At 71.9% G+C, this 115343-nt stretch carries 97 protein-coding genes, 1 pseudogene and 1 riboswitch (1 of these 99 running past the window's edge); of the genes and pseudogenes, 35 read left to right on the plus strand and 63 right to left on the minus strand.

Translation table 11 applies throughout. The features are described 5' to 3' along the window. Positions 1 to 112 precede the first annotated feature (112 nt). Genes SMA5143A_RS07815 through SMA5143A_RS07825 form a run of 3 tightly spaced genes read right to left on the minus strand, consistent with a single transcriptional unit; the run spans position 113 to position 2722 of the window. Positions 113 to 1270 carry an acetyl-CoA C-acetyltransferase gene (locus SMA5143A_RS07815; protein ID WP_107462182.1) on the minus strand — a complete coding sequence of 386 codons (1158 nt, stop codon included), beginning with the start codon at positions 1268 to 1270 and terminating at the stop codon, positions 113 to 115. A 34-nt stretch (positions 1271 to 1304) separates the two neighbouring features. After that, positions 1305 to 1919, minus strand: coding sequence for a TetR/AcrR family transcriptional regulator (locus SMA5143A_RS07820; RefSeq protein WP_107462277.1), 615 nt, complete (start codon positions 1917 to 1919; stop codon positions 1305 to 1307). Between the two features lie 14 nt (positions 1920 to 1933). Continuing rightward, the gene (locus SMA5143A_RS07825; protein WP_107462183.1) at positions 1934 to 2722 is read right to left on the minus strand and encodes an SDR family oxidoreductase; all 789 of its coding nucleotides are present in this window, start codon (positions 2720 to 2722) and stop codon (positions 1934 to 1936) included. 68 nt (positions 2723 to 2790) lie between these two features. Between SMA5143A_RS07825 and SMA5143A_RS07830 the strand changes: the two genes are divergently transcribed. The 3 genes from SMA5143A_RS07830 to SMA5143A_RS07840 all read left to right on the plus strand — a co-directional run bounded on the left by SMA5143A_RS07830 (position 2791) and on the right by SMA5143A_RS07840 (position 6046). Continuing rightward, entirely contained in the window at positions 2791 to 3933 is a 1143-nt protein-coding gene (locus SMA5143A_RS07830) for an acyl-CoA dehydrogenase family protein (protein WP_107462184.1), read from the plus strand. A gap of 16 nt (positions 3934 to 3949) precedes the next feature. Then, the gene (locus SMA5143A_RS07835) at positions 3950 to 4918 is read left to right on the plus strand and encodes an acyl-CoA dehydrogenase family protein (protein WP_107462185.1); all 969 of its coding nucleotides are present in this window, start codon (positions 3950 to 3952) and stop codon (positions 4916 to 4918) included. Between the two features lie 198 nt (positions 4919 to 5116). Further along, positions 5117 to 6046: a rhomboid family intramembrane serine protease gene (locus SMA5143A_RS07840; RefSeq protein ID WP_107462186.1), complete on the plus strand. Its 930-nt coding sequence runs from the start codon at positions 5117 to 5119 to the stop codon at positions 6044 to 6046. A gap of 175 nt (positions 6047 to 6221) precedes the next feature. On the opposite strand, the gene SMA5143A_RS07845 is transcribed toward SMA5143A_RS07840, so the two are convergent. From SMA5143A_RS07845 to SMA5143A_RS07855, 3 genes are all read right to left on the minus strand, one after another. Beyond that, a complete protein-coding gene (locus SMA5143A_RS07845; protein ID WP_107462187.1) occupies positions 6222 to 7682 on the minus strand; it encodes a glutamate synthase subunit beta in 1461 nt (486 codons plus the stop codon). Beyond that, entirely contained in the window at positions 7675 to 12279 is a 4605-nt protein-coding gene (gene gltB / locus SMA5143A_RS07850; RefSeq protein ID WP_107462188.1) for a glutamate synthase large subunit, read from the minus strand. The genes SMA5143A_RS07845 and gltB overlap by 8 nt, the downstream gene beginning before the upstream one ends. A gap of 372 nt (positions 12280 to 12651) precedes the next feature. Then, positions 12652 to 13380, minus strand: a complete 729-nt coding sequence (locus tag SMA5143A_RS07855) for a VIT1/CCC1 transporter family protein (RefSeq protein WP_107462189.1) — start codon at positions 13378 to 13380, stop codon at positions 12652 to 12654. 514 nt (positions 13381 to 13894) lie between these two features. Here SMA5143A_RS07855 and SMA5143A_RS07860 point away from each other — a divergent pair. Genes SMA5143A_RS07860 through SMA5143A_RS07885 form a run of 6 tightly spaced genes read left to right on the plus strand, consistent with a single transcriptional unit; the run spans position 13895 to position 20872 of the window. Then, on the plus strand, positions 13895 to 14980 hold the full coding sequence (locus SMA5143A_RS07860; RefSeq protein ID WP_107462190.1) for an ADP-ribosylglycohydrolase family protein: 1086 nt from the start codon (positions 13895 to 13897) through the stop codon (positions 14978 to 14980). Further along, on the plus strand, positions 14977 to 16260 hold the full coding sequence (locus SMA5143A_RS07865; protein ID WP_107462191.1) for an ADP-ribosylglycohydrolase family protein: 1284 nt from the start codon (positions 14977 to 14979) through the stop codon (positions 16258 to 16260). Before SMA5143A_RS07860 ends, SMA5143A_RS07865 begins: the two co-directional genes overlap by 4 nt. A gap of 19 nt (positions 16261 to 16279) precedes the next feature. Continuing rightward, entirely contained in the window at positions 16280 to 17452 is a 1173-nt protein-coding gene (locus SMA5143A_RS07870; RefSeq protein WP_107462192.1) for an ADP-ribosylglycohydrolase family protein, read from the plus strand. Then, a complete protein-coding gene (locus SMA5143A_RS07875; protein WP_107462193.1) occupies positions 17449 to 18825 on the plus strand; it encodes an ADP-ribosylglycohydrolase family protein in 1377 nt (458 codons plus the stop codon). Before SMA5143A_RS07870 ends, SMA5143A_RS07875 begins: the two co-directional genes overlap by 4 nt. After that, positions 18822 to 20021: a CaiB/BaiF CoA transferase family protein gene (locus SMA5143A_RS07880; RefSeq protein ID WP_107462194.1), complete on the plus strand. Its 1200-nt coding sequence runs from the start codon at positions 18822 to 18824 to the stop codon at positions 20019 to 20021. The genes SMA5143A_RS07875 and SMA5143A_RS07880 overlap by 4 nt, the downstream gene beginning before the upstream one ends. 11 nt (positions 20022 to 20032) lie before the next feature. After that, on the plus strand, positions 20033 to 20872 hold the full coding sequence (locus SMA5143A_RS07885; RefSeq protein ID WP_107462278.1) for an HpcH/HpaI aldolase/citrate lyase family protein: 840 nt from the start codon (positions 20033 to 20035) through the stop codon (positions 20870 to 20872). Positions 20873 to 20976: 104 nt separating this feature from the next. Here the strand turns inward: SMA5143A_RS07885 and lgt are convergent, their stop codons facing one another. The 11 genes from lgt to hisI form a co-directional block, all read right to left on the minus strand. Continuing rightward, on the minus strand, positions 20977 to 22143 hold the full coding sequence (gene lgt, locus SMA5143A_RS07890) for a prolipoprotein diacylglyceryl transferase (protein WP_107462195.1): 1167 nt from the start codon (positions 22141 to 22143) through the stop codon (positions 20977 to 20979). 126 nt (positions 22144 to 22269) lie between these two features. Beyond that, entirely contained in the window at positions 22270 to 23046 is a 777-nt protein-coding gene (locus tag SMA5143A_RS07895) for a DsbA family protein (RefSeq protein WP_181361779.1), read from the minus strand. A gap of 116 nt (positions 23047 to 23162) precedes the next feature. Further along, positions 23163 to 23981: a tryptophan synthase subunit alpha gene (gene trpA, locus SMA5143A_RS07900; RefSeq protein WP_107462197.1), complete on the minus strand. Its 819-nt coding sequence runs from the start codon at positions 23979 to 23981 to the stop codon at positions 23163 to 23165. Then, positions 23978 to 25267 (minus strand): tryptophan synthase subunit beta, encoded by a 1290-nt coding sequence (trpB, locus tag SMA5143A_RS07905; RefSeq protein WP_107462198.1) that lies wholly within the window; start codon positions 25265 to 25267, stop codon positions 23978 to 23980. The genes trpA and trpB overlap by 4 nt, the downstream gene beginning before the upstream one ends. A gap of 189 nt (positions 25268 to 25456) precedes the next feature. After that, positions 25457 to 25798, minus strand: coding sequence for a tryptophan biosynthesis modulator TrpM (trpM, locus tag SMA5143A_RS43760; protein WP_258193445.1), 342 nt, complete (start codon positions 25796 to 25798; stop codon positions 25457 to 25459). A gap of 9 nt (positions 25799 to 25807) precedes the next feature. Continuing rightward, positions 25808 to 26617, minus strand: a complete 810-nt coding sequence (gene trpC / locus SMA5143A_RS07920; protein ID WP_055512152.1) for an indole-3-glycerol phosphate synthase TrpC — start codon at positions 26615 to 26617, stop codon at positions 25808 to 25810. 174 nt (positions 26618 to 26791) lie between these two features. Continuing rightward, the gene (locus SMA5143A_RS07925; protein ID WP_107462199.1) at positions 26792 to 27259 is read right to left on the minus strand and encodes a DUF2752 domain-containing protein; all 468 of its coding nucleotides are present in this window, start codon (positions 27257 to 27259) and stop codon (positions 26792 to 26794) included. A gap of 106 nt (positions 27260 to 27365) precedes the next feature. Further along, on the minus strand, positions 27366 to 27641 hold the full coding sequence (locus SMA5143A_RS07930; RefSeq protein WP_258193446.1) for an HGxxPAAW family protein: 276 nt from the start codon (positions 27639 to 27641) through the stop codon (positions 27366 to 27368). A 167-nt stretch (positions 27642 to 27808) separates the two neighbouring features. Next, on the minus strand, positions 27809 to 28453 hold the full coding sequence (locus SMA5143A_RS07935; protein ID WP_107462200.1) for a TIGR02234 family membrane protein: 645 nt from the start codon (positions 28451 to 28453) through the stop codon (positions 27809 to 27811). A gap of 52 nt (positions 28454 to 28505) precedes the next feature. Then, positions 28506 to 29984, minus strand: a complete 1479-nt coding sequence (locus SMA5143A_RS07940) for an anthranilate synthase component I (protein WP_107462201.1) — start codon at positions 29982 to 29984, stop codon at positions 28506 to 28508. An 11-nt stretch (positions 29985 to 29995) separates the two neighbouring features. Further along, positions 29996 to 30442, minus strand: coding sequence for a phosphoribosyl-AMP cyclohydrolase (hisI, locus tag SMA5143A_RS07945; protein WP_107462280.1), 447 nt, complete (start codon positions 30440 to 30442; stop codon positions 29996 to 29998). 144 nt (positions 30443 to 30586) lie between these two features. On the opposite strand from hisI, the gene SMA5143A_RS07950 reads away from it, so the two are divergent. After that, complete coding sequence (locus SMA5143A_RS07950; protein ID WP_107462202.1) at positions 30587 to 31222, plus strand: TIGR03085 family metal-binding protein; 636 nt, start codon at positions 30587 to 30589, stop codon at positions 31220 to 31222. 86 nt (positions 31223 to 31308) lie between these two features. On the opposite strand, the gene hisF is transcribed toward SMA5143A_RS07950, so the two are convergent. Genes hisF through hisD form a run of 8 tightly spaced genes read right to left on the minus strand, consistent with a single transcriptional unit; the run spans position 31309 to position 37093 of the window. Next, on the minus strand, positions 31309 to 32064 hold the full coding sequence (gene hisF, locus SMA5143A_RS07955; RefSeq protein ID WP_107462203.1) for an imidazole glycerol phosphate synthase subunit HisF: 756 nt from the start codon (positions 32062 to 32064) through the stop codon (positions 31309 to 31311). 15 nt (positions 32065 to 32079) lie between these two features. Further along, the gene (locus SMA5143A_RS07960) at positions 32080 to 32484 is read right to left on the minus strand and encodes a RidA family protein (protein ID WP_055512126.1); all 405 of its coding nucleotides are present in this window, start codon (positions 32482 to 32484) and stop codon (positions 32080 to 32082) included. After that, positions 32481 to 33206: a bifunctional 1-(5-phosphoribosyl)-5-((5-phosphoribosylamino)methylideneamino)imidazole-4-carboxamide isomerase/phosphoribosylanthranilate isomerase PriA gene (gene priA, locus SMA5143A_RS07965; RefSeq protein ID WP_107462204.1), complete on the minus strand. Its 726-nt coding sequence runs from the start codon at positions 33204 to 33206 to the stop codon at positions 32481 to 32483. Before priA ends, SMA5143A_RS07960 begins: the two co-directional genes overlap by 4 nt. A gap of 3 nt (positions 33207 to 33209) precedes the next feature. Then, complete coding sequence (gene hisH / locus SMA5143A_RS07970; protein ID WP_375136469.1) at positions 33210 to 33887, minus strand: imidazole glycerol phosphate synthase subunit HisH; 678 nt, start codon at positions 33885 to 33887, stop codon at positions 33210 to 33212. Beyond that, positions 33884 to 34048: a hypothetical protein gene (locus SMA5143A_RS42930; RefSeq protein ID WP_055536695.1), complete on the minus strand. Its 165-nt coding sequence runs from the start codon at positions 34046 to 34048 to the stop codon at positions 33884 to 33886. The genes hisH and SMA5143A_RS42930 overlap by 4 nt, the downstream gene beginning before the upstream one ends. Further along, positions 34045 to 34638 carry an imidazoleglycerol-phosphate dehydratase HisB gene (gene hisB, locus SMA5143A_RS07975; RefSeq protein WP_055512118.1) on the minus strand — a complete coding sequence of 198 codons (594 nt, stop codon included), beginning with the start codon at positions 34636 to 34638 and terminating at the stop codon, positions 34045 to 34047. The genes SMA5143A_RS42930 and hisB overlap by 4 nt, the downstream gene beginning before the upstream one ends. Continuing rightward, on the minus strand, positions 34635 to 35774 hold the full coding sequence (locus SMA5143A_RS07980) for a histidinol-phosphate transaminase (RefSeq protein ID WP_107462205.1): 1140 nt from the start codon (positions 35772 to 35774) through the stop codon (positions 34635 to 34637). Before SMA5143A_RS07980 ends, hisB begins: the two co-directional genes overlap by 4 nt. Continuing rightward, positions 35771 to 37093, minus strand: coding sequence for a histidinol dehydrogenase (hisD, locus tag SMA5143A_RS07985; RefSeq protein ID WP_107462206.1), 1323 nt, complete (start codon positions 37091 to 37093; stop codon positions 35771 to 35773). Before hisD ends, SMA5143A_RS07980 begins: the two co-directional genes overlap by 4 nt. Positions 37094 to 37276: 183 nt before the next feature. On the opposite strand from hisD, the gene SMA5143A_RS07990 reads away from it, so the two are divergent. The 7 genes from SMA5143A_RS07990 to SMA5143A_RS08020 all read left to right on the plus strand — a co-directional run bounded on the left by SMA5143A_RS07990 (position 37277) and on the right by SMA5143A_RS08020 (position 46221). After that, positions 37277 to 38860, plus strand: a complete 1584-nt coding sequence (locus SMA5143A_RS07990) for an oxidoreductase (RefSeq protein ID WP_107462207.1) — start codon at positions 37277 to 37279, stop codon at positions 38858 to 38860. 148 nt (positions 38861 to 39008) lie between these two features. After that, positions 39009 to 40067: a hypothetical protein gene (locus SMA5143A_RS07995; protein ID WP_107462208.1), complete on the plus strand. Its 1059-nt coding sequence runs from the start codon at positions 39009 to 39011 to the stop codon at positions 40065 to 40067. Between the two features lie 11 nt (positions 40068 to 40078). Further along, a complete protein-coding gene (locus SMA5143A_RS08000) occupies positions 40079 to 40819 on the plus strand; it encodes an LON peptidase substrate-binding domain-containing protein (protein WP_055512108.1) in 741 nt (246 codons plus the stop codon). A gap of 37 nt (positions 40820 to 40856) precedes the next feature. Continuing rightward, positions 40857 to 41366 (plus strand): Cys-tRNA(Pro) deacylase, encoded by a 510-nt coding sequence (gene ybaK, locus SMA5143A_RS08005; RefSeq protein WP_107462209.1) that lies wholly within the window; start codon positions 40857 to 40859, stop codon positions 41364 to 41366. A gap of 335 nt (positions 41367 to 41701) precedes the next feature. Beyond that, entirely contained in the window at positions 41702 to 42529 is an 828-nt protein-coding gene (locus tag SMA5143A_RS08010) for an FAD binding domain-containing protein (protein WP_107462210.1), read from the plus strand. Next, positions 42526 to 45243, plus strand: coding sequence for a molybdopterin-dependent oxidoreductase (locus SMA5143A_RS08015; protein ID WP_107462211.1), 2718 nt, complete (start codon positions 42526 to 42528; stop codon positions 45241 to 45243). Before SMA5143A_RS08010 ends, SMA5143A_RS08015 begins: the two co-directional genes overlap by 4 nt. 6 nt (positions 45244 to 45249) lie before the next feature. Continuing rightward, the gene (locus SMA5143A_RS08020) at positions 45250 to 46221 is read left to right on the plus strand and encodes an antibiotic biosynthesis monooxygenase (RefSeq protein WP_107462212.1); all 972 of its coding nucleotides are present in this window, start codon (positions 45250 to 45252) and stop codon (positions 46219 to 46221) included. Between the two features lie 57 nt (positions 46222 to 46278). Here SMA5143A_RS08020 and SMA5143A_RS08025 read toward each other — a convergent pair whose 3' ends face one another. The 4 genes from SMA5143A_RS08025 to SMA5143A_RS08040 form a co-directional block, all read right to left on the minus strand. Continuing rightward, positions 46279 to 46932 carry a DUF2567 domain-containing protein gene (locus tag SMA5143A_RS08025; RefSeq protein WP_107462213.1) on the minus strand — a complete coding sequence of 218 codons (654 nt, stop codon included), beginning with the start codon at positions 46930 to 46932 and terminating at the stop codon, positions 46279 to 46281. 34 nt (positions 46933 to 46966) lie between these two features. After that, entirely contained in the window at positions 46967 to 47827 is an 861-nt protein-coding gene (locus SMA5143A_RS08030) for an ABC transporter permease (RefSeq protein WP_107462214.1), read from the minus strand. Positions 47828 to 47897: 70 nt separating this feature from the next. After that, a complete protein-coding gene (locus SMA5143A_RS08035) occupies positions 47898 to 48923 on the minus strand; it encodes an ABC transporter ATP-binding protein (RefSeq protein ID WP_181361780.1) in 1026 nt (341 codons plus the stop codon). Between the two features lie 135 nt (positions 48924 to 49058). After that, positions 49059 to 50267, minus strand: a complete 1209-nt coding sequence (locus SMA5143A_RS08040; protein WP_107462282.1) for an NYN domain-containing protein — start codon at positions 50265 to 50267, stop codon at positions 49059 to 49061. A 243-nt stretch (positions 50268 to 50510) separates the two neighbouring features. On the opposite strand from SMA5143A_RS08040, the gene SMA5143A_RS42935 reads away from it, so the two are divergent. Then, positions 50511 to 50675, plus strand: a complete 165-nt coding sequence (locus tag SMA5143A_RS42935) for a hypothetical protein (protein ID WP_181361781.1) — start codon at positions 50511 to 50513, stop codon at positions 50673 to 50675. Positions 50676 to 50780: 105 nt separating this feature from the next. Here the strand turns inward: SMA5143A_RS42935 and dnaE are convergent, their stop codons facing one another. Beyond that, on the minus strand, positions 50781 to 54320 hold the full coding sequence (gene dnaE / locus SMA5143A_RS08045; RefSeq protein WP_107462216.1) for a DNA polymerase III subunit alpha: 3540 nt from the start codon (positions 54318 to 54320) through the stop codon (positions 50781 to 50783). 325 nt (positions 54321 to 54645) lie between these two features. Here dnaE and SMA5143A_RS08050 point away from each other — a divergent pair, with 325 nt between their 5' ends. From SMA5143A_RS08050 to SMA5143A_RS08065, 4 genes are all read left to right on the plus strand, one after another. Further along, a complete protein-coding gene (locus SMA5143A_RS08050) occupies positions 54646 to 55860 on the plus strand; it encodes an IS110 family transposase (RefSeq protein WP_107462217.1) in 1215 nt (404 codons plus the stop codon). A gap of 139 nt (positions 55861 to 55999) precedes the next feature. Continuing rightward, positions 56000 to 57349, plus strand: a complete 1350-nt coding sequence (locus SMA5143A_RS08055; protein ID WP_107462218.1) for a DUF2252 domain-containing protein — start codon at positions 56000 to 56002, stop codon at positions 57347 to 57349. An 85-nt stretch (positions 57350 to 57434) separates the two neighbouring features. After that, positions 57435 to 58121 carry a hypothetical protein gene (locus SMA5143A_RS08060; RefSeq protein ID WP_107462219.1) on the plus strand — a complete coding sequence of 229 codons (687 nt, stop codon included), beginning with the start codon at positions 57435 to 57437 and terminating at the stop codon, positions 58119 to 58121. A 111-nt stretch (positions 58122 to 58232) separates the two neighbouring features. After that, positions 58233 to 59033, plus strand: coding sequence for a DsbA family protein (locus SMA5143A_RS08065; protein ID WP_107462220.1), 801 nt, complete (start codon positions 58233 to 58235; stop codon positions 59031 to 59033). A 318-nt stretch (positions 59034 to 59351) separates the two neighbouring features. Here SMA5143A_RS08065 and SMA5143A_RS08075 read toward each other — a convergent pair whose 3' ends face one another. Further along, entirely contained in the window at positions 59352 to 59990 is a 639-nt protein-coding gene (locus tag SMA5143A_RS08075; protein ID WP_099968963.1) for a hypothetical protein, read from the minus strand. Between the two features lie 212 nt (positions 59991 to 60202). Between SMA5143A_RS08075 and SMA5143A_RS08080 the strand changes: the two genes are divergently transcribed. Both SMA5143A_RS08080 and SMA5143A_RS08085 read left to right on the plus strand, forming a co-directional pair. Continuing rightward, complete coding sequence (locus SMA5143A_RS08080; protein WP_258193447.1) at positions 60203 to 63328, plus strand: helix-turn-helix transcriptional regulator; 3126 nt, start codon at positions 60203 to 60205, stop codon at positions 63326 to 63328. A gap of 157 nt (positions 63329 to 63485) precedes the next feature. Next, a complete protein-coding gene (locus SMA5143A_RS08085; protein WP_107462221.1) occupies positions 63486 to 65135 on the plus strand; it encodes an alkaline phosphatase D family protein in 1650 nt (549 codons plus the stop codon). Between the two features lie 6 nt (positions 65136 to 65141). On the opposite strand, the gene SMA5143A_RS08090 is transcribed toward SMA5143A_RS08085, so the two are convergent. Next, entirely contained in the window at positions 65142 to 65711 is a 570-nt protein-coding gene (locus SMA5143A_RS08090) for a dienelactone hydrolase family protein (RefSeq protein WP_107462222.1), read from the minus strand. A gap of 107 nt (positions 65712 to 65818) precedes the next feature. On the opposite strand from SMA5143A_RS08090, the gene SMA5143A_RS08095 reads away from it, so the two are divergent. Beyond that, complete coding sequence (locus SMA5143A_RS08095; RefSeq protein ID WP_107462223.1) at positions 65819 to 66934, plus strand: mechanosensitive ion channel family protein; 1116 nt, start codon at positions 65819 to 65821, stop codon at positions 66932 to 66934. Between the two features lie 662 nt (positions 66935 to 67596). Here SMA5143A_RS08095 and SMA5143A_RS08105 read toward each other — a convergent pair. From SMA5143A_RS08105 to SMA5143A_RS08130, 6 genes and pseudogenes are all read right to left on the minus strand, one after another. Next, positions 67597 to 67728: pseudogene (locus SMA5143A_RS08105) on the minus strand (SDR family NAD(P)-dependent oxidoreductase); the annotation flags it as partial. Between the two features lie 29 nt (positions 67729 to 67757). After that, positions 67758 to 69344 (minus strand): Na+/H+ antiporter, encoded by a 1587-nt coding sequence (locus SMA5143A_RS08110; RefSeq protein ID WP_107462224.1) that lies wholly within the window; start codon positions 69342 to 69344, stop codon positions 67758 to 67760. Between the two features lie 99 nt (positions 69345 to 69443). Beyond that, positions 69444 to 69860: a GNAT family N-acetyltransferase gene (locus SMA5143A_RS08115; RefSeq protein ID WP_107462284.1), complete on the minus strand. Its 417-nt coding sequence runs from the start codon at positions 69858 to 69860 to the stop codon at positions 69444 to 69446. A gap of 71 nt (positions 69861 to 69931) precedes the next feature. Further along, a complete protein-coding gene (locus SMA5143A_RS08120; RefSeq protein WP_107462225.1) occupies positions 69932 to 70876 on the minus strand; it encodes an RluA family pseudouridine synthase in 945 nt (314 codons plus the stop codon). 80 nt (positions 70877 to 70956) lie between these two features. After that, a complete protein-coding gene (lspA, locus tag SMA5143A_RS08125; protein ID WP_107462226.1) occupies positions 70957 to 71568 on the minus strand; it encodes a signal peptidase II in 612 nt (203 codons plus the stop codon). A gap of 81 nt (positions 71569 to 71649) precedes the next feature. Continuing rightward, a complete protein-coding gene (locus tag SMA5143A_RS08130) occupies positions 71650 to 72762 on the minus strand; it encodes a TraR/DksA family transcriptional regulator (protein WP_107462227.1) in 1113 nt (370 codons plus the stop codon). Positions 72763 to 73400: 638 nt separating this feature from the next. Here SMA5143A_RS08130 and ileS point away from each other — a divergent pair. After that, the gene (gene ileS, locus SMA5143A_RS08140; protein WP_107462228.1) at positions 73401 to 76544 is read left to right on the plus strand and encodes an isoleucine--tRNA ligase; all 3144 of its coding nucleotides are present in this window, start codon (positions 73401 to 73403) and stop codon (positions 76542 to 76544) included. A 255-nt stretch (positions 76545 to 76799) separates the two neighbouring features. Here ileS and SMA5143A_RS08145 read toward each other — a convergent pair whose 3' ends face one another. The 16 genes from SMA5143A_RS08145 to rsmH form a co-directional block, all read right to left on the minus strand. Next, on the minus strand, positions 76800 to 78035 hold the full coding sequence (locus tag SMA5143A_RS08145; protein WP_107462229.1) for a DivIVA domain-containing protein: 1236 nt from the start codon (positions 78033 to 78035) through the stop codon (positions 76800 to 76802). 46 nt (positions 78036 to 78081) lie between these two features. Further along, positions 78082 to 78378, minus strand: coding sequence for a YggT family protein (locus SMA5143A_RS08150; RefSeq protein ID WP_055538813.1), 297 nt, complete (start codon positions 78376 to 78378; stop codon positions 78082 to 78084). A 61-nt stretch (positions 78379 to 78439) separates the two neighbouring features. Further along, positions 78440 to 79081 (minus strand): cell division protein SepF, encoded by a 642-nt coding sequence (locus SMA5143A_RS08155; RefSeq protein WP_055538812.1) that lies wholly within the window; start codon positions 79079 to 79081, stop codon positions 78440 to 78442. Between the two features lie 128 nt (positions 79082 to 79209). After that, complete coding sequence (locus SMA5143A_RS08160; RefSeq protein ID WP_107462285.1) at positions 79210 to 79929, minus strand: YggS family pyridoxal phosphate-dependent enzyme; 720 nt, start codon at positions 79927 to 79929, stop codon at positions 79210 to 79212. Between the two features lie 5 nt (positions 79930 to 79934). Then, a complete protein-coding gene (pgeF, locus tag SMA5143A_RS08165) occupies positions 79935 to 80666 on the minus strand; it encodes a peptidoglycan editing factor PgeF (protein ID WP_107462230.1) in 732 nt (243 codons plus the stop codon). Further along, on the minus strand, positions 80663 to 81853 hold the full coding sequence (gene ftsZ / locus SMA5143A_RS08170; RefSeq protein WP_099968919.1) for a cell division protein FtsZ: 1191 nt from the start codon (positions 81851 to 81853) through the stop codon (positions 80663 to 80665). The genes pgeF and ftsZ overlap by 4 nt, the downstream gene beginning before the upstream one ends. A gap of 279 nt (positions 81854 to 82132) precedes the next feature. Next, positions 82133 to 82936: a cell division protein FtsQ/DivIB gene (locus SMA5143A_RS08180; protein ID WP_107462232.1), complete on the minus strand. Its 804-nt coding sequence runs from the start codon at positions 82934 to 82936 to the stop codon at positions 82133 to 82135. 24 nt (positions 82937 to 82960) lie between these two features. Continuing rightward, positions 82961 to 84049 (minus strand): undecaprenyldiphospho-muramoylpentapeptide beta-N-acetylglucosaminyltransferase, encoded by a 1089-nt coding sequence (gene murG / locus SMA5143A_RS08185; RefSeq protein WP_055521865.1) that lies wholly within the window; start codon positions 84047 to 84049, stop codon positions 82961 to 82963. A gap of 33 nt (positions 84050 to 84082) precedes the next feature. Then, entirely contained in the window at positions 84083 to 85408 is a 1326-nt protein-coding gene (ftsW, locus tag SMA5143A_RS08190) for a putative lipid II flippase FtsW (RefSeq protein WP_107462233.1), read from the minus strand. A gap of 94 nt (positions 85409 to 85502) precedes the next feature. Beyond that, entirely contained in the window at positions 85503 to 86954 is a 1452-nt protein-coding gene (gene murD, locus SMA5143A_RS08195) for a UDP-N-acetylmuramoyl-L-alanine--D-glutamate ligase (RefSeq protein ID WP_107462234.1), read from the minus strand. Further along, complete coding sequence (mraY, locus tag SMA5143A_RS08200) at positions 86936 to 88009, minus strand: phospho-N-acetylmuramoyl-pentapeptide-transferase (RefSeq protein ID WP_055542685.1); 1074 nt, start codon at positions 88007 to 88009, stop codon at positions 86936 to 86938. Before mraY ends, murD begins: the two co-directional genes overlap by 19 nt. Beyond that, positions 88006 to 89421, minus strand: coding sequence for a UDP-N-acetylmuramoyl-tripeptide--D-alanyl-D-alanine ligase (locus tag SMA5143A_RS08205; RefSeq protein ID WP_107462235.1), 1416 nt, complete (start codon positions 89419 to 89421; stop codon positions 88006 to 88008). Before SMA5143A_RS08205 ends, mraY begins: the two co-directional genes overlap by 4 nt. Positions 89422 to 89425: 4 nt before the next feature. Further along, positions 89426 to 91102 carry a UDP-N-acetylmuramoyl-L-alanyl-D-glutamate--2,6-diaminopimelate ligase gene (locus tag SMA5143A_RS08210; protein WP_181361782.1) on the minus strand — a complete coding sequence of 559 codons (1677 nt, stop codon included), beginning with the start codon at positions 91100 to 91102 and terminating at the stop codon, positions 89426 to 89428. A gap of 81 nt (positions 91103 to 91183) precedes the next feature. Then, entirely contained in the window at positions 91184 to 92965 is a 1782-nt protein-coding gene (locus tag SMA5143A_RS08215; RefSeq protein WP_308812030.1) for a peptidoglycan D,D-transpeptidase FtsI family protein, read from the minus strand. 188 nt (positions 92966 to 93153) lie between these two features. Continuing rightward, positions 93154 to 93720, minus strand: a complete 567-nt coding sequence (locus SMA5143A_RS08220; protein WP_107462238.1) for a hypothetical protein — start codon at positions 93718 to 93720, stop codon at positions 93154 to 93156. Positions 93721 to 93831: 111 nt separating this feature from the next. Further along, complete coding sequence (gene rsmH, locus SMA5143A_RS08225; protein WP_107462239.1) at positions 93832 to 94788, minus strand: 16S rRNA (cytosine(1402)-N(4))-methyltransferase RsmH; 957 nt, start codon at positions 94786 to 94788, stop codon at positions 93832 to 93834. A gap of 356 nt (positions 94789 to 95144) precedes the next feature. Between rsmH and SMA5143A_RS08230 the strand changes: the two genes are divergently transcribed. The 4 genes from SMA5143A_RS08230 to SMA5143A_RS08245 all read left to right on the plus strand — a co-directional run bounded on the left by SMA5143A_RS08230 (position 95145) and on the right by SMA5143A_RS08245 (position 100854). Further along, positions 95145 to 95753 carry a beta-class carbonic anhydrase gene (locus tag SMA5143A_RS08230; RefSeq protein ID WP_181361783.1) on the plus strand — a complete coding sequence of 203 codons (609 nt, stop codon included), beginning with the start codon at positions 95145 to 95147 and terminating at the stop codon, positions 95751 to 95753. 285 nt (positions 95754 to 96038) lie between these two features. Continuing rightward, complete coding sequence (locus SMA5143A_RS08235; protein ID WP_107462241.1) at positions 96039 to 97079, plus strand: AAA family ATPase; 1041 nt, start codon at positions 96039 to 96041, stop codon at positions 97077 to 97079. After that, a complete protein-coding gene (locus tag SMA5143A_RS08240) occupies positions 97076 to 98440 on the plus strand; it encodes a DUF58 domain-containing protein (RefSeq protein ID WP_107462242.1) in 1365 nt (454 codons plus the stop codon). The genes SMA5143A_RS08235 and SMA5143A_RS08240 overlap by 4 nt, the downstream gene beginning before the upstream one ends. Then, the gene (locus SMA5143A_RS08245; protein WP_107462243.1) at positions 98437 to 100854 is read left to right on the plus strand and encodes a transglutaminase TgpA family protein; all 2418 of its coding nucleotides are present in this window, start codon (positions 98437 to 98439) and stop codon (positions 100852 to 100854) included. Before SMA5143A_RS08240 ends, SMA5143A_RS08245 begins: the two co-directional genes overlap by 4 nt. Before the next feature lie 232 nt (positions 100855 to 101086). Here the strand turns inward: SMA5143A_RS08245 and SMA5143A_RS08250 are convergent, their stop codons facing one another. From SMA5143A_RS08250 to SMA5143A_RS08260, 3 genes are all read right to left on the minus strand, one after another. Next, the gene (locus SMA5143A_RS08250) at positions 101087 to 101488 is read right to left on the minus strand and encodes a DUF3040 domain-containing protein (protein WP_055716614.1); all 402 of its coding nucleotides are present in this window, start codon (positions 101486 to 101488) and stop codon (positions 101087 to 101089) included. A 277-nt stretch (positions 101489 to 101765) separates the two neighbouring features. Continuing rightward, positions 101766 to 102536 carry a methyltransferase domain-containing protein gene (locus SMA5143A_RS08255; RefSeq protein ID WP_107462244.1) on the minus strand — a complete coding sequence of 257 codons (771 nt, stop codon included), beginning with the start codon at positions 102534 to 102536 and terminating at the stop codon, positions 101766 to 101768. Between the two features lie 133 nt (positions 102537 to 102669). Next, positions 102670 to 103209 (minus strand): SAV_6107 family HEPN domain-containing protein, encoded by a 540-nt coding sequence (locus SMA5143A_RS08260; RefSeq protein ID WP_107462245.1) that lies wholly within the window; start codon positions 103207 to 103209, stop codon positions 102670 to 102672. Positions 103210 to 103386: 177 nt separating this feature from the next. Here SMA5143A_RS08260 and SMA5143A_RS08265 point away from each other — a divergent pair, with 177 nt between their 5' ends. The 4 genes from SMA5143A_RS08265 to SMA5143A_RS08280 all read left to right on the plus strand — a co-directional run bounded on the left by SMA5143A_RS08265 (position 103387) and on the right by SMA5143A_RS08280 (position 109106). Further along, on the plus strand, positions 103387 to 104388 hold the full coding sequence (locus SMA5143A_RS08265) for an ATP-binding cassette domain-containing protein (protein WP_107462246.1): 1002 nt from the start codon (positions 103387 to 103389) through the stop codon (positions 104386 to 104388). After that, positions 104360 to 106444, plus strand: a complete 2085-nt coding sequence (locus tag SMA5143A_RS08270; protein ID WP_107462247.1) for a YhgE/Pip domain-containing protein — start codon at positions 104360 to 104362, stop codon at positions 106442 to 106444. The genes SMA5143A_RS08265 and SMA5143A_RS08270 overlap by 29 nt, the downstream gene beginning before the upstream one ends. Positions 106445 to 106479: 35 nt before the next feature. Then, complete coding sequence (locus SMA5143A_RS08275; RefSeq protein ID WP_055716610.1) at positions 106480 to 107112, plus strand: TetR/AcrR family transcriptional regulator; 633 nt, start codon at positions 106480 to 106482, stop codon at positions 107110 to 107112. Positions 107113 to 107591: 479 nt separating this feature from the next. After that, the gene (locus SMA5143A_RS08280; RefSeq protein WP_107462248.1) at positions 107592 to 109106 is read left to right on the plus strand and encodes a phytoene desaturase family protein; all 1515 of its coding nucleotides are present in this window, start codon (positions 107592 to 107594) and stop codon (positions 109104 to 109106) included. Between the two features lie 57 nt (positions 109107 to 109163). Here the strand turns inward: SMA5143A_RS08280 and SMA5143A_RS08285 are convergent, their stop codons facing one another. The 6 genes from SMA5143A_RS08285 to SMA5143A_RS08310 all read right to left on the minus strand — a co-directional run bounded on the left by SMA5143A_RS08285 (position 109164) and on the right by SMA5143A_RS08310 (position 114085). Then, positions 109164 to 110081: an SCO2102 family sporulation regulator gene (locus SMA5143A_RS08285; RefSeq protein WP_107462249.1), complete on the minus strand. Its 918-nt coding sequence runs from the start codon at positions 110079 to 110081 to the stop codon at positions 109164 to 109166. Between the two features lie 55 nt (positions 110082 to 110136). Continuing rightward, positions 110137 to 111060 carry a methylenetetrahydrofolate reductase [NAD(P)H] gene (gene metF, locus SMA5143A_RS08290; protein WP_055715696.1) on the minus strand — a complete coding sequence of 308 codons (924 nt, stop codon included), beginning with the start codon at positions 111058 to 111060 and terminating at the stop codon, positions 110137 to 110139. Between the two features lie 106 nt (positions 111061 to 111166). Continuing rightward, the gene (thiE, locus tag SMA5143A_RS08295) at positions 111167 to 111829 is read right to left on the minus strand and encodes a thiamine phosphate synthase (RefSeq protein WP_107462250.1); all 663 of its coding nucleotides are present in this window, start codon (positions 111827 to 111829) and stop codon (positions 111167 to 111169) included. Between the two features lie 151 nt (positions 111830 to 111980). Further along, complete coding sequence (locus SMA5143A_RS08300; RefSeq protein WP_107462251.1) at positions 111981 to 112346, minus strand: Rv2175c family DNA-binding protein; 366 nt, start codon at positions 112344 to 112346, stop codon at positions 111981 to 111983. Positions 112347 to 112442: 96 nt separating this feature from the next. After that, entirely contained in the window at positions 112443 to 113672 is a 1230-nt protein-coding gene (locus SMA5143A_RS08305; protein ID WP_107462252.1) for an NAD(P)/FAD-dependent oxidoreductase, read from the minus strand. A gap of 32 nt (positions 113673 to 113704) precedes the next feature. Then, positions 113705 to 114085 carry a hypothetical protein gene (locus SMA5143A_RS08310; protein WP_107462253.1) on the minus strand — a complete coding sequence of 127 codons (381 nt, stop codon included), beginning with the start codon at positions 114083 to 114085 and terminating at the stop codon, positions 113705 to 113707. A gap of 52 nt (positions 114086 to 114137) precedes the next feature. Continuing rightward, positions 114138 to 114249: riboswitch (TPP riboswitch) on the plus strand. Between SMA5143A_RS08310 and thiO the strand changes: the two genes are divergently transcribed. After that, positions 114247 to 115343 carry the 5' portion of a glycine oxidase ThiO gene (gene thiO / locus SMA5143A_RS08315; protein ID WP_107462254.1) on the plus strand. Its footprint extends 79 nt past the window's final position, so the window shows 1097 of its 1176 coding nt (coding positions 1–1097); the start codon lies at positions 114247 to 114249; its stop codon lies off the right edge, out of view. It overlaps the preceding riboswitch by 3 nt.

The following is a 115343-nucleotide window of genomic DNA, read 5'->3' on the forward strand; positions in this document are numbered from 1 at the left end:
GCCAGGCCGCCAGGCCGCAGAGCCGCACGGCCGCACGGCCGCAGGGATACGGGCGGTCCCGGACCCCGCCCGGTTCGCTCGTAGCGGCTTCAGGGGTGGTCCGGGGCGGGCCTCACACCCGCTCGATGATCGTCACGTTCGCCTGGCCGCCGCCCTCGCACATGGTCTGGAGGCCGTAGCGGCCGCCTGTGCGTTCCAGTTCGTGCAGGAGGGTCGTCATGAGCTTGGCGCCCGTGGCGCCCAGGGGGTGTCCGAGGGCGATGGCGCCGCCGTTGACGTTGACCCTCTCCGGGTCGGCGCCCGTCTCCTTCAGCCAGGCGAGGACGACGGGCGCGAACGCCTCGTTGATCTCGACGAGGTCGATGGCGTCGAGGGAGAGGCCGGCCTTCTTCAGGGCGTACGCGGTCGCCGGTATCGGCGCGGTCAGCATCCGGATGGGGTCCTCACCGCGTACGGAGAGGTGGTGGACGCGGGCGCGCGGAGTGAGCCCGTGCTCCTCGACGGCCCGCTCGGAGGCGAGCAGCAGCGCGGCGGCGCCGTCGGAGACCTGCGAGGAGCAGGCGGCGGTGACGGTGCCCCCGTCGATGACGGGCTTCAGCGCGGCCATCTTCTCCAAGGACGTGTCCCGGCGCGGCCCCTCGTCGACGGTCACGTCCCCGTACGGCACGGTCTCCCGCTCGAAGCGGCCCTCGTCGACGGCCCGCACCGCCCGCCGGTGGGAGCGCAGCGCGTACTCCTCCTGGTCGCGGCGGCTGATGCCCCACTTCGCGGCGATCATCTCGGCACCGGCGAACTGGTTGACGGGCCGGTCCCCGTACCGGGCGCGCCAGCCCTCGCTGCCGGCGAACGGGCCCTCGGTGAGCCCGAGGGGCACGGCGGCCTGGCGGGAGGCGAAGGCGATGGGGACCATCGTCATGTTCTGGACGCCACCGGCGACGACGAGGTCCTGGGTGCCGGACAGGACGGCCTGGGCGGCGAAGTGCACGGCCTGCTGGGAGGAGCCGCACTGCCGGTCGACGGTGGTGCCGGGCACCTCCTCGGGCAGTCCGGCGGCCAGCCAGCTGGTGCGGGCGATGTCACCGGCCTGGGGTCCCACGGTGTCCAGGCAGCCGAAGACGACGTCCTCCACGGCCGCGGGGTCCACGCCCGCGCGCGCGACGAGCGCCTTCAGCACATGTGCGCCGAGGTCGGCGGGGTGCACCCCGCCGAGCCCTCCTCCGCGCCGCCCGACGGGCGTACGGACCGCTTCGACGATGTAGGCCTCGGCCATGGCGACTCCCCGGACTCCGGTCGTGAGTTGGTGGTCAGGTACGTACGGCGATCCCGTCCAGCACCATCGACAGGTACTGCCGGGCGATCTGCTCCGGGCTGTACTGCCCGCCGGGCCGGTACCAGGAGGCGGCGACCCACACGGTGTCGCGCACGAACCGGTAGGTGACCTTCGTGTCGAGGTCGGCCCGGAACTCCCCCTCGGTGACCCCGCGTTCCAGCGTGGACAGCCAGGTCTGTTCGAACTTGCGCTGCGACACCTCCAGGAACCCGAACCGGCGTTCCTGCGCGATCAGTTGCTTCGCCTCGTTCTGGTAGATCTCGACGGCCGCGCGGTGCCGGTCGATGGCCAGGAACGACTCGGTGACCAGGGAGCGGAAGGTCTCGCTGGGCCCCAGCCCGGCGGCCAGGACGGTGTCGTACTGCTCCCAGAGCTCGTCGAGGAAGGTCCGCAGGATCTCCTCGAGCATCGCGTCCTTGGAGTCGAAGTAGTAGTACAGGCTGCCCGCGAGCATGCCCGCGTCGTCCGCGATCCTGCGGACGGTGGTGGCGTTGTACCCCTGCTCGGCGAAGACCTCGGCCGCCCTGTCGAGGAGTTCACGACGGCGGGCGGGGGCGGCGGTCACCTGGGGCTTCTTCTTGGTCGGCACGCTGTTCATTGTCCTCAAGGGTGCTGGTTGCTGACGGACACGACCTCGCCCGTCAGGTACGAGGAGTAGCCGGACGCGAGGAACACGATCACGTTGGCCACCTCCCAGGGTTCGGCGTACCGCCCGAGGGCCTCGCGTGCGGTGAGTTCCGCCAGCAGTTCGGGGGTGGTCACCTTCACGAGGTGCGGGTGCATGGCGAGGCTCGGCGACACGGCGTTGACGCGGACCCCGTATCCGGCCGCCTCGACGGCCGCGCAGCGGGTCAGCGCCATCACGCCCGCCTTCGCCGCCGCGTAGTGCGCCTGCCCGGCCTGGGCGCGCCAGCCGACGACGGAGGCGTTGTTGACGATCACACCGCCGCCGGTCTCCCGCATGTGCCGCAGGGCCGCCCGGGTGCAGCGGAACGTGCCGCCCAGGGTCACGTCCAGCACCTTCGACCACTGCTCGTCGGTCATGTCGACGAGGTCCGAGGAGCCGCCGAGACCCGCGTTGTTGACGACGACGTCCAGCCGTCCGTGCAGCCGGACGGCCGTGGCGAACAGGGCGCGCACCTGGTCCTCGTCGGTCACGTCGCACGCCGTCGCCGTGACCGCGTCCGCGCCGAACTCCCCGGCCAGCTTGGCCTCGTGCTCCTTGAGGCGGCGGGGGTGCGCGTCGCTGATCAGGACGCGCGCGCCCTCCTCCAGGAAGCGTCGCGCGGTCGCCCCGCCGATGCCCGCGCCGGCCGCCGCGGTGATGACGGCGGTACGGCCGCGGAGGAGGCCGTGGGCGGGGACGTAGGTCGGAGGCTCGACGTTCGTCATGGGGGCACGCTAACCTACCAAACACTTGTTAGGGAAGGTTGGGTGCTTGCCCGGAAAGAGGTGACCCCGTGGACCTCGCCCATTCCCCCGCAGACGAGGCGTTCCGCGCGGAGGCCCGCGCCTGGCTGCGCGCGCGTGTGCCGTCCGTGCCGCTCCCCTCCCTGGAGACCGAGGAGGGCTTCGCCGCCCACCGTGCCTGGGAGGCCGAACTGGCGGCCGACCGCTGGTCGGTGGTGAACTGGCCGGCCGCGTACGGGGGCCGGGACTCGGGTCTGATCCGCTGGCTGGTCTTCGAGGAGGAGTACTACGCGGCGGGCGCCCCCGGCCGGGTCGGGCAGAACGGCGTCAACCTGCTCGCACCGACCCTGTTCGACCATGGGACGCGGGAGCAGCGGGCGCGGGTGCTGCCGCCGATGGCCTCGGGTGAGGTGGTGTGGGCGCAGGCGTGGTCGGAACCGGAGGCCGGCTCGGACCTGGCCGCGCTGACCTCGCGGGCGGTGCGTACGGACGGCGGCTGGCTGCTCAGGGGCCAGAAGACGTGGTCGTCGCGGGCGGCGTTCGCGGACCGCGCGTTCGGGCTGTTCCGCAGCGAGCCGGGCACCCCGAAGCCGCACCAGGGGCTGACGTACCTCATGTTCGACCTGCGCGCGCCCGGCGTGACGGTCCGCCCGATCGGCCGCCTCGACGGAAAGCCGGCCTTCGCGGAGCTGTTCCTGGACGACGTGTTCGTGCCGGACGAGGACGTCATCGGCGAGCCGGGACAGGGCTGGCGGATCGCGATGTCGACGGCCGGCAACGAACGCGGGCTGACACTCCGCTCCCCCGGCCGCTTCCTTGCCTCCGCCGCGCGGCTGCGCGACCTGTGGGAGGCCCGGGGCCGCCCGGCGACCGCCCGCGACCAGGTGGCCGACGCCCTGATCGGCGCCCGCGCCTACGAGCTGTTCACCTGGGCGAGCGCCTCCCGCTTCCTCGACGGCGAGTCCCTGGGCCCCGAGTCCAGCCTCAACAAGGTGTTCTGGTCGGAGTACGACATCGCCCTGCACGAGACGGCACTGGACCTCCTGGGCGAGGAGGGCGAGCTCGCGGACACCGACTGGTCCGAGGGCTATGTCTTCTCCCTCGCCGGGCCCGTCTACGCCGGCACCAACGAGATCCAGCGGGACATCATCGCCGAACGCCTGCTGGGCCTGCCGAGGGGGCGTCGGACATGAAGAAGGAGTCCCGCTGATGCGCTTCCTCCTCGACGCCGAGCAGCGGGCGTTCACCGCGTCGCTGGACGCGATGCTCACGGCCGCGGACACCCCGGCGGTCGTGCGGGCCTGGGCCCATGGGGAGCGCGCGGCGGGGCGGGCGCTGTGGGCGCGGGTCGCGCGGGCCGGCGTGTTCGCGCTGGCGGCGCCGGAGGCGTACGAGGGGGTGGGCCCCCTGCCCGTCGAACTCACGCTCGCCTTCGTGGAGTTGGGGCGGCACGCCGTACCGGGCCCGCTCGTGGAGACGGTGGTGGCCACGGTGCTCCTCGCCGGACTGGACGACCCGGGCCCGGCGAAGCGGCTGCTCCCGGCGCTGGTGTCGGGGGAGGCGATGGCCACGGTCACCCCACCGGGGTCGCCGTACGCGCTGGACGGGGACGCGGCGACCACCCGTCTGTCCCTGAGCGGGCCCGAACTGCGGCTGTCACCCGGCCACGGCCCGGTCCGCCCGTCCCTCGACCCGTCACGCCGCCTGACGCCCCTGTCCCCAGGCGGTGAACTCCTCGCCACCGATCCGCCCGTCGCCCGAGCGGTCCTGTGGGCGCGGCTCGCGGTCGCCGCGCAGGCCCTCGGCGTCGGCCTGACCCTCCTGGACAGGACGGTGGCGTACGTCGGGCAGCGCACCCAGTTCGGGGTGCCCGTCGGCTCGTTCCAGGCGGTGAAGCACCGGCTGGCCGACGCGAAGGTGGCCCTGGAGTTCGCGCGCCCGCTGGTGTTCGGCGCGGCGGTCACCCTGGACCCGGCGGACGTGGCCGCCGCCAAGGTCATGGCCTGCGAGGCGGCGTACCGGGCCGCCCGCACGGCGCTCCAGTCGCACGGCGCGATCGGCTACACCGCGGAGTACGACCTGTCGCTGTGGCTGACGAAGGCCCGTGCGCTGCGCTCGGCGTGGGGGTCGCCGGACGACTGCCGGGAGACGGTGCTCAGGGGTGGCCGCCGCCGGTGAACCGCCGGCACTCCTCCGGGGGCCCACGCCACGGCCTCCGGGGGTCGCCGAGGACGGGATCACCCCCGACACCCTCCCCCCACCCCGCGCGCACCCCCCATACGCCTCCCCGTCACCCGTCGCCCCCGACGGTTCGCTATTTTGTTCGCCGCCGTCCTCACCGGCTCGTCATCAGTCCGCATCCCCAAGGAGCCGGCCGTGGAACCCCAGCCCCCGTCGTCGTCCGAGCCCGCCGTCACCACCTGCTACCGGCACCCCCAGGTGGAGGCGTACGTCCGCTGCACGCGGTGCGACCGCTTCATCTGCCCGGACTGCATGTGTGAGGCCGCCGTGGGCCACCAGTGCCCCGAGTGTGTGAAGGAGGGCGCCCGGACCGTCCGTCAGGCCCGCACCGCCTTCGGCGGCCGGATCTCGGCGGTGCCCCTGGTGACGTACGTCCTCATCGGCCTCAACGTCCTCGCCTATGTGGCCGAACTGGTCCGCCCCTCCGTCGTCGACGACTTCGCGACGCTGGGCCGGGGCCTCACCGGCCCGGACGGCCTGCGCTACGTCTGGCAGGCCGTCTATCCGTCCGACTTCCACCCCGAGGGCGTCATCGACGGCGAGTGGTACCGCCTCCTCACCGGGGCGTTCCTCCACCTCCCGCCCACCGAGGGCACGTTCGGCGTCCTCCACATCGTGATGAACATGGTCACGCTGTGGAACGTCGGCCGGATCGTCGAGGCCCAGCTGGGCCGCGCCCGCTACCTCGCCCTCTACCTCCTGTCCGCCCTCGGCGGTTCGGTGCTCGTCCTGCTCCTCGCCCCGGACGCCCGCACGGTCGGCGCCTCCGGCGCGCTCTTCGGCGTCTGCACCGCGTACTACGTCCTCGCCCGCCGCCTCGGCGCCGACCCCAGGGGCATCAACCGCTTCATGGCGGGCCTGCTGATCTGGCTGGTGCTCTCGGCGGTCGTCACCTCCTGGCAGGGCCACCTCGGCGGCCTGCTCACCGGCGGCCTCATCGCCCTCGCCTACGCCTACGCCCCCCGCGACCGCCGCCGCGTCCTCGTCCAGGCGAGCGCCTGCGCGGTGGTCCTCGCTCTCCTGCTGGTGCTGGCGGTGGCGAAGGTCGCGGCGATGACGAGCTGAGCGCGGTGGGGCGCCCCACCCCGTCCGCCCCACCGCGTCCGCACATGCGACAGCGCCTGCCCAGTCGTCCGGTCGGGGACTGGCGGGCAGGCGCCATCTTGTGTTCCGTACGCCGTTGTACGGGACGTATGGGGGTGACCCGCAGGTCACCCGGTGGGTGCGGTCGGTGCGGTCGTCAGACCGTCAGCGAGCGGTCCGTGGGCCTGATCGGCGCCGGCAGGTCGCTCGCGCCCGTCAGGAAGCGGTCGCAGCCGCGGGCGGCCGAGCGGCCCTCCGCGATCGCCCAGACGATGAGCGACTGGCCGCGGCCGGCGTCACCGGCGACGAACACACCCGGCACGTTGGTCTGGAAGTCGGCGTCGCGGGCGATGTTGCCGCGCTCGTCGAGCTCCAGGCCGAACTGCTCGACCAGGCCGTTCTCCCGGTCGGTGCCGGTGAAGCCCATCGCGAGGGTGACCAGCTGGGCGGGGATCTTGCGCTCCGTGCCCGGCTTCTGCGTCAGCTTGCCGTCGACGAACTCGACCTCGACGAGGTGCAGCCACTGGACGTTGCCGTCCTCGTCGCCCTCGAAGTGGGTGGTGGAGACGGAGTAGACCCGCTCGCCGCCCTCCTCGTGCGCCGAGGTGACCTTGTAGAGCATCGGGAAGGTCGGCCAGGGCTGGTGGGGGGCCCGGTCCTCGCCCGGCTTCGGCATGATCTCCAGCTGGGTGACGGAGGCCGCGCCCTGGCGGTGGGCGGTGCCCACGCAGTCCGCGCCGGTGTCGCCGCCGCCGATGACCACGACGTGCTTGCCCTCGGCCGTGATGGGGGGCGCCACGAAGTCGCCCTCCTGCACCTTGTTGGCCAGCGGCAGGTACTCCATGGCCTGGTGGATGCCGTTCAGCTCACGGCCGGGCACCGGCAGGTCGCGCGCGGTCGTGGCACCGGCGGCGATCACGACGGCGTCGTACCGCTTCTTCAGGTCCGTCGCCTTGAGGTCGCGGCCGATCTCGATGCCGGTACGGAAGCGGGTGCCCTCCGCCCGCATCTGCTCGATACGGCGGTTGATGTGCCGCTTCTCCATCTTGAACTCGGGGATGCCGTAGCGGAGCAGACCGCCGACGCGGTCCGCGCGCTCGTACACCGCGACCGTGTGACCGGCCCGCGTCAGCTGCTGCGCCGCCGCGAGACCCGCCGGGCCCGAGCCGATGACCGCGACCGTCTTGCCGGACAGGCGCTCAGGGGCCTGGGGCGCGACGTCGCCGCCGTCCCACGCCTTGTCGATGATCGAGACCTCGACGTTCTTGATGGTGACGGCCGGCTGGTTGATGCCGAGCACACACGCCGACTCGCACGGGGCCGGGCACAGCCGGCCCGTGAACTCCGGGAAGTTGTTCGTGGCGTGCAGGCGCTCGGAGGCGGCCGCCCAGTCCTCGCGGTAGGCGTAGTCGTTCCACTCCGGGATGAGGTTCCCCAGCGGACAGCCGTTGTGACAGAACGGGATGCCGCAGTCCATGCAGCGGGACGCCTGCTTCGAGATGATCGGGAGCAGCGAACCCGGGACGTAGACCTCGTTCCAGTCCTTCAGCCGGACGTCGACGGGGCGGGACTTGGCGACCTCGCGGCCGTGGTTGAGAAAGCCCTTGGGATCAGCCATTGGTCGCCGCCTCCATCATCTTCTCGGTGATCTCGGTCTCGGAGAGACCGGCTCGCTCGGCGGCGTCCTTGGCGGCGAGCACTGCCTTGTACGTGCTGGGGATGATCTTGCTGAAGCGGGTCACGGCCTCGTCCCACTCCGCGAGCAGCTTCTCGGCGACCGTGGAGCCGGTCTCCTCGGCGTGGCGGCGCACCACGTCGTGCAGCCACTGCTTGTCGGTGTCGTCGAGCGCCTCGACGGCGTTCACGTTGCCGACGTTGACGTTGTCGCGGTCGAGGTCGATGACGTACGCGACGCCGCCGGACATACCGGCCGCGAAGTTGCGGCCCGTCTCGCCGAGGACGACCGCGTGACCGCCGGTCATGTACTCGCAGCCGTGGTCGCCCACGCCCTCGGAGACGACCAGCGCGCCGGAGTTGCGGACGCAGAACCGCTCGCCCGTGCGACCGCGCAGGAACAGCTCGCCGCCGGTCGCGCCGTAGGCGATGGTGTTGCCCGCGATCGTCGAGTACTCGGCGAGGTGGTCGGCGCCCCGGTCGGGACGGACGATCACCCGGCCGCCGGAGAGGCCCTTGCCGACGTAGTCGTTGGCGTCGCCCTCCAGGCGCAGCGTGACACCGCGCGGGAGGAAGGCGCCGAAGGACTGGCCCGCGGAGCCGGTGAAGGTGATGTCGATGGTGTCGTCGGGCAGGCCCGCGCCACCGAACTTCTTCGTCACCTCGTGGCCGAGCATGGTGCCGACCGTGCGGTTGATGTTGCGGACCTTGACCTGGGCGCGCACGGGCTGGGCCTCGGTCGCGTCGGAGGCGGCCAGGGCGTCCGCGGCGAGCTTGATCAGCTCGTTGTCGAGCGCCTTCTCCAGGCCGTGGTCCTGCTCGATGAGCTGGTGGCGGACCGCGCCCTCGGGGAGCTCGGGCACGTGGAACAGCGGCTCCAGGTCCAGGCCCTGCGCCTTCCAGTGGTCGACGGCGCGCTCCACGTCGAGGACCTCGGCGTGGCCGACGGCCTCCTCGATGGAGCGGAAGCCCAGCTCGGCCAGCAGTTCGCGGACCTCCTCGGCGATGAACCGGAAGAAGTTCACGACGTACTCGGCCTTGCCGGAGAACCGGTCGCGCAGCGTCGGGTTCTGCGTGGCGATGCCGACGGGGCAGGTGTCGAGGTGGCAGACGCGCATCATGACGCAGCCGGAGACGACGAGCGGCGCGGTCGCGAAGCCGAACTCCTCGGCGCCGAGCAGCGCGGCGATGACCACGTCACGGCCGGTCTTCAGCTGGCCGTCGGTCTGGACGACGATGCGGTCGCGCAGGCCGTTGAGCAGCAGGGTCTGCTGGGTCTCGGCGAGGCCGAGCTCCCAGGGACCGCCGGCGTGCTTCAGCGAGGTCAGCGGGGAGGCACCGGTGCCTCCGTCGTGACCCGAGATGAGCACGACGTCCGCGTGGGCCTTGGACACACCGGCCGCGACCGTGCCGACGCCGACCTCGGAGACCAGCTTCACGTGGATGCGGGCCTGCGGGTTGGCGTTCTTGAGGTCGTGGATCAGCTGCGCCAGGTCCTCGATGGAGTAGATGTCGTGGTGCGGCGGCGGGGAGATCAGGCCCACGCCCGGCGTCGAGTGACGCGTCTTCGCGACCCACGGGTACACCTTGTGGCCGGGCAGCTGGCCGCCCTCACCGGGCTTGGCGCCCTGGGCCATCTTGATCTGGATGTCGTCCGCGTTGACCAGGTACTCGGAGGTCACACCGAAGCGGCCGGAGGCGACCTGCTTGATGGACGACCGGCGCGCCGGGTCGTACAGGCGCTCGGGGTCCTCGCCGCCCTCACCGGTGTTGGACTTGCCGCCCAACTGGTTCATGGCGATGGCGAGGGTCTCGTGCGCCTCCTTGGAGATGGAGCCGTACGACATGGCGCCGGTCGAGAACCGCTTGACGATCTCGGAGACGGGCTCGACCTCGTCGAGGGGGATCGGCTGCCGGTCCGACTGGAAGCCGAACAGGCCGCGCAGCGTCATCAGCCGCTCGGACTGCTCGTTCACCCGCTCGGTGTACTTCTTGAAGATGTCGTAGCGGGCCGCGCGCGTGGAGTGCTGGAGGCGGAAGACCGTCTCCGGGTCGAACAGGTGCGGTTCGCCCTCGCGGCGCCACTGGTACTCGCCGCCTATCTCCAGGGCGCGGTGCGCCGGGGCGATGCCGGAGGCGGGGTACGCCTTGGCGTGGCGGGCGGCGACCTCCTTGGCGACGACGTCGATGCCGACGCCGCCGATCTTGGTGGCCGTGCCGTTGAAGTACTTCTCGACGAAGTCGTCCGCGAGGCCGACGGCCTCGAAGACCTGGGCGCCGCGGTAGGAGGCCACGGTGGAGATGCCCATCTTCGACATGACCTTCAGGACGCCCTTGCCGAGGGCGTAGATCAGGTTGCGGATGGCCTGCTCGGCCTCGATACCGGAGAGGAACGTGCCGGCGCGGACGAGGTCCTCGACGGACTCCATCGCCAGGTACGGGTTGACGGCGGCGGCGCCGTAGCCGATGAGCAGGGCGACGTGGTGGACCTCGCGGACGTCACCGGCCTCGACCAGCAGGCCCACCTGGGTGCGCTGCTTGGTGCGGATGAGGTGGTGGTGCACGGCCGCGGTGAGCAGCAGCGACGGGATCGGCGCGTGCTCGGCGTCCGAGTGGCGGTCCGACAGGACGATCAGCCGGGCGCCGTTCTCGATGGCGGCGTCGGCCTCGGCGCAGATGTCCTCGATGCGCGCGGCGAGGGCGTCACCGCCACCGGAGACCCGGTACAGGCCGGAGAGGGTCGCGGCCTTCATGCCGGGCATGTCGCCGTCGGCGTTGATGTGGATGAGCTTGGCCAGCTCGTCGTTGTCGATCACCGGGAAGGGCAGGGTGACGCTGCGGCACGAGGCGGCGCTCGGCTCCAGGATGTTGCCCTCGGGGCCCAGCGAGGAGCGCAGCGAGGTGACCAGCTCCTCGCGGATCGCGTCCAGCGGCGGGTTGGTGACCTGCGCGAACAGCTGGGTGAAGTAGTCGAACAGCAGCCGGGGGCGGGAGGACAGCGCCGCGATCGGCGAGTCGGTGCCCATGGAGCCGATCGGCTCGGCGCCGGCCTTGGCCATCGGCGCGAGGATGACGCGCAGCTCCTCCTCGGTGTAACCGAAGGTCTGCTGGCGGCGGGTGACCGAGGCGTGGGTGTGCACGATGTGCTCACGCTCGGGCAGGTCGGACAGCTCGATCTCGCCGGCCTCCAGCCACTCCGCGTAGGGGTGCTCGGCGGCGAGGCCGGCCTTGATCTCGTCGTCCTCGATGATGCGGTGCTCGACGGTGTCGACGAGGAACATACGGCCGGGCTGGAGGCGGCCCTTGCGGACGACCTTCGCGGGGTCGATGTCGAGGACGCCGACCTCGGAGCCGAGGACGACGAGGCCGTCGTCGGTGACCCAGTAGCGGCCGGGGCGCAGTCCGTTGCGGTCGAGGACCGCGCCGACCTGCTTGCCGTCGGTGAAGGTGACACAGGCCGGGCCGTCCCAGGGCTCCATCATCGTGGAGTGGAACTGGTAGAAGGCGCGGCGGGCCGGCTCCATGGAGTCGTGGTTCTCCCACGCCTCCGGGATCATCATCAGCACGGAGTGCGGGAGGGAACGGCCGCCGAGGTGGAGCAGTTCGAGCACCTCGTCGAAGGACGCCGAGTCGGAGGCGTCCGGCGTACAGATCGGGAAGATCCGCTCCAGCTTGTCCTGCGGGCCGAACAGGTCGGAGGCGAGCTGGGACTCGCGGGCGACCATCCAGTTGCGGTTGCCCTTGACCGTGTTGATCTCGCCGTTGTGCGCGACGAAGCGGTACGGGTGGGCGAGCGGCCACGACGGGAACGTGTTGGTGGAGAACCGGGAGTGCACGAGCGCGATCGCGGAGGCGAAGCGGCGGTCGGACAGGTCCGGGAAGAAGGGCTCCAGCTGGCCGGTGGTCAGCATGCCCTTGTAGACGATGGTCCGCGCGGACAGCGAGGGGAAGTAGACGTCGACCTCGCGCTCGGCGCGCTTGCGCAGCACGAACGTCCTGCGGTCGAGGTCGATGTCCGTGGCGGGCACCGTGGCGCCGTCGGCGACGAAGATCTGACGGAAGGCGGGCATCGTCGAGCGGGCCGTGGCGCCGAGCAGCTCGGGCGCGACGGGCACCTCGCGCCAGCCGAGGACGTTCAGGCCCTCCTCGGCGGCGATGGCCTCGATACGGGCGGCCGCGTCGTCGGCGCCGTCCTGGGGCAGGAAGGCGATGCCGACCGCGTACGCGCCGGCCTCGGGCAGCTCGAATTCGGCCACCTCACGGAAGAAGCCGTCGGGCACCTGGGAGAGGATGCCGGCGCCGTCGCCGGAGTCCGGCTCGGAGCCGGTGGCACCGCGGTGTTCCAGGTTGCGCAGAACGGTGAGCGCCTGCTCGACCAGCGCATGGCTCGCCTCGCCGGTGAGGGTGGCCACGAAGCCGACGCCACAGGCGTCGCGCTCGTTGCGGGGGTCGTACATACCCTGCGCAGCAGGGCGAGCATCCATGAACGACCACTTCTGGCCATTCGTGGAGTGCTGGGACGGCTGGCGCGGCGTACGCATCGGCTCTCCCGTCGTCGTCATCTGGCATATGCAAATTGCCGAGGGACGACGTTGGCCCTCTGCGCGGAGTGCAAAATTTCGTGCAGGTTACATGATGGAGCGCTTCTCGGGAACCGGGATAGTTCGTTCCAACATGCGGACGCCGCGGCGCTGAGCGGGTGCGGCGCACGGCGGCGGGAGCAAGGGGAGTCATCCGGACAGATCCATGTCCTTCGACTCGATGTGCGGGGGGCGTCGTCGCTCCCTGCGGCAAGGTGCGGTGCAGGCGTCATTGCCGGCGGCGCTTACGGCTCATGCCCAGTGGTTAAGCATTCGAAACCGCCTGGTAACGACTACTTATACGGCGCCTCGCATACGTAGCCATCCGATTCATCATACGGCCGCACCGAACAGTGTGCCCAGGGCGTAGGTCACACCGGCCGCGGCACCCCCGAGGGCCAGCTGACGCAGCCCGCTGAACCACCAGCTCCTGGCCGTCACCTTCGCCACCAGGGCACCACAGGCGAAGAGTCCCAGCAACGCCACCAGCACGGCGGGCCACAGCACGCTCGCGCCGAGCAGGTACGGCAGCACGGGCAGCAGGGCGCCGAGCGCGAAGGAACCGAAGCTCGACACGGCGGCGACGGTGGGCGAGGGGAGGTCGCCGGGGTCGATGCCCAGCTCCTCACGGGCGTGGATCTCCAGGGCCTGCTCGGGATCGCGCGAGAGCTGTCTCGCGACCTCGCGGGCGAGCTCCGGCTCGACGCCGCGCGCCTCGTAGAGGGCGGCCAGCTCCTTCTCCTCGTCCGCGGGGTGCTTGCGCAACTCGCGCCGCTCGACATCCAGTTCCGCCTCGACGAGTTCGCGCTGGGAGGCCACGGAGGTGTACTCGCCGGCCGCCATCGAGAAGGCCCCGGCGGCCAGCCCCGCGAGCCCGGCGACGACGACCGCCTCCCGGCCGGCCGTCCCGCCGGCGACACCGGTCATCAGCGCCAGGTTGGAGACGAGCCCGTCCATCGCCCCGAACACGGCGGGCCGCAGCCAGCCGCCGTTCACGTCCCGGTGGGTGTGGTTGTCGCGGTGCGCCACGTGGAGCGCTGCTTCGGTCTCAATGATCGCCATACGTCGAACGTACGCTCGGAAAATCGCTTCTGCCAGCAAGGAAGGCCGTACTTACCTGCGACTGAGCGGTAGTTCGGGGGTGTTCGAGGAATGGGTGCCGCTCATTCGTACAAGACCCCGCACAGATGTCGACCGGGTGATACCGGGACGTTCCGGGGCCCGGTCGGGCACGCGATGTGGCAGAGATCTTCACAGAGAAATCTTCAGAACGGATCAACTGCCCATAGTGCCGCGCGGGACCCACCGGTCGGAGCACGCACGGGGCACCGAGGAGCCATCGGCGCCACCAGGTCGCCGCGGGCGCGGCACCGGACACACCGGGGCCGTCGGCACCCCGTCCCCGGCACACCCGGGTGGCCGCAACCCCCGGCGGCGCACCACGCGCAGCGGCCCGGACACCGCCCTCCCGCCCTCCCACCCACACCACCGAGCAGCCGCGCCGACCCCGCCCCACTCCTCCGAACCCCCTCGGACACGATCCACTGGACCGGCCCTCGGGCCAGAGAGGCGTCCTATGCCTTCGATCGCCTGCGTCCCCCCGGCCCCGCTGCCGGGGGACGCCACCGGTCTTCGCGAGCGGGCGCGCGGCGCCATGCTCGGGCTCGCCGTCGGGGACGCGCTGGGGGCGCCCGCGGAGAACATGAAGCCCTCCGAGATCCGCGCCCGCTGGGGCCGCATCACGGGGTACGTCGCCGAGAACCCCGCGGGCACGGACGACACCGAGTACGCCATCTTCTCCGGGCTGCTGCTGGCCCGGCACGGCTCGGCGCTCACCGTCACCCATGTGGAGACGGCCTGGCACCAGTGGATCGCGGACCTGGACGAGGGGCCCTTCCGGGGCGCCGGCTTCAGCGAGCGCGGCACCCTGGAGAACCTCCGCCGGGGACTGGCCGCCCCCATCTCCGCGCAGCACCGGCACGCCTGGAGCGACGGTCTGGCGATGCGCGCGGCCCCCTTCGGCGTCTTCGCCGCGGGCCGCCCCGTCGAGGCCGCCCGACTGGTCGCCGTCGACGGCTCGGTCAGCCACGACGGAGAGGGCATCTACGGAGGTCAGGCGGTCGCGGCGGGCGTGGCGGCGGCGATGGCGGGCGCGCCGACCATCTCGGTCGTGGCCTCCGCCCTGGCCGTCGTCCCGGACGACTCCTGGACCGCGCGCTCGCTGCGCCGGGCGGTCGCCGTCGCCCACCGGGGCGAGCGCGCGGTCCGTTCCGCCGTGGTCGTCGGCGGTTACCCGTGGACGGATCTGGCACCCGAGGCGGTCGCCCTCGCGTTCGGCGCGTACGCGGCGGCCGACGGCGACTTCACGGAGTCCGTCCTCACCGCGGTCAACATGGGCCGCGACGCCGACACGACCGCGGCCGTGGCGGGCGCCCTGGCCGGCGCCACGCACGGCGCCTCGTCCATCCCCGCGGAGTGGACGACGCCCATCGGCCCCGCACGGGGCAGTTGCCTCCCCTCCATGGCCGGCCACCACGTCCTGGACGTGGCCGAGCTGCTCACCCCGGACGACTGCGCCAAGTGGATCACCGGCCCCCTCCCCCCGACCCGGCCCGCCCCGTCCGCCTACACCCCGGCCCCCGAGGAGGAGCCCCACCCATGAACCCCCCGAGCCCCTGGGACGAGGGCCCGACAGGCACACCCCTCACCCTGACCCCGCCCACCCCGTCCGAGGACCCCACGGAGCCATCGCCCCTCGTCCTCACCCCGCCCACCCCGACCCCGTCCGAGGACCCCACGGAGCCCCCGCCCCCCGCCGGGGCCCGGTCCAGAATCGAGGGCCTCCTCCTCGGCCTCGCGGCGGGTGACGCCGCCGGCTGGCCCGCCGGCCGGCACCGCGCCGCCCGTATGCCCGAGTGGACCCGCCGCCTCACCCGCGAACTCGACACCTTCGCCGAGCAGAACGCGACGACCACCCTCCCCGTCCCCATCGCCCTCAACCAGCCCCCCGAGCCGCTCCGCCTCGGCCCCTCCGACGACGCGGAATGGGCGGCGTTCGCCGCCGAGGCCCTCCTGCGCGCCGGGGACGCCGCCGCGCTGGGCGACCTGAGCCTGGAGCGCCGCACCCGCGCCTCCATCGACCTGTCCTGGAACACCGTCGCCAGCGAGATCGCCGCGGCCGCGGAACGCGCCCCCGAGGTCGAGTCCGCCGTGCTCCCCCTGCGCGCCCGCATCTCCGTACGGGCGGGACTCGGCAACCTCGCCACCGGCCTGCGTCCGCCCGCCACCGGCCACGACAACCCGCACTACTTCGACGACGCGGCCTGTGTACGCGCCTGCGTGCTCGCGGTGGCCCACCCGGGAGACCCCCGAAGCGCCGCCGAACTCGCCGAGTTCGACGCCCGCTACACCCAGGACGGCGACGGTGTGCACGGCGCCCGCGCGATGGCCGCCGCCCTCGCGCTCGCGCTCGCCGGCGCGGACGTCGACGCGTGCGCCGAGGCGGCCCTCGCCGAACTCCCCGCCGAGACCGAGATCGGCCGCAACGCCCGCCACGCCCTGGACCTGGCCCACCGCCACACAAGAGAAGGAACATTCGCTCTCGTGCCGCTACTGGAGCACCAGATCGTCGACCACGTCTACAGCTACGGCATCGCCGCCGCCGAGACGGTGCCCGTAGCCCTCGCCCTGGCCACCGCCGCCCGCGGCCGGATCGCCGAGGCCGTCCCCGCCGCCGCCTGCCTCTCCCGGGTCGCCGACTCCGCGCCCGCGCTCGCCGGAGCCCTGACCGGCGCGCTCGGCGGCGCCTCCGCCGTCCCCGACACCTGGCGGGACGCCTGCCGCACCCTCTCCGGCTGCGCCCTGCCCCGCCTCACCGGTACGGATCTCGTACACCTCGCCGAACTTCTCGCAGCCACGGAACTCGCCACCACGGGTGGATGATTCGGGCATGACGCCCCCTATGGAAGCCCATCGCCACGCAGTGCCCCATACCGACGCGGGTCTGGAGGAACGCATCACCGGCGCCCTGGTCGGTGCCGCCGTCGGCGACGCCCTCGGCGGCCCGGTCGAGGGCTACACCCCGGAGCAGATCCTCGAACGACACGGCGGCCGCGTCCACGGCATCGTCGGCCCCTGGAACGGCGACGAGTGGCGCACCGCCCGCCCGATCGCCCCGTACCACAAGGGCGACGGCCACGTCACCGACGACACCTTGATGACGCACGCGCTGGTGCGGGTGTACGAGCGGGTCCGCGACCACCTCGACGCGTACGCGATCGCCGAGCACCTGGTCCCCGACCTGATGACCACCCCGCGCTGGATCCCGGAGCTGGAGGCGGAGGCCCTCCCCCTGCAACGGGTCTTCCTCGCCGAGAAGTGGCTGGTGGCCCGGCTGCACTACGGCCACGTCGACCCCCGCGAGGCCGGCGCCGGAAACATCGTCAACTGCGGTGCCGCGATGTACATGGCACCGGTCGGCCTGGTCAACGCGGCCGACCCGAGGGGCGCGTACGCCGAGGCCCTCGACATCGCGGGCGCCCACCAGTCGTCGTACGGCAGGGAGGCGGCTGGCGTGTTCGCGGCGGCCGTCGCGGCGGCGTGCGCGCCGGACGCCACCGCGCGGTCGGTGGTCGACACCTGTGTGCGGCTGGCGAAGGACGGCACGCGCGCCGCGATCGAGGCGGTGTGCGAGGTGGCGTCCCGGCACGCGGACTTCGAGTCGGCGCTGAAGCCGTTGCGGGAGGCGGTGACGCCCTTCGACACGGTCGGCCCCGACTACCGCGCCCCCTCCCTGGGCGCCCGCCGCCCCTCCCGGCTCCACTCCATCGAGGAACTCCCCGTCGCGCTGGGCATGGTGCTGGTGGCCCGCGGCGACTACCGCCACGCGGTGCTGGGTTCGGTGAACTACGGCCGCGACTGCGATTCCATCGCCACCATGGCGGGCGCCCTGGCCGGGGCGCTGGGCTCGGACGTGCCCGCGGACTGGGCGAAGACGGTCGCCGAGGCGAGCCGCCTGGATCTGCACGCGCCGGCCACGGCGCTGACGGAGGTCGCGCTTCAGATCCACGAGCGGGACGTACGCCGCCGCCGCGCCCACGAGGCCGCGTTCACCACCCTGGCGGGCACCCGGTGACCGCCCTCCGCCTCACCTGGGTCCAGCCCGAGGACCTCCTAGGCCACGAGCTCCAGCAGGCCGCCCAGGACGGCCGGGCGCCGGCCGCCATCGCCACCCGCTGGAAGAACGCGGGCGGCCCCCCGGCCCCGCTCCGCGCCGGCGCCTCCCCCCAACCGGCCTCCCGCTACCTGCGGTTGCTGGCCGAGGACCTGCTGGACGAACTGGAGGACCTGCCCAGCCGGTCGGCGCACCGGGAGCCGACGGAACTCGACCGGATCAAGGCCCTGTGCCCCGACTGGCCCACCGCGCGCGGCAGCGCCGTCGGCGGGACGGCCGGGGACCCGGCGGCCCTGGAGGCCGCCTGGCTGGGCCGAGCCGTCGGCTGCCTCCTCGGCAAACCCGTCGAGAAGCTCCCCCTGACCGCCATCCGGCAGCTCGCCCAGACCGCCGGGAACTGGCCCCTGACCACCTACTTCACCGCGCGGGGCGTCCCCGACGACCTGCTGCGGGCCCACCCGTGGAACCGCCGCTCGGCGCACACCTCCCTCGCCGAGAACATCGACGGCATGCCCGAGGACGACGACCTCAACTACCCGCTCCTCAACCTGCTGCTGCTCCAGCGGCACGGCCCCGGCTTCACCACCACCGACGTGGCCGCCCTCTGGCTCGACGAACTCCCCGCGGGCCGCACGTTCACCGCCGAACGCGTCGCCTACCGCAACCTGCTCAGCGGCATCGAGCCGCCCCGTACCGCCCGCCACCGCAACCCGTTCCGCGAGTGGATCGGCGCCCTGATCCGCGCCGACGTCCACGGCTGGACCCACCCGGGCGACCCGGCTGCCGCGGCCGAGCAGGCCCACCGCGACGCCACCCTCACCCACACCGCGAACGGCGTGTACGCGGCGATGTTCGTGGCGGCCGTCATCGCCGAGGCCGCCACCGGCGCCCACGACATCCACCACTGCCTGCGCACCGGCCTCACCGTCGTCCCCGAGCACTCCCGCCTGGCGGAAGCGATCCGCCACGCCCTGCGACTGGCCGCCGAGGAGCGGGACTTCGACCGGATCGTGGACACGCTCCACACCACCTACGCCGACCACCACTGGGTCCACGTCCTCCCCAACACGGCCCTGCTGACGGCCGCCCTCACCCACGCGGACGGCGACTTCACCGCCTCCGTCTGCCGAGCGGTGTCGGGCGGCTGGGACACCGACTCCAACGGCGCCACGGCGGGCAGCGTCGCGGGCCTCCTCGCCGGTTCCCCCCGGGCGCTCCCCGACCGGTGGACGGCGCCCCTCAAGAACCGCCTGGCCACCTCGGTCGCCGACTTCGACGGCGTCGGCTTCGACGCCCTGGCCCACCTCACCCACCGGGAGATCCGCCGCTCATGACCCAGGCGTACGACCCCCCGCTCCGTCATCTGCGCGTCCTCGACCTCGCCACGCTCTTCGCCGGCCCCCTCGCCGCCACGATGCTCGGCGACTTCGGCGCGGAGGTCATCAAGGTCGAGCACCCCACGAAGCCCGATCCGTCGCGCGGCCACGGCCCCTCGAAGGACGGCGTGGGCCTGTGGTGGAAACTCCTCGGCCGCAACAAGCGCACCCTGACGCTGAACCTCTCGACGCCGGGCGGCCGGGACACCCTCCTCCGGCTCGCCACCACCTCCGACGTGATCATCGAGAACTTCCGCCCCGGCACCCTGGAGCGGTGGGGCCTCGGCTGGCCGGAGCTGTCCGCCGTCAACCCGCGCCTGGTGCTGGCCCGCGTGACCGGCTTCGGCCAGTTCGGCCCCTACGCGCGCCGCCCCGGTTTCGGCACGCTCGCCGAGGCGATGAGCGGGTTCGCCGCGATCACCGGCGAGCCGGACGCCCCGCCGGTGCTCCCGCCGTTCGGCCTCGCCGACTCCATCGCGGGCCTGGCGACGGCGTACGCGGTGATGACCGCGCTCGCCGCGCGTGACCGCACGGGCGAGGGGCAGACGGTGGACATGGCGATCATCGAGCCGATCCTCACCGTCCTCGGCCCCCACCCCCTCTGGTACGACCAGCTGGGCCACGTCCAGCCCCGCACGGGCAACCGCTCCGCGAACAACGCGCCCCGCAACACCTACCGCACGGCGGACGGCTCCTGGGTGGCCGTGTCGACCTCCGCCCAGTCCGTCGCGGAGCGGGTGCTGCGCCTGGTCGGACGTCCGGAACTGATCGACGAGCCGTGGTTCGGTTCGGGTGCGGAACGGGCCCGCCACGCGGACGTCCTGGACGAGGCGGTCGGCGGGTGGATCGCCCGCCACACCCGCGATGAGGTCGTCGAGGCCTTCGAGAAGGCGGAGGCGGCGGTCGCCCCCATCCAGGACGTGCGGGAGGTGATGACCGACCCCCAGTACCGGGCCCTCGACACGATCACCACCGTCGACGACCCCGAGCTGGGCCCGCTGCGCATGCAGAACGTCCTCTTCCGGCTCTCCGCGACACCGGGCGCCATCCGCTGGGCGGGCCGCCCGCACGGCGCGGACACGGACGCGGTCCTGACCGAGCTGGGTCTGACCGGCACGGACATCGCTGCCCTCCGCGAGGAGGGCGCCCTGTGACCGTCCGTCCCGTGACCTCCGTCCCGCTGACCTGGCTGTACGTCCCCGGCGACCGCCCCGAGGTGGTGGTCAAGGCGCTGGCCTCCGGCGCGGACGTCGTGATCGTGGACCTGGAGGACGCGGTCGCCGCCGACCGCAAGGAGTACGCGCGGTCCGCTACCGCCGAGCTGCTCTCGCAGCCGCCGCCCCTCCCCGTCCACGTCCGGGTGAACGCCCTGGACACCGTGTACGCCGAGGACGATCTCCGGACACTGGCCCCGCTGCCCGGCCTGGGCGCCCTGCGCCTGCCGAAGATCTCGGCCGCCGCCCAGGTGGTGCGCGTCGCGGAGCGCGCCGCCCCCGCCGACGGCGGGGCACTCCCCCTCCACCCCCTGCTGGAGTCGGCGCTCGGCGTGGAACGGGCGTACGAGATCGCCGCCGCCCACCCGTCGGTCCAGGGCATCGCGCTCGGTGAGGCGGACCTCCGCGCCGACCTCGCCGTCCGCGACGACCGCGCGCTCGACTGGCCCCGTTCCCGGGTGATCGTCGCCGCCCGCGCCGCGGGGCTGCCCTCTCCGGCGCAGTCCATCCACCCGGACACCAAGGACCTCGACGGTCTGGCCCGCTCCTGCGCGCACGGCCGGGCCCTGGGGTTCCTCGGCAGGGCCGCGATCCACCCCCGCCAGCTCCCGGTCATCGAACGCGCCTACGCCCCGACCCCGGCGGAGATCGAGTCCGCCGAGCACATCGTCGAGGCCGCCAACGCGAGGCCCGGTGCCCAGGCGCTCCCCACGGGTCACTTCATCGACCCGGCGATCCTGGCGCAGGCCCGCCGCACCCTGACCCTCGCCCACCGCGCCACGAGGACCTGACCGGCGCCGGTCCGGAAAGCCGAACGCCCACCCGCCTGATCCGGCGGGTGGGCGGGGACGACGTCCGTCGCGAGGCGGCGGGGCGCAGCGGGGCGAGCGGGGCCTCAGCTCTTCTCGGCGGCCTGAGGCGCGGCGTCCGGGACCTGCGCGTCCTTCTCGGCCTTCACGTCCTTCTCGGCCTTCACGTCCTTCTCGGCCTTCGCGTCCTTCTCGGCCTTCGCGTCGCCTTCGGCCTTCGCGTCCGTCTTCTCCTCGGCCGTCCCGGAAGCCCTGTCCGCGGGCTTACCGGAGTCGGTGCCCTTGTCGGCGGCCTTCTCCGTGGTCTCCGTGGTCTCCGCGGGCTTCGCGGGCTTCTCGGACTTGGACGCCTTGTCGGCGGCCTCGCCGGTCTCCTCCGACTCCGTATCCGTGTCCGCGTCCTTCTTCAGGGCGGTGGAGTCGTCGTCGCCGTCACCGGCGCCCGGCTCGACGATCTCCTCACGCCCCGGCCGCTTCCGGGCCGACAGCACGATGTAGATCACGGCGAGGACGAAGACGAACAGCGCGGTCCAGTTGTTGAGCCGCAGGCCCAGAATGTGGTGCGCGTCGTCGACCCGCATGTACTCGATCCAGAACCGGCCCGCGCAGTACGCGGCGACGTACAGCGCGAACGCCCGCCCGTGCCCGAGCCGGAACCGCCGGTCGGCCCAGATGACCAGCACCGCGACGCCGATGCACCACAGCGACTCGTACAGGAAGGTCGGGTGGTAGGTGCCCGGCATCCGCCCGTCCGTGGAGGACGTGATCTCCAGGGCCCACGGCAGATCCGTCGGCCTGCCGTACAGCTCCTGGTTGAACCAGTTGCCCCACCGCCCGATCGCCTGGGCGAGGGCGATGCCCGGAGCGACGGCGTCGGCGTACGCGGGCAGCGGGATACCACGGCGGCGGCAGCCGATCCACGCCCCGACGGCGCCGAGGGCGATCGCGCCCCAGATGCCGAGGCCGCCCTCCCACACCTTGAAGGCGTCCACCCAGTCACGGCCCTCGCTGAAGTACAGCTCGTAGTCCGTGATCACGTGGTAGAGCCGGCCGCCGATCAGGCCGAAGGGAACGGCCCAGACCGCGATGTCGGCGACCGTGCCGGCGCGCCCGCCCCGGGCGACCCAGCGTTTGTTGCCGAGCCAGACGGCTACGAAGACACCGATGATGATGCAGAAGGCGTAGCCGCGCAGCGGGACGGGACCGAGGTACAGCACCCCGCGCGACGGGCTGGGAATGTAGGCAAGTTCCATGGCAGGGTCGACGCTACCCTGCCGGGCCCGGCCGACGGCGGGCGGCCCGGCAACGGGTCCATAACGCCGCCCCGTGAACTCCCGGACACCACAGGGGTTCCCGTGGCCCCGGGCGCCCCCACGGTCTCAGCCCTGGGTGTTCTTCTCCACCATCTGCTTCAGCTTGGCCGGGGTCATCGACCGGTCGGCGTAGATGTTGGTGCCGTTGAGGAAGACGCTCGGGGTGCCGCCGTAGCCGCCCTTCTGGAAGGCCTCGTTCGACTTCGCGACCCAGGCGTCGTGCGTGCCCTTCTCCACGCAGGTGCGGAAGGCGGCGGTGTCGAGGCCGTCGACCTTCTTGGCCAGGTCGATCAGCGTGCTGTTCCGCGAGAAGGCGTCGTCGGTCTCGGGCGGCTGGTTCTCGTAGAGCACGTCGTGGTACGCCGGGAACTTGCCGACGTTCTGCGCGCACGCGGCGGCGTTGGCGGCCTTGCGGGAGCCGCTGCCGCCCATGTTCCCGTCGATCAGCGTGACCAGGCGGTACTCCACTTTCAGCTGACCGGCCTCGGTCAGTTCGTGGATCGTCGGACGGTACGCGTCCTCGAAGGACTTGCAGGCCGGGCAGCGGAAGTCCTCCCAGACGGTGAGGGTGGACTTGGCGCCGGCGTCCCCCACGGGGAGCGCCAGGCTGTTCTCGCCGTTGGCCCCGGAGGGCACCACGACCGGGCCGGAGGCTTCGCCGCCGTCGTCCTTGCCCGCTTTCGCCGCGACGACGCCGATCACGGCGGCCAGCCCCAGGACACACACCACCGAGGCACCCACGATCAACGCCCGACGGCGCTTCTCGGCGGCCTTCTGCTTCTCGCGCTCCTCCGCCAGCCGCTCACGGGCGGTGCGCTTTCCCTCACGGTTCTTCTCGCTCACATCCCGCAGAACGAACCGGGGAGGCGCACCGCGCCTCCCCGGTCCCACTTCCACCCCTTCGAGTGAGCGGATGACCCGTTACGTCCCGTCGGCCCCGTACGACAAACGGGTGAACGTCACGCGCTCCGGCGCACGCCCTTGGCGAGGTCGCCGGCCAGCTCCCGTACGGCGTCCAGGCCGGCCGCCTCGTCCGGGGCGTCCAGCATCCGCTTCACGAACGCGGAGCCGACGATCACCCCGTCGGCGAACCCGGCGACCTCGGCGGCCTGCTCGGCGTTGGAGACGCCGAGGCCGACGCAGACCGGCAGCCCGGAGCCCGTGGCCCGGGTGCGTTCCACCAGGTCCTGGGCCTGCGCGCCGACCGACTCGCGGGTTCCCGTGACACCCATCAGCGAGGCCGCGTAGACGAAGCCGCTGCCCGCCGCGGTGATCTCGGCGAGGCGGGCGTCCTTGCTGCTGGGCGCGACCACGAAGACCGTGCCGAGGCCGTGCTTCTCGGCGTGCTCCCTCCACAGCGCCGACTCCTGGACGGGCAGGTCCGGCAGGATGCAGCCCGCGCCACCGGCCTCGGCCAGCTCGGCGGTGAAGCGCTCCACGCCGTAGCGGTCGATGGGGTTCCAGTACGTCATGACGAGGACGGGCTTGCCGGTGGCCTCGAAGGCCTCCCGCACCGTGCGCATCACGTCCGCGATCTTGACGCCGCCGCGCAGGGCGATGTCGTCGGCGGTCTGGATGACAGGACCGTCGAGGACCGGGTCGCTGTGCGGCAGACCGACCTCGACGACGTCGGCGCCGCCCTCGAAGACGGCCTTGATGGCGGCGATACCGCCGTCGACGGTCGGGAACCCGGTCGGCAGATAGGCGATGAGCGCGGACCGCCCCTCCGCCTTGGCGGCGGCGAGGGTGTCACTCAACAGCTGGATGTTCCCGCTCACTTGGCGTCCCCCTCGATCTCGGCGGTGTCGGCGGCGTTGGCGGCGACCTCGGCGTCGGTCCCCTCGTCGTAGAGGCCGAAGTAGCGGGCCGCGGTGTCCATGTCCTTGTCGCCGCGCCCGGACAGGTTGACCACGATCAACCCGTCCTTGCCCAGCTCCCTGCCGACCTCCAGGGCACCGGCGAGGGCGTGGGCGCTCTCGATCGCCGGGATGATGCCCTCGGTGCGCGACAGCAGACGCAGTGCCTGCATGGCCGCGTCGTCGGTGACCGCGCGGTACTCGCCGCGGCCGCTGTCCTTGAGGTAGGAGTGCTCGGGGCCGATGCCCGGGTAGTCCAGACCGGCCGAGATCGAGTACGGCTCGGTGATCTGCCCCTCCTCGTCCTGGAGGACGTACGACCGCGAGCCGTGCAGGATGCCCGGCTCGCCGGCGGTCAGGGTCGCCGCGTGCTCGCCGGTCTCGACGCCGTGGCCCGCGGGCTCGCAGCCGATGAGCCGTACGGAGGCGTCCGGGATGAAGGCGTGGAAGAGGCCGATGGCGTTGGAGCCGCCGCCCACACAGGCCACGGCCGCGTCGGGCAGCCGTCCGGCGCGCTCCAGGAGCTGCCGCCGGGCCTCGACCCCGATGACCCGGTGGAAGTCGCGGACCATGGCGGGGAAGGGGTGCGGGCCTGCGACCGTGCCGAACAGGTAGTGGGTGCGGTCGACGTTGGCCACCCAGTCGCGGAACGCCTCGTTGATGGCGTCCTTGAGGGTCCGGGAACCGGACTTCACGGCGACGACCTCCGCGCCCAGCATGCGCATACGGGCCACGTTGAGGGCCTGGCGCCGGGTGTCGATCTCGCCCATGTAGATGGTGCAGTCGAGGCCGAAGAGGGCGCAGGCCGTCGCGGTGGCGACGCCGTGCTGGCCCGCGCCGGTCTCGGCGATGACCCGGGTCTTGCCCATGCGCTTGGTGAGCAGGGCCTGCCCCAGCACATTGTTGATCTTGTGGGAGCCGGTGTGGTTGAGGTCCTCGCGCTTGAGGAACACCCGGGCTCCACCGGCGTGCTCGGCGAACCGGGGCACCTCGGTCAGCGCGCTCGGCCGGCCGGTGTAGTGGACGAGCAGGTCGTCGAGCTCGCGCGCGAACTCGGGGTCGGCCTTCGCCTTGTCGTACTCGACGGCGACCTCGTCCACGGCGGCGACCAGCGCCTCCGGGATGAACTTGCCGCCGTACGCGCCGAAGTACCCCTCGGCGCTGGGGACCTGACCCTGGGGGTCGGGAATGAAGAACTCGCTGGACATGCGCTTACCTCACAGGGGCAACGGCCCCGATGTCGAACGGACGATGAGAGGCCCATACAGGGACGTCACCGGGGACGGACGGCGCGGGGCAGCCGCGGGTGGCCGCTCGTGCGGCGCCGCGGGTCCGGCCGCAGCCGTACGCGTCCTCCGGTGGACAGGCGTCACCCGGTGTGCGGAGCGGAGATCGGCTCAGCTCACCGCGGGTGACACGGGCCGGGGCCATCGCATGCCGTTCACCTGGCCCGGCTCGTCACCGATGACATAGCGGACCCGGCGCCCGTGGACCCGGCGCGCGGGCGCCCGGCAGCCACGGGGACGGCACCCGCGCGCGAGGCGGGCGTAGGGGTCCCTGGCGGTCATGGTGAGCGAGAACATCGGGGCACAGCCTACCGGCCCGATCTCACCCGTGTGAGGGATACCGGGCTCGGTCGTACCGGCCATGGGCGGGGCCGTCGTGGCCGCCCGTACGCACCCCGCGGCCCCGGCCGGGACGTGCCCGGACCGGTCGGCGGCGGTGGTGCGATCGGTCATGGCGCGCGGTCAGCTCCGGCCGTGGCGCAGCGCCGGGTGCTCACCGGCGGCGACGAGGTCGGCGACGGCGGTCTTCGGGTCCTTGCCGGTGACGAGCGACTCGCCCACGAGGACCGCGTCCGCGCCGGCGTTGGCGTAGGCGATGAGGTCGTGGGGACCGCGGACGCCGGACTCGGCGACCTTGACGATGCGGTCGGGGATCTCGGGGGCGACACGCTCGAAGGTGGAGCGGTCCACCTCGAGGGTCTTGAGGTTGCGCGCGTTGACGCCGATCACCCGGGCTCCCGCGTCGACCGCACGGTCGACCTCGTCCTCGTCGTGCACCTCGACGAGCGGGGTGAGCCCGATGGACTCGGCGCGCTCGATCAAGGACTCAAGGGCGGGCTGGTCGAGGGCGGCGACGATCAGCAGGGCCAGATCGGCGCCGTACGCGCGGGCCTCCCACAGCTGGTAGGAGGTGACGATGAAGTCCTTGCGCAGCACGGGGATGTCCACGCGGGCCCGCACGGCCTCCAGGTCGGCGAGCGAGCCGCCGAAGCGGCGCTGTTCGGTGAGGACGGAGATGACCGCGGCGCCGCCCGCTTCATAGTCGGCGGCGAGGCCGGCCGGGTCGGCGATCGCGGCGAGCGCGCCCTTGGAGGGGCTGGAGCGCTTGACCTCGCAGATGACCTTGACGCCGTCGCCGCGCAGGGCGGCCGCGCCGTCCTTGGCCGCGGGAGCCTTGGCCGCGCGCTCCTTGAGCTCTTCGAGGCTGACGCGGGCCTGCCGCTCCGAAAGGTCGGCACGGACTCCGTCGATGATCTCGTCGAGCACACTCACGCGAGCGGCCCCCTTTCAGACGGTTGCGTTCGGTGACAACGTCCGGCAGTCGATTTTCGGCTGACGGGCGCTTCACAGGGTCCTGGCGGTTCACTGCGATGGTAGCCGGACCGGGGCACAGCTCTCGCATCCGGTTGACGGCGGTCCCACGACCTGGGGGCCTTCCCCGTTCGATCAAGGGTGAAGCCAGGCACCGAACGGCAGGTTCCGGACCACCGTGAAGGCCAGCACCGACGCGCCGAGCGCCCACAGGGCCGCGGGCCGGAGTTCGAGTCGCATCGGCCGTCCGCGGGCCGCCCGGACCACCCATACGGTCCATAGCGCCGCCAGGGTCAGGAAAGCGGCCACCGCCAGCGCGTTGTCCTGGAGGGCGGTGGCGAGGTCGCCGTGGGCGAAGGCGTGCGCGCTGCGCAGCCCGCCGCAGCCCGGGCAGTACAGGCCGGTGAACCGCCAGAGCGGGCAGACGGGGTAGTGGCCGGGTTCGTTCGGGTCCACGGCCGCGACATACGCGAAGGCCCCGCCGACGGCCGCGAGCGCGGCGGCGGGGATCCAGAGCCGTCGCAGCGCGCCGCCCCGGGCCGGGGCGGCTTGAGCGGCGTGCGACGGCGCGACTGGCTGGGGCTCGGCGTTCACACACCGCATTGTGCCCGGCGGGCGCCACAGGCGCGCGTGAGGGCGGCCGGGCGCCCCCGGGGCGGACCGGACGGCCGGGTGCCCCGGGGCGGACCGGGCCGCCCCGTGCGGAGCGTCAGCCCTTGGCGGGGACGGGCTCGCCGCTGATGGCCTTGCCCTCCGCCTTCGCGGCGCCGGACCAGTCGTCGCCGTGCGTCGACTTGGCCTGGCCGAGGCCCATCGACTTCATGATCATGCCGACGACGCCGCCGAGCAGGACGATGACCATGCCCGCCCAGAATCCCAGCGGTTCGGCCATCACCATGTAGGCGCCCGAGACGCAGAAACCGATGAAGGCGATGGTGACGCCGGTCCAGGCGGCCGGGGTGTGGCCGTGGCTGCTGCCCGCCATGACGTTGCTCCTCGTTGCTCAGTTGCGCAGTTGCTCGGTGCGAGTGACTGCTCGTGCGTGTCGCTCGATGCGTGGCGCTCGATGCCCGTGGTGAGCCGGACGCTCGGCGTCCATTGTCCCGTACGCCCACGAGTGCCTTGAGTGGGGGTCCGCCCCCCTGGGTCCGGCTAGGTGGGGTCCGGTCCCGTGGGGTCCTCGCCCCGGTCCAGGGCCTTCCACATGTCCTCGGGGCGGTCGGGGTCCACCGGCTTGGGCTTGCGCTGACGGGGGGTGCCGTCGCGCTCGTAGCGGCCGGACATCCCGGGCCACAGCCGTCCGTACCGCAGGGCGAGCAGCCCGGCGAGCAGGATGAGGGCGCCGCCGACCGCCGCGACGTACGGCCAGCCGGTGTGGCTGAGCGCGTCGACGGTGGCGGAGGTGTCGCCGGAGGCCTCGGCGGCCTTGTCGTCGAGGGCCGAGCTGTCGTAGGCGCCGTACAGGGCGGCGGCGACGGTGCCCGCGCCGGAGAGGGCGAGCAGCACGGCGACCAGGACGCGTCCGGAGCGGCGGACGGCGAAGACGGCGACGAGCGCGGCGAGGCCCACGACGGCGAGGGCCGCGGGCACGCCCGTGACGTCGCTGCCCTTGGCGGTCAGCGGGAAGGCGCCGCCGGCCACCGACGCCGTGCCCTCCGACCAGCGCTGGCGGGTGGCGAGCAGCGCGACGGCGGCGCCGAGCGCGCCGCTCAGCAGCGCCAGGGCGAGGCTGCGCCGGCCGGAGCGGACGAACGCGGGCTCGGAACGGGGGTGAGGTACTGCGGTCACGTACTCCACTATCGCCTGAGCCCCGGGTGGGTTGTCACCCGGGGCTCACGTGAGAAGCGCCCTATTGTCCGAGCCGGTTCGCCGTGTGCACGGCGCGCAGCACGGCCGCCGCCTTGTTGCGGCACTCGGTGTCCTCGGCGACGGGGTCGGAGTCGGCGACGATGCCGGCGCCGGCCTGGACGTACGCCGTGCCGTCGCGCAGCAGGGCGGTGCGGATGGCGATGGCGGTGTCCGAGTCGCCCGCGAAGTCGAGATAGCCGACACAGCCGCCGTACAGGCCGCGGCGGGAGGGTTCCAGCTCGTCGATGATCTGCATCGCGCGCGGCTTGGGGGCGCCGGAGAGGGTGCCTGCGGGGAAGCAGGCGGTGAGCACGTCGAACGCGGTGCGGCCGGCGGCGACCCGGCCGGTGACGGTGGACACGATGTGCATCACGTGGGAGTACCGCTCGATCGACATGAAGTCGACGACCTCGACCGAGCCCGGTTCACAGACCCGGCCCAGGTCGTTGCGCCCCAGGTCCACCAGCATCAGGTGCTCGGCGCGCTCCTTGGGGTCGGCGAGCAGTTCGTCGGCGAGGGCCTGGTCCTCCTGCGGGGTGGCGCCCCGGTGCCGGGTGCCGGCGATGGGGTGGACCATGGCCTGCCCGTCCTCGACCTTGACCAGGGCCTCGGGCGAGGAGCCGACGACGTCGAAGCCGTCGAACCGGAACAGGTACATGTACGGGGACGGGTTGGTGGCCCTGAGGACGCGGTAGACGTCGAGGGCGCTCGCCGTGCACGGGGTCTCGAAGCGCTGGGAGGGGACGACCTGGAAGGCCTCGCCCGCCCGGATGCGCTCCTTGATGTCCTCGACGGCCTCCTGGAAGTCGGGGCCGCCCCAGCGAGCGGTGTACTCGGGCAGCTCGGAGGGCGGGAGGACCGCCGGGGGCTGGGCGACGGACCGGGTGAGGTCGGCCTGCATGGCGTCGAGGCGGGCGACGGCGTCGGCGTAGGCCTCGTCGACGCCCGTGTCCAGGTCGTTGTGGTTGATGGCGTTGGCGATCAGCAGGACCGAGCCCTCCCAGTGGTCCATGACCGCCAGGTCGCTCGTCAGCAGCATGGTCAGCTCGGGCAGCCGCAGGTCGTCCTGCTCGCCGGGCCCGATCTTCTCCAGGCGGCGCACGATGTCGTAGCCGAGGTAGCCGACCATGCCGCCGGTGAAGGGGGGCATGCCTTCCTGGTGCGGGGTGTGGAGCGCCTCGATGGTGGCGCGCAGGGCGGCGAGGGGGTCACCGTCGACCGGGACGCCGACCGGCGGGGTGCCGAGCCAGTGCGCCTGGCCGTCCCGCGCGGTGAGGGTGGCGTGGCTGCGGACGCCCACGAAGGAGTAGCGGGACCACGAGCGGCCGTTCTCCGCCGACTCGAGGAGGAAGGTGCCGGTGCGCTCGGCGGCGAGCTTGCGGTAGAGCGCGACCGGGGTGTCGCCGTCGGCGAGGAGCTTGCGGCTGACGGGGATGACACGGCGGTCGGAGGCCAGCTTGCGGAACGTCTCGAGGTCCATGGCGGCTGACCTTACTGATCCAGTGGCGGTACGCCGGAATCGGCGCCGCCCTCGACGGCCTTGAGGACGTCCTCGTCGAAGCAGGTGCGGGCGCCGGTGTGGCAGGCGGCGCCGACCTGGTCGACCTTGACGAGGACGGTGTCGGCGTCGCAGTCCAGGGCGACCGACTTCACCCACTGGTAGTGGCCGGAGGTGTCGCCCTTCACCCAGTACTCGCGGCGGCTGCGCGACCAGTAGGTGCAGCGTCCGGTGGTGAGGGTGCGGTGGAGCGCCTCGTCGTCCATCCAGCCGAGCATGAGCACCTCGCCGGTGTCGTACTGCTGGGCGATGGCGGGCAGGAGCCCGTCGGCGCTGCGCTTGAGGCGCGCGGCGATCTCGGGGTCCAGCGCGCTGGGAGCGCCGGGGCCGCTCGGGGCTCCGGGACCGCTGGGGCTGCTGGGGGACGGCGTGCTGGTCATGCGTGCCATTGTGCCGCGCCCCGGCGATCGGCCCCGCCCGTTGTCCACAGGCCGGACCGTATCGTCGTACGAACAGCGGGGCAGGCCGCGCGTCGGCGGGGGCCTGCCCTGGGCTGCCGGGGGTGGCGGTCGTAGGCTGGCGGCATGTCGACCCATGCCAAGCGTGAACGGCTCCTTTTCGCCGACCTGTTGGAGACTTCGGGCCCCGATGCCCCCACCCTGTGCGAGGGCTGGACGACCCGGGATCTGGCCGCGCATGTGGTGGTGCGCGAGCGTCGCCCCGACGCCGCCGGGGGCATCCTCATCAAGCAGCTCGCCTCCCGCCTGGACCGGGTGATGGCGGAGTTCGCCGAGAAGCCGTACGAGGAGCTGGTCCAGCTCGTCCGTACCGGCCCGCCGCGTTTCTCGCCCTTCTCCCTGAAGCAGATCGACGAGGCGTCCAACACGATCGAGTTCTACGTCCACACCGAGGACATCCGCCGCGCGCGGCCCGACTGGTCGCCGCGCGAACTCGACCATGTCTTCCAGGACGCCCTGTGGTCCCGGCTGGAGCGCACCTCCCGCCTCATGGGCCGGGGTTCCCCCACCGGTCTGGTCCTGCGCCGCCCGGACGGCCGTACGGCGGTGGCCCACCGGGGGACCCCGGTCGTCACGGTCACCGGCGAGCCGTCGGAGCTGCTGCTGTTCCTCTACGGCCGCCAGCAGGTCGCCGACGTGGAACTGGACGGGGAGAAGGAAGCGATCACCAAGCTCCACGAGACCAAGCAGCTGGGCATCTGACCGGGCTCCGTCCCGGCTGCCGTGCCCAGGGCTGAGCCCCGGCCACCCGGTGACCGGGGCTCAGCTCTCCATGGACAGCGGCGGGTTCACCGCACCGGGTGACCCGCTTCCCTGAGCGCGTTCTTGACCTCGCCGATGCGGAGGTCGCCGAAGTGGAAGACCGAGGCGGCGAGGACGGCGTCGGCGCCCGCCTCGATGGCCGGGGGGAAGTCCGTGAGCCGGCCGGCGCCGCCGGAGGCGATGACGGGGACCGTGACGTGCTTGCGGACGGCGGTGATCATCTCCAGGTCGTAGCCGTCCTTCGTGCCGTCCGCGTCCATCGAGTTGAGCAGGATCTCCCCGGCGCCCAGCTCGGCGGCCCGGTGGGCCCACTCGACGGCGTCGATGCCCGTGCCCCTGCGGCCACCGTGGGTGGTGACCTCGAAGGAGCCGGACTCCGTGCGCCGTGCGTCCACCGACAGGACCAGCACCTGGCGGCCGAAGCGCTCGGCGATCTCGCGGATCAGGTCGGGTCGGGCGATCGCCGCGGTGTTCACGCCGACCTTGTCCGCGCCCGCCCGCAGCAGCTTGTCGACGTCCTCGGCGGTGCGGACACCGCCGCCGACGGTCAGCGGGATGAAGACCTGCTCGGCGGTGCGGCGCACCACGTCGTAGGTGGTCTCGCGGTTGCCGGAGGACGCGGTGATGTCGAGGAACGTCAGCTCGTCGGCGCCCTCGGTGTCGTACACCTTGGCCATCTCGACCGGGTCGCCCGCGTCACGCAGGTTCTGGAAGTTGACTCCCTTGACGACCCGGCCGTTGTCCACGTCCAGGCAGGGGATGACTCGGACCGCCAGGGTCATGAATCCACGGCTCCTTCAGGAAGGCCTCTGGCCCTTGAATGCTTCGACTTCTACTTCGACGAGGATGCGCGGGTCGAAGAAACCGTCCACGACCAGCAGGGTCGCGGCGGGGCGCACCGGCTCGAACAGTTCCCGGTGGGCCCGCCCGACCGCGTCGACGTCCCGCAGGTGCGCCAGGTACATCCTCGTCCGGATCACGGACTCGGCGCCGAGCCCGAACTCGCCGAGCGCCTCGACCGCGCTGGTGAAGGCCACCTTGGCCTGCTCGTACGGGTCGCCCTCCCCGTAGAGCACATCGCCCTTGAAGGACGTGGTGCCCGCCACCAGCACGCGGTCGCCCGCCGCGACGGCACGCGCGGAGCCGAAGGACTCCTCCCAGGGACTCCCGCTCTGCACCCGCCGCACGGCATCGGACGTCATGACGACACAGCCTCCAGGGCCTCTTCCAGGGTGAACGCCTTCGCGTACAGGGCCTTCCCGACGATGGAGCCCTCGACACCGAGGGGTACCAGCTCGGCGATGGCACGGAGGTCGTCGAGGGACGACACGCCGCCGGACGCCACGACCGGGCGGTCGGTGACCGCGCAGACGTTGCGCAGCAACTCCAGGTTGGGTCCCTGGAGGGTGCCGTCCTTGGCGATGTCGGTGACGACGTACCGGGCGCAGCCCTCCTTGTCGAGGCGCTCAAGCGTCTCGTAGAGGTCGCCGCCGTCGCGGGTCCAGCCGCGGCCCTTGAGGGTCGTGCCGCGGACGTCCAGGCCGACCGCGATCCTGTCGCCGTGCTCGGCGATGACCTTGGCGACCCACTCGGGGCTCTCCAGTGCGGCGGTGCCGAGGTTGACGCGGGTGCAGCCGGTGGCGAGGGCCTTCTCCAGGGAGGCGTCGTCCCGGATGCCCCCGGACAGCTCGACCTTGATGTCCATGGCCCGGGTGACCTCGGCGACCAGCTCACGGTTGTCGCCGGTGCCGAACGCGGCGTCCAGGTCGACCAGGTGCAGCCACTCGGCGCCCGCCCGCTGCCAGGAGAGGGCGGCCTCCAGCGGGGAGCCGTAGGAGGTCTCCGTGCCGGACTCGCCGTGCACGAGGCGGACGGCCTGGCCGTCGCGGACGTCGACGGCGGGGAGGAGTTCGAGCTTTGCCATGGTCTACAGGGTTCCGATCCAGTTGGTCAGCAGCTGGGCTCCGGCGTCGCCGGACTTCTCGGGGTGGAACTGCGTGGCCCACAGGGCGCCGTTCTCGACGGCCGCCACGAAGGGCTTGCCGTGCGTCGACCAGGTGACCTTGGGCGCGGTGAGGTTCGGGTTGTGCGTCTCCAGGGACCAGTCGTGGACGGCGTAGGAGTGCACGAAGTAGAAGCGGGCGTCCGCGTCGAGGCCGGCGAACAGCTCCGAGCCGGCCGGGGCGTCGACGGTGTTCCAGCCCATGTGCGGCACGATCTCGGCCTGGAGCGGCTCGACCGCGCCGGGCCACTCGTCGAGGCCCTCGGTCTCCACGCCGTGCTCGATGCCCCGCGCGAAGAGGATCTGCATGCCGACGCAGATGCCCATGACCGGGCGTCCGCCGGCGAGCCTGCGGTCGATGATCCAGTCGCCGCGCGCCTCCTTCAACCCCTTCATGCAGGCGGCGAAGGCGCCGACGCCGGGCACCAGCAGTCCGTCGGCGTTCATCGCCGTGTCGAAGTCACGGGTGATCTCGACGTCGGCTCCCGCGCGCGCGAGGGCGCGCTCGGCGGAGCGGACGTTGCCGAAGCCGTAGTCGAAGACGACGACGCGTTTGGCGGGAGTGGTCACGGTGGTCCCCGGTCCCGTGTTCTCGGTGCTCAATTCCACACCTCCAGCCTCATGACGCCCGCGACGAGGCACATCGCGGCGGCGAGGGAGAGCAGCACGATGAGGCCCTTCGGCATCTGCTGCTTGACGAAGGAGATGATCCCGCCGACCAGGAACAGACCGACGACGATCAGGATGGTCGAGAGGCTGTTCACAGCGCGCCCTTCGTGGAGGGCAGGATCCCGGCCGCGCGCGGGTCGCGCTCGGAGGCGTAGCGCAGGGCGCGGGCCAGCGCCTTGAACTGGCACTCGACGATGTGGTGGGCGTTGCGCCCGTACGGCACGTGCACGTGCAGCGCGATCTGCGCCTGGGCGACGAAGGACTCCAGGATGTGCCGGGTCATCGTGGTGTCGTACTCGCCGATCATCGGCGCCATCTTCTCGGGCTCGGTGTGCACGAGGTAGGGGCGGCCGGAGAGGTCGACGGTGACCTGGGCGAGGGACTCGTCCAGCGGGACGGTGCAGTTGCCGAAGCGGTAGATGCCCACCTTGTCGCCGAGGGCCTGCTTGAAGGCGGCGCCCAGCGCGAGGGCGGTGTCCTCGATGGTGTGGTGGGAGTCGATGTGCAGGTCGCCGTCGGTCTTCACGGTGAGGTCGAACAGTCCGTGGCGGCCGAGCTGGTCGAGCATGTGGTCGTAGAAGCCGACCCCGGTGGAGATCTCGGTGCGGCCGGTCCCGTCGAGGTTGATCTCGACGACGACCGACGTCTCCTTGGTGACCCGCTCCACGCGTCCAACGCGGTTCATGCGCTCTGCTCCTCCGGGGGTGTGGGGGTGTCCCCCACATAGCTCAGTAGTTCACGTACCGCGTCGAGGAACGCGTCGTTCTCGGCCGGGGTTCCGGCGGTCACCCGCAGCCACCCCGGTACGCCGTTGTCCCGGACCAGGACGCCCCGGTCGAGGATCTTCCGCCACATCTTGTGCGCGTCGTCGAACGTCCCGAACTGCACGAAGTTGGCGTCGGACTCGGTGACGTCGTAGCCGAGGGCACGCAGCTCGGCGACCAGCCGGTCCCGCTCCGCCTTCAGCTGCTCGACATAGCCGAGGAGGGTGTCGGTGTGCTCCAGGGCGGCCAGGGCGGTCGCCTGGGTGACGGCGGACAGGTGGTAGGGCAGCCGTACGAGCTGGACCGCGTCGACGACCGCCGGGTGCGCGGCGAGGTAGCCGAGGCGCAGTCCGGCGGCGCCGAAGGCCTTGGACATGGTGCGCGAGACGACGAGATTCGGCCGTCCTTCGATCAGCGGCAGCAGGGAGTCGCCGTGGCTGAACTCGACGTAGGCCTCGTCGACGACGACCATGGACGGCTTGGCCGCCTGGGCGGCCTCGTACAGGGCGAGGACCGTGTCCCGGGGGACCGCGTTGCCCGTGGGGTTGTTGGGGGTGGTGACGAAGACGACGTCGGGCCGGTGCTCGGCGACGGCCCGCTGGGCCGCCGCGAGGTCGATCGTGAAGTCGTCGTTACGGGGGCCGGAGATCCAGCCGGTGCCGGTGCCGCGCGCGATGAGTCCGTGCATCGAGTACGACGGCTCGAAACCGATGGCGGTGCGGCCGGGTCCGCCGAAGGTCTGCAGCAGTTGCTGGATGACCTCGTTGGAGCCGTTGGCCGCCCAGACGTGTCTCACGTCCACGGCGTACCCGGAGGTCCGCGTCAGGTACTCGGCGAGCCGGGTCCGCAGCTCCACCGCGTCCCGGTCGGGGTAGCGGTTGAGGTTCCGTGCCGCCTCGCGCACCCGCTCCGCGATCCGCTCCACCAGCGGCTCGGGCAGGGGGTAGGGGTTCTCGTTGGTGTTCAGCCGTACCGGGACGTCGAGCTGGGGCGCGCCGTAGGGGCTCTTGCCGCGCAGTTCGTCCCGGACGGGGAGATCGTCGATTCCGAAGCTCACTGACCAGGTACCTTCCAGCCGAACCTTGCCTTGATCGCCGCGCCGTGCGCGGGCAGGTCCTCCGCCTCCGCCAGCGTGACCACGTGGTGCGCGACGTCGGCCAGCGCGTCCCGCGTGTAGTCGACGATGTGGATGCCGCGCAGGAAGGACTGGACGGACAGACCGGAGGAGTGGCAGGCGCAGCCGCCGGTCGGGAGCACGTGGTTGGAGCCCGCCGCGTAGTCGCCGAGCGAGACCGGCGCCCAGGGGCCGATGAAGATGGCCCCCGCGTTGACGACGCGCTCGGCGACGGCGGCGGCGTCCGTGGTCTGGATCTCCAGGTGTTCGGCGCCGTAGGCGTTGGCGACCCTGAGGCCCTCGTCGATACCGTCGACCAGGACGATCGCGGACTGCCGGCCCGCGAGGGCGGGGCGGATCCGGTCCTCGATGTGCTTGGTGGCCTCGACCTGCGGGCCCAGTTCCTTCTCGACGGCGTCGGCGAGCTCGACGGAGTCGGTGACGAGCACGGCGGCGGCGAGCGGGTCGTGCTCGGCCTGGCTGATCAGGTCGGCGGCGACGTGCGCCGGGTCGGCGGTGTCGTCCGCGAGGACCGCGATCTCGGTGGGGCCGGCCTCGGAGTCGATGCCGATGACGCCGGTGAAGTAGCGCTTGGCGGCGGCCACCCAGATGTTGCCCGGCCCGGTGACCATGTTGGCCGGCGGGCAGGACTCGGTGCCGTACGCGAACATCGCGACGGCGGTGGCGCCGCCGGCCGCGTACACCTCGTCGACGCCGAGCAGGGCGCACGCGGCGAGGATCGTGGGGTGCGGCAGTCCGTCGAACTCGGCCTGCGCGGGCGAGGCCAGCGCGATCGAGGGGACGCCCGCCTCCTGCGCCGGGACCACGTTCATGATCACGGAGGAGGGGTAGACCGAGCGGCCGCCGGGGGCGTAGAGGCCGACGCGCTCGACCGGCACCCACTTCTCGGTGACGGTGCCGCCGGGCACGACCTGGGTGGTGTGGGTGGTGCGGCGCTGCTCGCGGTGGACGAGGCGGGCGCGGCGGATGGACTCCTCCAGGGCCGCGCGGACGGCCGGGTCGAGCTGGTCCAGCGCGTCCGTGAGGGCCTCGGCCGGGACCCGCACGGAGGTGAGGCGTACCCCGTCGAACTTCTCGGCGAAGTCGATCAGCGCCGCGTCCCCGCGATGATGCACGGCCTCGCAGATCGGACGCACCTTCTCCAGGGCGGCCGAGACGTCGAAGTCGGCTCGGGGCAGCAGGTCGCGCAGGGCGGGTCCCTTCGGGAGGGCGTCGCCGCGCAGATCGATTCGGGAGATCACAGGCCCAATTCTCTCAGACCTCGGTCGACGGCTGTCCGCACGTTCCAATGGCTGATACGCGTCGTCGGCGAAACCCGGAAGATCCTCTTCACGTCTAGCGTTCGGGGCGTCACTCAGCGGGCATCACCTGCATGAACTGTTGTGCGATACACGCGAGTGACGGAGACGCAGGAAGGAACAGCCGTGAGCGAGGGTGCCGCCATCCGGGACGACGGGGAGATCCCGGACGACCTCACCGCCGCCGAGGCCGGTATGTGGCAGGCGTTCCGCAACGGCAGCGTGTACGACCTCCGCAGCGGCGACACCGCCGAGGACGATCCGCACGGCGGCCATCCTTGGGGCCCGGAGCGGACGGTACGGGCCCGGATCGTGGCCTGGCTGCTGCTGGACGGACCGCCCGCGCTGGCCGGCCGGGTGTCCGCCCTCAAGCTGGTCGGCGTGCAGGTCAAGGGCGTCCTGGAGCTGGCGGGCGGCCAGGTGGTGCCGTACGTGGAGATGAAGGGCTGCCGTTTCGAGAAGGAGATCCTGGTGCCGGAGGCCCGGTTCACCACCGTCCGGCTGGTGGACTGCTCGGTGCCGCGGCTGGAGGCGGCCCGGCTGCACACCGAGGGCGATCTGCATCTGCCGCGCTGCCGCTTCCACAACGGGGTGCGGCTCGCCGACGCGCACATCGGCACCGATCTGCTGCTCAACCAGGCGGTCGTCTACCGCGACCGGCACGGCCGCTCCCTGTCCGCCGACGGTCTCAGCGTCGCCCAGGACGTGCAGGCCGAGATGCTGGAGTCGCACGGCGAGCTGAGCCTGCGCGGGGCGACCGTCGGCGCCTCGCTCAGCCTGCGCGGCAGCCGGCTCGCCAACCCCTACGGCCGCCTCGCCCTGAACGCGCCGCAGCTGACCGTCGAGCGCACCCTCTATCTGACCCCCGCCGGCGTCGGGAATCCGCTGTACACCAGCGGCAGCACACCCGCGCGCGGCACCCGCGTCCAGCGGTTCGAGTGCCAGGGCGGGATACGGCTGGACGACGGGCGTTTCGGGGACGCCGTCGACCTGGAGCGGGCCAGGTTCACCTTCACGGATGAACAGGAGCTGTCCCTGCGCCGGGTCCAGGTGCCCGAGCTGCGGTTCCTCGGCGAGCGGCCCGAGCGCGGCAAGGTCGTGCTGTCAGGCGCCCGGGTCGGCGTCCTCATCGACCGGGCGGACAGCTGGCCGGGGCCCGGCAACCTCCAGATGGGCGGCTTCCAGTACGAGAACCTCGTGCCCCGCGACCGGTTCCCGCTGGCCGGACGGCTGGAGTGGGTGGCGGCGGCGACCCCCGAGTACCAGCCGGAGCCGTACGAGCGGCTCGCGACCGTCCTGCGGGCCAGCGGCGACGACGAGGGCGCCCGCGACGTGCTCCTCGCCAAGCAGCGCCACCGCCGGGAGAACCTGCCGCTCGCGGCCAAGCTGTGGGGCTACGCGCAGGACTGGACGGTGGCGTACGGGTACCGGCCGGGACGGGCCGCCGTCTGGATGGCGCTGCTGTGGGCGCTCGCCTCGTACGCCTTCTCCCACGCGGACCATCCGCCGATGAAGAGCGGTGAACACCCGCACTGGAGTCCGTCCCTGTTCGCCCTGGACCTGCTGCTCCCGGTGATCGACCTCGGCCAGGTCGGCTACTGGCAGCTGCGGGGCGCCTGGCAGTGGCTCGCGGTGGTGGTGATCCTGCTGGGCTGGATCCTCGCGACGACGGTCGCCGCGGGCGCCACACGGCTGCTGAGCAGGAACTGAAAAGGTTGTGAAGAGGCACAACCCGAGCCGCCCGCGCTCCGTCTTCCCCTCGAACCACCGACCACGACACCACCGTCGAGGCGTTGTACCAGACGGTGAGCACCGGTCCCGCCGAGCGGACCGGCCGGGCGCAAAGGGGGCGCGCCACATGGATCTGCTGCGTGCGCTCGTGCGCACGGCCCGGATGGCGCGGCACACCTCGGGTCTCGCCGACGGTCTGCCGGCCGACGACGACGTGCTGCTCGACGCCCCCGACGAGCGGCTCGGGCCCGCGCTGGTCGCGGCCGGCCGGGGTGAGTACGCGCCCGCGGCCCGGCTGCTCGCGACGACGCGGGAGGCGGTGGAGTGGGAGAACCGCGACCGGTACGCGCTGCGGCTCGCCGCCTTCGCCCGCGCGCGCGACCCCTGGCTGCGCGAGTGGCGGCGCGCCGCCCCGCACGACCCGGACGTCCTGCTGGTCAGGGCCGAGCTGGCGGTGTCCCGCGGCTGGCGCTCCCCCGCCAGGGTGGAACTGCTGCGCGAGGCGGGTCCGTTGATCATGTCGGCCGCCGAGCGCGCGCCGCGCGACCCCGTGCCGTGGCGGATCGCCCTGGACCACGCGCGGGGCACGGGCGTCGGCCGCGCCGGCTTCGAGCGGCTGTGGGCGGAGGCGGTGCGCCGCTCTCCGCACCACTACGGCTGTCATGTCTCGGCCCTGAAGTACCTCTCCGCCGCCTGGTACGGCTCGCACCCCGAGTGCTTCGACTTCGCCGAACGGGCCGCCGAGGACGCCCTGCCCGGCTCCCTCGTCCAGGCCCTCCCGGTCCGGGCGGCCTTCGCCCATCTCGTCGACGGCGGCGGCCCCGAAGTGGGACGCGCCCGGCTGGACGAGGCGGCGGACCGCGCCATCGCGCTCTCCGCCGCGTACGAGCCCGGCGACCCGTGGCCCGCCGAGGTCCGCAACCTCCTCACCTACGTCCTGGTCCGTCTCGAACGCTGGCCGGACGCCCTGGAGCAACTGCGCAGGATCGGCCCGTACGCCACCTCGTTCCCCTGGGACCGGGTCTCCGGCGATCCGCTGGGCCAGTTCCTCCAACTGCGCGACGGGGTACGGCTGGAGGTGGCGTCCTCGATGCCGCTGCTGACGCGGTCCGGCAAGCGCGCCGGAAGGCCCGCGGCAAGGTCACAAACCAGTACGAGCGAACGCGCGCGCCCCGACGGCGACTAGGCTCTGGCCTCGTGACCACCGTCCGGCTGCCGCTCTTCCCCCTGAACTCGGTGTTGTACCCGGGGCTCGTGCTTCCTCTGAACATCTTCGAGGAGCGCTACCGCGCCATGATGCGCGAGTTGCTGAAGACCCCCGAGGACGAACCCCGCCGCTTCGCCGTCGTCGCCATCCGCGACGGCCACGAGGTCGCGCCGAGCGCGCCCGGTATGCCGGATCCGACGGCGCTCCCGGAGCGCGGCCCGACCGCCGGGTTCGGCGACGACCCGGCCAAGGCGTTCCACACGGTGGGCTGCATCGCCGACGCGGCCACCATCCGGGAGCGCGACAACGGCACGTTCGAGGTCCTCGCCACCGGCACGAACCGGGTCCGGCTGCTCTCGCTCGACACGACGGGCCCGTTCCTCGTGGCGGACCTGGAGGAGCTGCCGGAGGCACCCGGCGACGAGGCGGGCGCGCTCGCCGAGGGCGTGCTGCGGGCCTTCCGGCAGTACCAGAAGCGTCTGGCGGGGGCGCGGGAGCGCTCGCTGTCGACGGGCGCGGACCTGCCCGACGAGCCGGCCGTGGTGTCGTACCTGGTCGCCGCGGCGATGATGCTCGACACCCCGGCCAAGCAGCGGCTCCTCCAGGCCCCCGACACCGCGTCCCGGCTGCGTGACGAGCTGAAACTGCTGCGCGCGGAGAGCGCGATCATCCGTAGTCTGCCGTCGTTGCCCGCGTCGGAGCTGACGCGGGGTCCGACGAGCCTCAACTGAGGACGGCTCGCGGACACGGCTACCGGGACAGGCTGGGATGGCGAAGAAGGCGAAGAAGCAGCAGGCGGGGGGCACGCCGGCGACGGTGGCGCTGACGGCGGCGGGCGTGGAGTTCACCGTCCACGCCTATGAGCACGACCCGTCCCACCCCTCCTACGGCGAGGAGGCGGCGGAGGCGATGGGCGTCTCGCCCGAGCGTGTCTTCAAGACCCTCGTCGCGGACGTCGACGGCGCGCTGGTCGTGGCCGTGGTGCCGGTCGCGGGCCAGCTGGACCTGAAGTCGCTGGCGACGGCGGTCGGCGGGAAGCGGGCGGCGATGGCGGATCCCACGCTGGCGGAGCGCACGACGGGGTACGTCCGCGGGGGCATCTCCCCCCTGGGCCAGCGCAAGAAGCTCCGCACGGTCCTGGACGAGTCGGCCTCCGGCCACGCCACGATCTGCGTCTCGGCCGGGCGAAGGGGGCTGGAGGTCGAGCTGACGCCGGGGGATCTGGCGGCGTTGACGGGGGCGACGACGGCGGCGATCGCGAGGGTGTCGGGCACCTAGGACTCCATCAGCGGCTCCCGGTATGTCAGGGGCGGTGTTGCCGGACCGCCCCTGACATGAGTGGCATCGCCGGATGCGAAGTGGCGGGCGGGGGTGGTGTGCGGGGCCGGTGTGCGGGGCCGGTGTGCGGGGCCAGTTGTCCTCGGCCGGGCCGTCATCCGCCCGCTGCGATAAGCTGAGGCAGAACTGCGTGTGCCCGCCGTCCCCTCGTGGCTCGGCCGCCCGACAGTACGGCACGGTGGTATCCGCTCGGTCAGATCAGCGGGAAATCCACGCCACCAGCCCCAGGGGACGGTTGCCTTCCCGTAGGCCCGTTCTCCCGTAGGTCGGTTTCCATGGACCTCAACACCATCACCGAAGTAATCCGGCAGCCGTCCGAGCAGCCAGGCATGGACTGGCACGAGGGCGACGCCTGGCTCGCAGGCGGAACCTGGCTCTATTCCACGGAGCAGCCGGACCTGCGACGGCTGATCGACCTGACGGCGTTGCGTTGGGAGCCCCTTGTCCCGACGGACGAGGGTCTGGAGGTCAGCGCCACCTGCACCATTCGCGACCTGTACGCCTTTCCATGGCCGGAGACCTGGACCGCCGGGAGTCTCTTCCGGACGAGCTGCGAGGCGTTCCTGTCCTCGTTCAAGGTCTGGAACGCGGCGACCGTCGGCGGAAACATCTGCATGTCCTTGCCGGCCGGTCCGATGATCACGTTGACGGTCGCGCTGGAGGCGCGGTACGAGCTGTGGGCGCCCGACGGCTCCGTACGCTTCGTCGACGCCCTCGATTTCGTCACGGGCGACCACCGCAACATTCTCGCCCCCGGGGAGATCCTCCGGCGGATCACCATTCCGGAGCACGCGCTGCGCGAACGCACCGCGCACCGTCGCTTCACGCTGACCCGGCTCGGCCGCTCGACGGTGTTCCTCGTCGGCACGCGACGTCCGGGAGCGCATGACCTGCTGCTCACGGTCACCGCCGGCACCACACGGCCGGTCCGCCTCGCCTTCGCGTCCCTGCCCGATGCCCGAACCCTGCGGCAGAGCATCGACGCCGTGCCCGCCGACGTCTGGTTCGCCGATCCCAACGGGACCCCCGACCACCGTCTGCACCTGTCACGGCACTTCGCCGAAGAGATCCGCCGCGAACTCACGGCTGGGGACCTGTCATGACCTACCTCGTGAACGGCCGGGGATTCGACCGGGAACCGGCCCCGGGGCAGTGTCTGCGCACGTTCCTGCGCGCCCTCGGCCACTTCGGCGTCAAGAAGGGCTGTGACGCGGGCGACTGCGGCGCCTGCACGGTGTGGCTGGACGGCGTACCGGTGCACAGCTGCATCACCCCCGCCTTCCGCGCGAACGGGCGTGAGGTGACCACGATCGAGGGCCTCGGGCGACCGGGCGCCCCGCATCCCATGCAGCGGCAGTTCGAGGACGCCCCGGGATTCCAGTGCGGTTTCTGCACCGCCGGGATGATCATGACGTCGGCGACCTTCACCGAGGAACAGAAGGCGGATCTGCCACGGGCGTTGAAGGGGAACCTCTGCCGCTGCACCGGATACCGGGCGATCGAGGACGCCGTGAAGGGCGTCAGCGCGGTGGAGACGGCAGCACCGGGCAAGGCCGTCGGGACGAGCGTCGGCGCGCCCGCGGGCCATGACGTGGTGACCGGTCACGCCGAGTTCACCATGGACACGCGGATCGACGGCATGCTGCATCTCAAGGTGCTGCGCTCGCCCCACGCCCACGCCCGGATCCTCTCGATCGACAGGAGCGCCGCCCTCGCGGTGCCCGGCGTGCATCGGGTCTACACCTGGGAAGACGTACCCCGCAGACGCTTCACCACGGCGATCCACACCGACCACCTGGTCGACCCGGACGACACCTACGTCCTCGACGACACGGTCCGCTTCGCCGGTCAGCGCGTCGCCGCGGTCCTGGCCGACACGATCGGGGCGGCGGAGGAGGGCTGCCGGCGCCTCGCGGTCGAGTACGAGGTGCTGCCGGCGGTGTTCGACCCGGAGGCGGCGATGGCCGACGGCGCACCCCAACTGCACGGCTCCCACGATCCGTTCGTCCGCGACCCCGGCCACAACCTCCTGGTCGAACTCCACACGCACATCGGTGACGTCGACGCGGGGTTCGCCGCGGCCGACGTGATCCACGAAGGCACGTACTTCTCACCGCGGGTGCAGCACGCACATCTGGAGACCCACGGTTCGATCGCCTGGATGGAGGACGGTCGGCTGAACGTCCGCACCAGTTCCCAGTCTCCGTCGATCGCGAAGGTCAAGCTGGAGTACCTGTTCGCGCTGCGCCCGGACCAGGTGAGGGTGTTCTGCAAGCGCGTCGGCGGCGGATTCGGGGGCAAGCAGGAGGTGATCGCGGAGGACCTGGTCGCGCTCGCCACCCTGGACACCGGACGGCCCACCTGTTTCGAGTACACCCGCGAGGAGGAGTTCACCACGGCCTCGCCGCGGCATCCGATGAGCCTGACGGTCAAGCTCGGCGCGAAGGCCGACGGAACGCTCACCGCCCTCCAGGTACGCAACGTGTCGAACACCGGCGCCTACGGGAACCACGGCGGCGAAACGCTGTACGCGGGCGGAGCCGCCGTCATGATCTACCGCTGCCCCAACAAGAAGTACGACGCGTACTCCGTCTACACGAACACCGTGCCCAGCGGGGCGCTGCGCGGTTACGGCATGACGCAGCCGGCGTTCGCCGTAGAGTCGGCGATGGACGAACTGGCCCGCGCCCTGCACATCGACCCGCTCGAACTGCGCCGGCGCAACATCGTGCGACCGGGTGAGCCCCTGCTCGCGACGCACGAGGGCCCCGACGACGTGATCTTCACCGAGGACGGCCTCGCCCGGTGCATCGACCTGGTGGGCGACGCCCTGGCTCGTACGGCCGACCAGCCGCCTCCCGGCCCCGAGTGGCTCGTCGGAGCCGGCGTGGCGAGTTCCCTGCACGAGACCGCGCCCCCGACGGACCACCTCTCCGAGGCATGGGTCACGCTGGGCGACGATCTCATCTACGAACTGGCGGTCGGCACCACCGAGTTCGGGGAGGGAACCTCCACGGCCCATGTCCAGATCGCGGCCAACCAGTTGGGCACGACACCGTCACGGATCCGTCTGGTGCAGTCCGACACCGACCGCACGGGATTCGACACCGGTGCCTTCGCCAGCGCGGGCCTCTTCGTGGCGGGCAACGCGGTCCTGCGGGCGGCCAATGCCGTGCGCGACCGCATTCTGCACTTCGCCGCCGCGCACACGGGCATCCATGTCGTGATGTGCACGATGGACGACGACGGTGTCGTCTGCGGGGACCGGCGGGTGTCGCTGGCCGAACTCGTCGCGCTGGCCCGGAGACGTGGCATCCGCTTCACCGCCGCCCGCAAGGCATACGGCTCACCCCGGAGCGTCACCTCCAACACGCAGGGGTTCCGGGTCGCCGTGCACCGCGTGACGGGTGAGATACGGATCCTGTTCAGCGTGCAGGCGGCCGATGCCGGGGTGGTCATCAACCCGGCGCAGGTCCGGGGACAGGTGGAGGGCGGTGTCGCCCAGGGAATCGGCTTCGCGCTGACCGAGAACCATCAGGTCGACGGCAACGGCGTCATGGTCAACCCGAACCTCCGTAACTACCGCATCCCCACCTACGCCGACATCCCCCGTACCGAGGTCCTCCTGGTGGGCTCGGCGGATTCGGTCGGGCCCCTGCGGGCGAAGGGGATGGCGGAGTGCTGCATCAACCCGGTGGCCCCCGCGCTCGCGAACGCGGTGCATGACGCCACGGGTGTCCGCTACCGCGCGCTGCCGCTGACTCCGGAACGCATATACGGCCGACTCCCTGCGGAGCAGTCGGTGTCGACAGGTTGAGCCACCATGAACACGGAAAAGAACGTAGCCGCCGCGGCGACGGCGATCATCGGCCAGAGGGTCCAGCCCGGAACGGAGCGGGAGTTCGAGTCATGGCAGGAGGATCTCAACGCCGCGGCCGCCTACTACCCCGGTTTCCTCGGCGCCGAGATCTCCCCGCCGACGGCGCTGCAGTCCGACTGGGTCGTCGTGTACCGGTTCGACTCGGTGGCGCATCTGCAGGCGTGGATCAACAGCGCGACCAGGCAGACGTATCTCGACGTCGGCGCCAAGTACTTCGACGGCCCAGCGACCCAGCAGGTGGTCAGCAGCGGCACCCAGTCACTCGATCCGCTGGTCACCGTGGTGGTCACTCACCGCGTCGCCCCGAACCAGGTCGACGACTTCCTCGCCTGGCAGCACCGCATGGTCCAGGAGGAGAGCAAGTTCGAGGGGTTTCGCGGGACCGAGCTCTTCCGCCCCATCGAGGGGCTTCAGGAGGAATGGACCACGCTGTACCGCTACGACAGCGCGGAACACCTCGACGCGTGGCTGACGTCGCCCCAGCGGAGGAGGATCCTGGCCGAGGGCGAGAAGTTCAGCGACTTCCAACTGCACACGATCGACAATTCGTTCGGCAGTTGGTTCGCCTTCGAGGGCAACGGCAAGGAGGCACCGTCGCCCGCCTCCGAGACCAGGACCTCCCTCGCGGTCTGGGTCGGCCTGTACCCGACCGTCGTGCTGCTGACGCTCGCCCTGTCCCCGCTGCACATGCCGCTCTGGATCGGCCTGCTCGTGGGCAACCTGCTGTCGAGTTTCCTCATGAGCTTCCTGACCATGCCCTACTACGTGAACCCGATGCTCGGGCGATGGCTGCGGCCGGCACCGGACGAACCGGCCAGGGCCAACCTCCGCGGTCTCGCTGTCGTCGCGGTGGCGATGGTCTTCTGGGTCGTCGTCTTCTACCTCGTCACGGTCCGGTTCTGGACGCTGCCCTGACCGGCGACGCCGGTGGCCCGCCGTCCTGCGGCCGAGCGGCAGGGTGCGGTCGCCGAGTCATTCGGCGCCCTTGTACTCCTCGAACCGCTCCGGGTCCCGCGGCCCGAACAGCCCCGTCAACACGAGGTGCACCAGCAACCCCGCCAGCGGCCACGCCAGCAGCGCCCCCTTCGCCGCCAGCTTCAGCGGCGCCGAGAACGTCACCCCCCGCCCCGCTTCCTTCGCCCGGGCCACCACATCCGTGCCGGGCCCGAGCCACACCCCGAGCCGCCACGCCACGACCGCACCCAGCAGCCCGCCCACGGCGAGCGCCGCGACCAGCGGCACGCCGCCGCGCCGGCGCAGAAGGAACACGACGAGCGCGCTGACCGCGCCCATGCCCAGCGCGAGCAGCGTGAACGTTCCGTCGACGCCGACGGCCTGCTCCCCCTCGGTGTCCTTGAAGTAGACCGCCGACCCGTCGGAGACGAGCGGTACGTGCGGGGCGAGCCACCACCACAGCACGCCGAGCAGCACCCCGCCGACCAGCGTCATGACCACCGTGACGACGGCGGCCTCCAGCAGCTCTCTCCCCATGCCGGGCCCGGACGGCTCCTCCGGCTCGTGCCACACGTGTCCCTCGCCGTGTCCGCCGGTGGGCGGCTGGGCCCAGGGGTCGGTCGGCGGCTGGTGGTGCGGCTGCGGCGGAGGCGAAGAAAACGGTGCGGTCACTCTGACATCGTGCCAGGCGTGGCCGTGCGGCGCGTCACCGGACGGCGGCCCTGCGGTACGCCCAGGTGGCGACGGCGAGGGAGACGACACCGACGCCCGCGCAGACGGCGAGGTCGCCGAGGACGAACGCCCAGTCGGGGTGGGGCCCGAAGGTCCGCGCGAAGGCCTCGACGCCGTAGGTGGAGGGCAGCAGGTCGCGGGCGAACTGGATCAGGGCGGGCATCCGGTCGGCCGGGAGCACGCCCAGCAGCAGCGCCGCCGACATGCCGAGCTGGCCGAGGACGGTGGCGAGCTCGGGGCGCGGGGCGAGCAGTCCCAGCGCGGCGCCGAGCCCGGCGAGGGCGGCCCCGGCGAGCGGGATCACCGCGGCGAGCACCCACAGGTGGGCCAGCGGCAGCCCGAACAGCACGCACCCGAACACCGCCGTGACCACGGTCCCCGGCACGGTGAACGACGCGTACGCGCCGGCGGCGCCGAGGACGACGGCGGCCGGCGGCACCGGCAGGGTCGCGTAGTGGTCGAGGCCGCCGCTGGAGCGCAGTTGCCCGAAGTACTGCGCCAGCAGGTTCAGCGCCACGAACGCGACGACGAGCACGGACGACCCGGCGACGACGGCTTGTGCCTCGGCTCCGCCGTCCACCACCCCGCGCATCAGGATCATGATCCCGATCGACTGGAAGGTGGCGACGAACAGCAGCGGGATCCGCGCGACCCGTGCCCGGGAGAGCTGCGCCCGGTACACGGCGGCGAGGGAGGGCCACAGCCGGGCGCGGGGCCCCAGCTCGGCGGCCTCCCGCTCCGCGCGCTCCTCGACTGCCAGGGCACTGCCCGGCAGGGCCTCGGCGGGTACGACACTCACGTCGAGCTGCTCCTTCGCGCTTCGGCTGTCGCCCATTCTCGTACGGCTGCGGCAGCCCCGGCGTTCACGCCGGTACCGGCCGCCGTCCGGCCCCTGCCCGCGCCCCTCACGCCTTGACCAGGCCCTGTGCGTGGCCCGCGCTGCCGCCGAGCGCCAGGTAGACGTCCTCCAGGCTCGGGGTGGCGAGCGTGAAGTCGTCGAGCGCGACGAAGGCGGCGCCGCCGGTGACGGTGGCCACCACCGCGCGCGCCTCCTCGGGGGCGAGCCGCAGAGTCCAGCGGCGGCCCGACTCCACGGCCCGGGGCAGCAGGGCGGCCACCTCGGGCACGTCCAGCGGGGCCCGCTCGCGCCACACCAGGTCGACGCGGACCTCGCCGGCGACCTTCTCCTTCAGCCCGGCCGGGGTGTCGCAGGCGATGACGCGGCCCTGGTCGAGGACGGCGACCCGGTCGAGGACGGTCTCGGCCTCGATGACGTTGTGGGTGACCAGCAGGACGGTGGTGCCGGACTCGGCGCGCCGCCGGTCGACGGCCGCCCACACCGACCGCCGGGCGACGGGGTCCATGCCGCTGGTCGGTTCGTCCAGCACGAGCAGCGGCCGCTCGCCGACCAGCGCGGTGGCGAAGCACGCGAGCCGGCGCTGTCCTCCGGACAGTTTCTTCAGGGGCCGTGCGGCGAGGCCGCTCAGCCCGAGTTCGTCGAGGACGGCGTCCCGTTCGGCGCGCGCCCGCCGTACGTCGAGGCCGCGCAGCCGCCCGGTGGTCTCGGCGGCCAGCGCCACGGTCAGCTCGTCGAGCGCGGTCGACTCCTGGCCCAGGTAGGCGAGGATGCGCGCGGCCCGCTCCGGGTGGCGCACGATGTCGTGCCCGAGGATCTCGACGGTGCCGTCGTCGGGCCGCATGAGCCCGGTCAGCTGCCGTACGAGGGTGGTCTTCCCGGCGCCGTTGGGCCCGAGCAGTCCGAAGATCTCGCCACGCCGGACCTCCAGTCCGACCGCGTCGTTGGCCCGTACCTCGGGGGTTCCCGGCGTCCCGCGCCGTCCCCGGGTAGCCGGATACGTCTTGGTGAGGCCCCGCACGGCACACACGACATCCCCGTCATGCCGAACCGCCTGTGCCGAACGCGTACTCACGAGGGACGAGCCTACGGGGTCCCGGGGACCGAATCGCCTCCGGGGCACCCCTCGCCGGGCGGGGGAAACCGCGCGACACGCCGCGGTGAGCCCGTCGCCGCCGGCGAACGCGCAGGCCCGGGCGGTGCCGCGGGCTCACTCCCCGGCCGGTGGGTGCTCCGTGGCGGTCCGCACATCGATCTCGCGCCAGAACCCGGCCCGGATGGCGTACCGGTCGTGCTCGTCGATCTGGTCGTCCTTGTGCGCGAGCAGCCCGAACCGCGCCGCGTACCGCAGCAGCTCCCCGTCCACGCGGTGCGGCACCCGCGGGTACATCGCCGACAGCTTCTGCACATGGGACGGGTCGGTCAGCCGGGAGATCCACCGCCGGGCGAACACCTGTCCCACCTCGAAGGGGTCGCCGCCGACCGTGGTGATGTCCTCCTCCCGGTCGGCCCACCGCTGCTCCGCCGTGGTCAGCTGCGCCAGCGTCGGCATCGCCGCCGCCTCCGGCGGCTCCGCCGAGGCAGCGGGCCGGTCCACCCACCCCTTGTCGGAGGACCAGCGCAGCGTGGCGGTCGCCGGGTGGTGCGCGGGGTGCGCGCCGGGTCCCCGCAGGGCGGCGAGGTCCTTCGGCGTCGGTACGCCCTTGGCCGCGGGCACCCGCTCGGCGGCGCCGTTGCGTCCCGCGGGGGCCTGTTCGGGCTCGGGGGCCGGTCGTTCCGCCGCGGCGAGGGCGGAGTCGGGCAGCGGCGCCGACAGGATCGCGGCGATCTCCGGTCGGGGCACGGGAGGCGGCGCGCAGACCCCTCCGAGGTCCTTCGCCCGTACGGCCTTGGTGATCCACGCACGGTCGAGGACGCGCCGCTCGTCGGCCTCGGCGACCAGGTCCTCGGACTGGTTGTAGTCCCCGTCGGCGGCCTGCACCGCCCACAGGTGCACGGCGACGCCGTGCTCCTTGGCCGCCATCATGCCGGGCAGGAGATCCCCGTCGCCGGTGACGAGGACCACGTCGGAGCAGGCCCGGTTGCGGGCCAGCTCGGTCAGCTCGGCGTGCATGGCGGCGTCCACCCCCTTCTGCGCCCAGCGCCCGTCGCTGCGGGTCAGCGCGCCGAGCCGGACGGTCACCCGGGGCATCACGCGCAGCCTGCGGTGCTCGGGCTGCGGTACGCGGTCGGGGGCGCCGTCGAACCAGTAGATGCGCAGCAGGGGGCGTTCGGTGTCGCCCTCGGCGCGTTCGCGCAGCCCCTGGATGAGGGACGTGTGGTCGACGGTGATGCGGGAGCGGGAGGGTTCCCCGGCGAGGAGGCTGGCGGCCGCGCCGAGCAGATACCCGGCGTCCACCAGGACGATGCAGCGGTCCACGCGATCCACCCTCTTTCCGGGAGGTGTGCTTAGGGCTTCCTTCGAGTCTGCCCGACCTCGCGGAGGTTAACGGCCGGAACTGGATCATCGGCGTGGCGTATTCGCCGGTCGCGCCGCGCATCGCACCGCAGGTGGCGACAACGGTTGTCACGGACGGTGATTCCCCGACATGCGCGGCGTGTCGGGCTATGTGAATCTGGTCGCGGCCCTGGCCCCTAGATCACCCACAGGAGGCAGATCACCATGGCCAAGAACAAGAAGCAGGACCGTAAGCAGCCCCAGTCCGAGCGTGGTCAGCGGGAGGTACAGCCGTCCTCCATGGAGTCGGGCGCCGACCAGCGTGTCGCCTCGGTGACCCCCGGCGACATGGCCCGCAAGGGCCGGCAGAAGCGCTTCGGCCACAACTGACATCCGCGTGACGGGCTGATCGCAGCCCCAAGGCACCGAGGGGCGCATCCGGAACTCCGGATGCGCCCCTCGCGCGCTCACGCCCCTCGGTCCGCCGGGGCGGACTCAGCCGGCCAGGCAGGACGGTCCGAGCAGTACCTTCAGGTCTCCGAAGAGGGCCGGGTCGGGTTTCACCCGGTGCCGGTCGAGGCGGAGCACCGTGGTCTTGGTGGGCCCCTGGAGCCGGATGCGCACCTCGCTCTCGCCCTTGTGGTGGGTGAGGATCTCGCCGAGCCGGCTGACCATGGGCGGGGTCACCCGGGTGGCGGGGATGGTGAGGATCACGGGCGCGTTGGTGCCCGCGTTGGACAGGTCGGGGACCTGGAGCTCCATCGCGACGAGCCGGGGGATGTCCTCGCGCTTGTCGAGGCGGCCCTTGACGAAGACGACGGCGTCCTCGACGAGCTGGGTCGAGACGAGCTGGTAGGTTGCCGGGAAGAACATGCATTCGATGGAGCCGGCGAGGTCCTCGACGGTGGCGATGGCCCAGGCGTTGCCCTGCTTGGTCATCTTGCGCTGGAGGCCGGAGATGATGCCGCCGATGGTGACGACCGCGCCGTCCGCGTGCTCGCCGCCGGTGAGCTGGGCGATGCCCGCGTCGGCCTTGTCGGACAGCACGTGCTCCAGACCGAACAGCGGGTGGTCGGAGACATAGAGGCCGAGCATCTCCCGCTCCTGGGCGAGGAGGTAGGCCTTGTCCCACTCGTCGGTGGTGAACTCCACGTCGAGCCCGAAGCCCGGCTCGCTGCTGTCCTCCTCGCCCATGCCGCCGAAGAGGTCGAACTGGCCCTCGGCCTCCTTGCGCTTGACCGCGACCACGTTGTCGATCATCGAGTCGAAGTGCGCGGTGAGGCCCTTGCGGGTGTGTCCCATCGTGTCGAATGCCCCGGCCTTGATCAGCGACTCCGTGGTGCGCTTGTTGCAGGCCACCGCCTCGACCTTGTCGAGGTAGTCGGGGAAGGAGGCGTACTTCCCCTTGGCCTTGCGGCTGCGGATGATCGACTCGACCACGTTCGTACCGACGTTGCGCACGGCTTCGAGGCCGAAGAGGATCACGTCGTCGCCCTGGGCGGCGAAGTTGTGCTCCGACTCGTTGACGTTGGGCGGGAGCACCTTGATCTTCATGCGCCGGCACTCGTTGAGGTAGACCGCCGACTTGTCCTTGTCGTCCTTGACCGAGGTGAGCAGCGCGGCCATGTACTCGGCCGGGTAGTTGGCCTTGAGGTACGCCGTCCAGTAGGAGACCAGGCCGTACGCGGCGGAGTGGGCCTTGTTGAAGGCGTAGCCGGCGAAGGGGACCAGCACGTCCCACAGGGCCTGGATGGCCTCGTCGCTGTAACCGTTCTTCTGGGCGCCGGCCTGGAAGATGGTGAAGTTCTTCGCCAGTTCCTCGGGCTTCTTCTTGCCCATCACCCGGCGGAGGATGTCGGCCTCGCCGAGGGAGTACCCGGCGATGATCTGGGCGGCCTTCTGCACCTGCTCCTGGTAGACGATCAGGCCGTAGGTGACCGCGAGGACCTCCTGGAGCGGCTCCTCCAGCTCCTTGTGGATCGGGGTGATCTCCTGGCGGCCGTTCTTGCGCTCGGCGTAGTTGATGTGCGAGTTCATGCCCATCGGGCCGGGCCGGTACAGGGCCGAGACCGCGGAGATGTCCTCGAAGTTGTCGGGCTGCATCTGGCGGAGCAGGGAGCGCATGGGGCCGCCGTCGAACTGGAAGACGCCGAGGGTGTCACCGCGGCAGAGCAGTTCGAAGGTCTTGGGGTCGTCCAGGGGGAGCGAGAGCATCTCCAGGTCGATGCCCTTGTTGGCCTTCACCATCTTGATGGCGTCGTCCATGATCGTGAGGTTGCGCAGGCCCAGGAAGTCCATCTTCAGCAGGCCGAGCGACTCGCACTGCGGGTAGTCCCACTGGGTGATGGTCACACCGTCGGTGTGCCGCACCCAGATCGGGGCGTGGTCGACGATGGGCTCGCTGGACATGATCACGCCGGCCGCGTGCACACCCATCTGCCGGACCAGGCCCTCGACGCCCTTGGCGGTGTCGATGACCTTCTTCACGTCCGGTTCGTTCTCGTACATCGACCGGATCTCACCGGCCTCGTTGTAGCGCGGGTGGGACGGGTCGGTGATGCCGTTGAGGTCGATGCCCTTGCCGAGGACGTCGGCGGGCATGGCCTTGGTGAGCCGGTCGCCCATCGCGTAGGGGTAGCCCAGGACGCGCGCGGAGTCCTTGATGGCGTTCTTCGCCTTGATCTTGCCGTAGGTGCCGATCATGGCGACCTTGTCGGCGCCGTACTTCTCGGTCACGTACCGGATCACCTCGACGCGCCTGCGCTCGTCGAAGTCGATGTCGACATCGGGCATGGAGATGCGCTCGGGGTTGAGGAACCGCTCGAAGATCAGACCGTGCGGGATCGGGTCGAGGTCGGTGATGCCCATGGCGTACGCGACGATCGAGCCGGCCGCGGAGCCACGGCCGGGGCCGACCGCGATGCCCTGCTTCTTGGCCCACATGATGAAGTCGGCGACCACAAGGAAGTAGCCCGGGAAGCCCATCGAGATGATGGTGTCCATCTCGTACTCGACCTGCTTCATGCGGTCTTCCGGGATGCCGTCCGGGAAGCGGCGGTGCATGCCGCGCATGGTCTCCTCGCGGAACCAGCTGACCTCCGTGTACCCCTCGGGGATGTCGAACTTCGGCATCAGGTTCCGGGCCTCGAACATGCCCGTGGTGTCGATCTGCTCGGCGACCAGCAGAGTGTTCGCGCAGCCCTCCTGCCAGGCGTCCGAGGAGTCGATGGCGTACATCTCGTCCGTGGACTTCAGGTAGTAGCCGGTGCCGTCGAACTTGAAGCGGTCCGGGTCGGAGAGGTTCTTGCCGGTCTGGATGCACAGCAGGGCGTCGTGCGCGGTCGCCTCGTGGGCGTAGGTGTAGTGCGAGTCGTTGGTGACCAGCGGAGGGATGCCGAGCTTCTTGCCGATCTCCAGGAGGCCGTCGCGGACCCGGTGCTCGATCTCGATGCCGTGGTCCATCAGCTCCAGGAAGTACCGGTCCTTGCCGAAGATGTCCTGGTACTCGGCGGCCGACTTCAGCGCCTCGTCGAACTGGCCGAGACGCAGCCGGGTCTGGAGCTCGCCGGAGGGGCAGCCCGTCGAGGCGATGAGCCCCTCGGACCACTGGGAGATGGTCTCCTTGTCCATCCGGGGCCACTTCTGCAGCCAGCCCTCCGCGTACGCGTCCGAGGAGAGCTTGAACAGGTTGTGCAGGCCCGTCTTGTTCGCCGCCCAGATCGTCTTGTGCGTGTAACCACCCGAACCGGACACGTCGTCCCGCTTCTGGTGCGGCTGGCCCCACTGGATCTTCCGCTTGTTCCGCCGGGACTCGGGGGCGACATAGGCCTCGATGCCGATGATCGGGGTGATCCCGGCCTTCTTCGCGGTGTGGAAGAAGTCGTACGCGCCGTGGAGGTTGCCGTGGTCGGACATCGCGATGTGGGTCATGCCCATCTCGTTGCACGCGTTGAACATGTCCTTGAGCCGCGCGGCACCGTCCAGCAGCGAGTACTGGGTGTGGACGTGCAGGTGCGTGAACGGCGGCTTTGACACGGCTTCGGCCTCCAGGGAGAACTGCGGACGGCAGGGCGACGACGGGTCCCCGACGGGCTGCGGACAGTCTGGGGGACAGCGTCGAAGTCTATGCCTCGGCACTGACATTGATAGTGGTACGCAGGTTCCGGTGGTCGTGACTCGGGCACTGACTGACGTCCTGCTGGGTTGTCCTCCCGTTGTTCTGTCCGGCTGCCGGGGCCTGTTCTCATGGCTTCGGCCGGGCGGAACATGACCTGATAGGAGCTTGGTCAGAAGCCCCCTCAATGTCCTGTCTGCGCCACCCGGCCGACGCCTGCCTCCGGACTGGGAAGGCTTTACCAGCATGGCAGCAGTGACGGCACAGGACACAGCCGATGAGATCGTGTGCGGTGGGGTCGACTCTCACGCCGACACGGTTCACGTCGCGGTCATCAGCGACAACGGCGGTCACCTCGCGGACGCCGAGTTCGCCACCACCGCCGCGGGGTATGCCGCGGCGGTGGCCTTCCTGACCGCGCACGGCCACGTGATCGCGATCGGCGTGGAAGGCACCGCCTCCTACGGGGCGGGCTTCACCCGGGCCGCCCGCTCGGCGGGCCTTCACGTGGTGGAGGTCAACCGGCCCGACCGGGCCGAACGGCGCCGCATCGGCAAGTCCGATCCCATCGACGCCTACGCCGCTGCCCGGGCGGCCCTGTCCGGACGGGCCTCCGGCGCGCCCAAGGACGACACGGTCGCCGGGATACGTGCCCTGCACAACGCCGCCCGCTCCGCGGTCAAGGCCCGCACCGCGGCCCTGAACCAGATCGGCCACCTCCTCATCACCGCGCCCGAGGCCATCCGCGCCAAGTACGGCCGGCTGAAGGGAACGGACCGCACCGACACCCTGGCCCGGCTGCGGCCGGCCGGTGACGCGGTCCACACCGCGGTCCTGGCCGCGCTCAAAAGCCTCGCCCGGCGGGTCAAAGAGCTGACCGCCGAGCACGAGGCACTGACCCGGGCCCTGGACAGTGAGGTCACCGTCCACAACCCCGGCCTGCGGGCCGCCTACGGAGTCGGCCCCGACACCGCGGCCCAGCTGCTGGTCACTGCCGGGGGCAACCCTGAACGCATGCGGAGCGAAGCGTCCTTCGCCACCCTCTGCGGAGCCGCCCCGGTCCCCGCCTCCAGCGGCCGGACCAACCGCCACCGCCTCTCACGCGGCGGCGACCGGCAGGCCAACGCGGCCCTCTACCGCATCGCCCTGGTCCGCATGTCCAGCGACTTGCGCACCCGCGAATACGTGGCGCGCCAGACCACCGCGGGCCGGACGAAGAAGGAGATCATCCGGCTGTTGAAACGGGCCATCGCCCGGGAGATCTTCCGCTGCCTGACCACCACCGTCACCGTCCCCGGCATCGCCGACCTGCGGCCCCTGAGACAGTCCAAGAACATCACGCTCACCGCGGCCGCCCGTCACCTCGGACTCTGGCCGACCGCCATCTCCACCCTCGAACGCGGCATCCGCCGAGACGACGACCTCGCCCACGCCTACCGCAACTGGCTCCAAGCCGCTTGACAGGCAATAGGAGCATCACCGTGAGGGCTCTCCCCCGTACCTTTCGTGAAGGAGTCGCGGGCACTCCCGCGCACCCCCGGACGTTGCCCAGGGGACGGACCAGCCGTCCCATTCGTCATGTACCAGGAGGCACCCAGCGATGTCGGTTCCGCAGCTCAACGACGAGCGACGCGGCGAGGAGATCCTCGCCGTCTTCGACACCGCCTTCGGACGGCTCCTGGCCGCCGACCCGGCCGCGTTCCGCGTGAAGTTCCGGAAGATGGCGGCCTCGGCCTTCGCGTTCTACCGGGGTACGGCGTGCCTCTTCTACCACGACCTGAGCGAGGCGACCTCCGCGTGGGGCGGCGGGGACGGGGACTCCGGTCCCTACCTGGACGAGCGCACCTCGCGCGTGTGGATCCACGGCGACCTGCACGCGGAGAACTTCGGCACGTACATGGACTCCACGGGCCGTCTGATCTTCAACGTGAACGACTTCGACGAGGCCTATGTCGGCCCCTTCACCTGGGACCTGAAGCGCTTCGCCGCCTCGGTGGCGCTCATCGGGTACGCGAAGGCGCTCGGCGACGAGCAGATCACGGACCTGGTGAACGTGTACGCGGCCGCCTACCGCGAGCGGATCCACGCGGTCGCGGCGGGCGCCAAGCGGGACGAGGTGCCGCCGTTCACCCTGGACACCGCGCAGGGCCCGCTGCTCGGGGCGCTGCGCGACGCGCGTTCGCTGACGCGTTTCGGGCTGCTCGACTCGATGACCGAGATCCGTGACTTCGAGCGCCGTTTCGCACCCGGCGGCGGCTCCATCGAGCTGGACGCGGCCACGCGCTACAAGGTGCTGGCGGCCTTCGACGGCTATCTGGAGACGCTCCCGGAGTCCTCCCTGACCCGCCCCGACTCGTACCGGGTGAAGGACGTCGTGGGCCGCCGCGGCATCGGCATCGGCTCGGCGGGGCTGCCGTCGTACAACATCCTGCTGGAGGGCGCCACCGACGCCCTGGAGAACGATGTGGTGATCTACATCAAGCAGGCCCAGACCCCGGCCGTCTCCCGGCACATCACCGACGAGCGCATCCAGGACTACTTCCAGCACGAGGGCCACCGCACGGTGATCTCCCAGCGTGCCCTCCAGGCACACGCCGACCCGTGGCTCGGCTGGACCGAACTGGACGGCGCGGGCCAGCTGGTCGCCGAGGTGTCGCCGTACGCGGTGGACCTGGACTGGGGCGACATCGACGACCCGGAGGAGATCGCGGCGGTCGTCGCCGACCTCGGCCGGGCCACGGCGACGATGCACGCGGCGGCGGACGACCTCTCCGGCCAGTCCCTGGTGCCGTTCTCCACGGAGCGGGCCATCGACGCGGCGATCGCCGCCGACGAGCCGGGCTTCGCGCCCCTGCTGGTGGACTTCGCCCACCGCTACGGCGCACGCGCGCGTACGGACCACCAGATCTTCGTGGACCTCTTCCGCAACGGCCGGATCCCGGGCCTGTGACCGGCCGGATCCCGCGCCCGTAAGGGAGTGCACAGCCGTCCTTTAGGGCTCCCTTACGGGGGTCCGTGGGACACTCTCCAGCGGTATGGACATATCCGGGACGCATCTCAGAGCCGCGCGCGCGGCGCTGTTCACGGCACTCGTCGTGACGCTCAGCACCGCGTCGCACGTCCTGCTGTCCCGGGCCCCCCTGCCGCTGGTCGGCGTGGCCGCGATCACCGCCGCCGTCTATGCCGTCGCGTACGCGCTGGCCGGCCGCCGTGAGCGCGGCTTCGGACGGATCGCCGCCGTGCTGATCCCGCTGGAGCTCGCGGCGGACACGGTGTTCACGACGGGGCAGCACGCCTGTTACGGCGAGGCGGGCGGCCCGGTCACGGGTCCGCTGCGCCAGGTCGGTCTGGACGTGCTGTGCGGTGGCGCCGTCGGCGCCCCGCTGGCGCGCGTCACCGGTGACTCCGACCAGGCGGCCGCGCTGCTGTCGGGCGCGGGACCGGCCGCGGCCTGGCTGCTGCTCGCCGCGCACATCGGTGTGGGGCTGCTGGCCGCCGCCTGGCTGCGCCGCGGCGAGCGGGCGCTGGCCCAGCTCCTCGGCGCCGCCGTCGCCGCCGGTTTCCGGCCCCTGCTGCTCGCGGTCGCCGCGCTCACGCCGCGGTGCGCCCCGGCGAAGCAGCGGCCGACGCGCACCACGCACCGCGGCTCCACCGCCCGCACCCTTCTCCTCGCCCACTCCCTGGGGCGGCGCGGACCGCCGTGCTCGGTCACCTTCGCGTGACCCTTCAGGGCGTTCGGTGAGCCACGGGCTCCCGAGTGCCGCCGAGCACGAGCAGTCCATCCACGTATCCCGCACACCCATGTGTGCGTGTTGTCCAGGGAGTTCACCCACATGAGCAAGCGGAACAGCCAGACGGCGAAGTCGGCGGCGCGCGAGCGGCTGCGCCTGGAGCGCGAACGGCAGGCCAAGCGCGCGAAGGTCAGGCGGCAGGCGATCGTGGCGGCCTCGGTCGTCGCGGTCCTCGCGGCGGCCGGCGGTATCGGCTACGCCGTCGTGCAGACCGGCAAGCCCACCAAGTGGGAGGCCGCCGCCGACGCCACGGTGGTCAAGCCCGCCAACACCTCGGGCGCGAACGGTGCCACCGTCGTGATCGGCGACTCCAAGACCGACAACGTGGTCCACCTGTACGAGGACCCGCGCTGCCCCGCCTGCGCCCAGTTCGAGCAGACCGTCGGTGAGACGGTCGACAAGGGCATGCAGGACGGCGACTACAAGCTGTCCTTCACCCTCGGCACCTTCCTCGACGACAGGCTCAGCGGCGAGGGCTCGAAGAACGCGCTGAGCGCCCTGGGCGCCGCCCTGAACGTCAGCCCCGAGGCGTTCCTCGACTACAAGGCCGCGCTGTACTCCGCGAAGTACCACCCGGAGGAGACGACCGACAAGTTCGCCGACGACAGCTATCTGATCAAGGTGGCGAACACGGTGGACGCGCTGAAGAACAACAAGAAGTTCCAGGACGCCGTGGAGAAGGGCACCTACGACGCCTGGGCGATGAGGATGAGCAAGTCCTTCGACGACGCCAAGGGCGTCCAGTCGACCCCCACCATAAAGATCAACGACAAGACGGTCGGCAACCCGTCCTCGGTCGCCGACTGGGAGAAGTCCCTGAAGGACGCGGGCGTCACCAAGTAACGCCGGCGTCCGCGCCGTTCGCCGTGGGGCGGGCGGGTGTTCCCGGAGGCCGCCAGGAACACCCGCCCGCACGGCCCGACCGCGGCACGGGGCCGGCGGAGGCTGAGGGCCCGGCCAGGGCCCCGGCGGAGGCCGGCCGCGCTAGGTCGTGTCCGCAAAGTCCCGTCGTCCGCCCGGAGGGCGGGCCCCGCGGCGTCTGGTGCGTGCTCTCGGCGTGCCGGGTGAGAGCCCTCGTACTGGATGTACTTGGGCTTTCGCCCGGTGCGTCGAGAGTGCGTGCCAGGCGTCGCGGGGCAGACGGGACTTTGCGGACACGACCTAGGGGGCGATGTACGGCTTGACGCGCTTGCGGTAGTCCTCGGGGCGCACCTCGTTGTAGTACTTGTCCGCGTCCTCGCCCTTCGAGGTGAGGACGTAGTACGGGCACTCGTCGGACTCGGCCTTGCCGGTGTACGTGTACTGCTCCTTGCCGGTGCGCGCCTCGACCACCCGCAGCCGGTACGTGGTGTTGTACGTCTTGATCTTGAGCGGCTTGCCGTCGGCCTCCATGTCGCACACCTTGCCGGTCGCGGTGGCCTTGGTGCGCTCGACGCAGACGACCAGTTCGGCCTTCTCCGGCTTGTCCATGTAGTCCAGGAACCAGCCCTTGGGGAAGTCGCCGTCGGAGGGCACGCTGCTCGTCCAGCCGTCGTCGTCGCCGTCGCTCCGCATGAGCTGCGCCGGGTGCACGGACTTCTTCGCGCGGTCGTAGGCCGGCAGCCCCTTGAAGCCGAGCCCGTCGGAGCAGACCCGCTCCAGGTCCTGGGTGGTCACCGGCACCTCGGGCGTGTCCGCCGCGGCCCCGCCCGACGACGACCCGCCGCCGCTGCCCGCTCCCGTGGACCCGGTGGACGACGAACACCCGCACAGGGCCACGCCCAGCACCCCGGCGACGGCCCATATCCGGGCACCCTGCATGACGACCTCCCAGCACGACGGATGAAGCGGCAGGCAGGGCATGTCCCCCCAGGCCATGCCCTGTCCCCCTGCCCTGCCGGTGACAAGCGTGCCCCGGCGCCGGGCCCCGGCCATCGGGGAAGATCCCCCATATAGTTGTGCGGCCCCTGTGCACACGGGTACTAACCTGTACGCCTCGAAGGCGTATTCGACGCGGCGCAGGGAGCCTTGAGGTGTCGTCGTTCTCATCACTGCCGACGCCCGCGCTGGTCGGCAGGGAGGCGGAGCGGGACCTTCTGACCGCCGCCGTACGGGCGGCCCGCGAGGGGCGGGGCGCGTCGGTGTTCGTGCTCGGTGAGCCCGGCATCGGCAAGTCCCGGCTCGTCGAGGAGGCCGCGTTGGCCGCCGCGCACGCCGGAGCCCGCGTACTGCGCGGGCGCGCGGCGTCCGCCGGGCGCGCCGTGCCCCTGCGCCCGCTCGCGGAGGCCGTGTTCTCCGCGCTGCGCGGGGAGGACGCGCCCTCGGACGGTGACCTCGGCCTCTACGAACCCCTGCTGTCCCGGCTGTGCGGACTCGCGCCGGAGGACGGGGCGCCCCTGGTCGGGTACGCCGAGGCGGTGTTGCGGCTCCTGGCGGTACTGGGCCGTGACGGCGGCTGTGTGCTGGTGCTGGAGGACCTGCACGACGCGGACGCCGACACCCTCGCCATCGTCGACTATCTGGCCGACAACCTCACCGGCCAACGGGCCGTCCTGCTGGCCACGTTGCGCGGCGAGCCCGGTCCCGCCCTCGACCTGGTCGAGTCCGCCGTGTCCCGCCGCTCCGCCCGCTCGCTGCGCCTCACCCGTCTCGGGCCGGCAGGCACCGCCGAGCTGGCCGCCCGCTGTCTCGGCCACGGCGACGCCGACGAGGTGCCCGCGGCCGTGCTGGAGCGGCTGCACGCCGTCTCCGAGGGCGTCCCGTTCGTGGTGGAGGAACTTCTGCGGGCCATGGTGGACGGCGGCAGCCTCGTCCGGGACGGCGCCTCCGGCTGGACGGTCACCGGTTCCCTCGACGCCGGGGTCCCCGCGACCGTCGCCGCCGCCGTGCTGCAACGCGTGGACCGGCTGCCGGCGCCCGGTGTGGCCCTCCTGGAGGCGGCGGCGGTCCTCGGCAGACGGTTCCCGGTGGACATCGCGGCCCGCGTCGCCGGTCTCGACCGCGGCGCCGCCCTCACCCACCTCCGCCACGCGGCCCACGCCGACCTGGTCTCCGGCGGCTCCCCCGTGGGTGAGCCCGGCTGGCACGCCTTCCGCCACGCCCTGACCGCCGACGCCATCGCCCACCGCCTCCTCCCCACCGAACGAGCCGCCCTCTGCCTCGCCGCCGCCGACGCGATCGAATCGGTGCGGGGTGCGGCGGGACGGCCGCCGGACACCGCGGAGCGCCCGGAGGGCGAGGACACCCGACACGCCGGAACGCGACACGAGAGCGCACGACACGCCCGGACGCGGCACGAGGACGCACGGCCCACCGGGACGCGGCACGAGGGCGTCCCCCACGAGCCCCATGAACTCATCGGCGGGGAGGCCGGGGACGATCTCGACCGGCTGGCCGCCGAGTTGTGTGTCGCCGGTGGCCGACGGGCACGGGCGGCCGTCCTGCTCACCCGGGCGGGGCGACAGGCCGTCGCGCGCGGCGCGCTGCTGACCGCGGTGGAACTCCTCGACCGGGGCCTGGAGTTGACCGCGGGCGCCCCGGACACCCCGCCCGACGCCGTGGCCGGGCTGCTGGAGGAACTGCTCCGCACCCTGGTCCTCACCGGTGACGTCCGGCGCGTACCGGAGCTCGGGGACCGGCTGGACGACGTACTGTCCGCGTCGGGCGCACCGAACACCCGGCGGGTGGCGGGCTTCGTGACCCGGGCCAGGGCCGCGGCCACGGCACAGCAGTGGGAGGAGGGCCTGGCCACCGTACGGCGGGCGAGGGAACTGCTCGGCGACGACCCGGACCCCGGTGCGCGCGCCTCCCTGGACGCGGTCGCCGCCCATCTGGTCCTCAACTCGCGGCGCCCCGATCGGCTGGAGTCCGCCCGGGCCCTCGCCGAGGGAGCCGTCGCCACCGCCGAGGCGGTCGGGCTGCCGGAGGTGAGCTGCAAGGCGCTGAACATGCTCGGCTACTGTCTGCGGCCCCAGAGCCTCGCCGAGGCGGAGGAGACGTTCGCCCGCCTGGTGGCGACGGCCGAGACCCACGCCCTGCCGGTGTGGCGCATCCGCGGTCTGCTGGAACTCGGTGTGCTCGACCGGCTCCGGTTCACCGGCACGGACCGCCTGACGGCCGCGCGGCGGGCGGCCGAGGAGACCGGCGCGACCCTCATGACGGCCTGGGCCGACATGCATCTGACGCTCGCCCATGTGCTGCGCGACGAACAGGACCGGGCGGTGGAGTCCGCCCGGCGGCTGCGGGAGACGGCCCGGCGGCTGCGGCTGCGCGAGGTGGAGCTGATCGGGGTCGGCGTGGACGGCGTCGTCGCCGCCGCGCTCGGTGAACGCGAGCGCCTCCAGAGTGCCCTGGACGCCCTGCGCACCGCGCTGGCCGGCCGGAGCGCGGGGGCGGTCTGGGGCTACGACACCTCCGTGTGGGGCTGGGCCCAGGGCATCTGCTCCCTGATGCGGGAGGAACACGACCGGGCGCTGGCCGAGTTCACGGAGGCCGACCACGTCATGCGGGCGCTGCCCAGCACCCGCGGGGTCGGCGGCTTCCTGGGACCGTATCTGCTGCTGCGCACGCTGAAGGGCACGGTCGGCTGGGCGGAACTGGAGGGCCCCGGCACGGACCGGCTCGCCCAGGTCCACTGGGACCGGCCCTTCGTCGGCTGGTCCCGCGCCGTGCTGCTGGGCCGTGAGGGCAGGGCCGCCGAGGCCGCGAAGTCCGCGGAGGAGGCCCTGGTCGGGACCGACTCCATTCCCCTCGCCGCCCACCTGTGTCTGCGTCTGGGCGCCGGGGCGGCCCTCACCGACGGCTGGGGCCGGCCGGTCGAATGGCTGCGCTCCACCGAGCAGTTCTTCCACGACCGGGGGACCACCCGTGTGTCGGCGGCGTGCCGCGCGCTGCTGCGGGACGCGGGCTCCGCCGTGCCCCGGCGCCGCCAGGGCCACGACACGATCCCGGCGGAACTACGGCGGACGGGGGTGACCGCCCGGGAGTACGAGGTGCTCCGGCTGCTCGGCCGCCGCTTCGGCAACCAGGAGATAGCCGAGCATCTCTTCCTCTCCCCGCGCACCGTCGAGAAGCACCTGGCGAGCCTGCGCAACCGCACCGGCTGCGCCGACCGAGCCGCGCTGATCGCCCTGGCCCGGGGGTACGCCGACGGACCGTGACCGGGCGGACCTTCGACCAACAGGGCACCGCGATCTGAACATTGGGCGGATTTCACGTCATACGCCTTACCCAAACCGCTACTGATCAGTAATCTCATCCGCCGTGACCAGTCGCAGATCTCACTCCAACTCCGGTGTCCCCGCCGACCCCAGGGGTATGTCGCCCGCTCAGCCGGGCCTCTCCTCCTCCGCCCCGCGCCGCCGTACGGTCGTCAAGGCGGCCGCCGCGGGCGCGGTCCTCGCGGCCCCGCTGACCGCCGCGTTCCCCGCGAGCGCCGCCGACGCCCCCGCGTTCCTGCACGGTGTCGCCTCCGGCGATCCGCTGCCCGACGGTGTCCTGCTGTGGACCCGTGTGACACCCACCCCGGAGGCCATACCCGGCTCCGGCCTCGGCCCGGACGTCGAGGTCGGCTGGACCGTCGCCCGGGACAAGGCGTTCACGACGGTCGTGGCCAAGGGCTCGGTCACCGCGACCGCCGACTCCGACCACACCGTGAAGGCGGACGTCCGCGGTCTCGCCCCGGCCACCGACTACTGGTTCCGCTTCTCGGCCGGCGGCACCGACTCGCCCGCCGCCCGCACCCGGACGGCGCCGGCCGCCGACGCCGCCCCGGCGGGGCTTCGCTTCGGCGTGGTCTCCTGCGCCAACTGGGAGGGCGGCCACTTCGCCGCCTACCGCCATCTGGCCGCCCGCGGCGACCTGGACGCCTGGATCCACCTGGGCGACTACATCTACGAGTACGGCACCGGCCAGTACGCCACCCGCGGCAAGGTCGTCCGACCGCACGCGCCGACCCACGAGATCGTCTCCCTCGCCGACTACCGCGTCCGGCACGCCCGTTACAAGACGGACCCCGACCTCCAGGCCCTGCACGCGGTCGCCCCGGTCATCGCCATCTGGGACGACCACGAGATCGCCAACGACGCCTGGTCGGGCGGCGCCGAGAACCACACCGAGGCCACGGAGGGCTCCTGGGCGGCCCGCCAGTCGGCGGCCAAGCGGGCGTACTTCGAGTGGATGCCGGTGCGTCCGGCGATCGCCGGCACCACCTACCGGCGGCTGCGCTTCGGCAAGCTCGCCGACCTCTCGCTGCTCGACCTGCGCTCCTACCGCTCCCAGCAGGTGGGCGTCGGCAACGGCCAGGTCGACGACCCGAACCGTACGCTGACCGGCCGGGCCCAACTCGACTGGCTGAAGACGGGGCTGAAGTCCTCCGACACGACCTGGCGGCTGGTCGGCAACTCGGTGATGATCGCCCCGTTCGCGCTCGGCAACCTCACCGCCGATCTGCTCGGACCGCTGACGGAGCTGCTCGGCCTGCCGAAGGAGGGCCTCGCCCTCAACCCCGACCAGTGGGACGGCTACACCGACGACCGCCGTGAACTCCTCGCCCACCTGCGGGAGAACGCCATCCGCAACACGGTCTTCCTGACCGGCGACATCCACATGGCCTGGGCCAACGACGTGCCGGTCAACGCCGGTACGTATCCGCTGTCGGCGTCCGCGGCCACCGAGTTCGTCGTCACCTCGGTGACCTCGGACAACCTCGACGACCTGGTGAAGGTCCCCGAGGGCACCGTCTCGGCGGTGGCCTCGCCCCTGATCCGCGCCGCCAACCGGCATGTCCACTGGGTGGACACCGACCGGCACGGCTACGGCGTCCTCGACATCACGGCCGCGCGGGCGCAGATGGACTTCTACGTCCTGTCCGACCGGACGAAGCCCGACGCGCGGTCGTCGTGGGCGCGCTCGTACCGGACGCGGAGCGGGACGCAGAAGGTGGAGCGGACGTACGACCCGGTGTAGCCCCCATCAGAGGGTGTCGAGGAAGCCGAGTGCCACCCGCCAGGTGGCCTCGGCGGCCTCCTCGTCGAAGTCGGGCAGGTCGAAGTCGGTGTAGAGGTGGCCCGCGCCGGGGTAGCGGTAGATCTCCACGTCGGCGCCGGCCTTGCGCATCTGGAGGTACCAGGCGCTCAGCCAGTCGTCCGTCTCGAACGCGTCCGGCTCGGCCACGTGGAGCTGCACGGGCAGGCCGTCGACGGACGCGGTGGCCGCGATGTCCGACGTGCCGTGCAGGAGCAGCAGCCCGCGGGCCTTGGCGTCGCCCAGGGCCAGGGTCTGCGCGGTGGCGGCGCCGAGGGAGAACCCGGCGTAGACGAGCCCTCGCTCCGAGTAGGGGGCGGCGGCCAGGACGGCCCGCTTGAGCAGCTCCTCCTTGCCCAGCTCCTCGTTGAAGGCCATGCCCTCCTCGACCGTGTCGAAGGTCCGCCCGTCGAAGAGGTCGGGCGTCCACACCTCGTGCCCGGCGGCCCGCAACCGGTCCGCGGCCCGGTGAACCGCTGGTCGCAGGCCGTAGGTCGAGTGGAAGAGCATGATGTTCATGAAGCCATGGTGCCAGCCGGGTACGGCAGCGGCTCGCGGCCCCCGTACCCCGAGCGCGGCCGAAGTCACATGTTCATGACCCCGCGAGGGCGGTTACGTTCGAAGGCATGGAGAACCTACTCCGCCCACTGATCGTCATCGGTGGTTCGGTCGTCCTGACACTCGTCATCGGCTGGACCACCGACCTCCTGCTGCGCAAGGCGGACCAGCGGCACCACGAGACACCTCTGTGGGGCCTGCTGCGCCGCGGCCGCATCCCCTATCAGCTGGTCCTGTGCGCGGCCTTCCTCAGAGCGACGTACGACGAGGCGCAACTGCTGGAGCAGTACCGGACCACGATCGGCCGCGCCCTGACGCTGGTGCTGATCGGCGCCACGGCCTGGCTGGTGATCCGTATCGCGGCGGCGGTGGTGGAGACCTCGTACAGCAGGTACGCCCGCGTCCACCGCGACCCGGCCCGGGTGCGCCGGGTGCGGACCCAGGTGACGCTCATCATGCGGGTGGTCTCCGCGATCGTCGGTGTGGTCGCCGCGGCGGCCATGCTGCTGACCTTCCCGGCGATGCGGGCCGCGGGCGCCTCCCTGCTGGCCTCGGCGGGCCTGCTGGGCATCGTCGCCGGTATCGCCGCGCAGTCCACGCTGAGCAACCTGTTCGCGGGGCTCCAGATCGCCTTCGGCGACATGGTCCGCCTCGGGGACGTGGTCGTCGTGGAGGGCGAGTGGGGGACGGTCGACGAGATCACCCTCACCTTCCTGACCGTGCGGACCTGGGACGAGCGCCGGATCACGATGCCCGTGTCGTACTTCACCGCGAAGCCCTTCGAGAACTGGTCGCGCGGCGGCGCCCAGATGACCGGCACGGTCTTCCTGCACGTCGACCACGCCGCTCCGCTGCCCGCGATGCGGGAGAAGCTCCGCGACATCCTGCGGGAGTGCCCGGCGTGGGACGGCCGCCACTACGACCTGACCGTCACCGACTCGACGCCGTCGACGATGGAGGTCCGTGCCCTGGTCACCGCCAAGGACCCGGACGACCTGTGGACGGTCCGCGTCACGGTCCGCGAACAGCTGGTCCGCTGGCTGACGGAAACCCATCCGTACGCCCTCCCGAGGGTCAACACGGCCGACGCGGTCCTGCCGCCGACCCACCCGCGTCCCGACGCCCACCTCCCCCGACCCACCCGGTCCCGGGTCCACGAACCACCGAGGTCGGCGGGAAGGTGACGCCGCGCGGTCACGGCAGAGCCGGGGGCCACGACGGACAGCCGTACGGACAGCCGGTGGTTCTTCCGGAGGAGCGGCGCGTGGCGGCGTTCGCCGGGAGCCGGCGAACCGGACCGGAACGGAACGCACGGCGGGTGCCAGCGCGCAGAGCGCGGGCACCCGCCGTGCGCCGTTCGCGATGCGCCGCCCTCAGTGCCCCTCTCCGCACCCCCCGTTGACCCGCGCACTCACACCCCGCGAACTCGACGACTCCCCGCACACTCTGCGCGTCGGCGAGGTCCGCCGCGTACGTGAGGGCCCGGTCCACCGTTCCTGTGGACTGAGCATGCGTGAGCCCGCTCAGCCGCACGCCCCGAACGGTCTTGGGCGTACTGGTCCCCGGCGTTCTCGACCCCGGGGCGGCGACACGCATCCTGTGCGTGGTCCGGACCCGGGAGGCCAGCTCCCTGCGCGACCCGGTCTATAGGTACGGCCAGAGGCGACGGGGAGGCCCTGAACCATCCTCTGGTGGAGCAGGGGCCCCGCACGCCGACGCCGTACCCGGTGTCCCAGGTCGCACGACCACGCTAGCCCGATCAGCCCAGGACGCCGCAAGCTCACAAGTGGACGATCACACAATCGAGCTAATCCGGCCCCGTGCGCACTCTGAGGCAAACGTCTCCCACCCCCGCCTTCTCCAACACCTCGGCCCGCCGCCCGAGCAGCAGGACCCGATCCCCGCTCTCGGCGAACGCCCGCGCCGCCGCGAGCCCGATTCCCGTACCGCCACCACTGATCACCACATTGCGTGCCATGCCTCGACCTTACGAAACGGATCATCCGGTCACCGCAGGCTGCGCACATCCAGATGCCGCAGCACGCGGTCCACCACCTCGGGATCCGCGCCCGGCTCACTCCGCGCGGCCAGCACCTCGTGCCGGGCCGCGCTCAGCATCTCCCCCTGGATCCGCCGCATCCTCTTCAGCCGCCGCACCCGCTGCTCGTGCCCTGCCCGCCGTTCCTCCTCCGCCACGTCGGGACTGATCCGCACCCCGATCTCGAAGGCCCGCCGCAGCAAGCGCTCGGCCATCTCCTCCGGGAGGTCCTCCTCGTCCTCGATCTCCTTCAGCCGCCGCTTCGCCGCCTTCGCGGCCCGTACGGCCAGCGCCTTCTCGAACTCCTTCTCGGCGCCTTCGTCCGCCCGCACCCCCAACCGCCGTACGAGCCACGGCAGCGTCAGCCCCTGCAACACCAACGTCGCCATGATCACGCCGAACGCGATGAACACGATCTCGTCCCGGTCGGGAAAGGGCCCCCCGTCGGACGTCTCCAGCGGAATCGCCAACGCCAGCGCCACGGACGCCACTCCCCGCATCCCCGACCACCACATCACCACGGTCTCGCGCCACGACATCGGGATCTCCTCGTCGTAGTCGCGCTTCGCGTGCAGTCGCCGCGCGAGCCAGGTGGCCGGCAGCAGCCACAGCAGCCGTACGAGGACCACGACGGCCACGACCGCCGCCGCCCAGCCCAGCATGTCGGCCCACCGCCCGGACGCCGTCCTGACCGCGTTGTGCAGCTCCAGCCCGATCAGCCCGAACGCGACACCCGTGACCATCGTGTCCACGACGTCCCAGACGGTGTGCCCGGCGAGCCGCGTCATGACGTCGTCGGCGCCGAGCGCGTACTCCGCGAGGAACAGCGCGGTGGTGAGCACGGCGAGCACCCCGGACCCGTGCAGCTCCTCGGCCATCACGTACGACGCGTACGGCACGAGGAGGGTCAGCCCGATCTGGAGCGTGGCGTCGTCGAGGAAGTCCATCAGCTTGTTGGTCGCCCAGCCGAGCGCGAGCCCCACCGCGACGGCCACGACACCGGAGAGCACCAGCTGGAGCGCGGCGTGGGGCAGTGAGAAGGAGCCGCTGACGGCCGCCGCGATCGCCACGTGGTAGAGCACGATGGCGGTCACGTCGTTGAAGAGGCCCTCGCCCTCCAGGATCGACACCAGCCTGCGTGGCAGCCCCAGTTGACCTGCCACGGCCGTCGCCGCCACCGGGTCGGGCGGTGCGACCAGCGCGCCCAGCGCCACGGCGGCGGCGATGGGCAGGCCGGGGACGATCGCCTGGGCGACGGCGGCCACCGCGGCGGTGGTCACGAACACCAGCGCCACGGCCAGCAGGAAGATGGGCCGCCGGTTGGCGGCGAACTGCCGCCAGGAGGTCCGCCGCACCGCCGCGTACAGCAACGGCGGCAGCACCAGGGGCAGGATGAAGTCCGGCGGGATGTCGATGTTGGGCACGAAGCCCGGCAGGGCGAGGGAGATCCCCAGCAGCGTCATCAGCACCGGCGCGGGCAGCCCGAGCCGCTCCCCCACCGGCACGCTCAGCACGGCCCCCAGCAACAGGACGAACAACAGGGCCAACTGATCCACGCTGAGCACCTCGACGAGGTCTAGACGATTACCTCAACAGCCCCCAGAGTGCCACGCCCCTCACATCCCACCCGTTCCGCCCCACGCCGGGCCTCGGCCCTACAGCGACCGCCGCATCGCCCGGTGCGGTATCCCCGCGTCCGGGAACTCCGGTCCGTACGCCTCGTACCCCAGCCGCTCGTAGAACCCCAGCGCGTGCGTCTGCGCGCCCAGCTGCACCGCGGTCAGGCCCCGCGCGCGTGCCGCGTCCTCGACGGCCCGCACGAGCGCGACGCCCACACCCAGCCCGCGGGCCGCCGACACGACCGCCAGCCGCCCCAGGGAGCCGACGCCCGGCTCCCCACCCGTCTTGCCTGCGGCGGCCGCCCCGTGGAGCAGCCGACCGGCGCCGAGCGGCACCCCGTCGTCCCGCACGGCGAGCACATGCACGGCCACCTCGTCGTACGCGTCGTACTCGAGGTCCTCCGGCACGCCCTGCTCGACGACGAAGACCTCCTTGCGCACCGCGAAGCACATCGCGCGGTCGGCGGGGTCGTCGGCCACGCGCACGACGTACGCCACCGGCTCCGGGCTCGCGGGCACGTCGCTCACGCGTACGTCTCCTCCCGCACCGTGTCGAGGGCCTTCCGCAGATCGGCCGGGTAGTCGCTCTCGAACTCGACCCAGCTGCCGTCCCCGGGGTGCTCGAAGCCCAGCCGGACCGCGTGCAGCCACTGGCGGGTGATGCCGAGGCGCTTGGCGAGCGTCGGGTCGGCGCCGTACGTCAGGTCGCCCACGCACGGGTGCCGGTGGGCGGACATGTGGACGCGGATCTGGTGCGTGCGCCCGGTCTCCAGCTTGATGTCGAGCAGGGAGGCGGCGCGGAACGCCTCCACCAGGTCGTAGTGCGTGACGGACGGCTTGCCCTCGGCGACGACCGCCCACTTGTAGTCGTGGTTCGGGTGCCGCCCGATGGGCGCGTCGATGGTGCCGCTGGTGGGGTCGGGATGTCCCTGGACCAGCGCGTGGTACCGCTTGTCGACGGTCCGCTCCTTGAACTGGCGCTTCAGGAACGTGTACGCGTACTCGGACTTGGCGACCACCATCAGGCCCGACGTGCCCACGTCGAGCCGGTGGACGATGCCCTGGCGCTCGGCGGCGCCGGACGTCGAGATCCGGTACCCGGCGGCGGCGAGTCCGCCGATCACGGTCGGCCCGGACCAGCCGGGACTGGGGTGCGCGGCCACCCCGACCGGCTTGACGATCACGACCACGTCATCGTCGTCGTGCACGATCTCCATGCCCTCGACCGGCTCGGCCACCACCTGCACCGGCGCGGGCGCCTGCGGCATCTCGACCTCCAGCCAGGCCCCGCCGCGCACCCGCTCCGATTTGCCGACCACCGACCCGTCGACCGCGACCTTCCCCGCGGCGGCGAGCTCCGCGGCCTTGGTACGGGAGAAGCCGAACATGCGGGAGATGGCGGCGTCGACGCGCTCGCCCTCCAGGCCGTCGGGCACGGGCAGGGTACGGATCTCGGGAAGCGTGCTCACCCGTCGAGTATGCCGGACCGCCACGACACGCCCGACCGCGCCTGTGGAAAACTCCCACGGCCCCGGCCGTGGGAGGGGGCTCAGTCCTTGTGGACGGTGCCGTCCGGGTCGAGCCCCCGGAAGGACAGCAGCACGATCAGGATGCCGCCGCACACGATCGCCGAGTCCGCCAGGTTGAACACGGCGAAGCCCTTGGGCGCGATGAAGTCGACGACCGCGCCCTCGAAGACGCCCGGCGAGCGGAAGATCCGGTCGGTGAGGTTGCCCAGCGCACCGCCCAGCAGCAGTCCGAGCGCGATCGCCCAGGGCAGGCTGTAGAGCTTGCGCGCGAGCCGGGCGATCACCACGATCACGATCGCCGCGATCATCGTGAAGATGATCGTGAAGGCCTCGCCGAAGCCGAAGGCCGCGCCCGCGTTGCGGATCGCCTCGAACTTCAGCCAGTCCCCGATGATCTCGATCGGCTCGTGGTGCTCCAGCCTGGCGACCACGATCATCTTGCTGACCAGGTCGAGCGCGTACGCCAGCGCGGCGACCCCGAACAGCACGGCGATACGGCGCTTGCCGCGCGGGCGCGCGGACGCGTCGGCCCGCGCGGCGTCCGCGCCGTTCCCGTCGTCGGCCTGCTCCGGGTCCGTGCCCGCCGCCTCTGGGATGTCCGGCGTACCGATGATGCGCTCCGCCTCTGCCACGTGAGTCCCTCAACCTAGGTTCCTGACTGAGGACAAAGGTACGACACGACCTCCGGGGACCAGGGGCTCAGGCGGGGATCACTACCGCCGTTCCTGCTTCTGCTTGCACTCGACGCACAGGGTGGCCCTGGGGAAGGCCTGCATGCGCGCCTTGCCGATCGGGTTGCCGCAGCTCTCGCAGAGGCCGTACGTGCCCGTGGCGAGCCGCTCCAGGGCGCGCTCGGTCTGGTCGAGCATCTCGCGCGCGTTGTGGGCCAGCGCCATCTCGTGCTCACGCGTGATGTTCTTGGCGCCGGTGTCGGCCTGGTCGTCGCCGGCACCGTCGCCGGAGTCCCGCATGAGACCCGTGAGCGACTTCTCGGAGGCGTCCAGCTCCGCCCGCAGCCGCATCGCCTCGGACGTCAGCTCCGTACGGGCCTCGGCGACCTCCTCCGGGCTCCAGGGGTCCTCACCGGGCCGTACCGCCAGCTCGCCGGGGTCCGCCGCGGCGGGCCGTGCCTTGGGGACGGCGGTGGGCTTCTTCGCCGCCGTAGCCGTACCAGGAGTGTTCTTCGCAACCACCGTCGTGGCTCCCGTCGTCTCGGCGGCCTCGGCCGCGCCCGCCTTCTCGGCCTCGCTCGTCGCGGAGGTGTTCCGGGCGGTGCTCTTCTTGGATGTGCTGCTCTTCGTGGCCGCCGTCTTCTCGGCGGCACCCTGCTTGGCCACCGCTTCGGCGGCCGCGCTCTTCCCGGCCGCCGACCGCGCGGCGGCACCGTCCTTCCCGGCGGTCTTCCGGGCCGCCGTCTTCTTCCCCGCGGCCCTCTCGGCCGTGGTCCCCCGCGCCTCGGTCTCCTTCCCCGCGGTCTTCTTCCCCGCGGTCTTCTTCCCTTCGGTCTTCCCCGCGGCGGTCTTCTTGGCCGCGGTCTTCCCCACCACGCTCTTCTCCCCCGCGGTCCTCTTCGCGGCGCTCGTACCGGCCGCCTTCTTCTTCGTCACCCGCACGGCCCCGGCACCCGGCGTTGCCTCCTCCTCGGCGCCGGACCTCGGCCCCACCGCGGCGGTGCTCGCGGCGGTGCTCGCGGCGGTCCTCGCGGCTCCCTTCTCCGCCGTCGTTCCCCCGGCGTCCGTCCTCCGGGCGCTCGTCCTGCTGGTGGCCGCCTTCGTTCCCGGGGTCGCGGGGACCCGCTTCCTGCCGCTCACGTCCTTCGCCACCATGGCCGCGGCCCCTTCACATATTGTGATCTTGCACGCGAATCGTGCTGGGACGATAAATCGACCCGAGTCCCGCGGCAACGGGGCAGACCACCCATTCCGGTCGCCCCGCGACCGTCACGCGGCGAGCCTGCAAGCGTTGTGCCCAGCTCCCCGCCGGGTATTCCGCCCCGCCGCGGGTCCCGGGATCCGGACGTCCGGGCCGCTCCATTCGGGTCACCCCGCAGGTCACCGCCTCACCCGGCCGCCGAGCCCGCCCTGGACCCCCGTCGGCCCCACCAGGGGCGCCGCGAAACCGGTCGGCCGCTGTCCGCCCGGCGCCGTACACTGGGCGCAGCGAAAAGCGCGGATGGGGACGAGTAGCGCCGTACGCAGCCAAGAGCGACCCGGGGACGGTGGAAGCCCGGGGGCGAGCGCGACGCGAAGATCACCCCGGAGCCGCCGGAAGAACGCCGAGCCCCTCGGGACACGGCCAGTAGACCCGGCATCGCGACCTCAATGAGGGGGCTCGTCACGGCGTACGACGCGACGACGGGCCAAGGAGGGTGGTACCGCGGGAGCGCGCCGCACACGGCGTACGCAGGATGAAGGCTCTCGTCCCTCCGACGGAAGGCAGCAAGTCCGTTGGAGGAAGCTCGCTCATGACAGAGCCGACGTACCGCCAGGTGCCCGCCCAGGTCGACCTGCCCGCGCTCGAGCACGCGGTGCTCGACTTCTGGCGCGAGCAGAAGATCTTCGCCAAGAGCCTGGAGCAGTCCGAGGGTCGCCCCGAATGGGTGTTCTACGAGGGTCCGCCCACCGCCAACGGCATGCCGGGTGCCCACCACATCGAGGCCCGCGTCTTCAAGGACGTCTTCCCCCGCTTCCGCACCATGCGCGGCTACCACGTGGCCCGCAAGGCCGGCTGGGACTGCCACGGCCTGCCGGTGGAGCTGGCGGTCGAGAAGGAGCTCGGCTTCAACGGCAAGAAGGACATCGAGGCGTACGGCATCGCCGAGTTCAACGCCAAGTGCCGTGAGTCCGTGCTCCGCCACACCGACGCGTTCTCCGACCTGACGACCCGCATGGGCTACTGGGTCGACCTCGACGACGCGTACGTGACCATGGAGCCCGAGTACATCGAGTCCGTCTGGTGGTCGCTGAAGGAGATCTTCAACAAGGGCCTGCTGGTCCAGGACCACCGCGTGGCCCCCTGGTGCCCCCGCTGCGGCACCGGCCTGTCGGACCACGAGCTGGCGCAGGGTTACGAGACGGTCGTCGACCCCTCGGTGTACGTCCGTTTCCCGCTCACCTCCGGTCCGCTCGCGGGCGAGGCCGCGCTCCTGGTGTGGACGACCACGCCGTGGACGCTGGTGTCCAACACCGCGGTCGCCGCCCACCCCGAGGTCACCTACGTGGTCGCCACGGACGGCACCGAGAAGCTCGTCGTCGCCGAGCCGCTCGTCGCCAAGGCGCTCGGCGAGGGCTGGGAGACCACCGGCCAGTCCTTCACCGGCGCCGAGATGGAGCGCTGGACCTATCAACGTCCGTTCGAGCTCGTGGAGTTCCCCGAGCCCGCCCACTTCGTGGTGAACGCCGAGTACGTGACCACCGAGGACGGCACGGGTCTGGTCCACCAGTCCCCCGCCTTCGGCGAGGACGACCTCAAGGTGTGCCGCGCGTACGGCCTGCCGGTGATCAACCCGGTCCGCCCGGACGGCACGTTCGAGGAGGACGTCCCGATGGTCGGCGGCGTCTTCTTCAAGAAGGCGGACGAGAAGCTCACCGAGGACCTCCAGAGCCGGGGCCTGCTGTTCAAGCACATCCCGTACGAGCACAGCTACCCCCACTGCTGGCGCTGCCACACCGCGCTCCTCTACTACGCGCAGCCGTCCTGGTACATCCGCACCACCGCCGTCAAGGACCGCCTCCTCCAGGAGAACGAGAAGACCAACTGGTTCCCCGACTCGGTCAAGCACGGCCGCTTCGGCGACTGGCTGAACAACAACATCGACTGGGCGCTGTCCCGCAACCGCTACTGGGGCACCCCGCTGCCCATCTGGCGCTGCGAGGAGGGTCACCTCACCTGCGTGGGCTCCCGCGAGGAGCTGAGCCGGCTCTCCGGCACCGACCAGTCGGAGCTGGACCCGCACCGCCCGTTCATCGACGCGGTCACCTTCCCGTGCCCCGAGGGCGGCTGCGGCAGCACCGCGACGCGCGTCCCGGAGGTCATCGACGCCTGGTACGACTCGGGCTCGATGCCGTTCGCGCAGTGGGGCTACCCGTACAAGAACAAGGAGCTCTTCGAGAGCCGCTACCCGGCCCAGTTCATCAGTGAGGCCATCGACCAGACCCGCGGCTGGTTCTACACGCTGATGGCGGTCGGCACGCTGGTCTTCGACAAGTCCAGTTACGAGAACGTCGTGTGCCTCGGCCACATCCTCGCCGAGGACGGCCGCAAGATGTCCAAGCACCTCGGCAACATCCTCCAGCCGATCCCGCTCATGGACCAGCACGGCGCCGACGCGGTCCGCTGGTTCATGGCGGCCGGCGGCTCCCCCTGGGCGGCCCGCCGCGTCGGCCACGGCACGATCCAGGAGGTCGTGCGCAAGACCCTCCTCACGTACTGGAACACGGTCGCCTTCCAGGCCCTGTACGCCCGTACGTCGAACTGGGCGCCGTCCGAGGCGGACCCGGCCCCCGCCGACCGCCCCGTCCTGGACCGCTGGCTGCTGAGCGAGCTGCACGCCCTCGTCGACCAGGTGACGCAGTCGCTGGAGGCGTACGACACCCAGCGCGCCGGCAAGCTCCTCTCCGCGTTCGTGGACGACCTGTCGAACTGGTACGTCCGCCGCTCGCGCCGCCGCTTCTGGCAGGGCGACAAGGCCGCGCTGCGCACCCTGCACGAGGTCGTCGAGACGGTCACCAAGCTGATGGCCCCGCTGACCCCGTTCATCACCGAGCGGGTCTGGCAGGACCTGATCGTGCCGGTGTCCCCGGGCGCCCCGGAGTCCGTGCACCTGGCGTCCTGGCCGGAGGCGGACCTCACCGCCATCGACCCGGAGCTGTCGAAGCAGATGGTGCTCGTCCGCCGTCTCGTGGAGCTGGGCCGGGCCACGCGCGCGGAGTCGGGCGTCAAGACCCGCCAGCCGCTGTCCCGCGCCCTGGTGGCCGCCACCGGGTTCGACTCCCTGGACCCCGAGCTGCACACGCAGATCACGGAAGAGCTGAACGTGACCTCGCTCGCCTCGCTGAGCGAGGTCGGCGGCAGTCTGGTGGACACCACCGCCAAGGCGAACTTCCGCGCCCTCGGCAAGCGCTTCGGCAAGCGCGTCCAGGACGTGGCCAAGGCCGTGGCGAACGCGGACGCAGCCGCCCTCTCCCTCGCCCTGCGCGAGGGCACGGCGTCGGTCGAGGTCGACGGCGAGACGATCACCCTGGCACCGGACGAGGTGATCATCACGGAGACCCCGCGCGAGGGCTGGTCGGTCGCCTCCGACTCGGGTGCGACGGTGGCCCTGGACCTGGAGATCACGGAGGAGCTCCGCCGGGCGGGCCTCGCCCGTGACGCGATCCGTCTGATCCAGGAGGCCCGCAAGAACAGCGGCCTCGACGTGGCCGACCGTATCGCCCTGCGCTGGACCGCGACCGACGAGGCGGTGGTCGACGCGCTCACCGAGCACGCCGGGCTGATCGCCGACGAGGTCCTCGCGACGGACTTCGCCACCGGGGAGGCCGACGACACCTACGGCGCCCCGTTCACGGACGAGGCCCTGACCCTGACGTTCCGCCTCCGCAAGGCGTGACACTGCCCCGCTGAACCGCCCGGCTCGGAGCCGACCGCTCCGAGCCGCGACGCCGAACAGGACCGAAGGCCCGGCGACACCGCACAGACGGTGTCGCCGGGCCTTCGGCGTGGTGTGCGCAGGACATGTGCCCCACGCGCGAACAACCGTCCCCAACACCCCCGAACGCGCGTAGCACAAGGGCGGGGCCCCGGACCGAAGAGATCCGGGGCCCCGCCCTGAACGCTGCCGACGCCTATGGCGTGCCGGTGATGATCAGTTGTCGTCCTCGTCGATGAGGAAGCCCCGCATCGGCGAGGGAGCCTGCCCCATCGGCGACGGACCCTGCGGCCGGACCGGAGCCATCGGCTGGGTCATGGCCGGGGACATCTGCTGCTGACTGCCGTAGGAGGGCGCGGCCGGCGCCGGGGCGCCACCCATGCCCTGGCCACCGTACGACGGCGCGCTCGCACCGGCCGGCGCCATGGACGGCGACGGGGACGGCGGCAGCGACGCGGTCGCCGGGGTCCGCGGCGGGGCCAGCGAGTCGTCCGCCTGGGTCTCCAGCTGACGCAGCTGCGACTCCAGGTAGGACTTCAGACGCGTGCGGTACTCGCGCTCGAAGCCGCGCAGGTCCTCGACCTTGCGCTCCAGCGTGGCGCGGGCGGACTCCAGGGAGCCCATCGCGACACGGTGCTTCTCCTGCGCGTCCCGCTCCAGGGCGTCGGCCTTGGCACGGGCGTCCCGCTCCAGACCCTCGGCGCGGCTACGGGCCTCGCCGACGATCTTGTTGGCCTCGGAACGGGCCTCGGCGATCGCCTGGTCGGCGGTCTGCTGGGCCAGCGAGAGCACACGCGCGGCACTGTCGCCGCCCGGGCCCTGACCGGGGCCGCCCATCGGACCGCCCATGGGGCCGCCCATCGGGCCACCCATCTGCTGCATGGGCGGCTGGCCACCCATCGGGCCCTGCCCCATCTGGGGCTGACCCATCTGGCCCTGACCCATGGGGCCCTGGCCCATCGGCCCCTGACCCATCGGTCCGGGACCCTGCTGCCCCTGGCCACCAGGGCCGGCGGGCAGCTGCGGCGCACCGCTCGGCAGCTGGGGCGGGCCACCCATGGGGCCCCCCATCTGCTGCGGCGGGCCCGATATCCCAGCGGGTACGGGAGCGCCGGGTCCTCGCATGCCCTGCTGCTGCATGCCACCCTGCTGCATACCGCCCGGCTGCATGCCACCTTGCTGCATGCCGCCCTGCTGCATGCCACCTTGCTGCATGCCACCCTGCTGCTGGTCCTGCGGCTCGGGGGGCTTGCGCATGTTCTGCTGATTCTGGGCAGCAGCACGCGTGGCCGCGGCGAGCTTGGCACGCAGGTCCTCGTTCTCACGAAGCAAGCGCGTCAGTTCGGCTTCGACCTCATCGAGGAAGGCATCGACCTCGTCCTCGTCATAGCCTTCTCGGAGGCGGACGGTCGTGAACTGCTTGTTCCGCACGTCCTCGGGGGTCAACGGCATCTCTTCACCTCAACGTAGTCGTCGGCATTCGGCAAGACCGCATCTCTCACACCGTTCCCATCCCGCTGGCCACTACCGTGCGCAGGATAAAAACGATGATCATCAGCACGAAGAAGGACAGGTCGAGCGCCACGCCCCCGAGACGCAGCGGCGGAATGAACCGCCGCAGAAGCTTGAGCGGTGGATCAGTGACAGTGTAGGTGGCCTCCAGAACGACCACCATCGCCTTGCCGGGTTGCCATGAGCGGGCGAACTGGAAGACGTAGTCCATGACCAACCGGAAGATCAGCACGATGAAGAACACCGTCAGCGCGATGTAGAGGATCGTCAAGACCACGCTCATGTCCGGTGTTTCCCTCTCCCCGTTCCGTGCTGCCTGTACTGCTGTTTCCGGGTGGTGCGTCTCAGCTCTGGTTGAAGAACCCGCCCTCTGCGATGCGGGCCTTGTCCTCCGCCGTGACATCGACGTTAGCAGGCGACAACAGGAACACCTTCTGCGTCACCCGCTCGATGCTGCCGTGAAGACCAAACACCAAACCTGCCGCAAAGTCGACAAGTCGCTTCGCATCTGTGTCGTCCATCTCAGTCAGATTCATGATCACCGGGGTGCCCTCACGGAAGTGTTCCCCGATGGTACGGGCCTCGTTGTAGGTCCGCGGGTGCAACGTCGTGATCCGATACGGCTCTCGTTCGGACACGACCTTGGGCATGATCACCGGTGCGTTCTTCTCCAGACTGGAACGGTCTTGTGTGATGGACGCCACGGGTGCGATCCGGGCGGGTCGCACCGATTCCGCGGGGAGCGAAGTGGCGTGCGCCACCGGCTCGCGCTGCGCCGGGGGCTGCACCACTCGCACCGATTCATCCCTTTGGGACTGATGTGACTGGTGTGACTGGTGCACCGGCTCGTGGCGCCGGTGGTCCCGCTCGGGCTCGGGGTCGAGCTCGGGCTCGAAGTCGTCATCGGGGTCGAATCCCCTGCCGTCGTACCCATCGTCCTCCACGAGGCCGAGGTAGACCGCCATCTTGCGCATCGCGCCGGCCATGCTCTGAGTCCTCCGCTCTGTGGTGGATCGACTGACGACTTCCCAAGTGCCCGCGATCCACGAGGTCGTTGCACCGCCCTTCGGCGGAATGACCATATTTTCTGCTGTGGTCCGACTTCTTGGCGACGTTACCCGAGCCTGGGACGGACTCCGAGTACCGCAGTGCCGACGCGCACATGTGTCGCCCCTGCCGCCACGGCCTCCTCGAGGTCCGCACTCATCCCCGCGGAGACCATGTTCGCAGCCGGATGGGCGCGGCGCAGGTCGGTCGACAAATCCATCAACCGCCCGAAGGCCTCGCGTTGGCGCCCGGCGTACTCGCCGGTGAGCGGCGCCACGGTCATCAGACCATCGAGCCGCACCCCTGGGGAGTCGGCGACAAGGTCGGCCAACCCCGCGATCCCGTCCGGCCCGACACCTCCGCGCGCCCCCCGGCCGCTCTCGTCCGCGTCGAGGGCGACCTGGATGAGGCACCCCACCTCGCGACCGACCCGGACCGCCTCCTTCGACAGCGCCGTGACGAGCCGGGAACGGTCGACGGACTGCACGAGATCGGCATAACGCACCACAGAACGGACCTTGTTGGTCTGCAATTGACCCACGAAGTGCCACACAAGGGGCAGATCCGAGCAGTCCGCCGCCTTGGGGGCCGCGTCCTGGTCCTTGTTCTCGGCGACATGACGCACACCGAGCTCCGACAGGATCCGCACATCGCTCGCGGGGTACGTCTTGGTGACCACGATCAGGGTCACCTCTTCGCGCCCCCGCCCCGCGGCCGCGCAGGCCGCCGCGATGCGACCCTCCACCTTCGCCAGATTCGCGGCGAGTTGTGCCTTACGGTCGGTCATGCCCATCAGTCCAGCCAGACATATCCCGCGAGTCGCCCCGTGGTGCGGTCGCGGCGGTACGAGAAGTGGTCGCGCGACTCCAGCGTGCACACCGGTGACTGCTCCCGGTCGTGCACCCCCAGTCGCTCCAGCTGGGAGTGCACTCCGGCGCTCACATCCACGGAGGGCGTGCCCCAACTGGTCTCGGCGTACGCCGTCGGCTCCACGGCGGCCACGTCGGCGCGCATCGCTTCGGGCACTTCGTAGCAGCGGCCGCAGACGGTGGGGCCGGTGCGGGCGACGATCCGCGCGGGGTCGGCGCCGAGTTCGATCATGGCCTTGACGGCGGCGGGGACGACCCCGGCGACCATTCCGGGCCGACCCGCGTGGGCGGCGGCCGCGACCCCGGCGACGGGGTCGGCCAGCAGTACGGGCACACAGTCGGCGGTGAGCACCGCGAGCGCGAGACCGCGCCCGGTGGTGACGATCGCGTCGACGGAAGGGATGTCGGCGGCGGATCCCCACGGCCCGTCGACCACCGACACGTCCGCGCCGTGCACCTGGTTCATCCAGACGACCCGGCCGGGGTCGAGGCCCAGCGACTTCGCGGCCAGCTCCCGGTTGGCCGTCACGGCGGCGGCGTCGTCCCCGACCGCCCCGCCGAGATTGAGCTCCTCATACGGAGCGGCGCTCACCCCGCCCCACCTGTCGGTGAAGGCGAAGTGCGCGCCGCTCGCGTTCTCGCGCTGTCCTATCACTTGAGGAAGTCCGGTACGTCCAGCTCCTCCGCCGCGCTGTCCGTGTAGGAGCGGGACGGCGGGACCGGCGGGGCGACGGGCACCTCGCTCACCGGCTCCGGTGCGGGCGCCGGCTCCTCCTTCGGCTTGACGCTGCCGAGCGAGCCGAAGGACGGCCGGGCCTCGGCGGCCCGCACCGGGGCGGGCTCGTCACGCTTGGCCGCGGCCGAGCCGAGGATGTTGTCCCGCTTGGCCGGGGGCTGCCCGCCGTCGAAGCCGGCCGCGATGACCGTGACCCGGACCTCGTCGCCGAGGGCGTCGTCGATGACCGCGCCGAAGATGATGTTGGCCTCGGGGTGGGCGGCCTCGCTGACCAGCTGGGCGGCCTCGTTGATCTCGAAGAGACCGAGGTCGGACCCGCCGGAGATGGAGAGCAGCACCCCGCGGGCGCCGTCGATGGAGGCCTCCAGCAGCGGCGAGGAGATCGCCATCTCGGCGGCGGCCACCGCGCGGTCGTCGCCGCGGGCCGAGCCGATGCCCATGAGGGCGGAGCCGGCCTCGGACATGACGGACTTGACGTCGGCGAAGTCGAGGTTGATCAGGCCCGGCGTGGTGATGAGGTCGGTGATGCCCTGGACACCGGAGAGCAGGACCTGGTCGGCCGACTTGAACGCGTCGAGCACCGAGACCTGGCGGTCCGAGATGGACAGCAGCCGGTCGTTCGGGATGACGATGAGGGTGTCGACCTCTTCACGGAGCTCGGCGATGCCGTCCTCGGCCTGGTTGGCGCGGCGGCGGCCCTCGAAGGTGAAGGGGCGGGTGACCACGCCGATGGTGAGGGCACCCAGCGAGCGGGCGATGTTGGCCACGACGGGCGCGCCGCCGGTGCCGGTGCCGCCGCCCTCGCCGGCGGTCACGAAGACCATGTCGGCCCCCTTGAGGACCTCCTCGATCTCCTCGCGGTGGTCCTCGGCGGCCTTGCGGCCGACCGCCGGGTTGGCGCCGGCGCCGAGTCCGCGGGTGAGTTCACGGCCGACGTCGAGCTTGACGTCGGCGTCGCTCATCAACAGAGCTTGCGCGTCGGTGTTGATGGCGATGAACTCGACGCCCTTGAGACCGACCTCGATCATCCGGTTGATGGCATTGACACCACCGCCGCCGACACCGATGACTTTGATGACTGCGAGGTAGTTCTGCGGTGCTGCCACGTCGAAGGCCTCTCGCCTCGAGTTACGTGTCGCCGCCTCACGGGGTACCCGCGATCCGACGACTGATGCCGAAGTGGGACGGTCCGAACGCCGACCCGAACCCTAACGCTGAAGTTTAGGGTTACCAGTGTGTCTGTTCCTTGGACTCTTCCGAACAGGACACTAAGTCGACAAGTGGCGCCCGTTCAACGAACACGCCGAACCTCCCGTTTTTCTTTTCACCCTATGTGATCAGCCGTAGCGGTGCCCAACCAGGGTGCTGGCCTGCACGGATATGCGTCAACTTCCGGATGACGCAGGCGCGGTGGGGACACTCACGTCGAAGTGCCCGGCGTCGGGGGCGGCTTTCATCAGCGCGCTGAGTGCACGGGCCTTCGCACGCCCCTTCTCCGCGCTCCCCCAGGCGACGGTGCGGTCCCCGCTCAACTCCAGGGCGATGGAGTCGTAGGACCGGACCTTGACGACCAGGGTGTCCGGCGCGACCGCGGCCGGAATGTCGCCCGCGACCCGTACCGCCTCCCGCACGAGCCGGTCCTCGCCGAATCGCCGCAGACTGGCGGCGGAGGATCCCGGACGGGACAGCGCCAATTCCAGGACGGGAACGCCCTTCGGAGCACGCGAAACCGTGGCGAAACGAACACCCTTCGCGTCGACTTCGACGTACTTGCCCGAATTTCCGGCGGCTCCGACAATCAGGACCGGAGTGCGTTCGGTGACTTTCAGCCCGATTCCATGAGGCCAGGAACGAATGACCTCAACCGCGTCGATTCGGGGCAATTTCTCCAGCAATCGCGACTCGATCGCGTCGGTGTCCACGGAAATCAGCGGCTCCCCGAGGGGCACCTGGGCCGCCTCGCGCACCTGGGCCTCGGTGAGCACCCGGGTGCCCGACACGGAGACCCGCTCGGCCCGCAGCCACGACGAGCCGTACAGGGCCCAGCCCGCGATCCCGCCGAGCAGCACCAGGGCGGCCGCGGCGGCGATCAGGGCCCGCGGGCCGGGCAGCCGCCGGCGGCGTCGTGGAAGCGGGCCGGAGTCCAGATCGTCGTCCGCGCCGCGTTCGGCGGTGGTCGGTCCGGCCACGCTCCCCTGCCTTCTGCCGCGCCCCTAGCGGCGCGACGCGATCGCCTCGTACACCATCCCGACGAGCAGGTCGTCGGCGTCCCGGCGGCCGAACTCGCTGGCGGCGCGGGACATCTCGTACAGCCGGTGCGGGTCGGCGAGCACGGGCAGGACGTTCTGCTGGACCCACTGGGGGGTCAGTTCCGCGTCGTCGACCAGCAGTCCGCCGCCGGCCTTGACCACCGGCTGGGCGTTCAGCCGCTGTTCGCCGTTGCCGATGGGCAGCGGGACGTAGGCGGCGGGGAGCCCGACGGCGGAGAGCTCGGCGACGGTCATCGCGCCCGCGCGGCAGAGCATCATGTCGGCCGCGGCGTACGCGAGGTCCATCCGGTCCACGTACGGTACCGGGATGTACGGGGGCATCCCCGGCATCTGGTGCACCTGCGGCAGTTCGTTCTTCGGGCCGACCGCGTGCAGGATCTGGATCCCCGCCTGCTGGAGGTAGGGCGCGACCTGCTGGACCACCTCGTTGAGGCGGCGGGCGCCCTGCGAGCCGCCGGAGACCAGCAGCGTCGGCAGGTTCGGGTCGAGGCCGAACAGGGCGCGGGCCTCGGGGCGCGCCGCGGCGCGGTCGAGGGTGGCGATGGAGCGGCGCAGCGGGATGCCGATGTAGCGGGAGTCGCGCAGCTTGCTGTCCGGGGTGGAGACGGCGACCTGGGCCGCGTACCGGGAGCCGATCTTGTTGGCGAGGCCGGGGCGGGCGTTGGCCTCGTGGACGACGATCGGCACCCCGAGGCGCTTGGCGGCGAGGTAGCCGGGCAGGGCGACGTACCCGCCGAAGCCGACGACGCAGTCCGCCTTGGTGCGCTCCAGGATCTGCTCGGTCGCCTTGATCGTGCCGCGCAGCCGGCCGGGCACCGTGATCAGCTCGGGCGTGGGCTTGCGTGGCAGGGGTACGGCGGGGATCAGCGCGAGTTCGTAGCCGCGCTCGGGGACGAGGCGTGTCTCGAGGCCGCGCTCCGTGCCCAGGGCCGTGATGCCCACGGTCGGGTCCTGCCTGCGCAGGGCGTCCGCGAGGGCGAGCGCGGGCTCGATGTGACCGGCGGTTCCGCCACCGGCGAGGACGACATGCACCGAAATTCACCGCTCTCCGGACGAACGCGCCGTTCAGGCACGCCGTCGCATCGTGTTCCATCTCCCGGGCCGCCCCGAAGGGCCGCCGCCCCGCTTTCTACCAAAGCGAGGTTGCCGCATCGCAAGCGCCGCCCGCGCAGCGGGCTCGTCGCGTGCGAAGGCGATCATCAGCCCGATGGCGAACATGGTCGGCAGCAGGGCGGAACCCCCGTAGGAGAACAGCGGGAGCGGGACTCCGGCGATCGGCAGCAGACCGAGCACCGCACCGATGTTGATCACCGCCTGAGCGGTGATCCAGGTGGTCACGCCTCCCGCGGCATACCTGACGAAGGGGTCCTCCGTGCGTCCGGCCACGCGGATACCCGCATAGCCTAGAGCCGCGAACAGGGCGAGCACCGACAGCGTCCCCGCGAGGCCCAGTTCCTCACCGGTGACGGCGAAGATGAAGTCGGTGTGCGCTTCCGGGAGTTGGCCCCATTTTTCCACACTGGCGCCGAGCCCCGAGCCGAAGATTCCGCCCGAGGCGAGGGCGTAGATGCCGTGCACGGCCTGCCAGCAGGTGTCCCCCTTCCCCGGTTCCGTGGCACCGATGCACGCGAGCCGGGCCATACGGTTCTCACTGGTCCTGATCAGGACGAAGCCAATCAGTCCGGCGACGGACAGCACACCCACGAACAGCCTGGTCGGCGCGCCCGCCAGCCACAGCAGGCCGAACAGGATGGCCGTCAGGATGATCGCCGTACCCATGTCGCCGCCGAGCATGATCAGCCCGAGGAGCATGAACGCCACCGGCACCAGCGGCACCAGCATGTGCTTCCACTGGGTCAGCAGCCGCCTGTCCTCCTTGCGGGCGAGCAGATCGGCCCCCCACAGCACCAGCGCCAGCTTGCCGAACTCGCTGGGCTGGATCTGGAACGAGCCGCCGACGGCGATCCAGTTCTGGTTGCCGTTGATCGACTGCCCTATCCCCGGGACCTGCACCAGGGCCATCAGGAAGACACAGCCGGCCAGGATCGGGTACGCCAGCGCCCGGTGCAGCTTCACCGGCATGCGCGAGGCCACGAGCAGCAGCAGGGCGCCGATCGAGGCCGCGAGGAACTGCTTGCGGAAGAAGAAGGTCCCCGGCAGCGACTTCTGCAACGCCGTGATCTGCGAGGCCGAGTAGACCATCACCAGGCCGAGCACGGTGATCAGCAGACTGCCGCCGAGGATCAGGTAGTACGCGGTGAGCGGACGGTCCCAGGCCCGCCGCGCCCGCGTGTGGAGCCGGCGTACGGGGTTCTCGCGGGACGGGCGGGGGACGGGCGGCCTGCGGGTGAGGCGCTGGACGGGAGGGCGGCCGGTACGGCTACTGGGCATCGGGGGCGCCCTTCCGGCGGCGCACCGACGACATCCGTGTCACGCGTTCCCTCCCAGGTTCGCCCAGCTCCGCCGCCAGGCACGGGCGGGCCGGTCAGCCGTCCGCGGGGGCGAGTTCGCGCACTGCCTCCGCGAACGCGTCCCCGCGCCTGTTGTAGTTGACGAACATGTCCATCGACGCGCAGGCCGGTGCCAGCAGCACCGTGTCGCCCGCCTGTGCGAGCGCCCGTGCCTCGCGGACCGCCGCGAGCATCGCCCCAGTGTCTGTCCGGTCGAGGTCCACGACCGGCACTTCGGGGGCGTGTCGCGCGAGCGCTTCGCGGATCAGCGCGCGGTCCGCGCCGATCAGCACGACACCCTTCAGCCGCTTCGCCGCGCCGGCGACGAGCTCGTCGAAGGTGGCGCCCTTGGCGAGTCCGCCCGCGATCCACACGATCGACTCGTAGGCCGCCAACGAGGCCTGCGCGGCGTGCGTGTTGGTGGCCTTGGAGTCGTCGATGTACGTGACGCCGTCCACGTCGGCCACGTGCGCGATGCGGTGCGCGTCCGGGGTGAAGGCCCGCAGGCCGTCCCGTACGGCCTTGGCGGGCACGCCGAAGGCGCGGGCCAGGGCGGCCGCGGCGAGGGCGTTGGCGATGTTGTGCGGGGCCGGCGGGTCGATGTCGGAGACCTCGGCGAGTTCCTGGGCGTTCTTCTGCCGGTTCTCGACGAAGGCCCGGTCGACCAGGATGCCGTCGACGACGCCGAGTTGCGACGGGCCCGGGGTGCCGAGCGTGAACCCGATGGCCCGGCAGCCCTCCTCCACGTCCGCCTCGCGCACCAGGTCCTCGGTCGCCTTGTCGGCCACGTTGTAGACGCAGGCGATCCGATTGCCCTCGTAGACGCGGCCCTTGTCCTTGGCGTACGCCTCCATGGAGCCGTGCCAGTCGAGGTGGTCGGGGGCGAGGTTCAGGACGGCGGCGGAGTGGGCGCGCAGGGAGGGCGCCCAGTGGAGCTGGTAGCTGGACAACTCCACGGCCAGGACGTCGTACTGCTCCTCGCCGAGGACGACGTCCAGGAGCGAGACCCCGATGTTGCCGACGGCGGCCGTGCGCAGCCCCGCCGCCTTCAGGATCGAGGCGAGCATCTGGACGGTCGTGGTCTTGCCGTTGGTGCCCGTGACGGCCAGCCAGGGCGCCGCGTCGGGACCGCGCAGGCGCCAGGCCAGCTCGACGTCGCCCCAGATCTCCAGGCCCGCCTCGCGGGCGGCGGTGAACAGCGGCTTGTCGGGCTTCCAGCCGGGCGCGGTGACGACGAGGTCGGTGCCCTCGGGCAGGGTGGCGCCCGCGGCGGAGCCGCTGGTGGATGCAGTACCGAGGCGCACGGTGATGCCGAGCGCCTCCAGCTCGGCGGCCTGGGCCCGGGCGCGTTCGTCGTCGCCGTCGTTGACGACCGTGACGGCGGCGCCGAGGCCGTGCAGGACCTTGGCCGCGGGGATGCCGGAGACGCCGAGCCCGGCGACGGTGACGTGCTTGCCCTGCCAGTCGGTCACTTGTCGGCCGCCCATCCCGCGTAGAAGAGGCCCAGTCCGACGATCACACAGATGCCCTGGATGATCCAGAAGCGGACCACGACGAGGACCTCGGACCAGCCCTTGAGTTCGAAGTGGTGCTGGAGCGGTGCCATGCGGAAGACGCGCTTGCCGGTCAGCTTGAACGAGCCGACCTGGATGACGACCGACATGGTGATGAGGACGAACAGGCCGCCGAGGAGCGCGAGGAGCAGCTCGGTGCGGGAGCAGATCGCGAGACCGGCGAGCGCGCCGCCGAGGGCCAGTGAACCGGTGTCACCCATGAAGATCTTCGCGGGCGAGGTGTTCCACCACAGGAAGCCGAGGCAGGCGCCCATCAGGGCGGAGGCGACGATCGCGAGGTCGAGGGGGTCGCGTACCTCGTAGCAGGCTTCCGGGTTGGTCAGGGTCTGCGTGTTGGCGCAGGACTCCTGGAACTGCCAGACGCCGATGAACGTGTACGCGCCGAAGACGAGCACGGAGGCGCCGGTGGCGAGGCCGTCGAGGCCGTCGGTCAGGTTCACGCCGTTCGACATCGCGAGGATCATGAACAGCGCCCAGATCACGAACAGCACCGGGCCGATGGACCAGCCGAAGTCCTGCACGAAGGAGAGCTTGGTGGAGGCCGGCGTCTGGTCGCGGGCGTCCGGGAACTGCAGCGCGAGGACCGCGAAGCCGATACCGACGATCAGCTGGCCGGCCATCTTCGCCTTGGCGCGCAGACCGAGCGAACGGCGCTTGACGATCTTGATGTAGTCGTCGAGGAAGCCGACCAGGCCCATGCCGCCCATCAGGCCGAGCACCAGCAGACCGGAGAAGGTCGGTGGCTGGCCCGAGATCACCTTGGCCAGGAAGTACGCGACGATGGTCGCCAGGATGAAGGCGATACCACCCATGGTCGGCGTACCGCGCTTGCTGGCGTGCTCGCGCGGGCCGTCGTCACGGATGTACTGGCCGTAGCCCTTGCGGGCCAGCAGTTTGATCAGCAGCGGGGTGCCGACCAGCGTCAGGAAGAGACCGATGACTCCTGCGAACAGGATCTGATTCATCATCGCGCGGCAACCTCACCCTCGTTGCCGCCGTCGAGCAGCGCCTGCGCCACACTCTCGAGCCCGACCGACCGGGACGCCTTCACGAGCACGACGTCCCCCGGGCGCAACTGACTGCGCAACAGGTCGATCGCCGCCTGTGCGTCGGACACGTGCACCGACTCCTCACCCCACGAACCCTCGTTGTATGCGCCCAGTTGCAGCCAGGAGGCCTCCCTGCCCCCGACCGCGACGAGCTTGCCGACATTGAGCCGGACGGCGAGCCGTCCGACCGCGTCGTGCTCGGCGAGCGATTCGTCCCCGAGCTCGGCCATCTTGCCGAGCACCGCCCAGGTCCGCCGCCCCTTGCCCATGGCCGCGAGCGCGCGCAGAGCGGCCCGCATGGACTCGGGGTTCGCGTTGTAGGCGTCGTTGACGACCGTCACGCCGTCCGGGCGCTCGGTGACCTCCATCCGCCAACGGGAGAGGGAGCCCGCCTCGGAGAGCGCGGTGGCGATCTCTTCCGCGGACATGCCCAGCTCATGGGCGACGGCGGCCGCGGCGAGCGCGTTCGACACGTGGTGCTCACCGTACAGGCGCATGGTCACATCACTTGCACCGGAGGGTGTGTGAAGGCGGAACGCGGGCTGTCCCGCGTCCGTGAGCCGTACGTTCTCTGCGCGTACGTCCGCTTCGCCGGACTCTCCGAAGAGGACCACCTTGGCCTTCGTGCGGGAGGCCATCGCGCGGACGAGGGGGTCGTCGGCGTTGAGGATCGCGGCGCCGCCCTCGCTCGCCGGCGGCAGGGCCTCGACCAGTTCGCCCTTGGCCTGCGCGATCTGCTCCCGGCCGCCGAACTCGCCGATGTGGGCGGTGCCGACGTTGAGCACGAGGCCCACCTTGGGCGGGGTCAGGCCGGTGAGGTAGCGGATGTGGCCGATGCCGCGGGCGCCCATCTCCAGGACGAGGAAGCGGGTCTCCTCGGTGGCGCTGAGCGCGGTGAGGGGCAGCCCGATCTCGTTGTTGAGGGAGCCGGGCGTGAACACCGTCGGCGCCTTGCGCCGGAGCACCTGGGCGATCAGGTCCTTGGTGCTGGTCTTGCCCGCGGAGCCGGTCAGGGCGACGAGGGTGGTGCCGAGTTCGCGCACCACGTGGCGGGCGAGGGCGCCGAGGGCCGCCTGGACGTCGTCCACGACGATCGCGGGCACGCCGACGGGGCGGGACGCCAGCACCGCTGCCGCGCCCGCCTCGACGACCGCGGCCGCGTAGTCGTGGCCGTCCACACGCTCGCCGACGAAGGCGACGAAGAGGCTGCCGGGCTCCACCTCACGGGAGTCCCGGACGACGGGTCCGGTGACGAGCGCCGACGGATCCGGTATGTCGTGCGTCTGCCCGCCGACGACTTCTGCGATCTCGGCGAGAGAGAGGGCGATCACAAGTTCATCCCTGGGTCTGCTGGATAGCTTCGCGGAGCACCTGGCGGTCGTCGAAGGGACGTACCACGCCGGCGATGTCCTGGCCCTGCTCGTGGCCCTTGCCCGCGACCAGCACGGTGTCGCCGGGTTCCGCGCGGGCCACGGCCGCGGCGATCGCGGCGGCCCGGTCCTCGAAGAGGAGGACCTCGCCGCGCTCGTGGGAGGGCACGGAGGCCGCGCCCTCGAGCATGGTGGCGAGGATCGCGAGGGGGTCCTCGGAGCGGGGGTTGTCGGAGGTCAGTACGGCGGTGTCGGCGAACCGGGCGATGGCGGCGCCCATCGGCGCGCGTTTGGTGCGGTCCCGGTCGCCGCCGCAGCCGAGCACCACGTGCAGCCTGCCCTCGGTGACCTTGCGCAGCGCCTTGAGGACCGACTCGACGGCGTCCGTCTTGTGGGCGTAGTCGACGACCGCGAGGTAGGGCTGCCCGGCGTCCACGCGCTCCAGGCGGCCCGGCACTCCCGGCACGGCGGCGACGCCGTCGGCGGCGGTCTGCGGGTCGATCCCGGCGACGGCCAGGGCGGCGATCGCGGCGAGGGTGTTGGCGACGTTGAACGGGCCCGGCAGCGGCGACCTCGCGGTGATCCGCTCGTCCTTCGGGCCGAGCACGGTGAACGTCGAGTCCATCGGGCCGACCTCGACGTCCACGGCGCGCCAGTCGGCGTCGGGATGGCCCTCGGCGGAGAACGTGACGACCGGGACCGTGGCCTCCTTGGTGAGCCGGCGGCCGTACTCGTCGTCGACGTTGACCACGCCGAGCCTGCTGCGCTCCGGGGTGAACAGCCCCGCCTTGGCCTGGAAGTAGTCCTCCATGTCGGAGTGGAACTCCATGTGCTCCGGGCTGAGGTTGTTGAACACCGCCACGTCGAAGACGCAGCCGTCGACCCGGCCGAGGACCAGGGCGTGGCTGGACACCTCCATGACGACCGCGTCCGCGCCGCGTTCGCGCATGACGGCGAAGAGGGCCTGGAGGTCGGTGGCCTCGGGGGTGGTGCGCTCGGACTTGACGCGCTCGTCGCCGATGCGCATCTCCACGGTGCCGATGAGCCCGGTGGAGCGCACCGTCCTGAGACCGCCCTCGACGAGGTAGGCGGTGGTGGTCTTGCCGGAGGTGCCGGTGATGCCGATCTGGAGCAGGTCGCGGCCGGGCCGGCCGTAGATCGTGGCCGCCAGTTCTCCCATCCGTCCGCGCGGGTCGTCGACGACGAGGACCGGGAGCCCGGTGGCTGCGGCGCGCTCGGCCCCGGTCGGGTCGGTCAGGACGGCGACGGCGCCGAGGCCGGCCGCCTGGTTCACGAAGTCGGCGCCGTGCAGCCGGGCGCCCGGCAGGGCGGCGTACAGGTCGCCGGGGCGGACGGCGCGGGAGTCATGGGTGATGCCCGTGACCCCGGTGGCGGCCTCCCTGGTCTCCGGCTGTGCGGCACCCAGGTGTCCGGCGAGTTCCGCGAGGGGTGTGGCGGAGACCTGGGCCGGCCTGGGCGGTCCGGGATATGTCACGGAAACGCCCTTCTGGGTGGTTTGGGACTGATCAGCGTGTGGCACGGCGGTGAGCGTACCGGGCGCACCCCCGCCGGAGCGAAGCGAGGGTTTGTGCGAGGGCGGTGGGGCGGCGTGGTTCCCGGGGTCGGGAGTGATCATGGTCACGAGTGCGTTCCTGGCTGGTTGCGCTGATCAGCGGGTGGATCAGGGAGGGTCAGGAGGGTCGGGGGTCGCCCGGGCGGCGGGTCACGGCTTGAAGCTGACGGGCAGGTTCGCGGGCCCGGCGCCGGTCGGCGGGACCTGGAGGGTCTTCAGGGCGAACTCCATGACCTCCTTGTAGATGGGCCCGCAGATCTGGCCGCCGAAGTAGTTGCCCTCGGTGGCGTTCTGGATGGCGCAGTACACGGTGATCCGCGGCTTGTCCGCGGGTGCGAAGCCGGCGAACGACGAGGTGTAGCCGCGGTATCTGCCGGTGTCCGGATCCACGCGGTTCGCCGTGCCCGTCTTGCCCGCGACCCGGTAGCCGGGGATGCGTGCCTTGGTGCCGGTGCCCTCCTCGTCGTCCACGACGGACTCCAGCATCCTGGCCAGGGTCTTCGCCGTCCTCTCGCTCACGACCCGGGTCTTCTTCGGCTTCGGGGCGGGGGTGAAGCGGCCGTCGGGCCCCTTGGTGCCCCGGACGAGGGTGGGCGCGACGCGGACGCCTCCGTTGGCGATCGTCGAGTAGACGGAGGTCGCCTGCATGGCGTTTATCGAGACGCCCTGACCGAACGGGATCGTGTACTGCTGCGACGTCGACCAGTCGCCGGGCGCGGCGAGGATGCCCTTGGTCTCGCCGGGGAAGCCGAGCCCGCTGTAGCTGCCGATGCCGAACTTGCGCAGGTAGGAGTAGAGGATCCGGTTGGACTCCCGCTGGTTCCTGCCGAGTTCGCCGGTGGCGAGGATCGTGCCGATGTTGCTGGACTTGGCGAGCACGCCGTTGAGCGTCAGGTACCAGGTCGGGTGGTCGATGTCGTCCTTGAAGAGGCGGTCGCCGCGGTGCAGCCGGTTGGGCACGGTGACATGCGTCTCGGGGGTGGCGACGTTCTCCTCCAGTACGGCGGCCATCGACATGACCTTGGCGGTGGAGCCGGGTTCGTAGGCGTCCTGGAGGGCCGCGTTGCCCAGGGCGTCCGGGTTCGCCCTGGTGAGGTCGTTGGGGTCGAAACTGGGCGAGTTGGCCATGGCGAGGATCTGGCCGGTGCGGGTGTCCTGCACTATCACGTAGCCGCGGTCCGCCTTGGACTTCTTCACCTGCTCGGTGATGGCGCTCTGCGCGGCCCACTGGATGTCGCGGTCGATGGTCAGCTCGATGTCGGAGCCGGCCACGGCGGGGGTCTCGGCGGAGCCCGCGGTGGGCACGAGGCGTCCGCCGGACTGGGCGTAGCGGATCTTGCCGTTCTTGCCGGACAGAGCGCGGTTCAGCTGCTGCTCGATGCCGCCGCCGCCCTTGCCCTCGGCGTTGACCCAGCCCAGTATCCCGGCGGCGAGGTCGCCGTTGGGGTACACGCGTTTGCTGCTGGGCTCCTGGAAGACGCCGGCCAGGACGTTGACGGTGCCCGGGTCGTCCTTGGCCTTCTTGGCGAGCGCGGTCTTGAGGTCGGTGATCTGGTTCCAGACCTGGGGGGTCTGGCGGCGGGCGAGGAGCACGTACCGCGTGTTCTTGGTGCGCAGCTTCCCGGCGATCGTGTCCTGGTCGGCGCCGAGGATCGGCGCGAGGAGCGCGGCCGCCTGCTCGGGGCCGTCACCGATCTTGAGCTGGTCGCGCGTGAACATGGTCGGGTCGGCGGTGATGTCGTTGGCGTCCGCGCTGATCGCCAGGTCGACGCCGTTGCGGTCGGTGATCCCGCCCCGCTCGGCGGCGAGGACCCGGCCGACGTAGCGGTTCCGGTCGGCCTTGGCCGCGTACTCGCCGGCGTCGACGGCCTGCACCTGGAGCAGCCGGACCACGAAGGCGATCATCACCAGGGTCAGGGCGAGGCTCACCATGCGCAGCCGGGGCCGGGGGCTGCCCAGGCGGATGGTGCGCGGGGCCGGCTGCCGGGGGCCCGGCCGGCGCTGGCCCGCGGGCCGGGCGCCGGGGCCGGGGCGGCGCTGCTGGCCGCCCGGACGCACGGGCCGGGCGGGGCCGGGTACGCGGCGGCGGGGCGGCTGCCTGCCTGAATCGACCACTTCCGTCACCTGCCGGGGTTCGTCGAGAGCGGGGTGGACCGTGCGGACGGGCCGGTGGGGGGCGGCAGCGCCGGCGAGTCCGACGGTGAGGGGGGCGGTGCGGGGGCCGACGTGGGGGTCGGCGTCGGCGTGGGGGCCGGGCCGGCGGCGGACGCGGGGGCGAGTGCCTCGGGCGCGAGGACCAGGGGCAGGCTCGCCGGCGTCTGCGCGGCCGCGGGGCTCGGAACGCCCCTGACACGGCCGTCGGGCTCCAGGAAGGCGGGGTCGCCGCCGGGCACCATGCCCAGCTCGCGGGCGCGGCGCTGGAGGGCCTCCGGGGCGGAGTAGGCGTCCACGTCCCGCTGGAGCGCCTGTTCCTCGTCGGTGTAGCTCTTCACGTCGTCCTGGAGGTCGTCGAGCTGGAACGACCCCTCGCTCAGCGCGGAGTTCAGGACGAGGAGGCCGATGAGGCCCCCGCCCAGGAGCACGACGACGAGGAGGACGAACGGGGTGCGGGCGGCCCGGCCGGAGCCGGTCGGCAGGAGCCGCGCGAGCCGGGCGGCCCGGCCCCTCAGTTCGGGTTTCCTGCTCACACACCCTCCCTGCCAGTTCGCTTCTCGGAGTCACTGCCGGCGCCGGCGAGTTCGGTTCTCGGACCCACCACCATCCCCTTCACGCACCGTGTTCCGGCCGCCTCGTCCGCCTCACTCGACGTCCTCCCGGATGCGCTCCGCCCCGCGCAGCCGTGCGGGGGCGGCCCGCCGGTTCTCGGCGACCTCTTCCTCGGTGGGAAGTTCGGCACCACGGGTCAGGAGCTTGAGCCGGGGCTGGTAGCGCTCGGGGACGACGGGCAGCCCGGGGGGCGCGGTGGTGGCGGCGCCCGCCGCGAACACCTGCTTGACGAGGCGGTCTTCGAGCGAGTGGTACGAGAGCACGGCGACCCGGCCGCCGACCGCGAGGGCCTTGACGGCGGCGGGGATCGCCCGCTCCAGCACGGTGAGTTCGCCGTTGACCTCGATGCGCAGCGCCTGGAAGGTGCGCTTGGCGGGGTTGCCCCCGGTGCGCTTGGCGGCCTGCGGCAGGGCGTCGCGGATCAGTTCGACCAGGCGCGCGCTGTTGCTGAAGGGCTCCTTGTCGCGCTCGCGCACGATCGCGGAGACGATCCGCTTGGCCTGCTTCTCCTCGCCGTACGCCCGCAGGATCCGGACGAGTTCGCCGGCCGGGTAGGTGTTGAGGACCTCGGCGGCGCTGATACCGGTCGTCTGGTCCATGCGCATGTCGAGCGGGGCGTCCTGGGCGTAGGCGAACCCGCGGTCGGCCTCGTCGAGTTGCATGGAGGAGACGCCGAGGTCGAAGAGGACGCCCTGGACGTGCGGGATGCCCAGGCGGGCGAGCACGTCGGGGAGTTCGTCGTAGACGGCGTGCACCAGGGTGGCGCGGTCGCCGTAGGGGGCGAGCCGTTCCCCGGAGAGGCGCAGCGCCTCCTTGTCCCGGTCGAGGGCGACGAGCCGGGCCTCGGGGAACCGGGTGAGGAGCGCCTCGCTGTGGCCGCCGAGCCCGAGGGTGCAGTCGACCACGACGGCACCGGGCTCCGTGAGGGCCGGGGCCAGCATGTCCAGGCACCGCTGGAGCATGACGGGAACGTGTCGGCTCTCGGTCAAGGGGCCCTCTCAAGTCCGGCGGGCCCGTACGCACCGCCGGGTCCCCGCCCGCTCAGGAAGGGGAGGTCGGCTGGCGCCGGAAGTGCCGGCCGACCGGGAGCGGGAGGAGGCCGAGCCGTACGTACGCGCCGCGCACGCGGGGAGATGCCGGGCAGTGACCGGATCTCTCGGTGATGTCAGTCGAGCAGGGGGTCCTCGCCTCCCGCTCCGCGTCACTTTAGTCCACGGCCCCTCGCGGTCAATCAACCGGCCTGCGCGTCGCGACACCGCTCTCGGAGCGAAGCCCGGAAAGCCGAGAAATCACTCGGAGTGGTGCAATCCCGCCACCCCTGTGGGTTACCTCACAACAACCCTCAATGACGTTCTTTGTCCCCTCTCACAGAGCGCCATCGGCACCCGTGACCAGTACCGTCATGCCTATGACGACCTCCGCATCAGTTCCCACCGAATCCGAAGGCGCCATAAACGGCGACACCGTCACCGACCGGCTGGTCGAGGCCAACGGGCGGTACGCCGCCGCGTTCGCCGACCCCGGCATGGACGCCCGCCCCGTCCTGCGTGTCGCCGTCGTGGCCTGCATGGACGCCCGCCTCGACCTGCACGCCGCGCTCGGCCTCGAACTGGGTGACTGCCACACCATCCGCAACGCGGGCGGTGTGGTCACCGACGACGTGATCCGCTCCCTCACCATCAGCCAGCGCAAGCTGGGCACCCGCAGCATCGTGCTGATCCACCACACCGGCTGCGGTCTGGAGGCCCTCACCGAGGACTTCCGCACCGAGCTGGAGGCGGAGGTCGGCCAGCGCCCGGCCTGGGCCGTGGAGTCCTTCCGGGACGTCGACCAGGACGTACGGCAGTCCATGCAGCGGGTGCGGACCAACCCGTTCCTGCTGCACACCGACGACGTGCGCGGTTTCGTCTTCGACGTGAAGACGGGCCGGCTGCGGGAGGTCGACGCCGTCTGAGCGGCGTCGAACCGGCCCCTCGCACCGGCCCCCACCCCACCCCCGGACGGTCTTCCGCTGCCGTGGGTTTCTGTCAATCTCCTGGCATCTTGGCGTGCGAAACGGTACAGACCTGACAAATCACCGACCGTTATCCACAGGCGAGTGACACGAAACGGTAACGGCAGCAAGAATGCAAGTGTGGCAACACGCGGAACTGTTCGCGCGTGGTGCCCGTGTTTCGGGGTGGGCCGGTCCGCATCGCAGAGCGTCGGCCCGGAGAAAGAACGGGCCGAGGAGGGCCGGGTGACGACCTATGACGATCGAGCGAGCCTCACTGATCTGACCAGCACTGTGGAGCGAGTCCGCAGTTCGGTCGAGGCGGTGATCGAGGGCAAGCCTGAGGTCGTACGGCTTTCGCTGACAGTGCTGCTCGCCGAGGGACATCTTCTGATCGAGGATGTCCCCGGCGTCGGCAAGACCATGCTGGCCAAGGCACTGGCACGGTCCATCGACTGTTCGGTACGGCGTATCCAGTTCACGCCGGACCTGCTGCCGTCGGACATCACGGGTGTGTCCATCTGGGACCAGCAGCGCAAGGAGTTCGAGTTCAAACCGGGCGCGATCTTCTCGCAGATCGTGATCGGCGACGAGATCAACCGCGCGTCACCGAAGACGCAGTCCGCGCTGCTGGAGTCCCTGGAGGAACGCCAGGTCACGATCGACGGACACACGTACGAGCTGCCCCACCCCTTCATGGTGGTGGCCACGCAGAACCCCGTCGAGATGGAGGGCACCTACCCGCTCCCCGAGGCCCAGCGGGACCGCTTCATGGCCCGGGTCTCCGTCGGCTACCCCAGCCCGGAGGCCGAGCTCCAGATGCTCGACGTCCACGGCGGCGTCTCGCCCCTGGAGGACATGCAGCCGGTGGCCCACGCCCATGACATCGTGAAGCTGATCGAGGCCGTCCGCGGCGTGCACGTCGCGGAAACGGTCCGGCGCTACGCTGTGGACCTGGTCGGCGCCACCCGCACCCATCCCGACCTCAGACTCGGCGCCTCGCCGCGCGCCACGCTGCATCTGCTGCGCGCCGCGAAGGCGACCGCCGCCCTGAGCGGCCGGGAGTACGCGCTGCCGGACGACATCCAGTCCCTGGCGGTGGCGGTCCTCGCGCACCGGCTGCTGCCCACCGCCCAGGCCCAGCTCAACCGCCGGACGCCCGAGCAGGTCGTCCAGGAGATCCTGCAGCGCACCCCCGTGCCGCAGGCCGCGCCACCGCAGGGCGGCTTCGGCTCGGCCCGCCCGGCGCCGGCGTATCCGCAGCAGCCGCCGCGGAGGCTTGGATGACCACCGCGGGGCCCGCGCCCGCCCCGGAGCAGGACAAGAGCGGGCTGCGCACGGCTCTCGCCGGGCTCACCACACGCGGGCGCTCCTTCCTCGCCGCCGGGGTCGCGGCCGCGATATGCGCGTACGTCCTCGGGCAGAGCGATCTGCTCCGGGTCGGGCTGCTGCTCGCCGTACTGCCGCTGGTCTGCGCGACCGTGCTGTACCGCACCCGCTACCGGGTCGCGGGCAGCCGCCGCCTCTCCCCCGCGCGGGTGCCGGCGGGCAGCGAGGCCCGGGTCCATCTGCGGATGGACAACGTCTCGCGGCTGCCCACGGGGCTGCTGATGCTCCAGGACCGGGTGCCGTACGTGCTCGGTCCGCGTCCCCGGTTCGTCCTGGACCGCGTCGAGGCGGGCGGCCGGCGCGAGGTGTCGTACCGCGTCCGCTCCGATCTGCGCGGCCGCTACCCCCTGGGCCCGCTCCAGCTGCGGCTGACCGATCCCTTCGGGATGTGCGAGCTGACCCGGTCCTTCTCGACGTTCGACACCCTGACGGTGATCCCGCGCGTGGAGGCGCTGCCGCCGGTGCGGCTGAGCGGTGAGGCGAAGGGGTACGGCGACGGCCGGCAGCGCTCGCTGGCGCTGGCCGGCGAGGACGACGTGATCCCCCGCGGTTACCGCCGCGGCGACGACCTGCGCCGGGTGCACTGGCGCTCCACCGCCCGCTACGGCGAGCTGATGGTGCGCCGCGAGGAGCAGCCGCAGCGCGCCCGCTGCACCGTCCTGCTGGACACCCGGGCCGTGGCCTATCTGGGCGCGGGCCCCGACTCGGCCTTCGAGTGGGCCGTCTCGGGCGCCGCCTCCATGCTGGTGCACATGCTGGAACGGGGCTATTCCGTGAGGCTGTTGACGGACACCGGCAGTTCGGTGCCGGGCGAGGGGGCCGACGGGTTCGCGGGCTCCAGCCAGGAGTCCGCCGACGCGGCCGGCCTGATGATGGACACCCTCGCGGTGATCGACCATTCCGACGGCATGAGCCTGTCCTCCGCGTACGACGTGCTGCGCGGCGGGAACGAGGGGCTGCTGGTCGCCTTCCTCGGCGACCTCGACGAGGAGCAGGCGGGGCTGATCGGCAGGATGCGCCGGCGCAGCGGCGGGGCGATCGCGTTCCTGCTGGACAGTGAGACATGGACCCGCGAGTCGGGCGACGTGCCCGCCGCGGGCGGCGAGAGCGCGGGCGAGGAGTCGCTGCGCCTGCTGCACGAGGCGGGCTGGACGGCGCTGGGCGTGCCGCGAGGTGCCTCGCTGACGGACCTGTGGCGCCAGGCGGACCGGCAGCGAGCCGGTCTGGTGTCCGGGCTCGGGACGGAGGGACGGTCATGAGCGGTCGGGCGAGGCTGGCGCTGTGCGCCTGGGCCGCCACGATCATGACGGCGTGCACCCTGCTGCCGCTGGTGGACCCGGAGACCTGGATCTTCCAGGCGGCCGTGATGCTGGCCGTGCAGAGCGGCGTGGGAGCGCTCGCCCGGCGGGTGCCGCTGGCCCGGGCGCTGACGGTGGCCGCGCAGGCCCTGGTCGTGCTGGCGATGCTGACGCTGGTCTTCGCCCGGCAGCAGGCCGTCGCCGGGCTGTTCCCGGGCCCGGAGGCGTTCCAGCACTTCGGTTCGCTGCTGCGGAGCGGTGCCGACGACGTCGGCCGGTACGCCATCCCGGCGCCGATGACGGACGGCATCCAGCTGATGGTGATCGGCGGTGTCCTGGTCATCGGCCTCATGGTCGACGCGCTCGCGGTGACGTTCCGCAGCGCGGCCCCGGCCGGTCTGCCGCTGCTGGCGCTCTACTCGGTGGCGGCGGGGCTGTCGGACGGCGCCGCGTGGCTGTTCTTCCTGATCGCCTCCGTGGGCTATCTGATGCTGCTGCTGGCCGAGAGCCGCGACCGGCTCTCGCAGTGGGGCCGGGTCTTCGGCGGCGCCGCGCGCCCTCCCGGCATGGAGAGCGGTGGCGCCGTCGCCCCGGTGCGCACCGGGCGGCGGATCGGCGCGGTCGCGCTGGGCATCGCCCTGGTGGTGCCGCTGGGGCTGCCCGCCCTCGACGGCGGACTGCTGGGTGGCGCGGGCGGCGGGATCGGCGCGGGCTCCGGGGGCGGCGGCACGATCTCCGCGGTGAACCCGCTGGTCCAGCTGAGCGAGAGCCTGAACGTCGACCAGGACCGCCAGGTCCTGTCGTACCGCACGAACACCGACAACATGCAGGAGATGTATCTGCGGATCGTCTCCCTGGACGACTTCGACGGCACCTCCTGGAAGCCCACCGAGCGGTCCATCACCGGCGTCCCGGACGACTTCGGCACACCGAACGGCCTGGGTCCCGACGTCAAGCGGAACGAGATCGAGACCCGGATAGCGGCGGCGAAGGACTACGCGCAGAACTGGCTGCCGATGCCGTATCCGGTGACGTCGGTGGACATCGACGGCGACTGGCGGTACGAGCCGGTGGGCCGCACCCTCGTCGGTGACCACGGTCAGGACACCAAGGGCGCGCAGTACACGGTCAAGAGCCTGATCGTGCGGCCGACCGCCAAGCAGCTGGCCGCGGCGCCGGAACCGCCGCCGGCGCTGAAGCGGGAGTACACCGAGGTGCCTCCGTCGCTGCCGCCGGTGGTGGCGCGGACCGCCCGGGAGATCACGGCGGGCTCGGCGAACGACTACGAGCGGGCCGTGAAGCTCCAGGACTGGTTCGCGTTCAGCGGCGAGTTCACCTACGACACCGAGGTGCAGAGCGGCACCGGCTCGCGGGCGATCGCCCGGTTCCTCCAGGAGAAGGAGGGCTTCTGCGTCCACTTCTCGTTCGCGATGGCCTCCATGGCCCGCACGCTGGGCATTCCGGCCCGGGTCGCGGTGGGCTTCACACCCGGCACGCCGGAGGCGAACGGTTCGATGTCGGTGGGCCTGCGGGACGCGCACGCCTGGCCGGAGCTGTACTTCGAGGGTGTGGGCTGGACCCGCTTCGAGCCGACCCCGAACCGGGGCACGACCCCCGAGTACACCCAGCCCGAGTCCTCCGGTGACAACGGCCTGCCCGATGTGCCGCGACCTTCGGCGTCGTCGTCCTCGGAGCCGTCCGCGCAGCCCTCGGAGAGCGAGAGCTGCACGGCGCAGCAGGTGCGTCTGGAGGGCGGCTGCTCGTCCGAGTCGGCGGCGGCCCTGCCGGGTTCCGACGACGAGGAGCGCGGGTTCTGGGGGCTGGTGTTCTTCTCCCCCTGGACGCTGCTGATCGTCCCCGGCGCGCTCGCGCTGCTCGCCCTCCCCCTGCTGCCGATGCTGTGGCGGATGCGGACGCGGTCGGTGCGGCTGGGCGCGCACGGGCGGACGCCCGACGAGGCGGCGGCTCACGCGCTGGGGGTCTGGCAGGAGGTGACCGACACGGCGTGGGACTACGGGATCGCGCCGGACGAGTCGCAGACGCCTCGCAAGGCCGCCGCGCGGATCGTGCGGCTGGGGCGGCTCGAACCGCGGGCCGAGGCGGCGGTGCACCGGCTGGCGGCGGCCGTGGAGCAGGTGCTCTACGCTCCGCAGCCGCAGGTGCCGGCGGGGCTCGCCCAGGACGCGCACGAGGTGGCGGCCGGGCTGCGGGCCCAGGTCGGCCGTCGGCCCCAGCTGCGGGCGCTTTTGCTGCCCCGTTCCACCGTCCGCGTGATCTGGGCGGTTTCGGCCCGCTGGTCGGCTCTCACGACCGAACTGGCGGCCCGTCGCCCGACCCTGCGCCGGCCGTCGGCCCCGACCGGCCAGAACAACTGAGGGCCTGGTCCCCAGGTCCGTACGACTCTGCCCCCACCGGGTTCGCCGGGTGGGGGCAGAGTCATGTCGGGGCCGGGGTAGAGGTCCGGGCCGGGGCGCGTGGGACGGCGGACGGAGGCGCGGGGCGCCCGGCCCGCTGTTCGATTCCAGGCATGCGTGAAGGGTGACCGCCCTCCGGCGGTCACCCTTCATCTGTCTTCAGGTCTGGCGTGGAGTCCGGCAACCCGGGGGCTCAGTGGCCGCCCTGTTCGTCGCGGCGGCGCTGCCAGCGCTGTTCGATTCGATCCATCATGGAGCGGCGCTGTCGTGTCTGACGACGGGCACCGGCGGAGCCTGTGGGACCGGTGGGCTGCTCACCCGGCTTGGGGGCCTTGCGCCAACCGGTCACGGCGAGCACGGCGCAGCCCAGCATGACGAGGAATCCCACCACGCTGACCCAGATCTGCTGTGCGACCATTCCGGCCATGAGGAGCGCGATACCCACCAGAAAGCCCGCGACCGCCTGGTAGACCCGCCGCCGGGTGTACGTACGCAGCCCGCTTCCCTCAAGCGCTGACGCGAACTTGGGATCTTCGGCGTACAGCGCTCGCTCCATCTGCTCGAGCATGCGCTGCTCGTGCTCTGAGAGCGGCACGGAGTCCTCCTCATCGTGCGGTCGCCGGAGCGACCCGGGGGGTCCTCTTCAGGATAGGCAGGGAATCGCCCCCTTGAAACCCGCCCCTCTACGCCAATTCGCCAACCGGAACCCGCCATGGCACCCCGACTCGCTGAGGTGTGGATTCCCCAGCGAACGGCCCGTCATGCCGGACGGTCTCCCTCGATCATACGGCTCCGAGCGCCCGATCGGGGGGCCTGTGGCGTACTCCATCCGCCGCCGCGCCCCTGATCAGGGGGCACGGCACAGGAGGAGCTCAGGCCTCGGCGTTCCCCCGGGTCTCTCCGAGCACATGCAGTTGCGTGGCCACGGAGTGGAACGCGGGCAGTTCCGCGGCGGCGGCCTCCAGCTTGAGGAGGGCGTCCAGGGCACCCGGCTCGGTGTCGACCAGGACCCCGGGGACGAGGTCGGCGAAGACCCGGACGCCGTGGACGGCGGTCACCGCGAGACCGGCGTTCTCGACGAGCGCGGTGAGCTGCTCGGCGGTAAAACGGTGGGGTACGGGATCACCCTCGCCCCAGCGTCCGTTCGGGTCGTCGAGTGCCTGCCTGGCCTCCTTGAAGTGGCCGGCGAGGGCCCGCGCGAGTACCGCGCCGCCCAGTCCGGCGGCGAGCAGGCTGAGGACGCCGTCGGGGCGCAGCGCGGCGACCGCGTTGCCGATGCCCTCGGCGGGGTCGTCGACGTACTCCAGGACGCCGTGGCACAGCACGGCGTCGTAGCCGCCGCGCTCGACGACGTCGAAGAGGCCGTGGGCGTCGCCCTGGACTCCCTGCACCCGGTCGGCGACACCGGCCTCGGCGGCCCGGCGCTCCAGCGCGAACAGCGCGTTGGGGCTGGGGTCGACGACGGTGACGCGGTGACCGAGGCGGGCCGCGGGCACGGCGAACTTGCCGCTGCCGCCCCCGGTGTCGAGCACGTCGAGCGACTCCCGCCCGGTGGCCTTCACTCGGCGCTCGAGGGCGTCCTGGAGAACGTCCCAGACCACGGCGGTACGGAGGGAGGCGCGGGGGCGCGACGGGTCCGACACGGCAGTTGACTCCTCGGCGCGGCACCGCCTGGTGTGCGGCGGAGCGGTGGGCTTGCTGGTTCCGTCGGCGGCCGGGGCCGTGACGGAGGTAACGGGTGCCCCCAACCCTAATGGGCGGCGCCGGGACGGTCGGTCAGCCCGCGTCGGGGACGCCTCCCCCTCCGTCCTGCCGGGGCTGGGGCAGGACCGGCTGGAGCACCAACATCCGCTCGACCAGGCGCAGGAACATCGCCACGTCGCGCATCAGGTCGTCGGCTTCCCGCGCGCTCGCCGCGCCCCGTATGCCCGCCTCGGCCCGCGCCCGGCGGGCGGCGCCGGAGGCGAACAGCGCGCTCCACTCGGTGAGTTCGGGTGCGATCTCGGGGAGCACTTCCCAGGCGCTCCGGATCTTCGCCCGCCGTTTCGAGGTGGGCTCGGGGCGGCCCCGTGCGGCGAGCACGGCGGCGGCGGTGCGCAGGGCGGCCAGATGGGCCGTCGCGTACCGCTCGTTGGCGGCTTGGAGGGCGGACGCCTCGTCGAGGCCGGCGCGGGCCTGGGCGAGGAGGTCGAGGGCGGCGGGCGGGGCCGTCGCCCGGCGCAGCACGGGGTGGACGTCGCTCGCCGGGCCGGTCAGTGAGGGGGCAGGGCCGCCGACACGGCGCCGACTGCCGGCTGCTGCGTGGTACGTGGCCATGACGAACCTCCTGTCGTCTATGTGACGGCACGCTCTGACACGAGGTGCCGTATGTGCCCATCGTGAGGTATGCCACTGACAATCCGTTCTGACCTGGGCTTTTGCTTCGATCGACAGTTCGCGGTAACTTTTGCACTGACCAGTCAGTTCAAAAAGGCATGAGGGGGTCCGGAGCACATGGACGAGCCGCCTACGACAGCCGCGGCGCCCACCGGGGAGGGCGGCGGCACCGCCGTCGGCGCCGAGGGCTTCGGGATGGAGGGCCCGCGCGGGTGGGTGTTCCGAGAGGTGGGGTTCCACGCCGAGCCCGGTTCATTGATCGCGATCGAAGGTCCTTCGGGGTCGGGCAGGACCTGTCTGCTGCTCGCCCTCACCGGGCGCATGAAACCGAGCGAGGGGCACGCCACGGTGGGCGCCCTGCGGCTGCCGAAGCAGATGGCCGCCGTCCGCCGGATCAGCGCCCTCGCCCATGTCCCGGGCGTCACGGACCTCGACCCGGCGCTCACCGTCGGCGAGCACCTGCGGGAACGCGCGCTGCTGCAGCGGCGGTTCGACGGCTCGCTGCGCGGACTGCTCCGGCCCCGCCGAGAGCGCGTGGCGGAGGCCGAGGGCCGGATCGACGCCGCGCTGGCCGCCGCCGGGCTCGACCGGGCGTCGCTGCCCAAGGGCGAGCGGACCGCCGTGCGGGACCTGGACCGGGTGGAGGCGCTGCGGCTCTCGCTCGCCCTGGCCCTCATCGGCCGGCCCCGCCTGCTCGGCGTCGACGACACCGACCTGAAGCTCTCCGAGGCCGAACGGGCCGAGACCTGGGCCCTGTTGCGGTCCCTCACCGAGGCCGGGACCACGGTCGTCGCGGTGTGCAGCGAGGCCCCGGAGGGCGCGCTCGTCGTGTCCACGGCGAAGAGAAACGAGACCGGGACGGACACGGGGGCGGGGACCGAGGCCGCGACCACGACCGGGGCAGGCAGCCGAGGCAAGACCGAGGACAAGGCCGAGCCCCGGACCGGAACCGAAGCCGAAGCCGAAGCCGCGGCCGACATCAAGGCCGACACCGAGACCGGGGCCGAGCCCGACATCGACACCGGGGCCGGGCCCCACACCAGGACCGCCTCCCGGGCCGACCGCGGTGACGACGACAAGGAGATGGGCGATGCGATCGCCGAAACTCGCCTCGCTTGAGCTCAGGCGGTTCGGGCGGGGGAAGCTCCCGCGCGCCGCGCTGGCCTCGCTCATGCTGCTGCCGCTGCTGTACGGCGCCCTGTACCTGTGGTCCTTCTGGGACCCGTACGGCCGGCTGGACCGCATCCCGGTGGCGCTGGTGAACGACGACAAGGGGGCGTCGGTCGGCAAGCAGAAGCTCAGGGCCGGCGACGACATCGCCGAGGGCCTGCGGGACAGCGACACCTTCGAGTGGCACGAGGTGAGCGCCGATCAGGCCCGCGAGGGCGTCGAGGACGGCACGTACTACCTGTCGCTGACCATGCCGTCGGACTTCAGCCGGCGCATCGCGTCCAGCTCCGGTGACGCGCCGGAGACGGGCGCCCTCCAGGTCCGTACGAACGACGCGAACAACTACATCGTCGGGCAGATCTCCCGAACCGTGTTCTCCGAGGTGCGCACGGCGGCGTCGACGAAGACGTCACGGTCGTTCCTGGACCGGATCTTCATCTCCTTCTCCGACATCCACGAGAAGACCCAGAAGGCCGCGGACGGCGCCGACGACCTCAAGGGCGGCATCGACAAGGCGGAGAAGGGCTCCAAGGACCTCGCCGACGGGCTGAAGGCCGCCAAGGACGGCAGCGGCAAACTGTCGGGCGGCCTCTCCGACCTGGACCAGGGCGCGGGTGACCTCCAGGACGGTGCCCAGCAGGTCGCGAACGGCACCCAGAGCCTCGCCGACAAGGTCAACAAGTCCGCCGACCAGGTCCGGCCCTTCCTCGACGAGAACAGCGACACGATCACCGACACCGCGACCCTGGTCGCCGACTCCGCGGCGACGATCCGCAACCACCTCTCGGCGTTCGTGACCACGGCCCCGGCCGCCGCGACCGGCACCCGGACCGCCTCCGAGACCCTCGACGACGTCTACAAGCGGCGCTGCGAGGACGCGGTGCTGCCGGACGCGGCCTGCGCGGACCTGAAGAAGGCGAAGGAGGCGGCCGCGGAGGCGGCCCGGCTCGCCGAGGACGTCAACACCGTGGTGAAGAACTACGACGGTGACCTGAAGGCCTTCAAGAAGGATCTGACGACCCTGGAGCGGCAGGCCCGCGCCCTGGCGAAGGCCGCGCCGAACCTGTCCGGGGACCTCGACGACGCCGTCACCAAGGTGAACGCGCTCAACAAGGGCGCCACGAAGGTCGCCAAGGGCGCCAAGACGCTGCACACCGGCCTGGGCACCGCCAAGACGGGCGCCGAGGACCTCGACACCGGCGTCGGCGACCTGAAGACCGGCGCGAACGACCTCAAGGGCGGCATGTACAAGCTGGCCGACGGCTCCGGCAAGCTCGCGGGCGGGCTGCACGACGGCGCCGACCGGATCCCGGACTACGACGAGAAGGACCGCGACCGGCGCACCGAGGTGATGGCCGACCCGGTCCGACTGGCCAGCAAGGACCTCCACAAGGCGCCCAACTACGGCACCGGGTTCGCCCCGTACTTCATCCCGCTGTCGCTGTGGGTGGGCGCGATGGTGGCGTACATGCTGATCCCGCCGCTCAACCGGCGTGCCCTCGCGGCGGGTTCCCCGGCCTGGCGGGTCGCGCTGGCGGGCTGGCTCCCCGTGGCCGCCCTCGGTGTGCTGCAGACGGTCGCGCTCATGGCGGTGCTGCACTGGGCGGTGGGCCTGCAGATGGCGCGGGCGGCCGGGACGGTGGGCTTCCTGTTCCTGGTGACGGCGTGCTTCGCGGCGATCGTGCAGTGGCTCAACGCACGCTTCGGGGCCGCGGGCCGGATCCTCGTCCTCGCCTTCCTGATGCTCCAGTTGACGTCCGCGGGCGGCACGTACCCCGTGCAGACCAGCCCGGACTTCTTCAACGCGGTCCACCCGTTCCTGCCGATGAGCCACGTCGTGGACGCCCTGCGGCGGCTGATCACCGGCGGCGGTCTGGGCCCGGTCTGGCAGGCCTGCGCCGTGCTGCTGGCGTTCACCGCGGGCGCGCTCGCCCTGACCGCCGTGTCGGCCCGCCGCAAGCAGGTGTGGACCCTCGACCGACTGCACCCGGAGTTGACTCTGTGACCGCGCACGGCACGGTTCCTGTGACAATCAGGGCCATGGAAAGCAGCAACGCCCCCGGCGGCACAGGCGGGGGCCGCCGCGAGGCGACCCGGCAGAAGCTCTACGAGGCGGCCGTCACGCTCATCGCGGAGCAGGGGTTCTCCGCCACGACGGTCGACGAGATCGCCGAGCGCGCCGGCGTGGCCAAGGGCACCGTCTACTACAACTTCGCCAGCAAGTCGGTCCTCTTCGAGGAGCTGTTGCGGCACGGCGTGGGGCTCCTCACCGCGTCGCTGCGGGAGGCGGCCGACCGCAGCGCCGAGGGCGGCGGCAGCAGGGTCGACGCCCTGGACGCGATGATCCGGGCCGGACTGGTCTTCATCGACCGCTACCCGTCCTTCACGCAGTTGTACGTGGCCGAGCTGTGGCGCACCAACCGGGCATGGCAGTCCACGCTCATGGTCGTCCGGCAGGAGGCGGTCGCGGTCGTGGAGAAGGTGCTCCGCGAGGGCGTCGAGGCGGACGAGTTGAGCGACGAGATCGACATCGGCCTCACGGCGTCGGCCCTGGTCGGCATGGTCCTGGTGGCCGCCCTGGACTGGAAGGCGTTCCAGCCGGAGCGCTCCCTGGACGACGTGCACTCGGCGCTGTCGCGACTGCTCCAGGGCCGGGTCAGCGGCAACCGGTAGCCGTCACCGAGGCGCCCGCGCCGCACACGAACGAACGAACGAGAGCGCCGGTTCGGACTGGCCGCGTCCCCCGCGGGCCACCTCGAACCGGCGCTTCCCCGTTCCCCCCCGTTCCCCCTATCCCCGTCCCCCTTGTCCCCCCAGCCCCCCATTCCCCCGTGCCTCGCTCCCGCCGACCGTCGAGGCCTCGACCGTGTCGACGGAAGGAGCGGTCGGAGCGCGCGAGCCGTTCCGCCGCCCCGTGCCGGCGGTTCCGGAGCCACGCCCCTTCCCGTGCCTCCACTCTCCCGTCCGCGCGGCGGGCAGCCCATCCGCGCGCCTACTCATCTCCCCCCGTAGGTACGGGTACTCAGCCCTGCGCACTCACCCCCACGTCCCCCGGTGTCCCTCTGGTCACGAGGGCGTCCGCGCGGATACTCGCCCGGGCCCGCGCACAGGCCGGGAACCGGTTGTCGGCGGCGCCCGCTAAGGTCGCAGGCATGGCAAGGATTGCGGTGATCGGCGCCGGGCTCGGCGCCATGGCGGCGGCCGCCCGGCTGGCCGTCGCGGGCCACCGGGTGGTGGTGTACGAGCGCACGACGACCTACGGCGGTGCGGTGGGCCGGTACGAGCGCGACGGTTTCGCGTTCGACACGGGCCCGACGCTGCTCCCCCTGCCCGCCGTCTACCGCGATCTGTTCCTGAAGACCGGCAAGGAGCCGCTGGAGAAGTGCGTCGACCTGGTCCAGGTGGACCCGGCCGCACGGCACGTCTTCGCCGACGGCACGGACCTGCTGCTGCCGAACGCCTCCCGCGCGGGCGTGGTCGACGCCCTGAACACGGCGCTCGGCTCGGGGGCGGGCGACCGCTGGGGCGACTTCCTGGTCCGGGCCCGCGAGGCCTGGGACCGCACCCGGCGGCCCCTCCTGGAGGAGCCGCTGTGGCCCGACTGGCAGGTCCTCGCCGAGCGCGAGCCCTATCCGGCGGTGCCCCACAAGCGGCTGCTGCGCACCCGCCGCGCCGGCACGCTCGCCGAGGTCGGCTCCTGGGAACTGCGCGACCCCCGGCTGACGGCCCTGCTGGAGAGCCACGCCCTGGCGTACGGGCTGGACCCGCGCACCACCCCGGCGAGCGCGGCGGTCCTGCCGTACATGGAGCACGCCTTCGGCGTCTGGTACGTCCGGGGCGGCCTGAGGGAGCTGGCGCGGGCCGTGTACGAGCGGTGCCTGGCCCGGAAGGTCGAGTTCGTCCTCGGCGCCGAGATCACCGGGATCGTGGAGAAGGACGGCCGGGCGGCCGGGGTCGAGTCCGCGGACGGGACGGTGGCCGAGGCGGACTTCGTGGTCGCCGGGGTCGCGCCCGAGGTCCTCGACGGGTCGGTGCGGCAGTCCGTCGTCCGGGGTTCCGGGGAGGTGCCGGCCCAGCGGGTGCGGACAAGCAGGCTGACCGTGCTGCTCGCGCTGCGCGGGGGCCGGCCGGAGGGCACGGCGCACCGCACGGTGGTGCACGCGGAGGACCGCGACAGCGAGCTGCAGCCGCTGTTCGGCGCTTCGTCGGGGATGGTCGCGCACCCCACGGTGACGGTGGTGCGCCCGGACGACCCGGCGTGGGTGCCGGACGCCGGGCACGAGGCGGTCACGCTCAGCTCGGTGGTGCCTGCCCGACCCGACGGGGAGTGGTCGGAGACCGAGGTCCTCGAGCGGCATGCCCAGGCGGTGATCACCGCCGCCGAGCGGGCCGTGCCCGGTCTCCGGGACCGGCTGCTCTGGCACGAGGTGCGTACCCCCGCGGACATCGAGCGGACGACGGGTGCGGCGGGCGGCGCGATCCCGGCCCCGGCGCTGGCTGCGGGCGACGGCCGCCTCCTGCAGCCGTCCAACACCACGGCCCTGCCGGGCCTGTTCACGGTCGGCGGCTGGTCACACCCCGGCGGCGGCCTCCCGCACGCCGGCATGTCGGGCTCCCTGGTCGCGGGACTGATCGTGGAGGGACCGGGCTTCCGCGGCTCCCAGTGAGAACCGGCCGTCGAGAACGGCCGGGGAGCGGCTCAGGACACAGCAGGGAACCGACCGTCAGAAACGGTACTGCTGTTCGTCGTAGCCGTTGCCGTTCCCCTGGTACGGGTACGACTGGTCCGTCGGGAGATCCGACCCGAACGGGTCGTCGGTGTTGCGCTGTTGCGGGACCCAGACACCGCCGGGCGGGGTCTCGCCGCCGTACGCGCCGTTGCCGTACTGGTCCTGCCCGTCGTAACCCTGCTGACCGTACCCCTGCTGGCCGTAGGACGGGTCGTAGGAGGCGGTGGCGTCGTAGGTCTGGGTGCCGATGTACGGGTCGGAGTAGGCGGCGTACTGCTGCTCGGACTGGTCGTAGCCGTAGCCCTGCTGGTCGTAGCCGTAGTAGGCGAGGGCCTCGTCCTGAGCCTGGTCGGCGTTGGCGTAGGACTGGCCCTGGGCCGCCGCGTACGCGTTGTCCTCGCGGTAGACGCCGTAGGTGCTCGTGTCGTCGGGCATGGGTTCCGGCGAGTACACGGTGGCCGCCCCGGAGGGGGTGGACTTCGGGCGTACGAAGACGTCGTCGTCCTGGTCCAGCGGGTCGTCGTCCTGCTGGTACGTTCCGGCAGTCGAGGGTTGCAGGTCGGAGACCTCCAGGGTGGGGTCCTGACGCTCCGGTTCGCCGCCCCGGCGGCGCTTCTTGCCGGGCTTGGCCGCGGGGGCCTCCGCGCCCTCGCCGGAGCGCGGGCGGACGGCCCAACCCGCCTCGAAACCACGGCGGAACGACAGGGTCACATACGTCTGGCCGACCGCGAAGGCGATCGCGCCGAGGCCGATGACGATCACATTGGGCATCAGGACGCCGAGGACGACACAGAGGAACCCGACGAAGGCGAGCAGCCTCCACCGCAACCGCGCCTTGTACTGCAGCAGCACCTCACCCAGCAGCCACAACGCGACGACGCCGAACGCGATGTAGAGGACCGTCCAGCCCATGTACGCCCCTCTCCCTTGGCCGCTACGCAGTGTGTCGTACGCGAGTGCGACCGGTCTAGGCCCTCGGTGGGTGGTGCAGGCCCAGGTTCTCGTAGATTTCCAGAGTCGCGGTGGAGTTGTTCAGGGTGATGAAGTGAAGTCCGGGGACTCCCTCGTCCAGCAGCCTCGCGCAGAACTCCGTGGCGAACTCGATGCCAATGGAGCGTACAGCGGCCGGATCGTCTTTGGCTGTGACGATCCGCTCTTTCAGGGCGTCCGGGATGGCCGCGTTGCTGAGTTGGGGCAGCCTTTCCAACATCTTCACGCTGGTGACGGGCATGACCTCCGGGATGACCGGGGTCTCGCAGCCGGCCTTCGCGACGGCGTCCCTCAGACGCAGGTACGAGTCGGGGTGGAAGAACATCTGGGTGATCGCGTAGTCGGCGCCGGCCCGGCACTTGTCCACGAAGTGGGCCACGTCGGTGTCCCAGTCGGCGGACCGGGGGTGCATCTCCGGGAAGGCCGCGACGCCCACGCAGAAGTCACCCGACTCCTTGATGAGGTGGACGAGTTCGGCGGCGTACGTCAGGCCCTGCGGGTGCGGCACCCAGTCGGCCATCGGGTCGCCGGGCGGGTCACCGCGGACCGCGAGCATGTTGCGGATACCGGCGTCCGCGTACTGGCCGATGATGTTGCGCAGTTCGGCGATGGAGTGGTTGACGGCGGTCAGGTGGGCGACCGGGGTGAGCGTGGTGTCGGCGGCGATCTGCTCGGTCGCCCGGACGGTGCCGGCGCGCGTGGAACCGCCCGCTCCGTAGGTCACGGAGACGAAGCTGGGGGCCACCGCCTCGACCCTGCGGAGGGCGTTCCACAGGTTCCGCTCGCCCTTCTCGGTCTTGGGGGCCCAGAACTCGAACGAGTACGTGGTCCTGCCCGTGGCGAGCATGTCCCGCACGGTCCGTGCGCGATCAGTCCTGGTGGAGGCGGTTCCTAGGGCCATAACCGCAGGTTAGTCAGGTCGGGGCCGTCCCCCAACCAGAGCACCCCCTTTTGTCCGCTTTATCGGCTCGGGTGTCCACGCCTTGGACACCGGGCGGCGTGCGGTGTCACAGAGCGCGCAGACGCTCGGCGAAGGCCGCCGCCGCGGCCGCGGGATCGTCGGCCTCGGTGATCGCGCGGACGACGACGACCCGTCGGGCGCCCGCGGCGACGACCTCGTCGAGGTTGCCGAGGTCGATGCCCCCGATGGCGAACCAGGGCCGGTCGGTGCCCAGCGCGGCGGTGTACCGCACGAGGTCGAGGCCGGGCGCGTGCCGGCCGGGCTTGGTGGGGGTGGGCCAGCAGGGGCCCGTGCAGAAGTAGTCCACGCCCTCCTGGACGGCGGCCGCCGCGGCCTCCTCCTCGGAGTGCGTGGAGCGGCCGACGAGGACGTCGTCGCCGAGGATCGCGCGGGCGGCGGGCACCGGGAGGTCGCCCTGGCCGAGGTGCAGGACGTCGGCGCCGCCCGGGTGCGCGGACCGCGAGGCGTGCGCCACGTCGGCCCGGTCGTTCACGGCGAGCAGCTTGCCGTGGAGGCGGCACTTCTCGGCGAACACCTCCAGGAGCTCCAGCTCCCGTGCCGCCTCCACGCCCTTGTCGCGCAGCTGGACGATGTCCACGCCGGCGCCGAGGACCGCGTCCAGGAACTCCGGGAGGTCGCCCTGGCGCTCGCGGGCGTCCATGCAGAGGTAGAGACGGGCGTCGGCGAGCCGGGCAGCGGCGTCGGTCATCGGTTGAGTCCCCCGTGGGCGGTGCCATGTCGGTGCGGCGCAGGGCAGCCGGGGGCCGAGGTGGCCCCGGCTGCCCCACGCCGCACGGTGCTGTTCAGGTGGTGCGGTGGTACGGGTCCTGCCGGTGGTGCGGCTTCTCAGCCTCCGGTGATCACACGGCGAGCGCCTGGGCCCGGCGCTTCACCTCCGTGCCGCGATTCTCGCTCAGGGCCTGGGCCGGCGTTCCGGGCAGGCTGGGGTCCGGAGTGAAGAGCCACTCCAGCATCTCTTCGTCGGTGAAGCCGTCGTCCTTCAGCAGGGTCAGGGTGCCGGTGAGGCCCTTGACCACCTTGTCTCCGTCGATGAAGGCGGCGGGGACGTGCAGCGCGCGGTTCTCACCACGGCGTACGGCGATGAGCTGGCCCTCCTTGACCAGCTGCCGCACACGGGTCACCTCGACGCCGAGCATCTCGGCGATGTCGGGGAGGGTCAGCCACGCGGGGACGAGAGCATCGATCTTTGCGTCAATCTCGGTCACGTCACCAAGACTGCCATCTGGGACTGACAGTGGGTAGCCGAGCGGGGCCCTCCGGGGGGCGCACCCCCCGGGCGGGGGCGGCGCGGAGCCGCTGTGCTAGGCAGTGGCCGCCTTCAGGGGTCTCGACGGGTCCGCGAGCAGGGCGGGGTTCATCGGGGTGCCCGCCTCGATGAGGCGGCGGCCCTGGGCCAGGTCCCTCGGCCGGCCGACGGCGAGCAGGGCGACCAGGCGGTCCTCGCGCAGCCAGCACACCGTCCAGGCGGCGCCCGCGGGGTCCCCGCGCCGGACCATGGTGTCGGCGGCGGGGTGGTGCCCCGCGTACTGGACGAACCGGCCGAACTGCTCCGACCAGAAGTACGGGACGGGGTCGTAGGGCTCGGGCGTCTCGCCGATGATGTTCGCGGCGACCGTCCGGGGGCCCTGGAGGGCGTTGTCCCAGTGATGGACCAGGAGGCGCTCGCCGTAGCGGCCCGAGGGGAACGACGCGCAGTCGCCCACCGCGTAGACGTCCGGCGCGGAGGTGCGCAGGTGGTCGTCGGCGACCACCTCCCCGCGCCGGCCCAGTGCGATGCCGGAGTCCCTCAGCCAGGCCGTCGCGGGGCGTGCCCCGATGCCGACGACCACGGCACCGGCCGAGATCCGGGAGCCGTCGTCCAGGACGACCGTGCCCGGCTCGACGCGCTCCACGCGCGCGTGGGTCCGCAGTGTGGTGCCGCTGTCGGCGTACCAGGCGGTCATCGGCGCGGCCACCTCGGCGGGCAGCGCCCCGGCCAGCGGCCGGTCGGCGGCCTCCACGACGGTGACCGCGCAACCCGCCTCCCGCGCGGCGGTGGCGAACTCGGCGCCGATCCAGCCGGCGCCCACGACGACGATGTCGTGCTGCTCGGCCAGGACGGGGCGCAGCCGCTCGGCGTCGTCCAGGGTGCGCAGCAGATGCACGCCGGGCACGCCCTCCGTGCCGGGCAGCCGGATCGGTTCGGCGCCGGTGGCGAGGACCAGGAGGTCGTACGGAACGGCTCCGGCGGCGGTGTCCAGTTCGTGCTCGCCGGGGCGGACGCCCAGGACCTCGCGGCCGAGCCGGAGTTCGATGCCGAGCGCCTCGAAGTCGACGTCGAACGCGGAGTCCTCGGCCTTGCCGAGCAGGACGGCCTTGGACAGGGGCGGCCGGTCGTACGGCTGGTGGGGCTCGGCGCCGATCAGCGTCACCTCGCCGGAGAAGCCCTGTTCGCGCAGGGCGACCGCGGTCTGCACCCCGGCCATGCCCGCACCCACGACGACGACCCGGCGCGCCGTCGTCCCTCCCGCTGCCCGTGTCTGCTCGTTCACCTGATCACCATAGACAACTGACGATCCGTCAGTCAGCGGTCGTACGCCGTGACCTGCTCCACGGCGCCGTCCGCCGTCCCGATCTGCTCCACCGTGCTCGTCCCGCTGCCCTGCCTCGACTCCCACTCCCAGGTCTCCTCCAGCCGCACTCGCCCGTCGGGCAGCTCGACCACCAGGGACACGCAGTGCCCCGACGCGGTCGTCCCGTCGGTCCGCAGCTGGACGTAACGGAAGTCCAGCCGGTCACCCTCACGGGTACCCAGGAGGTGGCCGCGTACGACGTCGCCGCCCGCGTAGTCGGCCCAGATCTCGCCGTCCTTCTCGTGGTACGCGAAGCGTGTGCGGGTGCCGACCTGACCTGGGGCCTGGTCGGCCACGGGGGCGAGGACGAGTCCGTCGAGCGAGCGGGCCATGGCGGGAGGCTCCCTTACTGAGCGATACGGCACGGGCTAGGGTGGGCCACCGTAGAGCACTCGCGGGAGCCCGGACGCACCGGGCTGAGAGGGAGGCTGGCGGCCTCCGACCGTACGAACCTGATCCGGGTCATGCCGGCGAAGGGAGGGGCTGGACGCCCATGTCGCGTACGCACACCTCAGACGTCCTCGTCGTGGGGGGCGGGATCATCGGGCTGGTCACGGCCTGGCGGGCCGCCCAGCGCGGGTTCACCACCACCGTCGTGGATCCCGGGCCCGGCGGCGGGGCGGCCCAGGTGGCGGCCGGGATGCTCGCCGCGGTCACGGAACTGCACTACGGCGAGCAGACACTGCTGGGGCTCAACCTGGAGTCCGCGCGCCGCTATCCCGACTTCGCCGCCGAGCTGACCGGGGCGACCGGCCTCGACCTCGGCTACCGCCGCTCCGGGACGCTCGCCGTCGCCCTCGACGCCGACGACCGGGCCCATTTGCGTGAACTGCACGCCCTGCAACGCCGTTCGGGCCTGGAGTCGGAGTGGCTGAACGGCCGCGAGTGCCGCCGTCTGGAGCCGATGCTGGCGCCGGGCGTGCGCGGCGGGCTGCGGGTCGACGGGGACCACCAGATCGACCCGAGGCGGCTCTCCAGGGCCCTCGTCACGGCCTGCGAGCGGGCCGGGGTCGTGTTCCACCGGGCCCGGGCCGAGGAGCTCTCCGTGGTGCGGGGACGGGCCGCCGGGGTCAGGACCGACGACGGCGCCGTGCTGACCGCGGGGCGTGTCGTCCTGGCGGGGGGCAGCCACAGCGGGCGGCTCGCCGGTGTCCCCGACGACGTGCTGCCGCCGGTGCGGCCCGTGAAGGGTCAGGTGCTGCGGCTGACGGTGCCGGAGCGGTACGCGCCCTTCCTGACCCGGACCGTGCGGGCCGTGGTCCGCGGCAGCCACGTCTACCTGGTGCCGCGCGAGAACGGCGAACTCGTCGTCGGCGCCACCAGCGAGGAGCTCGGCTGGGACACCACGGTCACCGCGGGCGGGGTGTACGAACTGCTGCGGGACGCCCATGAACTCGTCCCCGGCATCACCGAGCTCCCGCTCACCGAGACCCGCGCGGGACTGCGCCCCGGCTCCCCCGACAACGCCCCGCTCCTCGGCCCCACCGAACTCGACGGCCTGCTCCTCGCGACGGGCCACTACCGCAACGGGGTCCTCCTCACCCCGATCACCGGCGACGTCCTGGCCCATGTCCTGACCAGCGGGGAACT

It is taken from the genome of Streptomyces sp. MA5143a, from assembly GCF_900290235.1.
Lineage (GTDB): Bacteria > Actinomycetota > Actinomycetes > Streptomycetales > Streptomycetaceae > Streptomyces.

Bases quoted from the DNA above. Each gene is read 5' to 3' on its own strand.
- SMA5143A_RS07815 (WP_107462182.1), bottom strand. From the start codon at position 1,270: ATGGCCGAGGCCTACATCGTCGAAGCGGTCCGTACGCCCGTCGGGCGG.
- SMA5143A_RS07825 (WP_107462183.1), bottom strand. From the start codon at position 2,722: ATGACGAACGTCGAGCCTCCGACCTACGTCCCCGCCCACGGCCTCCTC.
- SMA5143A_RS07835 (WP_107462185.1), top strand. From the start codon at position 3,950: ATGCGCTTCCTCCTCGACGCCGAGCAGCGGGCGTTCACCGCGTCGCTG.
- SMA5143A_RS07845 (WP_107462187.1), bottom strand. From the start codon at position 7,682: ATGGCTGATCCCAAGGGCTTTCTCAACCACGGCCGCGAGGTCGCCAAG.
- gltB (WP_107462188.1), bottom strand. From the start codon at position 12,279: ATGCGTACGCCGCGCCAGCCGTCCCAGCACTCCACGAATGGCCAGAAG.
- SMA5143A_RS07855 (WP_107462189.1), bottom strand. From the start codon at position 13,380: ATGGCGATCATTGAGACCGAAGCAGCGCTCCACGTGGCGCACCGCGAC.
- SMA5143A_RS07860 (WP_107462190.1), top strand. From the start codon at position 13,895: ATGCCTTCGATCGCCTGCGTCCCCCCGGCCCCGCTGCCGGGGGACGCC.
- SMA5143A_RS07865 (WP_107462191.1), top strand. From the start codon at position 14,977: ATGAACCCCCCGAGCCCCTGGGACGAGGGCCCGACAGGCACACCCCTC.
- SMA5143A_RS07870 (WP_107462192.1), top strand. From the start codon at position 16,280: ATGGAAGCCCATCGCCACGCAGTGCCCCATACCGACGCGGGTCTGGAG.
- SMA5143A_RS07880 (WP_107462194.1), top strand. From the start codon at position 18,822: ATGACCCAGGCGTACGACCCCCCGCTCCGTCATCTGCGCGTCCTCGAC.
- lgt (WP_107462195.1), bottom strand. From the start codon at position 22,143: ATGGAACTTGCCTACATTCCCAGCCCGTCGCGCGGGGTGCTGTACCTC.
- trpB (WP_107462198.1), bottom strand. From the start codon at position 25,267: ATGTCCAGCGAGTTCTTCATTCCCGACCCCCAGGGTCAGGTCCCCAGC.
- trpM (WP_258193445.1), bottom strand. From the start codon at position 25,798: ATGACCGATCGCACCACCGCCGCCGACCGGTCCGGGCACGTCCCGGCC.
- SMA5143A_RS07925 (WP_107462199.1), bottom strand. From the start codon at position 27,259: ATGCGGTGTGTGAACGCCGAGCCCCAGCCAGTCGCGCCGTCGCACGCC.
- SMA5143A_RS07930 (WP_258193446.1), bottom strand. From the start codon at position 27,641: ATGGCGGGCAGCAGCCACGGCCACACCCCGGCCGCCTGGACCGGCGTC.
- SMA5143A_RS07940 (WP_107462201.1), bottom strand. From the start codon at position 29,984: ATGGACCTCGAGACGTTCCGCAAGCTGGCCTCCGACCGCCGTGTCATC.
- hisI (WP_107462280.1), bottom strand. From the start codon at position 30,442: ATGACCAGCACGCCGTCCCCCAGCAGCCCCAGCGGTCCCGGAGCCCCG.
- SMA5143A_RS07950 (WP_107462202.1), top strand. From the start codon at position 30,587: ATGTCGACCCATGCCAAGCGTGAACGGCTCCTTTTCGCCGACCTGTTG.
- hisF (WP_107462203.1), bottom strand. From the start codon at position 32,064: ATGACCCTGGCGGTCCGAGTCATCCCCTGCCTGGACGTGGACAACGGC.
- SMA5143A_RS07960 (WP_055512126.1), bottom strand. From the start codon at position 32,484: ATGACGTCCGATGCCGTGCGGCGGGTGCAGAGCGGGAGTCCCTGGGAG.
- priA (WP_107462204.1), bottom strand. From the start codon at position 33,206: ATGGCAAAGCTCGAACTCCTCCCCGCCGTCGACGTCCGCGACGGCCAG.
- hisB (WP_055512118.1), bottom strand. From the start codon at position 34,638: ATGAACCGCGTTGGACGCGTGGAGCGGGTCACCAAGGAGACGTCGGTC.
- SMA5143A_RS07995 (WP_107462208.1), top strand. From the start codon at position 39,009: ATGGATCTGCTGCGTGCGCTCGTGCGCACGGCCCGGATGGCGCGGCAC.
- ybaK (WP_107462209.1), top strand. From the start codon at position 40,857: ATGGCGAAGAAGGCGAAGAAGCAGCAGGCGGGGGGCACGCCGGCGACG.
- SMA5143A_RS08010 (WP_107462210.1), top strand. From the start codon at position 41,702: ATGGACCTCAACACCATCACCGAAGTAATCCGGCAGCCGTCCGAGCAG.
- SMA5143A_RS08015 (WP_107462211.1), top strand. From the start codon at position 42,526: ATGACCTACCTCGTGAACGGCCGGGGATTCGACCGGGAACCGGCCCCG.
- SMA5143A_RS08020 (WP_107462212.1), top strand. From the start codon at position 45,250: ATGAACACGGAAAAGAACGTAGCCGCCGCGGCGACGGCGATCATCGGC.
- SMA5143A_RS08030 (WP_107462214.1), bottom strand. From the start codon at position 47,827: ATGGGCGACAGCCGAAGCGCGAAGGAGCAGCTCGACGTGAGTGTCGTA.
- SMA5143A_RS42935 (WP_181361781.1), top strand. From the start codon at position 50,511: ATGGCCAAGAACAAGAAGCAGGACCGTAAGCAGCCCCAGTCCGAGCGT.
- SMA5143A_RS08050 (WP_107462217.1), top strand. From the start codon at position 54,646: ATGGCAGCAGTGACGGCACAGGACACAGCCGATGAGATCGTGTGCGGT.
- SMA5143A_RS08055 (WP_107462218.1), top strand. From the start codon at position 56,000: ATGTCGGTTCCGCAGCTCAACGACGAGCGACGCGGCGAGGAGATCCTC.
- SMA5143A_RS08060 (WP_107462219.1), top strand. From the start codon at position 57,435: ATGGACATATCCGGGACGCATCTCAGAGCCGCGCGCGCGGCGCTGTTC.
- SMA5143A_RS08065 (WP_107462220.1), top strand. From the start codon at position 58,233: ATGAGCAAGCGGAACAGCCAGACGGCGAAGTCGGCGGCGCGCGAGCGG.
- SMA5143A_RS08075 (WP_099968963.1), bottom strand. From the start codon at position 59,990: ATGCAGGGTGCCCGGATATGGGCCGTCGCCGGGGTGCTGGGCGTGGCC.
- SMA5143A_RS08085 (WP_107462221.1), top strand. From the start codon at position 63,486: ATGTCGCCCGCTCAGCCGGGCCTCTCCTCCTCCGCCCCGCGCCGCCGT.
- SMA5143A_RS08090 (WP_107462222.1), bottom strand. From the start codon at position 65,711: ATGAACATCATGCTCTTCCACTCGACCTACGGCCTGCGACCAGCGGTT.
- SMA5143A_RS08095 (WP_107462223.1), top strand. From the start codon at position 65,819: ATGGAGAACCTACTCCGCCCACTGATCGTCATCGGTGGTTCGGTCGTC.
- SMA5143A_RS08115 (WP_107462284.1), bottom strand. From the start codon at position 69,860: ATGTGCTTCGCGGTGCGCAAGGAGGTCTTCGTCGTCGAGCAGGGCGTG.
- SMA5143A_RS08130 (WP_107462227.1), bottom strand. From the start codon at position 72,762: ATGGTGGCGAAGGACGTGAGCGGCAGGAAGCGGGTCCCCGCGACCCCG.
- ileS (WP_107462228.1), top strand. From the start codon at position 73,401: ATGACAGAGCCGACGTACCGCCAGGTGCCCGCCCAGGTCGACCTGCCC.
- SMA5143A_RS08145 (WP_107462229.1), bottom strand. From the start codon at position 78,035: ATGCCGTTGACCCCCGAGGACGTGCGGAACAAGCAGTTCACGACCGTC.
- SMA5143A_RS08150 (WP_055538813.1), bottom strand. From the start codon at position 78,378: ATGAGCGTGGTCTTGACGATCCTCTACATCGCGCTGACGGTGTTCTTC.
- SMA5143A_RS08155 (WP_055538812.1), bottom strand. From the start codon at position 79,081: ATGGCCGGCGCGATGCGCAAGATGGCGGTCTACCTCGGCCTCGTGGAG.
- SMA5143A_RS08160 (WP_107462285.1), bottom strand. From the start codon at position 79,929: ATGACCGACCGTAAGGCACAACTCGCCGCGAATCTGGCGAAGGTGGAG.
- ftsW (WP_107462233.1), bottom strand. From the start codon at position 85,408: ATGCCCAGTAGCCGTACCGGCCGCCCTCCCGTCCAGCGCCTCACCCGC.
- murD (WP_107462234.1), bottom strand. From the start codon at position 86,954: ATGGGCGGCCGACAAGTGACCGACTGGCAGGGCAAGCACGTCACCGTC.
- mraY (WP_055542685.1), bottom strand. From the start codon at position 88,009: ATGATGAATCAGATCCTGTTCGCAGGAGTCATCGGTCTCTTCCTGACG.
- SMA5143A_RS08215 (WP_308812030.1), bottom strand. From the start codon at position 92,965: ATGGTGAGCCTCGCCCTGACCCTGGTGATGATCGCCTTCGTGGTCCGG.
- SMA5143A_RS08230 (WP_181361783.1), top strand. From the start codon at position 95,145: ATGACGTTCTTTGTCCCCTCTCACAGAGCGCCATCGGCACCCGTGACC.
- SMA5143A_RS08240 (WP_107462242.1), top strand. From the start codon at position 97,076: ATGACCACCGCGGGGCCCGCGCCCGCCCCGGAGCAGGACAAGAGCGGG.
- SMA5143A_RS08245 (WP_107462243.1), top strand. From the start codon at position 98,437: ATGAGCGGTCGGGCGAGGCTGGCGCTGTGCGCCTGGGCCGCCACGATC.
- SMA5143A_RS08260 (WP_107462245.1), bottom strand. From the start codon at position 103,209: ATGGCCACGTACCACGCAGCAGCCGGCAGTCGGCGCCGTGTCGGCGGC.
- SMA5143A_RS08265 (WP_107462246.1), top strand. From the start codon at position 103,387: ATGGACGAGCCGCCTACGACAGCCGCGGCGCCCACCGGGGAGGGCGGC.
- SMA5143A_RS08270 (WP_107462247.1), top strand. From the start codon at position 104,360: ATGCGATCGCCGAAACTCGCCTCGCTTGAGCTCAGGCGGTTCGGGCGG.
- SMA5143A_RS08275 (WP_055716610.1), top strand. From the start codon at position 106,480: ATGGAAAGCAGCAACGCCCCCGGCGGCACAGGCGGGGGCCGCCGCGAG.
- SMA5143A_RS08280 (WP_107462248.1), top strand. From the start codon at position 107,592: ATGGCAAGGATTGCGGTGATCGGCGCCGGGCTCGGCGCCATGGCGGCG.
- SMA5143A_RS08285 (WP_107462249.1), bottom strand. From the start codon at position 110,081: ATGGGCTGGACGGTCCTCTACATCGCGTTCGGCGTCGTCGCGTTGTGG.
- metF (WP_055715696.1), bottom strand. From the start codon at position 111,060: ATGGCCCTAGGAACCGCCTCCACCAGGACTGATCGCGCACGGACCGTG.
- thiE (WP_107462250.1), bottom strand. From the start codon at position 111,829: ATGACCGACGCCGCTGCCCGGCTCGCCGACGCCCGTCTCTACCTCTGC.
- SMA5143A_RS08310 (WP_107462253.1), bottom strand. From the start codon at position 114,085: ATGGCCCGCTCGCTCGACGGACTCGTCCTCGCCCCCGTGGCCGACCAG.